General features: G+C 60.9%; 78 protein-coding genes, 1 tRNA gene, 4 pseudogenes and 1 riboswitch. Of the genes and pseudogenes, 40 read left to right on the top strand and 43 right to left on the bottom strand.

Features of this window, described 5'->3' with window-relative positions:
- Both FGE21_RS20325 and FGE21_RS20320 read left to right on the top strand, forming a co-directional pair.
- Positions 1-186, top strand: a pseudogene (locus FGE21_RS20325) (transposase); the annotation flags it as partial.
- A complete protein-coding gene (locus FGE21_RS20320; RefSeq protein ID WP_255731408.1) occupies positions 178-306 on the top strand; it encodes a hypothetical protein in 129 nt (42 codons plus the stop codon). The pseudogene FGE21_RS20325 and the gene FGE21_RS20320, both read left to right, overlap by 9 nt.
- On the opposite strand, the pseudogene FGE21_RS20315 reads toward FGE21_RS20320, so the two are convergent.
- Both FGE21_RS20315 and FGE21_RS20605 read right to left on the bottom strand, forming a co-directional pair.
- A pseudogene (locus FGE21_RS20315) lies at positions 262-844 on the bottom strand (transposase); the annotation flags it as partial. The gene FGE21_RS20320 and the pseudogene FGE21_RS20315 overlap by 45 nt on opposite strands.
- 112 nt (positions 845-956) lie before the next feature.
- Positions 957-1,268 (bottom strand): annotated as a pseudogene (locus FGE21_RS20605) (SDR family oxidoreductase); the annotation flags it as partial.
- Between the two features lie 308 nt (positions 1,269-1,576).
- Here FGE21_RS20605 and FGE21_RS06990 point away from each other — a divergent pair.
- The 7 genes from FGE21_RS06990 (at position 1,577) to FGE21_RS06960 (ending at position 8,663) form a co-directional block, all read left to right on the top strand.
- Positions 1,577-2,248: a Crp/Fnr family transcriptional regulator gene (locus FGE21_RS06990; RefSeq protein WP_139662577.1), complete on the top strand. Its 672-nt coding sequence runs from the start codon at positions 1,577-1,579 to the stop codon at positions 2,246-2,248.
- A 90-nt stretch (positions 2,249-2,338) separates the two neighbouring features.
- Positions 2,339-2,557, top strand: a complete 219-nt coding sequence (locus FGE21_RS06985; RefSeq protein ID WP_139662576.1) for a DUF2892 domain-containing protein — start codon at positions 2,339-2,341, stop codon at positions 2,555-2,557.
- 143 nt (positions 2,558-2,700) lie between these two features.
- Positions 2,701-3,582 (top strand): MBL fold metallo-hydrolase, encoded by an 882-nt coding sequence (locus tag FGE21_RS06980; RefSeq protein WP_139662575.1) that lies wholly within the window; start codon positions 2,701-2,703, stop codon positions 3,580-3,582.
- Between the two features lie 98 nt (positions 3,583-3,680).
- Complete coding sequence (locus FGE21_RS06975; RefSeq protein WP_139662574.1) at positions 3,681-5,405, top strand: SulP family inorganic anion transporter; 1,725 nt, start codon at positions 3,681-3,683, stop codon at positions 5,403-5,405.
- Between the two features lie 297 nt (positions 5,406-5,702).
- Entirely contained in the window at positions 5,703-5,888 is a 186-nt protein-coding gene (locus tag FGE21_RS06970; protein WP_139662573.1) for a hypothetical protein, read from the top strand.
- The gene (locus FGE21_RS06965) at positions 5,885-7,366 is read left to right on the top strand and encodes a sodium:solute symporter (protein WP_139662572.1); all 1,482 of its coding nucleotides are present in this window, start codon (positions 5,885-5,887) and stop codon (positions 7,364-7,366) included. Before FGE21_RS06970 ends, FGE21_RS06965 begins: the two co-directional genes overlap by 4 nt.
- Positions 7,367-7,625: 259 nt before the next feature.
- Entirely contained in the window at positions 7,626-8,663 is a 1,038-nt protein-coding gene (locus FGE21_RS06960; RefSeq protein WP_139662571.1) for a nitroreductase, read from the top strand.
- Positions 8,664-8,671: 8 nt separating this feature from the next.
- Here the strand turns inward: FGE21_RS06960 and FGE21_RS06955 are convergent, their stop codons facing one another.
- Positions 8,672-9,346, bottom strand: coding sequence for a Crp/Fnr family transcriptional regulator (locus FGE21_RS06955; RefSeq protein ID WP_176695377.1), 675 nt, complete (start codon positions 9,344-9,346; stop codon positions 8,672-8,674).
- A 162-nt stretch (positions 9,347-9,508) separates the two neighbouring features.
- Here FGE21_RS06955 and FGE21_RS06950 point away from each other — a divergent pair, with 162 nt between their 5' ends.
- The gene (locus tag FGE21_RS06950) at positions 9,509-10,258 is read left to right on the top strand and encodes a response regulator (RefSeq protein ID WP_139662569.1); all 750 of its coding nucleotides are present in this window, start codon (positions 9,509-9,511) and stop codon (positions 10,256-10,258) included.
- On the opposite strand, the gene FGE21_RS06945 is transcribed toward FGE21_RS06950, so the two are convergent.
- From FGE21_RS06945 to FGE21_RS06925, 5 genes are all read right to left on the bottom strand, one after another.
- The gene (locus FGE21_RS06945; protein WP_139662568.1) at positions 10,259-11,809 is read right to left on the bottom strand and encodes a PAS domain S-box protein; all 1,551 of its coding nucleotides are present in this window, start codon (positions 11,807-11,809) and stop codon (positions 10,259-10,261) included.
- Positions 11,810-12,140: 331 nt separating this feature from the next.
- Positions 12,141-12,956, bottom strand: coding sequence for an ABC transporter ATP-binding protein (locus FGE21_RS06940; protein ID WP_139662567.1), 816 nt, complete (start codon positions 12,954-12,956; stop codon positions 12,141-12,143).
- Positions 12,953-14,002, bottom strand: coding sequence for a FecCD family ABC transporter permease (locus FGE21_RS06935; RefSeq protein ID WP_370285518.1), 1,050 nt, complete (start codon positions 14,000-14,002; stop codon positions 12,953-12,955). The genes FGE21_RS06940 and FGE21_RS06935 overlap by 4 nt, the downstream gene beginning before the upstream one ends.
- On the bottom strand, positions 13,999-15,066 hold the full coding sequence (locus tag FGE21_RS06930; protein ID WP_139662566.1) for an iron ABC transporter permease: 1,068 nt from the start codon (positions 15,064-15,066) through the stop codon (positions 13,999-14,001). Before FGE21_RS06930 ends, FGE21_RS06935 begins: the two co-directional genes overlap by 4 nt.
- Positions 15,063-16,082, bottom strand: coding sequence for an iron-siderophore ABC transporter substrate-binding protein (locus FGE21_RS06925; RefSeq protein WP_255731406.1), 1,020 nt, complete (start codon positions 16,080-16,082; stop codon positions 15,063-15,065). The genes FGE21_RS06930 and FGE21_RS06925 overlap by 4 nt, the downstream gene beginning before the upstream one ends.
- A 341-nt stretch (positions 16,083-16,423) precedes the next feature.
- Between FGE21_RS06925 and FGE21_RS06920 the strand changes: the two genes are divergently transcribed.
- A complete protein-coding gene (locus FGE21_RS06920; RefSeq protein WP_139662565.1) occupies positions 16,424-18,523 on the top strand; it encodes a TonB-dependent siderophore receptor in 2,100 nt (699 codons plus the stop codon).
- A 69-nt stretch (positions 18,524-18,592) separates the two neighbouring features.
- Here FGE21_RS06920 and FGE21_RS06915 read toward each other — a convergent pair whose 3' ends face one another.
- Positions 18,593-19,480 (bottom strand): AraC family transcriptional regulator, encoded by an 888-nt coding sequence (locus FGE21_RS06915; RefSeq protein WP_139662564.1) that lies wholly within the window; start codon positions 19,478-19,480, stop codon positions 18,593-18,595.
- 383 nt (positions 19,481-19,863) lie between these two features.
- On the opposite strand from FGE21_RS06915, the gene FGE21_RS06910 reads away from it, so the two are divergent.
- Together FGE21_RS06910 and FGE21_RS06905 are read left to right on the top strand one after the other, a co-directional pair.
- Entirely contained in the window at positions 19,864-20,544 is a 681-nt protein-coding gene (locus FGE21_RS06910; protein ID WP_139662563.1) for a MarC family protein, read from the top strand.
- Positions 20,545-20,685: 141 nt separating this feature from the next.
- Positions 20,686-21,066, top strand: coding sequence for a VOC family protein (locus tag FGE21_RS06905; RefSeq protein WP_255731405.1), 381 nt, complete (start codon positions 20,686-20,688; stop codon positions 21,064-21,066).
- Between the two features lie 122 nt (positions 21,067-21,188).
- Here FGE21_RS06905 and FGE21_RS06900 read toward each other — a convergent pair whose 3' ends face one another.
- The 5 genes from FGE21_RS06900 to FGE21_RS06880 form a co-directional block, all read right to left on the bottom strand.
- Positions 21,189-22,595 carry a lipopolysaccharide assembly protein LapB gene (locus tag FGE21_RS06900; RefSeq protein WP_139662562.1) on the bottom strand — a complete coding sequence of 469 codons (1,407 nt, stop codon included), beginning with the start codon at positions 22,593-22,595 and terminating at the stop codon, positions 21,189-21,191.
- The gene (locus FGE21_RS06895) at positions 22,580-23,674 is read right to left on the bottom strand and encodes a glycosyl hydrolase family 8 (protein ID WP_139662561.1); all 1,095 of its coding nucleotides are present in this window, start codon (positions 23,672-23,674) and stop codon (positions 22,580-22,582) included. The genes FGE21_RS06900 and FGE21_RS06895 overlap by 16 nt, the downstream gene beginning before the upstream one ends.
- Positions 23,671-26,013 carry a cellulose biosynthesis cyclic di-GMP-binding regulatory protein BcsB gene (locus tag FGE21_RS06890; RefSeq protein WP_176695375.1) on the bottom strand — a complete coding sequence of 781 codons (2,343 nt, stop codon included), beginning with the start codon at positions 26,011-26,013 and terminating at the stop codon, positions 23,671-23,673. Before FGE21_RS06890 ends, FGE21_RS06895 begins: the two co-directional genes overlap by 4 nt.
- Entirely contained in the window at positions 26,013-28,346 is a 2,334-nt protein-coding gene (bcsA, locus tag FGE21_RS06885) for a UDP-forming cellulose synthase catalytic subunit (protein ID WP_370285515.1), read from the bottom strand. The genes FGE21_RS06890 and bcsA overlap by 1 nt, the downstream gene beginning before the upstream one ends.
- Before the next feature lie 70 nt (positions 28,347-28,416).
- Positions 28,417-29,082, bottom strand: coding sequence for a hypothetical protein (locus tag FGE21_RS06880; RefSeq protein ID WP_139662559.1), 666 nt, complete (start codon positions 29,080-29,082; stop codon positions 28,417-28,419).
- A 508-nt stretch (positions 29,083-29,590) separates the two neighbouring features.
- On the opposite strand from FGE21_RS06880, the gene FGE21_RS06875 reads away from it, so the two are divergent.
- Together FGE21_RS06875 and FGE21_RS06870 are read left to right on the top strand one after the other, a co-directional pair.
- Complete coding sequence (locus tag FGE21_RS06875) at positions 29,591-29,887, top strand: hypothetical protein (protein ID WP_139662558.1); 297 nt, start codon at positions 29,591-29,593, stop codon at positions 29,885-29,887.
- Entirely contained in the window at positions 29,875-31,449 is a 1,575-nt protein-coding gene (locus FGE21_RS06870; protein ID WP_139662557.1) for a methyl-accepting chemotaxis protein, read from the top strand. The genes FGE21_RS06875 and FGE21_RS06870 overlap by 13 nt, the downstream gene beginning before the upstream one ends.
- A 380-nt stretch (positions 31,450-31,829) precedes the next feature.
- On the opposite strand, the gene FGE21_RS06865 is transcribed toward FGE21_RS06870, so the two are convergent.
- Together FGE21_RS06865 and FGE21_RS06860 are read right to left on the bottom strand one after the other, a co-directional pair.
- Entirely contained in the window at positions 31,830-32,252 is a 423-nt protein-coding gene (locus FGE21_RS06865) for a response regulator (RefSeq protein ID WP_139662556.1), read from the bottom strand.
- A 1-nt stretch (position 32,253) separates the two neighbouring features.
- Complete coding sequence (locus FGE21_RS06860; RefSeq protein ID WP_139662555.1) at positions 32,254-34,032, bottom strand: CHASE domain-containing protein; 1,779 nt, start codon at positions 34,030-34,032, stop codon at positions 32,254-32,256.
- A gap of 177 nt (positions 34,033-34,209) precedes the next feature.
- Here FGE21_RS06860 and FGE21_RS06855 point away from each other — a divergent pair, with 177 nt between their 5' ends.
- Positions 34,210-34,449, top strand: coding sequence for a transposase (locus tag FGE21_RS06855; protein ID WP_139662554.1), 240 nt, complete (start codon positions 34,210-34,212; stop codon positions 34,447-34,449).
- Between the two features lie 52 nt (positions 34,450-34,501).
- Here the strand turns inward: FGE21_RS06855 and FGE21_RS20600 are convergent.
- Positions 34,502-34,864: pseudogene (locus FGE21_RS20600) on the bottom strand (type III restriction endonuclease subunit R); the annotation flags it as partial.
- Between the two features lie 491 nt (positions 34,865-35,355).
- Here FGE21_RS20600 and tnpB point away from each other — a divergent pair.
- A complete protein-coding gene (gene tnpB, locus FGE21_RS06845; protein ID WP_183970270.1) occupies positions 35,356-35,730 on the top strand; it encodes an IS66 family insertion sequence element accessory protein TnpB in 375 nt (124 codons plus the stop codon).
- Between the two features lies 1 nt (position 35,731).
- Positions 35,732-36,820 (top strand): AAA family ATPase, encoded by a 1,089-nt coding sequence (locus tag FGE21_RS06840; protein ID WP_139662553.1) that lies wholly within the window; start codon positions 35,732-35,734, stop codon positions 36,818-36,820.
- Between the two features lie 18 nt (positions 36,821-36,838).
- Here the strand turns inward: FGE21_RS06840 and FGE21_RS20595 are convergent, their stop codons facing one another.
- On the bottom strand, positions 36,839-37,042 hold the full coding sequence (locus tag FGE21_RS20595; RefSeq protein ID WP_139662552.1) for a hypothetical protein: 204 nt from the start codon (positions 37,040-37,042) through the stop codon (positions 36,839-36,841).
- Positions 37,043-37,063: 21 nt separating this feature from the next.
- Positions 37,064-37,384: a M48 family metallopeptidase gene (locus FGE21_RS20590; RefSeq protein ID WP_139662551.1), complete on the bottom strand. Its 321-nt coding sequence runs from the start codon at positions 37,382-37,384 to the stop codon at positions 37,064-37,066.
- A 481-nt stretch (positions 37,385-37,865) separates the two neighbouring features.
- Between FGE21_RS20590 and FGE21_RS20305 the strand changes: the two genes are divergently transcribed.
- Positions 37,866-38,288, top strand: coding sequence for a 3'-5' exonuclease (locus FGE21_RS20305; protein WP_255731402.1), 423 nt, complete (start codon positions 37,866-37,868; stop codon positions 38,286-38,288).
- Between the two features lie 420 nt (positions 38,289-38,708).
- Here the strand turns inward: FGE21_RS20305 and FGE21_RS06820 are convergent, their stop codons facing one another.
- Positions 38,709-39,338: a hypothetical protein gene (locus tag FGE21_RS06820; RefSeq protein WP_176695374.1), complete on the bottom strand. Its 630-nt coding sequence runs from the start codon at positions 39,336-39,338 to the stop codon at positions 38,709-38,711.
- Positions 39,339-39,473: 135 nt separating this feature from the next.
- Positions 39,474-39,549 (bottom strand) — tRNA-Lys (locus tag FGE21_RS06815).
- 247 nt (positions 39,550-39,796) lie between these two features.
- Here FGE21_RS06815 and dapF point away from each other — a divergent pair.
- From dapF to FGE21_RS06800, 3 genes are read left to right on the top strand one after another with little or no spacing between them, the layout of a single operon-like run.
- Positions 39,797-40,612, top strand: a complete 816-nt coding sequence (gene dapF / locus FGE21_RS06810; protein ID WP_370285513.1) for a diaminopimelate epimerase — start codon at positions 39,797-39,799, stop codon at positions 40,610-40,612.
- On the top strand, positions 40,609-41,874 hold the full coding sequence (gene mtaB / locus FGE21_RS06805) for a tRNA (N(6)-L-threonylcarbamoyladenosine(37)-C(2))-methylthiotransferase MtaB (RefSeq protein WP_139662549.1): 1,266 nt from the start codon (positions 40,609-40,611) through the stop codon (positions 41,872-41,874). The genes dapF and mtaB overlap by 4 nt, the downstream gene beginning before the upstream one ends.
- 22 nt (positions 41,875-41,896) lie before the next feature.
- Entirely contained in the window at positions 41,897-42,421 is a 525-nt protein-coding gene (locus FGE21_RS06800; RefSeq protein ID WP_139662548.1) for a chloramphenicol phosphotransferase CPT family protein, read from the top strand.
- 168 nt (positions 42,422-42,589) lie between these two features.
- On the opposite strand, the gene FGE21_RS06795 is transcribed toward FGE21_RS06800, so the two are convergent.
- The 7 genes from FGE21_RS06795 to thiB form a co-directional block, all read right to left on the bottom strand.
- Entirely contained in the window at positions 42,590-43,381 is a 792-nt protein-coding gene (locus tag FGE21_RS06795) for a cytochrome c1 (protein ID WP_139662547.1), read from the bottom strand.
- 18 nt (positions 43,382-43,399) lie between these two features.
- Positions 43,400-44,728 (bottom strand): cytochrome b, encoded by a 1,329-nt coding sequence (gene petB / locus FGE21_RS06790; protein WP_139662546.1) that lies wholly within the window; start codon positions 44,726-44,728, stop codon positions 43,400-43,402.
- Positions 44,729-44,740: 12 nt separating this feature from the next.
- Positions 44,741-45,301 carry a ubiquinol-cytochrome c reductase iron-sulfur subunit gene (gene petA, locus FGE21_RS06785; protein WP_139662545.1) on the bottom strand — a complete coding sequence of 187 codons (561 nt, stop codon included), beginning with the start codon at positions 45,299-45,301 and terminating at the stop codon, positions 44,741-44,743.
- A gap of 238 nt (positions 45,302-45,539) precedes the next feature.
- Positions 45,540-46,142: a glutathione S-transferase gene (locus FGE21_RS06780; protein ID WP_139662544.1), complete on the bottom strand. Its 603-nt coding sequence runs from the start codon at positions 46,140-46,142 to the stop codon at positions 45,540-45,542.
- A gap of 109 nt (positions 46,143-46,251) precedes the next feature.
- Complete coding sequence (locus tag FGE21_RS06775) at positions 46,252-46,959, bottom strand: ATP-binding cassette domain-containing protein (protein ID WP_139662543.1); 708 nt, start codon at positions 46,957-46,959, stop codon at positions 46,252-46,254.
- Positions 46,946-48,565 (bottom strand): thiamine/thiamine pyrophosphate ABC transporter permease ThiP, encoded by a 1,620-nt coding sequence (locus FGE21_RS06770; RefSeq protein WP_255731401.1) that lies wholly within the window; start codon positions 48,563-48,565, stop codon positions 46,946-46,948. Before FGE21_RS06770 ends, FGE21_RS06775 begins: the two co-directional genes overlap by 14 nt.
- Entirely contained in the window at positions 48,541-49,518 is a 978-nt protein-coding gene (gene thiB / locus FGE21_RS06765) for a thiamine ABC transporter substrate binding subunit (RefSeq protein ID WP_139662580.1), read from the bottom strand. Before thiB ends, FGE21_RS06770 begins: the two co-directional genes overlap by 25 nt.
- 52 nt (positions 49,519-49,570) lie before the next feature.
- Positions 49,571-49,676, bottom strand: a riboswitch (TPP riboswitch).
- Between the two features lie 248 nt (positions 49,677-49,924).
- Here thiB and aroC point away from each other — a divergent pair.
- A complete protein-coding gene (aroC, locus tag FGE21_RS06760; protein ID WP_139662542.1) occupies positions 49,925-51,028 on the top strand; it encodes a chorismate synthase in 1,104 nt (367 codons plus the stop codon).
- A gap of 10 nt (positions 51,029-51,038) precedes the next feature.
- Complete coding sequence (locus FGE21_RS06755; RefSeq protein ID WP_139662541.1) at positions 51,039-51,983, top strand: AEC family transporter; 945 nt, start codon at positions 51,039-51,041, stop codon at positions 51,981-51,983.
- Between the two features lie 27 nt (positions 51,984-52,010).
- Here FGE21_RS06755 and FGE21_RS06750 read toward each other — a convergent pair whose 3' ends face one another.
- A complete protein-coding gene (locus tag FGE21_RS06750; protein WP_139662540.1) occupies positions 52,011-52,427 on the bottom strand; it encodes a helix-turn-helix domain-containing protein in 417 nt (138 codons plus the stop codon).
- An 86-nt stretch (positions 52,428-52,513) separates the two neighbouring features.
- On the opposite strand from FGE21_RS06750, the gene FGE21_RS06745 reads away from it, so the two are divergent.
- Entirely contained in the window at positions 52,514-53,188 is a 675-nt protein-coding gene (locus FGE21_RS06745; protein ID WP_139662539.1) for a cation transporter, read from the top strand.
- A 61-nt stretch (positions 53,189-53,249) separates the two neighbouring features.
- Positions 53,250-54,191, top strand: a complete 942-nt coding sequence (locus FGE21_RS06740; RefSeq protein WP_139662538.1) for a DMT family transporter — start codon at positions 53,250-53,252, stop codon at positions 54,189-54,191.
- Between the two features lie 156 nt (positions 54,192-54,347).
- Here the strand turns inward: FGE21_RS06740 and FGE21_RS06735 are convergent, their stop codons facing one another.
- Positions 54,348-55,214, bottom strand: a complete 867-nt coding sequence (locus FGE21_RS06735; RefSeq protein WP_139662537.1) for a branched-chain amino acid aminotransferase — start codon at positions 55,212-55,214, stop codon at positions 54,348-54,350.
- 159 nt (positions 55,215-55,373) lie between these two features.
- On the opposite strand from FGE21_RS06735, the gene FGE21_RS06730 reads away from it, so the two are divergent.
- From FGE21_RS06730 to dxs, 6 genes are read left to right on the top strand one after another with little or no spacing between them, the layout of a single operon-like run.
- The gene (locus FGE21_RS06730; protein WP_139662536.1) at positions 55,374-55,886 is read left to right on the top strand and encodes a MarR family winged helix-turn-helix transcriptional regulator; all 513 of its coding nucleotides are present in this window, start codon (positions 55,374-55,376) and stop codon (positions 55,884-55,886) included.
- Positions 55,883-56,584, top strand: coding sequence for a response regulator (locus FGE21_RS06725; protein ID WP_139662535.1), 702 nt, complete (start codon positions 55,883-55,885; stop codon positions 56,582-56,584). The genes FGE21_RS06730 and FGE21_RS06725 overlap by 4 nt, the downstream gene beginning before the upstream one ends.
- Before the next feature lie 50 nt (positions 56,585-56,634).
- A complete protein-coding gene (locus tag FGE21_RS06720; protein WP_139662534.1) occupies positions 56,635-57,561 on the top strand; it encodes a histone deacetylase family protein in 927 nt (308 codons plus the stop codon).
- Complete coding sequence (locus FGE21_RS06715; protein WP_139662533.1) at positions 57,558-57,803, top strand: exodeoxyribonuclease VII small subunit; 246 nt, start codon at positions 57,558-57,560, stop codon at positions 57,801-57,803. The genes FGE21_RS06720 and FGE21_RS06715 overlap by 4 nt, the downstream gene beginning before the upstream one ends.
- Before the next feature lie 5 nt (positions 57,804-57,808).
- Positions 57,809-58,672 (top strand): polyprenyl synthetase family protein, encoded by an 864-nt coding sequence (locus FGE21_RS06710; RefSeq protein WP_139662532.1) that lies wholly within the window; start codon positions 57,809-57,811, stop codon positions 58,670-58,672.
- 28 nt (positions 58,673-58,700) lie between these two features.
- The gene (dxs, locus tag FGE21_RS06705; RefSeq protein ID WP_139662531.1) at positions 58,701-60,629 is read left to right on the top strand and encodes a 1-deoxy-D-xylulose-5-phosphate synthase; all 1,929 of its coding nucleotides are present in this window, start codon (positions 58,701-58,703) and stop codon (positions 60,627-60,629) included.
- A gap of 123 nt (positions 60,630-60,752) precedes the next feature.
- On the opposite strand, the gene FGE21_RS06700 is transcribed toward dxs, so the two are convergent.
- From FGE21_RS06700 to FGE21_RS06680, 5 genes are all read right to left on the bottom strand, one after another.
- Positions 60,753-61,643, bottom strand: a complete 891-nt coding sequence (locus tag FGE21_RS06700; RefSeq protein WP_255731399.1) for an SDR family oxidoreductase — start codon at positions 61,641-61,643, stop codon at positions 60,753-60,755.
- A gap of 226 nt (positions 61,644-61,869) precedes the next feature.
- Positions 61,870-62,658, bottom strand: coding sequence for a carnitinyl-CoA dehydratase (locus FGE21_RS06695; protein WP_139662529.1), 789 nt, complete (start codon positions 62,656-62,658; stop codon positions 61,870-61,872).
- Complete coding sequence (locus FGE21_RS06690; RefSeq protein WP_139662528.1) at positions 62,655-64,697, bottom strand: acetate--CoA ligase family protein; 2,043 nt, start codon at positions 64,695-64,697, stop codon at positions 62,655-62,657. Before FGE21_RS06690 ends, FGE21_RS06695 begins: the two co-directional genes overlap by 4 nt.
- 6 nt (positions 64,698-64,703) lie before the next feature.
- The gene (locus FGE21_RS06685; protein WP_139662527.1) at positions 64,704-65,018 is read right to left on the bottom strand and encodes a SelT/SelW/SelH family protein; all 315 of its coding nucleotides are present in this window, start codon (positions 65,016-65,018) and stop codon (positions 64,704-64,706) included.
- A 2-nt stretch (positions 65,019-65,020) separates the two neighbouring features.
- Entirely contained in the window at positions 65,021-66,184 is a 1,164-nt protein-coding gene (locus FGE21_RS06680; protein ID WP_139662526.1) for an acyl-CoA dehydrogenase family protein, read from the bottom strand.
- A gap of 84 nt (positions 66,185-66,268) precedes the next feature.
- On the opposite strand from FGE21_RS06680, the gene FGE21_RS06675 reads away from it, so the two are divergent.
- The 7 genes from FGE21_RS06675 (at position 66,269) to msrA (ending at position 73,240) form a co-directional block, all read left to right on the top strand.
- Entirely contained in the window at positions 66,269-67,222 is a 954-nt protein-coding gene (locus tag FGE21_RS06675; RefSeq protein ID WP_139662525.1) for a GlxA family transcriptional regulator, read from the top strand.
- Between the two features lie 159 nt (positions 67,223-67,381).
- Positions 67,382-69,187 (top strand): adenine deaminase, encoded by a 1,806-nt coding sequence (gene ade, locus FGE21_RS06670; RefSeq protein WP_139662524.1) that lies wholly within the window; start codon positions 67,382-67,384, stop codon positions 69,185-69,187.
- Positions 69,180-70,646, top strand: coding sequence for an AMP nucleosidase (locus FGE21_RS06665; protein WP_139662523.1), 1,467 nt, complete (start codon positions 69,180-69,182; stop codon positions 70,644-70,646). Before ade ends, FGE21_RS06665 begins: the two co-directional genes overlap by 8 nt.
- Before the next feature lie 143 nt (positions 70,647-70,789).
- A complete protein-coding gene (locus FGE21_RS06660) occupies positions 70,790-71,083 on the top strand; it encodes an HU family DNA-binding protein (protein WP_005618395.1) in 294 nt (97 codons plus the stop codon).
- 161 nt (positions 71,084-71,244) lie between these two features.
- Entirely contained in the window at positions 71,245-72,144 is a 900-nt protein-coding gene (locus FGE21_RS06655) for a DMT family transporter (RefSeq protein ID WP_139662522.1), read from the top strand.
- Positions 72,145-72,278: 134 nt separating this feature from the next.
- Positions 72,279-72,728: a peptide-methionine (R)-S-oxide reductase MsrB gene (msrB, locus tag FGE21_RS06650; protein WP_139662521.1), complete on the top strand. Its 450-nt coding sequence runs from the start codon at positions 72,279-72,281 to the stop codon at positions 72,726-72,728.
- The gene (gene msrA, locus FGE21_RS06645) at positions 72,725-73,240 is read left to right on the top strand and encodes a peptide-methionine (S)-S-oxide reductase MsrA (RefSeq protein ID WP_139662520.1); all 516 of its coding nucleotides are present in this window, start codon (positions 72,725-72,727) and stop codon (positions 73,238-73,240) included. The genes msrB and msrA overlap by 4 nt, the downstream gene beginning before the upstream one ends.
- 85 nt (positions 73,241-73,325) lie before the next feature.
- On the opposite strand, the gene FGE21_RS06640 is transcribed toward msrA, so the two are convergent.
- From FGE21_RS06640 to FGE21_RS06610, 7 genes are all read right to left on the bottom strand, one after another.
- Complete coding sequence (locus FGE21_RS06640) at positions 73,326-75,332, bottom strand: hydantoinase/oxoprolinase N-terminal domain-containing protein (RefSeq protein WP_139662519.1); 2,007 nt, start codon at positions 75,330-75,332, stop codon at positions 73,326-73,328.
- Between the two features lie 71 nt (positions 75,333-75,403).
- Positions 75,404-76,453: a tRNA epoxyqueuosine(34) reductase QueG gene (gene queG, locus FGE21_RS06635; protein ID WP_139662518.1), complete on the bottom strand. Its 1,050-nt coding sequence runs from the start codon at positions 76,451-76,453 to the stop codon at positions 75,404-75,406.
- Positions 76,454-76,481: 28 nt separating this feature from the next.
- Entirely contained in the window at positions 76,482-77,147 is a 666-nt protein-coding gene (locus FGE21_RS06630; protein WP_139662517.1) for a glutathione S-transferase family protein, read from the bottom strand.
- A gap of 68 nt (positions 77,148-77,215) precedes the next feature.
- Positions 77,216-77,956: a monofunctional biosynthetic peptidoglycan transglycosylase gene (gene mtgA / locus FGE21_RS06625; RefSeq protein ID WP_139662516.1), complete on the bottom strand. Its 741-nt coding sequence runs from the start codon at positions 77,954-77,956 to the stop codon at positions 77,216-77,218.
- A 164-nt stretch (positions 77,957-78,120) separates the two neighbouring features.
- Positions 78,121-82,653 carry a glutamate synthase large subunit gene (gene gltB, locus FGE21_RS06620; RefSeq protein WP_139662515.1) on the bottom strand — a complete coding sequence of 1,511 codons (4,533 nt, stop codon included), beginning with the start codon at positions 82,651-82,653 and terminating at the stop codon, positions 78,121-78,123.
- Positions 82,650-83,078 (bottom strand): GFA family protein, encoded by a 429-nt coding sequence (locus tag FGE21_RS06615; RefSeq protein ID WP_139662514.1) that lies wholly within the window; start codon positions 83,076-83,078, stop codon positions 82,650-82,652. Before FGE21_RS06615 ends, gltB begins: the two co-directional genes overlap by 4 nt.
- Positions 83,079-83,196: 118 nt before the next feature.
- Positions 83,197-84,639 (bottom strand): NAD(P)-dependent oxidoreductase, encoded by a 1,443-nt coding sequence (locus FGE21_RS06610; protein WP_139662513.1) that lies wholly within the window; start codon positions 84,637-84,639, stop codon positions 83,197-83,199.
- A 235-nt stretch (positions 84,640-84,874) separates the two neighbouring features.
- Between FGE21_RS06610 and FGE21_RS06605 the strand changes: the two genes are divergently transcribed.
- Entirely contained in the window at positions 84,875-85,681 is an 807-nt protein-coding gene (locus tag FGE21_RS06605) for an undecaprenyl-diphosphate phosphatase (protein ID WP_139662512.1), read from the top strand.
- 93 nt (positions 85,682-85,774) lie between these two features.
- Here FGE21_RS06605 and FGE21_RS06600 read toward each other — a convergent pair whose 3' ends face one another.
- A complete protein-coding gene (locus FGE21_RS06600; protein ID WP_139662511.1) occupies positions 85,775-86,764 on the bottom strand; it encodes a complex I NDUFA9 subunit family protein in 990 nt (329 codons plus the stop codon).
- Positions 86,765-86,950 lie beyond the last annotated feature (186 nt).

Here is an 86,950-nt window from a genome sequence, read left to right as displayed (position 1 = left end):
CTGGCTATGAGTCCTGACCCTAGTTCACGAGGTGGGCTGACTGCAGAACCCTTGCCAGGCCTACAAGGGCCACCTCCCGCAACATTCCGGAGTGGCCGGGATTTCGCGGCATGGGTGGGGCTCGTTCCGCGCCAGCATTCGACGGGTGGCAAGTCGCGCCTCGGAAGGGTGTCGAAGATGGGCGATGAATTCAGTTGGCCCCTGCCCGAGGCGGCAGGCATCATGGGTGAGGTGCTGGCCGACCTTGCCGACAGCGGGCCTGAGGATGGGCGCCTCGCCCACTGTGCCTGTTGTGACCTCGCCTGATGTGACTTCGAGGGCCCGAACCTCCATCGGGTCCTCGTCAATCCCCAAGTGCATTTTGCGCCAAATGCGGCGTTTGGAGCCGCCATGCTTGGCGTTTGTCGGACAAACAGTTCCCCGGACCGTTTGCTAACCCTCCTCACTCCACACGCCTTCGCCCTCGGCTTTGATGGCTGTGCTATCGATCGGGAAGGTCGGCGGACCGGTGCCGCCACGATACGGCAGCTCCACGTTCAGCATTGTCTGGCGGCGGCACAGCCTGCTGCAATCGGGCACTGTCCGGTCCAGTCCGACCAGCCGCGGAAGGCTCTCGACGAAACCAGTCGTCTGCCTCAGAGGCTTGCAGAGCAGGACTTTGATGGTCAGAGAGGTCAGGACCGCCGCATCGCTGAACTGCTGTTTTCGACCACGCTTGCCGGTCAGCGGGGGCCGCCATGTGATCCCGGGATCGAACCAAATCGTCAAAGATCCACGCTGCTTCAGCGCAGCATTGCAAGTCGACCAGCTCGTGGTTCTGCACTGTTTGGGCCCAACTGCTCATGTCCCCCTGCGATCATTCTGGGTGCATGCAACAAAGCCCAGCAAACCGCACGGTCGACGCCGCCCACCTGCCCCATTTGGCTGGAAATATGGATAAAGGATCCGGGCTTGCCTGCAGCGATCATATCTCTGACGGGACAGGCAAACAGAGAATAGGTGGATCGCAGACTGAGATCCAGTACGGCATCAAAACTTTCGGGGGACGCCGCCACCGTAGGACTGTGACGGGCTCCTCCTGCCGAATTCACGACAATATCGAACGCCCCATCACCCAGAACGCTGTCATGGGCCCTCAAGTCGGTCTGATCGCGAACCCGCGATTCTGCGGCATATCCGCTCCGAACCATCGCGGTCACACTGTTCTCCAACCGGACCGTATCACAGGCAGCACAGAGAATATGCGCACCCGCCGCCGCCAATGCCACGGCACAGCCCGATACCGGAAGAGGCCCGGGTCACCAATGCGCGCTTTGCCGGAGAGTTCGAAAAAGCCGAGCCCCACCGCCCCAAAAACACAAAAGGTATCCGCCCCGCAGCGGCGGACGTGATTTTCTTCCGAGTTCGTAAACCTCACTCAAAGACCACCGCCATGATCCCGCCCCGAGAGCATTTCATCTTTTCAAAATACCTCGGGGAAGGCCATAGGCCGGGGGCAGCGCCCCATTTGCGACATTTGCCTATTGTTCCTATGATCCGTCTTGGCCCGGGCCCTCTCCACAAAGGACGATCAGACATGAATGAAGCTACAGACTGGGTCGAACGTTTTCCAGGATTGTCGCATCTGGATGTCTCGACGAAAGGCTGGCTGCTGGAGCAAAGCAAGGTGGTCCGCATCCCCAAAGGCGCCACCGTTTTCGGTCCGGGCAATTCGCCGGAAAACATGCTGTTTCTTCTGGATGGCACCATCCGGGTTCAGCAAGTTTCCGATACCGGGCATGAAATTGTTCTGTACCGAATTCACGCCGGGGAAAGCTGCGTTCTGACCACCGCTTGCCTGCTCGCATACGAGGACTACTCCGCAGAAGGTGTTTCAGAAACCGAAGTCTCTGCCGCCGCTGTTCCACGCGCTCTCTTTGACATGTTGGTGGCGCAATCCAAACCCTTCCGCGATTTTGTGTTTGCCGCGTTTTCCAAACGGATCACCGATCTCTTCCTGATGATCGACGAAGTTGCCTTTCAGCGCATGGACGTGCGCCTGGCAAACCGGCTGATCGACCTGTCTGCCGGGCGCGACGAATTGGATGCAACGCACCAGAAACTCTCCGTCGAACTGGGCACCGCACGTGAGGTGATCTCGCGGCAACTACAGGAATTCCAGCGTCGCGGGTGGATCCGGCAGGCACGAGGATGCATCCACATTCTTGATCGCGACAAACTGCAGAAATTGGCGGATCATGACGCGTAGCCGAAAATCTGAAACTTGGTGACATTGTCACCGTAGAGCCGGGCCTGGCGGTGCTACTCATTGGGTGGATGTGCGACAGGAGGCTGAAACATGATCAGAAATATGGGACCACTCGACCGGTTGGCCCGGACAGTATTGGGGCTGATCTTGCTGGCAGCTCCGTATCTCAGCGGTCTGGCGCCGCTGGAGAGCCGCATTGCGACAATTTTCCTGGTGGCGGCAGGTTTGGTGATGCTGCTCACCGCCGCCTTGGGGAGCTGCCCACTCTACCGCATCCTTGGTCTGAAGACATGCAAAGCCTGCGACTGAAGGCCATTGCGCAAGTCGAAAACCAGAAAACCCGCTTCCCGTTGCGGCATCGCGTTTGACAGGGATCATTTCTGCAGAAAAATTTCTGTCTACACTGTCGAGGTGCAACGGCTCGCGTATCTGACCCAAAGGAGGATCACACTATGACCTACCCGGTAAACCTGGATGTCAAACCCGAGGTCTCGGCTCATTTTGACGAGGCGACGAATACCATCAGCTATATCGTCAAGGATCCGGGCAGCGATCATTGCTCGATTATCGACAGCGTCATGGACATCGACTATGCCGCTGGGCGCATCACCTATGATCATGCGGATGCGCTGATCGCCGAGGTCAAGGACCGCGGTCTGACTGTTGACTGGATCATCGAAACCCATGTGCATGCCGACCACCTGAGTGCTGCGCCCTATCTGCAAGAGGCGCTCGGTGGCAAGATCGGCGTCGGCGAAAAAATCATGGTGGTGCAGGAGACCTTTGGCAAAATCTTCAACGAAGGCACCGAATTCCAACGCGACGGATCGCAGTTCGACGCGCTGTTCAAGGACGGGGACACCTATCGGGTGGGCGGGATGCAGGGGTTTGCCATGTACACGCCCGGTCATACACCCGCCTGCATGGTCCATGTGATGGGAAATGCAGCCTTCGTGGGCGACACTTTGTTCATGCCCGACGGCGGTTCTGCCCGCGCCGATTTCCCGGGCGGCGATGCGGGGCAGCTCTATGACAGCATCCAAAAGGTTCTGAGCCTGCCGGACGAAATGCGCCTCTTCATGTGCCACGACTATGGCCCCAACGACCGCGCCATCCAGTGGGAGACCACGGTCGCCGAGGAAAAGGCGCACAACATTCACGTGGGTGGCAGCAAGACGCGCGAAGAGTTTATCAAGTTTCGCACCGAGCGCGATGCGCAACTGGCGATGCCCAAGCTCATCATCCCGTCGCTGCAGGTCAATATGCGCGCGGGTGAGGTGCCAAAGGACAAGGATGGCAAGCCGATGCTCAAGGTCCCCGTGAACGGGATCTGAATGCCCGGACGGTCAATCAAAACGAAGCCCGGATCCCCGCTTGGCCTCGCCCTTTGTCCCGCCCCCATGTTGAGTTGCGATAGAATCGAGCGCCGTACATGAAGAGTTTCCTGCCGATCCTGAGTTGGGGACGGAGCTACGACCGCTCCGCGTTGTCCAACGATCTGATGGCGGCGGTGATCGTGACGATCATGCTGATCCCGCAATCGCTGGCCTATGCGCTTCTGGCCGGCTTGCCGGCAGAGGCCGGGCTTTATGCGTCGATTGTGCCGATCCTGCTCTATACGGTGTTTGGCACCAGCAACGCGCTGGCAGTGGGCCCGGTCGCCGTGGTCTCATTGATGACAGCGGCCGCGCTCAGCACAATCGCGGAGCAAGGCACCATGGGCTATGGTGTTGCGGCCTTGTCTCTGGCGGGATTGTCCGGCGTGATGTTGCTGGCGATGGGCCTGTTTCGTCTCGGCTTTGTGGCCAACTTCCTCTCCCATCCGGTGATCGCGGGTTTCATTACAGCATCGGGCCTGATTATCGCCACCAGCCAGCTGAAACACGTCTTCGGTATCGACGCGCAAGGGCACAACCTGCTGGAGCTGATGCTTTCTTTGGCTGAACACGCACGGCAGACGAACTGGATCACGGCGGTGATTGGTGTGGCGGCCACCGCTTTCCTGTTTTGGGTGCGCTCCGGGCTGAAACCGCTCCTGCAGCGGATCGGTGTCGCCGGGGCAGTCGCAAACGTGATGGTCAAGACCGGCCCCGTTGCAGTTGTCGTCGCCACCACGCTCGTGGTCTGGGGCTTCGGCCTGGCGGATCACGGGGTCGCCATCGTCGGAGCGGTTCCGCAAAGCCTGCCGCCCTTTACCCTGCCGGATCTGTCCCCGGAATTGCTCGGTCAGTTGCTGATCCCGGCCTTCCTGATCTCGATCATTGGCTTTGTGGAATCGATTTCTGTTGCCCAGACATTGGCCGCCAAGAAACGCCAGCGCATCGACCCCGATCAGGAGCTGATCGGACTGGGGGCCGCCAACCTCGGAGCCGCATTCACCGGGGGGTTTCCGGTGACCGGCGGGTTTTCCCGGTCCGTCGTCAATTTCGACGCGGGGGCACAGACCCCGGCAGCCGGGGCCTTTACCGCAGTTGGTCTCGCCATTTCAGCCCTCGCGCTCACACCGCTGATCTATTTCCTGCCAAAGGCGACTCTGGCGGCGACCATCATTGTGGCAGTGCTGAGCCTTGTTGATTTTTCAATTCTGAAGCGCAGTTGGGGCTATTCCAAAGCTGACTTTGCCGCGGTGCTGGCCACCATTGTCGTGACGCTCGGGCTTGGCGTCGAGGCAGGCGTATCGGCGGGCGTTGGAATATCGATCCTGCTGCATCTCTACGCCACATCCAAACCGCATATCGCGGAGGTCGGTCAGATGCCCGGCACCGAGCATTTCCGCAATATCCTGCGTCACGATGTGATCACCGATCCTGCGATCGTGACCCTGCGGGTTGATGAGAGCCTGTATTTTGCCAATGCCCGCTATCTGGAAGATGTAGTGCAAAAGCGGGTGGCTCGCGATCCGGCTATCCGCCATGTGATCCTCCAGTGTTCGGCCGTCAATGACATCGACCTCAGCGCGCTGGAGTCCCTTGAGGCCATCAATCAAAGGCTGTGGGAAATGGGCGTGACGCTGCACCTCTCTGAGGTCAAGGGCCCGGTGATGGACCGGCTGCAGGATCAACATTTCCTGGAGGCGATGACCGGACGCGTGTTCCTGTCGCAATATGAGGCAACGCAAGCGATCGCGCTGCAGACAGCATCCCGGCGCAAAGCGTGACAGATGTCACCGCAACAGGTTGATATGGTTTAGGAGAGACGCGCGCTTTGGCCTGCCGGTGCGGCGAGGAATCCGCCCCGCGAGTATGGTGGTGGATGTCGCCGCAGGCGTCCCGGGCACAGAAAACACCCGACCACCGCCGATATCTGAGCCTGGCTCGACAGCCCCGGCCAACCTGTGGCACTAGAAGATGCGGCACACCCGCCCCTCAGACATCCGCATATTACACCAAAACAACAAGCGGTGCAGAGGCACCCTCTCACTCAAACCCAACGATCCGACGGGAGCGAATTTTCAATGCTACGAACTGTATCCCTCTGGCTGGTGGGGCTGGTCGTTCTGGCCTGCTACGCTGTGCCCTACGGCTTTCTTGGCGATACGCCGAGCTGGACCGGAGCCTTTCTTTTCTGGACCCTTGCAGGGCTTGCGATCATCGTATTGAACGCACTTGCGACCGCCTCTTTCTCGGAGGACGAAGAATGAGTCCGTCGTACATCTGGTGGGGGATCGCCGCCTATGTGGTCGTCTCCATTGCCGTCGCGCTGCTGTCGCGCGCGGGCAAATCCACGACGATGACCGATTATTTCCTCGGTGGCCGCAGCATGGGTGGCGTGGTCTCGGCGCTGAGCTATTCCGCCACCACCTATTCCGCCTTCATGATGGTCGGGCTTGCGGGTCTGACCTACAAGGGTGGCGTCGGCGCGCTGGGCTTTGAAATCGTCTATTTCGCCGGTGTGTCGCTGGTCGCGATCTTCGGGCCCCGCTTTTGGGCGGTGGGCAAGAGATACGGCTTTGTCACCCCCTCCGAAATGCTCGGCGCGCGCTATGGCAGCCGCCATGTCGCGATTGCGGCGGCGGTGGTCAGCTGCATTTTCCTGATCCCCTATTGCGCAGTTCAGCTGTCCGGGATCGGATACCTGCTGTCCGGCATGTCCGGCGGCGCGATCCCCTTTGGCACCGGCCTGCTGATTGCAACGGCGCTGGCGATTTTCTTCTCCTATGCGGCGGGCATCCGTTCCGTGATGTGGACCGACAGCCTGCAGGCGCTGGTGATGATTTTGGCCTCGACCGCGGTCGCGGTGCTGGTGGTGAGCGAACTGGGCGGTTTCACCGGGCTGTTTGCCACCGTGGCAGAGCGCAAGCCGGAGATGCTGACCGTGCCCGGACCCGGACTGTTCAGCCTGCAGACCTTTATCGGGCTGACCATTCCATGGTTCTTCTTCTCAATCTCCAATCCACAGGTCAGCCAGCGTCTGTTCATGCCGAAATCCAAAGCGGACCTGCGCCGGATGCTGCTGATCTTCCTGTGCTTTGGCCTGATCTACACGCTGGTGTCGGTGATCTGGGGCTTTTCCGCCTTCGTCGCCTTCCCCGATCTGGAGCGCGCGGATCTTGCGACATCGGTTTTGCTTGCTTCGGATTTCGTCCCGCCTGTTCTTGGTGTGATCGTGATGGTCGGCATTCTGGCAGCTGCGGTTTCCACAATCGACTCCATCCTGCTGACCTTGTCGTCGATGGTGGCGCGGGATGTCTGGGGCAACGTTGGCGGCGACACATCCGACCACCGCCAACTGTGGATCGGCAAGCTGGTGATTCCGGTCATTTCGGTCCTCGCACTGGGATTTGCCGCGCTGGAGCTGAGCCTGATCTCCATCCTCTCCGTCGCAGCGTCAGCGGGCCTCGTGGTCACCGTTCCCGCCATCGTCGGCACCTTCTTCTGGAAGCGCGGCACAGCTGCGGGCGCCCTGACTTCTATCGCGGGCGGCGGTTTGTTTGTCATCGTGATGTACATGACCGGCAACAGGCTGTTTGGCTATAACGCAGGCATACTCGGCTTGCCGTTCGCCACCCTGCTGTTTGTCGGCATCAGCCTGCTGACCCGCCGCAGCACGGAGATCACAGAGGGCTTCGTCGCCTCTGGTGGATCCTCGGCTCCGTCGGGCGTCGTGAAACCTGGCTGAGCCTGCCCCCTGGGCCGCCCCACTCACGGCGCTTGAACCCCGCCTCCTGCACGCTCTTGGGTGCCGGGGGCACCGCTGTCTTGGCCGATGGCGCGAGGTGACCGGCGATGACATTGAACGGTGGATCCGGAATTTGGCGATGCGCCTGTGACAGGCGCCGCCCACAGCCCAGCAACCCATCATGGAATTGAGCGAAATCAAATGGGCTGCGCCGCAACCAACTACGCTGGGACGGAAATTCTGTGAGCAAAAGAAGTCAATGCAACGCAAAGACGACGACCCATGGGCGCATCCGCATGCGAATTTCATCACCGGCACGACTCCGGAGCACAGACTTCGGTTTCTCGCCGGATGTGCGATTCTTGCGCCGTCGTTTCACAATACGCAGCCCTGGCTGTTCGCTTCCGGTCCGGATTGGCTTGATGTCCTTGCCGACCGGACACGCGCACTTGCGGTTGTCGACCCCGAGGGCCGGGAGCTGACAATCAGCTGCGGGGCTGCGATCGGAACCTTCGAAACTGCGGCCCGTCGCCTGTCCCTGAACACCACCGTGACCCGATGCCCCGATCCCCACTTTCCAGATCACCTTGCGCAGATCACAGTCGCGCAAGGGCAACCACCTGATGACCGTGACCTGTCGATGTTCGATGCCATCGCAAAACGGCGCACGGACCGCAGCGACTACCGTCCCGGAGACCTGCCTCAGGATCTGATGGCCGAGTGTTGCCGCATCGCTGAAAGCCTCGGGACACGCGTCAGGTTCTTTAGCAATGATACTGCACGCAGAACCCTTGTGAATATGGTTGCTGAGGCAGACAGGATCCAGGCCGAAGACCCCGGTTTTCGCCGCGAACGGGCCACATGGATGCATTTGTCCCGGCGCGAAATCGGGGAAGGCATCTCCGGAGCGGGTTTGCGAACGCCCTATGTTTCTGCCCCCGCCGCCCGGTTGCTGGCCCCGACCTTTGATCAGGACTGCAACACGGCTGCCGTCGATACAACGAAAACAATGGCCGGTTCGCCGACCCTGGCCCTGCTGTCCAGCACCGCCGATACCGTCGGCGACTGGCTTGACACCGGTCGCACCCTCGCACGGATGCTGTTGGTGCTGACCGCCCGAGGTTTCACGACATCCTACCTGAACCAGCCGATTGAAATCGCGGCGCTTCGCTTCGAACTGGGACGGGCGGCGGGCGAGGACAGGAAGCCGCAGATCCTCCTGCGGATCGGCCGCTCAGATGAGATCCCGTCCCCCTCTGTGCGCAGGGCGCTGTCCGACGTCATGATCACCACATGAGCCAATGCTCATGCCGCCATATCGTGCAGCGCCTTCTGATCCAGGACGATGACAGACTTCGAATTCTCCAGCGTGATGAGTTTCGATTTGCGCAGCATGGTCATGGTCCGGCTGACCGTCTCGACGGTCAGACCCAGAAAATCGGCGATATCGGCCCGGTTCATCGGAAATTCAAAATGAGTATAGGCCCCCAGCGACGTGCCTGTGCGCTCCATCAGGACGGACAGGAAAGACGCGGTCTTTTCCCGCGCCGATTTCCGCCCCAGCATCATGAAGTGATCCTGCATGGACCCGATCTCCCTGAGCGCCGCCTGCACGAGCCTCCGGTGCAGCTCAGGATTGCGGTCGCCACTCACCAGATCGGTCACACTGTGGACAACCACTTCGGCGGTTGAAAGCGCGTCGCATTCCGCATGATAAAGCCCATCCTGCGGGAAGCCGACGATGTCGCCGGGATAGCCGAAGGCGATGACCTGACGACGACCGTCCTCAAGCACTTTGGTCAGCCGCAGGACGCCATGGGTCACTTCATAGATATGGCGAACCTCATCGCCCTCGCGGAAGAGGTTCTGAGAGGCCTTCAGGGCGCGGGTCTGGACCGCATTCACATTTTGGCCCCGCAGCGCGCCGCACGTGGTAGGCGCTGGCAAAGTCTCGACATCAGACGCGTTGGAAATATACATGACCGGTCTCCCTGTTCTGTCGGGACGACCTTGACCCGCCATTGTAAGAGAGGAGGCTGCCGGAGTGTAAAGTTTTGTAGTCTTTTGTCATGCCACTGATCTACAGTGCACTTGCGGCATGGTCTGATCATACGCATGGCGCAATTTGCAAGGGGCACCCGGGTGAGTTCAAACACTATACTTATCGTGGATGATGAGCCAAAGGTCAGGCTGCTCCTGAGGCGATGTCTGGAGAGCGATGGTTTCGCCGTCATCGAAGCCGAAGATGAAGCGGGAACCCTCGCAGCGCTGCGCTCTCAGGACATCAGGCTGGTGACCTTGGATGTCAACCTGGGCGGCGAGAACGGTCTCGAAATCGCAAAGACGATCCGGCATCGGTCCGACGTACCGATCATCATGGTCTCTGGCCGCGATGATGTCATCGACCGGGTCGTGGGCCTTGAGATCGGAGCGGATGACTACATTACCAAGCCGTTTCATGTCCGTGAGGTTCTGGCCCGGGTCCGTACCGTCCTGCGCCGCACAACTCACAATGAAGCTGCGCAACCAGTCACGGCTGCCCCGCATGAAACTCCGCCGGATGCAGAAGAGGCCGTGACCTTCGACGGGCTGACCGCCTTTCTTGACCGGTTTGAGCTGGTCGACCGCAACGGAAGCCGGATTGAAATGACCAGCGGAGACTTCCGGCTGCTGGCGATCTTTCTACGCAACCCGAAACGGATGTTGTCGCGCGACCGGATCATGGATTTGCTGCATGGGGTGGAATGGTCTCCGCTCGACCGCTCGATTGACAATCACGTGGCCAAGCTGCGCAAGAAAATTGAACGGGACCCGGCGACCCCGGTTCTCATCAAGACGGTTCGGGGGATCGGCTACATGTTTGCGACCGACGTCAAACGCTCCGGCACATAGCTATGCATCCAAAACGGCATTGATCGCCTCAGCCAGGGCAGTCTGGCGGTAGGGTTTTCGCAGCAGCCGCAGGTTCCGGGCCGAGAGCTTTTCGCCATTCATCAGCTCTTCGGCATAGCCGGACGTCAGCAGAACCCTCACCTCAGGCCGGGTTTCCTGCACATGTTCGGCCACCTCATATCCGGACATGCCTCCGGGCATCACAAGATCGGTGAACACCAGATCGATATCGGTATTTTCGGCCAGCACCGCAATCGCCGCCGGGCCGTGAATGGCCTCCAGCACGATATGCCCCAAGGCCTCAAGGCGCCCTCTGGTCAGCCGCCGGACACGTTCGTCATCCTCAACCACAAGGATCGTTCTTCCGGTCGCGGACTGCAGCGCTGGCTCTGTCTTTTTCTCGTCCGATGGGGCTGTGCTGTCACGGTGTCGCGGCAGGTAGAGATTGACGGTCGTGCCTTTTTTCAGCTCGCTGTAGATCGTCACATGGCCGCCCGACTGCTTGCCGAACCCATAGACCATCGACAGGCCGAGGCCGGTGCCTTCGCCAACATCCTTGGTCGTATAGAATGGCTCGAAAACGCGTCGGATCACCTCCTCCGTCATGCCTGACCCGGTGTCCGTCACAGAAACCTGAACATAGTCGCCACGAGGTAGGCCCAGCTCATCTGCAAGATAGTCCTCATCCAGCGCAACATTGCAGGTTTCGACCATCAATCGGCCACCATCCGGCATGGCATCGCGTGCATTCACCGCCAGGTTCACGATGGCACTCTCAAACTGGGCGGGATCAACCCTGACGACCCAGGGATCGCCGGACAGAACGGTCTTCAGCTCGATCGTCGCGCCAAGGGTGCGCTGCAACATATCCCTGAGCCCGCTCACCAACCCGTTCAATTCCACCACATGCGGCTCCAGCGGACTGCGGCGTGCAAAAGCCAGCAACCGTTCTGTCAGCCGGGCTCCCAAATCGGCAGCCTCCAGCGCCTCCTTGAGCAGGTCGGAGTGCTCGAACGCGCCCATTTGCATCTCCATCAGCTCCAGATTTCCGACGATGACGGTCAACAGATTGTTGAAATCATGCGCGACACCGCCTGTCAGCTGGCCAATGGCATCCATTTTCTGCGCCTGAAGCAGCGCCCGCTCCGCCTCCTTGCGCAACGAGAGATTATGAATGATTCCGGTGTAGTATTTCCGCCCGTTGTCGATGAATTCACCCACGGACAGGTGCATCGGAAAGACCGTTCCGTCTTTGCGTCGGCCGGTGACTTCGCGACCAATGCCGATGATTTTGCGGTGGCCGGTGGTATTGTAGTTGTGCAGGTATTCATCATGCTTGGCGCTATGACTTTCAGGCATCAGGAATTTTACATTCTGCCCCGGGAAATCCTCTGTGTCGTATTGAAACAGCTCCGCTGCGGCCTCGTTGGCCGTCTCGATCACGCCATCATCACGGATGATAATAATCGCATCCACGGCAGACGACAGGATGGCCTGAAGGCTGGCCTCCAGGTTCCCGACCCTGGGTCGCGCGTGTGATCTGTACGCCATGCAATGCTCTCCGGAGACCGTTTCTGCCCGCCACTGGTAAAAAGAGCAACTTGTCCGGAACGGCCACTATGTTCATCTGAAGGGATATGTACTGATGAAATCCCATACCCTGCAAGCTGGAACGCGGGGCAACAGATATTCTGGCGCGGACTGCGGTATGACTGCGGGCTGCTTGTCCGCTCCGCGCCTGATCAGTGCACCGCAAGCGCTTAAATCAGGGGCAGTTTCTCATCTCGCCCGTCACGCAATGAAAACCACAGGCTGCACCCCGGCAGGGCTCAGCCGGGTCAGTTGAGTGTCAGTCGTGGTTCAGACCGGCCTCAGCGGGGCGTCAGCCGGGCTCACCGCTGGCACAGATCCCGTGCCGCCCGATTGGAATCATCATCGGGCGTTGCGACACCGGATCGCGCATCACCCGGCTTTCCAGCCCAAAGACACGCTGCACCAACTCCGGCGTCAGGATCGCCTCGGCAGGGCCTGTCGCGGCCACCTGTCCGTCTACCATGGCCGCCAGCCAGTCGCAGTAGCGCGCCGCAAGGTTCAAATCATGCAATACCATCACGATCGTGGTGCCCCGCTGCTGGTTGAGGTCCCGCAACAGGTCCAGCACCTCGATCTGATGATTGATGTCGAGGAATGTCGTCGGCTCGTCCAGCAGAAGGATCCCCGTCTCCTGGGCCAGCGCCATTGCAATCCAGACCCGCTGGCGCTGCCCACCGGACAATTCATCCACGTCCCGGTCCGCCAGATCGGCCGTCCCGGTTGCGGCCAACGCCGCCGCCACGGCGGTCTCGTCCCGCGTCGACCACCGCGCAAACAGGCCCTGATGCGGGTGCCGCCCCCGCCCCACCAGATCCAGCACGGAGATACCATCCGGCGCAATCGGGCTTTGTGGCAGCAATCCCAGTTCGCGCGCCAGCGCCTTGGGCGCCATCGCGTGGATCGACGCGCCATCCAGAAGCACCTGCCCCCGCGCGGGCTTCAGCAACCGGGAGAGACTGCGCAACAGGGTAGATTTGCCGCAGGCATTGGCCCCGACAATGGCAGTGATCTGCCCGGTCGGAACCTCGAAGTCGAGCCCGCGCAGGACCGCACGCTCTCCGTAGCCGGCGTCCAGCCCGGTCGCCTTCAGGGTCTTTGGGCTCATGACAGGGCTCCTTTGCGGTGGATGCGGGCGATCAGATACAAAAGGTAGGGCGCGCCAAGGGCGCCGGTGACGATGCCCACCGGATAGCGCGCGGGCAGCAGGAATTGTCCGGTATAATCTGCAGCCACCACAAGAACGGCTCCGGTCAGGGCCGAGAGCAGCAACAACGGCCCACCGGCACCGCTGATCCGGCTGGCAAGAGGGCGCGCGAGAAAGGCGACAAAGGCGATCGGCCCGCAGACTGCCGTTGCCACCGCAATCACCGCCACCGCCGACAACACCACCAGGATTCGTGTCTGCGCCACCGGCACTCCAATCGCAGACGCCGCGTCGTCCCCCATCTGCAACGCTGCCAGGGCCCGGCTCTGCGTCAGCAAGACTCCTCCGCCGATCACCAGCGCCGCCAGCAGTGGCCCCACCTGCCCCAAGCTTGCGCCGTTCAATGTCCCGCTCAGCCAGCGCAGCGCCTCCTGCAGCCCCCAGGCCGGCGCTTTGGACAGGCTATAGGCCACAACGCTCTGCAACATTGCCGCGACGCCGATGCCAACGAGGATCAACCGCCCGCTTGCCACCCCGTCGCGCCATGCCAGCACATAGACCAGCACCGCCACGCCGAGCGCAGACAGGATCGCGACGGCGGATACCGTCGGGCCGGAGGCTCCGAAGAACACGATGGCGCAAACGGCCGCCGCGCTGGCGCCGGCGGAGATGCCGATGATATCGGGGCTGGCCAGTGGATTGCGCAGCAGAACCTGAAAGGCGCTCCCCGCGAGGCCGAAGCACATCCCCGCCACAACGCCCATCACCGCCCGAGGCAGGCGCAGCTCGCGCACGGTGAAAGTGTCGCCCGGCGCCCCCTCGCCCAAAAGCACCCGGATCACATCCATCGGTGGCGTCACCGACTGCCCCACCGACAGGGTCAGGGCAAAGCCCACCACCAGCAGCGCAAGACCCAGCAGGGTAAACCGCCACAACTGGCGGACATTGCGCAGGCGCAGTGTGCGCAGATCCCGGATCAGTCCGGCAGGAACGGGGGCCTCAATCACAGGTCACGGATCCTTTTTCTGCGGACGATGGCAATAAAGACCGGCGCCCCGACAAAGGCGGTTATCACCCCGGCTTCCAGCTCGGCCGGACGCGCCACCAGACGGCCTGCGACATCGGCCAATGTCAGCAGAACTGCGCCGCCGAGGGCGCTCAGCGGCAGCAGCATCCGGTGATCGACGCCGGCCATCAGGCGGCAGGCATGGGGCACGACCAGTCCGACGAACCCGATGGGGCCGCAGATGGCGGTGGCCGCCCCACAAAGAAGCACCGCCCCAAGCGCCGCCATCACGCGCGCGACCTGCACCCGCTCTCCCATTGCGGCGGCGGCCTCATCCCCAAGCGCCAGCATGTTGAGACTACGCGCAGACAGCAGCGAGACCACAAAGCCCGCGCCAAGAAAGGGCAGCATCGGCCGGATCGCGTCAAAGGTCGCGCCACCGACTCCGCCGATCTGCCAGACCTGAATGCCACCGGCCACATCGGCGCGCGGCAGGATGATCGCCGCAGACAGGGACCCGAGCGCAACGGATGTCGCCGCCCCCGCCAGCGCCAGCTTCAGCGGTGTGGCCCCGCCCCGCCCCAGGCTGCCGACGCCATATACGAAACACGCAGCCCCGGCCGCGCCGAAACTGGCCACCCAAAGAAACCCGTTCAGTGACTGCATGTCGAACCACGCGACCGCGATCACCACGGCCATGGCAGCCCCCGCATTGACGCCAAGGATACCGGGATCCGCCAATGGGTTGCGCGTGACCCCTTGCATGACGGCGCCGGACATTCCGAGCGCAGCCCCTGCGAGAACCGCCAACACGGTGCGCGGTATGCGCATCTGCACCACGGCCTGCCCCAGCGTGTCATTCAGCCCCTGCAATCCACCACTGATATCGCTCCAACCCACGTCCCGCGCGCCAAAGCCAAGCGACAAGGCCATTACCGCGATCAGGGCCAGCGCCAGAAGTGGGCCGGTGAGCGCAGGCCAATAATGGCCGCGCCGTCGCAGCGCAGGCGGCACGTCGGCACTGTTGTCCGACAGGCCCTTCGGGACAGAGGCCGGGCGCGTCATTGCAGGTTTCGCGCAGCCTCTGCCAGACGCCCGACATAGGTCTCCAGCACCCAGTCGATGGCCAGCGGCGTCGGGTTGGCCCCGGTTCCCATCGGATCATTCGCCATCATGACCAGCGCATTGTTGGCAATCACCGGCATCCGCGCCGTCAGCGGGTTGGTCCGCAAAGCGGCCAGAAGATCCGGCCCCCCATAGGTGACCGCAATATCCACATCATCAAAGTCATCGATCCGCTCGACGCTGATTTCACCGGAATAGCGTCCGGCCTCAGTCGCATCTGCAACGCTCTGGGGGGAGACCATGCCGAGGTCCTCAAAGAATTGCACCCTCAGATCATTGGCGGAGTAGAAGCGGATCACGCTCAGATCGCGCGCCCGCAGATGGGTCACAAACATCGCCCGTTTGCCCCGGATTTCCGGGTGTTTGGCAACTGCCTCGGCAATCTTGCCCTCGATTTCTGCAATCATCGCCTCGCCGTCAGCGGCGCGGCCCATCGCGGTGGAGTTCAGCCGGATCACCTCGCGCCAGGTGGTTGCCCAGGGGCCGACCCGATAGGCCACGACCGGTGCGATCTTGCTGAGGATGTCGTAATCCGACTGGCTGATCCCGGAATAGGCCGCCAGGATCAGATCCGGACCTGTGGCCGCCACCGCCTCGAAATCGATTCCGTCGCCCTCGTCAAACAAAGCAGGCATATCTGCGCCAAGCTCCGCCAGACGTGCCTCGACCCAGGGAAATACACCATTGTCGTCATCATCGCCGAAATTCACCTTGGCAAATCCCACCGGCACCACCCCGAGCGCCAGCGGCACCTCATGGTTGCTCCATCCGATCGCGGCGATCCGCTGCGGCTTTGCCTCGATCACGGTTGTGCCAAGCGCGTGCTCGATCTCCAGGGGAAACTCCTGCGCTTGCGCCGCATGCGTATGGACAAAGAGGGTCAGGGCGATCACCAACGCACTCAGGAAGCGGCCAGGACCGGCGCCAAAAGGGTTCGGGCGGATCGACGTCATCATTTGAGGTATCCTTCAGGGCAATTTTGTTCTCGCGCCCCGTCCGATTTCCACGTCGCAACCGGTGCGTCAACAGAAACGCCAAGCAAAACAGGGTCAACCTGATGGTAAATATGAAAAAACCATAGAAACCAACCAAAAAAGTCGAATTTTACAATACGCCTCTTCAAACGACGCGTAGGCCGTTCATCGAACGAAGGCCTCTGCCGGTCAGCGCCCGCGACACTCCCATACCCGCCAGCGTCCTGACACTCCTGGACCCTTCGCTCCCGCTTTCGCCGCTGCATGGAGCCCTCCGCGCAGCTCGGCGCCAAGACCACCAACAACCTGACTGGGATACCAGAATGAATATTGAACCGCGAACCACCAAAGGCCTGCGCCTGAGCACCCTGCTGATGGGCTGTTCGGCGTTGATCGCCTTCCCTGCCCTGGCTCAGGAACAGGCCAGCGACGACGCCATCGTACTCGACCCGATCTTTGTCCAGACCGAAGACGACAGCCAAACCCTGGTTGCCAGCCAGGTCACCTCTGCCTCCGGGCTTGCGACCGATGTTCTGGACACCTCTGCCAGCGTGTCCGTCGTGACGGCGCGGGAAATCACCCAGCGCGGCGCGCAGACCATTGAACAGGTGCTGAACTATACCTCCAGCGTCGTCACCGACTACTACGGTGCGGACAATCGGTTCGACTACTTCCAGATCCGCGGATTTGACGCCTATACCTATCGCGATGGGCTGCGTGTCGGCGCGTCTTTCGGCGGCATGCGCGAAGAGCCCTATGCCTTTGACCGGGTCGAAGTCGTAAAAGGTGGCAACTCCACCACCTTTGGCGTCTCCGATCCCGGCGGCTCGGTGAACTATGTCAGCAAAGCTCCGAAACAGGGCAAGTATGGCGAGGCCTATCTTTCCTTTGGCAGCAATAGCAAAAAAGAGGTCGGCTTTGATTTTGGCGACGATCTGAACGACGAAGGCACCCTGTCCTATCGTCTGGTTGGCCTGCTGCGCGATGCGGAGGCAGAATGGGATTTTTCCCGCGATGACGAAACCTATCTGGCCGCCAGCCTGGCATGGCGCCCAACCGAAATGACCAGTCTGGTGTTCAGCCTCGATCAGTTGAACCGCGATTCAGTTCCCGGCGGCGGCGGTCACCCCATCGGCACCGACTACGAGGCCAGCCGCTATTTCGGCGAGCCGGACTTCAACTACCGTGGCATGAACCGCACCACCGCCGCGCTGAAGTTCGACCACGAGTTCGACAATGGCCTGAAACTCGGGGTGTCTGCGCGCTACACCGATGTCACCTCTGACTTTGGCTATGTCTACCTGGATGACCGCGGCAACTATGCGCCCGGCGCCACTGTGGTGGATCGCTTTCTGTTCGCCAACGACTCGGCGGGCAATGATTTTGTGATCAATGCCAATCTGCAATATGACACCAGTTTCGGGGCAGTGGAAAGCCGGAGCCTGCTGGGCGTGGAGTTTGCAGACAGCACCGAAGACAGCACCAGCTGGTGGACCACGGTCACCCCGATGGACTACACCAATTTCAGCTATACCGGTGGTGGCTATGATCTGACCGCCATCGCGCCCTACCAGAGCCGGCGCACCGAACAGACGACCAAGAGCATCTACCTGCAGCAGGAGTTGACGTTCAATGATCGTTTCATCGCCAATCTGGGCCTGCGCCACGACAAGGGCGAAACCACACAGACCAATCTGTTCGATGGCAGCGTGAGCTCGGGCGAATACGGCGAAACCACGGCCCGCGCCGGTCTGACCTACAAGGTGACGCCGGATCTGTCGGTCTATGGCAGCTACTCTGAATCCGTTGTCCCGGCCAGCCTGACGGTTGAACCGGAACGTGGTCGCCAACTCGAGGCTGGCGTCAAGTATCGTCCCGCCGGCGGCCGTGCGTTGCTGACTGCGGCGATCTACGATCTGACCAAGCACAATATGACGGTCACCAACCCAACGACTCTGTTGGAGGAAACCATTGGCGAATCCCGCGTGCGCGGCATTGATCTTGAGGCCAAGGTGGACTTCTACCGGAACTTCTCGATCATTGCGGGCTATTCTCATCTGGACTCGGAAATTGTCGACGATGGCGACGGCAGCAACGACGGCAATGAACTGCAGTTCGTGCCAAATAATGTCGGCTCGCTCTGGGTGAACTACACGCTCGATGGTGCAGGACATCGCGGCGACATGGTGTTTGGCCTCGGCGCGCGCTACACGGGCACAATGTGGTTCGACAATGCCAATACCCGTGAGGGCGACTCCTTCACGGTGCTGGATGCCTCCTTCTCCTACGATATCCGCGAGAACACGAATTTGCGGATCAACGTCACCAACCTGCTCGATGAAAAGCATGTGACCGGCGGGATCGGTGCCAACTGGTATTCTCCCGGCCGCACCATCAGCGCAAGCCTGACTCGCAGCTGGTAACACGCCCCTGCCCGACCGCCAGCCGGTCGGGCACCCGCCGGGTCTGCAGCGATTTATGGCCGCCCGGATTTATCTCTCCAGCAGCCTGCGCCAACTGGCCGGGGTATGACCGGCCACACCGCGAAAAACCTTGGTGAAATGCGACTGGTCCGAAAAGCCGAGCCGGGCGGCGATTTCCGCAACGCTCAGATCCGTATCCCGCAACAATCGCTGCGCCGTGTTGATCCGCTGCTCCTTCTGCCAGCGGAGCGGGGTCTGGCCGGTGGTGTTCTTGAACACATGCGAGAACCAGCTCTCTGACAACCCGACCAGCCGCGACATCTCGGAGATCGACATTCGGTGCGCGCCGCGTTTGTCAAAGCCAGCCCGGAGTTTCATCATCTGGTTCTCGGTCAACCGCCCCGTCCCCTGCGGCGGCCTGTGCAATTCCGCCCTCAGAGCGGCGAACACCATCGCCCCCGCGAGCGCCTCAAAATACAAATCATCATGGGCTGAGTGGGAGATTTCGGAAATCAGCAGCTTGGCCAAGGCCTCGACTTGCGGTGATCCATGGCTTCCAATCATCCGGCCGATCAGATCCTCGGCGGCATCGTCCCCCAGAGAGGGGGCAAGCAACTGGCGCAGCCAACTGACATCGAAATGAAGGTCGAGATGACGAAAGGTCAGCTCTTCGCAGAAATAACTGCTGAGGGATTGCCCTGCCGGCACGAACAACGCCTGAGGAACGGAGCGTCCGACCCGGGCTGCCTCATCATAGCCCTCGCATATTTTGACGCAGGACATATCGTCGAGAAACACCATAAGGCGCGGCACATCCGACCAGTAGGATCCATGGGCCCCGACCCGGCTTCTGGCCTGCCAGTGGATTCCCAACAGACGTTCGCAATAGCGCCACTTCGCGGGGACGGTGACCTCGATCCCCACCGTCTCACCCTGAAAATTCTGAATTAGCCCCACCGCTGAGCCCCCGCTTTCGCTCGTCAATTCACACAACACCACTTGGCTGATGGCATGGCTTACGCACCTGATCTGCCGATCCGGGGACAAGATGCGATGACGGCGGGCTTTCAGCGAAACTGCGCTCGGATCGTACAGGTGACGAAGGGCACTGTCCACTTGCCTCGATCGATTTAAAAGGCGCGGTTTCTGTCTGCAGGGCGCACACTGTACGCAGCTTGTAAATGAATTGTGATGACACACAGCAATTCCGTACGGCAGGCATTTGTAGACGCCTGAAACATTCAGGTATAGTGCCTGCGAACCCCTTGTGGACCGAATGCTTTTTCCGATTGCTTCGGGACGTGAGCCCCCCGCGACAAAGAACACGACGAAAGGGTGCAATGACACTATTTTCTATCGACTGGGCGCCTCTCCTGCGCGAGTTCATTACCCTTTTGGTGGTGATCGATCCGGTGGGAACGATACCGGTTTACCTATTTGCCATAGCGAGCGTCCCTGCACATCTGCACCGCAGGTTCGCCCTGCGCGCGGTTGGTATCGCGACTCTGGTGCTGTTGGCTTTCCTGGTCGGTGGACAGGTGGTACTGGAAACGCTCGGCCTGCGGCTCGGCTCTTTCCAGATTGCCGGAGGGATCATCCTGTTCCTCTTTGCGCTGTCCATGATCTTTGGGGTCTCCAAGCCGCAAACCGAAATCGCAGAGGCCGAGCGCGACCACCTCTCGGGCGCTGTGTTTCCACTGGCAATGCCCTCTATCGCGTCACCCGGAGCGATGCTGGCCATCGTCATCCTGACCGAGAACAGTTCCAATACTTTCGCGGAACAAGCCACGACGGCAGCCCTGCTGGTGCTCGTTCTGGTCCTGTCGCTCGTTCTTCTGCTTGCGGCACATTTTGTCCATCGCCTGATCGGAGACACTGGCGCGTCGGTGATTTCCCGGGTCATGGGTATCATTCTGGCGACGATCGCAGTCGACGCCATTCTCGGCGGTTTCAATACGCTCAATATTCTGGACGTGGCGCCCCCCGAGAACCCCAGTCCCCTGAGTGAGGCAAAAGAATAATTCGCTGGCAGTCAAACCGGCGCTCGATGCCGCACAGGTCGTTTCACACAACCGAAAGAAGCTGTCCCTTTGCAGCGACCCATGACGTCGGGCGCTCAGCCATGATACAGTCAAGGCGGAAAAGTCGACCCAAGGAGGGACATGATGACACCGGCAATCGGGCGGATCGTGATCTACACCCATAGAATCGACCAAATGACCGACTTCTACGCGCGTTTTTTCGGCTTTTCGGTGATCCGCTCGGAAACGGATCGCATTGTCGAATTGTCCCCGCAAACCTCTGGGCTGACGATTCTCCTGCATCCTGCGGCCTCGAAACAAAAAGAGGGGCAGGCATTGGTGAAACTGGTATTTGACGTGCAAGATGTCGAAGCCTTCTGCGCCACGGCGCGTTCCAAGGGCCTCAACTTCGGGAGGGTTCATCGGGCGGACGAATACTCTTTCGCCAATGCAAAAGACCCCGCAAAGAACTCCATTCAGGTCTCGAGCCGGGCCTTTGTCAGGGGATCACGGCCGACATGAGGGGCATGGCAGATATCGCCGCCTGGCCCGCCTGCCAAGGGCCCGATGACCCGAATAGCTAAAACCGGATCACGCCCCGGACGGATACACCCCCGGACGGGCAGGTTGCCGCAGTCCTGAGACTAGTCATCGTGAAACAAGCCAAGCGCCTTGCGGGTTTCGCCGGTCGCAAGTTGATCATGCAGCTTTTGAAAGATCTGACGCGCCCTTGGTTTGTTGCCATTGTTGTAATAGGCATAGCCCCGCAACACCAATTGCTCCCGTGTCATGTGGCCATTGATCTGCTCATACGCGTCCCAATAGGCAATGGCCCTGCCAAAGTCGCCCTGTTTGTAGGCCCGGTTGCCACGTTGATCCAAAATCTGCCGTTCCACATTCACCCGTTGCTCCCGGGTGAACCGGGTGTTGGCGGCAATCCGCGCCGCGTCGTCTGGCATATTCAGCTTCAGAAAGGCCAGCGACATGCCGAAACGGGCGTCGCGTTTTGATGCCCCGGACAGTTGGGCCTCCGCACGTTTGAAGGCGTTCAACGCCTCCATCGGGCGATCCAGATTGTGGACGCACCACCCATATGCCATCAACCGCTGTGGTGAACGGGAAGAGGCATCTGACGGCCTGCAGCCGCCTGATGTCTGCCGGACCGGGGCGGATGCGGCAGGGCCGGACGCGGGGGCTGGTGCAGTCGTCCGTTTGGCCGGCGCCGGCCGCGTCCTCGGGCGCAGCCGCTCACCGCCTTCGCTCCGCAGTGCCAGATTGCCGACCGGAGCGCCCCGCCCCGCCAGCAGACGTTTCTGCAGAGTGACAAAAGTGTCCTGCTCTTCTGGAAACCGGGCAACGACAATCGAGACCAGCTCGGCAAGTTCCTCATTTGAGGTGACCGCATCCGCTTTTTCGATGGTTGCAAACAGATCGGTTGTCACGTTGCAGGAATTCAAAATCGCGCGGTAGGTCGTCAAGGCGGCACTGTCGGCCTGTTGGGAACCCTGAATTTCAGCAATGCGCCAGGCATTGTTGATGCGGTCACACTGCAGCAGCCCGTCAATCGAAGTCGCGATCTGCAATGCCTCATGGGCATTGCCGGCATCCAATGCCAGATCAAGCGCCATCTGGCCTTCCGCGAGGGTCAACAGACGGGTCATATCATGCGGCGGCGTCCAGTTCGGGTAGGCGGATTGGGCCTGCACCATCAAACGTCGCGCCAGGGTCAGTTCGTTGTCGGCGATGGCCTTGTAGATGGCATCGATTTCCGAGGCGGGTTGAGTAGCTGACAGATCATTGAGATCCGTCGGCGGAACCCAATTGGGGTATTTGCTTTTCAATCTGCGCAGCTCTGCTTCTGCCGATACCTGATTGCGCTGCTGGAGATAAAAGACAAGCGCCTGCAACTCGCTGGAATTCGGGGTCCCGCTGTCGATCTGCGACGCACCAGGGGATTCTGCTGCGGTCTGGGCCGAGGCAGGTTGACAGACCCCGCTCAGCAGAACGAGGAGCAGGACGACAGGTTTGATGGTGTTCACAGCGGTACGCATTGGGGATACTTTTCAGACTGGATGACAAGGGTCATCAAATGCAATGTAGCAGGATAGTAGGGCTGATCGCGAGAAAACGCAGGCATCGCCGCGCCGACATCTCTGTTTGCCGCACAGACCGACAAGGCAGCGATCGCCCGATACCCGGGATGGCTGCTGCTTTCCAGAACCTCTCCCGTTTCACGGTCAAAGACGACTCCCGTGGCATCCGCGGAGGACGTTGAAACTGCGGCGATATAACGACGGACCGATGGAGCGGCGGGCAGACCGGACCATACCGCATAAAGCGGAACGCGGATCGCCTCGTACCCTGACCTGGACGAAAACAACTCTGGCGGCGGGGTCCAGCCGGACGGGCCAACCTCGATCCAGTCTGGCACCATCCCGGCCTCGGCAATCGCCATAAAGAGCAAATCGGAATCATCTGCGGCCTGGGCCAGGGCGTCTACGCCGGTCATGACGGCAAGTTCGCGCATGGCGCGCGGCATGTAGTAGGATGGGTTGATGATATAGCTGCCGTCGCGCTTGAACCCCTCTGCGCCCGGCAGGAACAGAAAGCGCCCCTCGGCGCCCGGATCCGGCACAACGCAAAGCCGGACCAGATCCAGAGCAATCTGCAACGCACGTTCGGCAAAGTCCGGACGGTCGTGGCGCGCGGCCATTGCCGCCAGTGCCCAGGCATAGAAAAGGTCGCCGTCGCTGGCGTTGTTGGTATCGGGGACAGAGGGCGTCTGGTCCGGAAACCAGCGCCAGGCCAGCAAAGCATCCGGACGGATGGCAAGGTGGTCCTCGCTCCAGCGAAAGATGGTCTCAAAAGCCGGAAGATCGCCAAAAGCGGCGGCCAGCGCCAGCCCGTATCCCTGCCCCTCGGAATGGCTCGCGTTGTCCTGATATCCGTCAACAACCCGCCCGTCCGGCTGTAGATATTGCGATTTCCAGACTTCCCAGGATGCCTGCAGCGGATGATCCGGCGACACCACCCCGGCAATCGACTGGACTGACAATGGTTGTGCAAAAGCCGGAGCCTGTGCTCCGGTCAGGACCGTACTCAGCAAGGCCAGAACGTCTCTGCGGTTCATTCCTTGCTCCCTGCTCTTCTGGTCATCAGAGTGAACCAGATCGCGGGAAAGACCGAAAGCAAGGCGGCCAGCAGGATCAACCCGGTGAACGTCAGGGGCGACCATGATGCGTAATTGCCCATCACCGTGCGAAAATTACCCGGCCTCAGCGGCTCCAGAAGGCGGGGCCGGATATTGGCGGACCAGCTGTCCCAGCGACCGTCCGCGCTCAGAACCGCGACCTGACCCAAGGTGTTGCCCTGCGCCTGCAGCCGCAGCAGACTGACGCTCCGGGCCAGATCCGTGGGCGAAATTGCCGGAGTTGCGATCAGCCACAGGTCTTTGGGCCGGATCGGATCGGGTTGCAGCAGCATGGCGACACCCGCGTGGTGCTGCATCCATTCCGCGAGGCTGATCTGGCCGGGGAAGATAAACTCCGTGATCTTGCTCCGGGCCTGCTGAACCGCGCTCGCGCCGAGACTGCCGAGGCTGCGTGCGGCCGGAGCCGGGCTGTTCGCGGTCCCGCTTCTGCTGCTGTCCGACTGTGCAAGCCTGTAGGCTTCGGTGCTTTGCCCATTGTCCTGAGCACTGTCCCGCGTCGCCTGCAGCAGCGATGCATCCAGCGGAGGGGACAAGGTGCGCAGGATCATCTGGCGCGTCAGCCCGGCGCTTCGGAACGGCGTCATCGCGATCTTGTCGAGGCTTGTCAAATGCAGACGGGGCCGCAGGTTTCCGGATTTGAGCGGACGGATCGTCGCGTTGAAGGCAAGTGTCGCTTCCTGATTTTGGTCTTCGGAGAACAACTGTGGCGGCAGCACCAGACTGTCGGGACCGAGCTGGTAGAGCGCGGAAGACATATCAAACTTGCGCATCTTGGGGGAGGGCGGCACATCCAGCGAACTACTGGCAAGGATAACCAGCAGATCCGTATCCCGGGGCGCGCAGGGCAATCCGGGTGGATCCCCGGGTGCTATCATCTCAAAGGTAATGCTGTTGACACCGGGATGCAGAAGATTGGCCAGGAATCGAATTTGCAGAGGCGGTCGGATACCGCCGCCATTGCGGTCCAGCGGCAGCAACTGGATGGATGTTCCGTTCGCCTTGACATTCAGCAGCGCACCGGCAGGCAGATCGGCAGAAAACCCGTAATTCAGGTTCAATGTCGCCTTTTGAGAGGCCAGGAGCAGCCAGTCCTGTGGCAGAAAAAACGCGACATCCTTGATGAAGAACCGGGTATTGCCCACGATATTGGGCTCTCCGAGCGAGGCCAGGGTATTGGGGTGGCCCGGAACCACGGTTGGGAGATACGGATCGGGTTCTGCTGCGGGAAGAATATCACTCAGGTCCGGCAGTTGACCCTCGCCGTAGATCACCTGAAGAACGATCGCGCCATCGGCCCCCCGCCGGAACCCGGCCTGAGGCGTTGCCGCGTTGACAAATGCAATCCGGGCCAAAGGCGGGGGCGTGCTCCGGCTCTCATAAAAGGAGGACACATTCACCTGCGGCACACGCGAGAGACGGGCAAGCAGCGGCTCCAGGACCCGGCGCGTCAATTTCGGATCGGGTGTCGAGTCCGTCAGGACCTCGATCACACCGGTTCTGGCAACCTGCGCCTCAATCGCGGCCAGAAATCCGGCGGTATTTTCCTGCAGATCATCGCGCCCCGCGAGCTCGATGCCGCTTTGAGACAGGTCAATTTCGCTCCACAGGGCGAAAGAGGCCTCAGGCCCGCAAAACAGTCGATGGGTCTGCTCGACAGTCAGCCGAATCTTGTTCGTACCGGTTTTCAACCCCGTTGCGGGCACCACAAACCGGGAAAATCCGCTGAAGCTGTCGAGCGTGATATCACCTGCATCGGCCCCATTGATCGACACCCGCAAACGGGACCGATCGGGCAACAGATCAATGCTTGAGCGCAAGGACAGAATGAGATCGGTCGGTATCCTGGCGACATCAGGGACGGTGATTGTGAAATCACTTGTGACTGTTTCTCCGGTGAACCGGAATATGCCGGACGTCTGTAGGCTACCGCCGATTTTGACCGTGTCGTTCAAAGGCGACCGGGTGGCACGCAGCGGAATAAGGACGGGCGCCGGAGGGATATTTTCCAGCTCTCCATCGACAGAAACACCGATGGGGTCCGCAACAGGATCCACAACCGGGTTCGCAGAGAGGGGGCTCAGATCAACCGTCGGTGAGGTCGTGTCCAAAGGGGCTGCAGCCTCGGGTTCATCGGATTGATTGAGTCTTTCAGGAGCGGTCAGACGAACTGTCGGAACGATCTCTTCCAGTTCCTGTGCCACAGCTGGCAGCGCCGTCAGGACAAACAGAACAGGCGCAAAAGCACGGAGAAGCCGCATCAAACTGCCCCCCTCGGTTCGCCTTGAGGGGGCCTGGCTTCGGACTGGTGTTGGCGGAGCCATTCGTCTTCCTTGAAATCGGCACCAAAAGCGACAAGATGCGCCGGCGGCATTTCGGGTTCCGGGTTTTCAGCGGCTCTGATCCGGCGCGCAGGTTCCCGCAGGAACCGCAAGCAGGTATGCGGCAGCAGTTTCAGGCTCAGCCAGAAAACGTAGAACAACCCCGCTATCAGCCCCTTTTTTGCCTGGCTGGCCCGGCGGATATCCAGCCAGTTTTCGCTGGACCCGAAGATCAAATAGGCAACCGCCTCCCGGACTTCGATGGGCTGCTCTGGCAGGTAGAACACACCAAGCTCCTGGCCGTTATTGTCCTGCTTGACGTTTTTCACGACCGCCTTGATCGATCGCTGAAGGTGGCGGGCCTCCGGAAAATGGGGTGTCAGGTCCACCATGTCGCCCTCGGCAGGCAAGCGGTTGCCGGTGCTTCCGCCCACGGAACGGGTCAATTGGATGCGCGCGCCACCCGTGGAGCAATCAACGATCAGGCCCGGCACGTCTTCGTCCCCAGAGCCCTCCCAGCGCAGACCTGCACTGGCTTTGGTATCGACCCGAATGGCGGTCCGGCGTTGCTTGGTTTCCGCAACGGCCGCCAAGGACAGCGAGACGAGCAGGAAATTGAACACGGCCCAGGCACCGACGACGGCCAGAACGCTGTGATCGCCCGGAAAGATCTGCCAGCGGATCACCAGAGCGACAACGCCGGCAGCCATCAAGACGAACAAGCCCAACAGCGGTTTATACATGTTGGAAATATGGTCGTCGACGAGGGTCTCATCCTTCGCCGTCACATTGAACTTTGCACCGCGGGGTTTGATCAGCGTCTGTATGATGGCTTTTGCGAGATAGGGCGCCTGTGCGACCTCGTAGATCTCCGAGATCAGAGGCCAGCGATATTTGGCGAACAAAGCGTTCTGAACGAGGAAGCTGATTGCCATGTAGCTGAGCACGTAGACCATCGCGTCATTGAAGGTCGCGACGAACATTTCGACGCCAAAGAACAAATATGCGAGCGGCGCGATGAGGTAGACCAGACGGACCATCGGAAACAGCCAGAAGGCCATCGAATTGATGTAGCAAAGCCGCTGCATCAGGGACAGCCCACTGCGGAACAAGGGGTTTTTCAGCACCAGCATTTGCATCATGCCAGAGGCCCAACGGCCGCGCTGCTGAATGAATGAGCTGAAGCTTTCCGGCTGCAGCCCTCCGATCATGGCCCGATCAAGATACAAGCTGCGCCAGCCGTTGGAATGAATTTCCAGCGCGGTTTCTGCGTCTTCAGTGATCGTCTCTCCGGCAAATCCCCCGACGCTGTCGAGTGCTGCTCGACGGATCACCGCAGCGGATCCACAGAAGAATGCACCTCCCCAACGGTCCAGTCCCTTGTGGATCATGCTGTAGAACATTTCGTTCTCGGGCGGACAAATCAGACCAAGGTTACGCTGGATCGGATCTTCATTTATGAAGAAGTGCGGTGTCTGCACCAGAAACAGCTGCGGGTCCTTCACGAAGTAACCCACTGTCCGGGCGAGGAAATCCCGGGACGGAACGTGGTCGGCATCAAAGACGACAACAAGATCGCCATTCAGGTTTTCCAGTGCCGCGCTCATGTTTCCGGCTTTCGCGTGAATGTTGCGCGCGCGTGTGGAATACTTCACGCCCAGCTGCTCGCAAAGCTCTTGCAGCTCTTTGCGGCGTTTGCGCGCGTTTTGCGCCATGTCCGGGTCATCGGAGTCGCAACGCTGGTCGGTCCCGCCGTCGTCACAGAGAACCACCGTGCGCTTGTCGTGCGGATAGATCATGTTTTTGGCGGCCGACAGCGTGACGCTCAACATTTCGATGGGCTCATTGTAGGAGGGCACCAGAATGTCAACGGTCGGCAGATCCTGCACATCGACTTGCGGTGGCTGCGCTCTGGATGTCGGGTCCGCAGTGATGAACGCGTTGAGGAAAAACACCAAAATGGAGTAGGTTTCCGTTGCGAACAATATCACGGCCAGCGTGAAGGACAGGTCAACCCCAGGATCAGGCAGGGTCACCGTCAGACGCCAGATCCAGTAGCGGAACACAATCATGCTCCCGATCGCCATCAGCGAAAACCGTGCGATAGTGTTGGTCGCGAAAGGTTTGAGTGCGGACACCAGAAGGACCGCGACAATGCTCAACAGCCCCTGCGCCGCTGCAGAGGCAGGCAAGGACGCCAACAGCAAAGCGGGCATCGCCAACGACATCCAGAAGACAAGCATCAAGAGGCTACGGAAATAACGTTTCTTCAAATTTCTGACCTCTGCCTCATGGAATTACCCCAGTTTCGGCTTCGTGTTTGATCGTGCCCATGCTGGCACGCTAAAAAGGCGAAGGGCCGGCCAAAGGTGACAACATCAGACTGTCAGAGGCCCCCCTCCCATTGAGTGGATAATACCCGACATGGGCGGCTTTGATCGGCTCCAGCGCGACCTCCGCACTCCCCCTGACGCAGTTGCGCAACAATATGTCCATAACTGCGTGGTTGCCCGGAATTTGCCGCTGGACCTGTGTCACCCGACGCATGGCCAAAACGCATGTTGAATTGCCGCTGATGGCCTTGCTTGTCCAAATATAGGTCCCGAGACCGTCCTCTGTCGCGATCATCTGTCCTGCATCAAGTGCTGTAAACGGCGTCGGCAGCCCGCCTGCGCGTTCGATAAATTCGTCGAACATGAAACGGCCTTCGACAGTGCGCGCCCGGATGTGAATATAGTTCTCACCGCCCATGAGCGTGTGGTTCTTCAACCCGATACGTTGGTCCACACTATCGCGAAGGTTGCGCTGAAGAGTGATCAACGTGTCAGGAGTAGAGATCCACGCTTGACCATTCGGGACAACATTAAAAGTCGTTAGATCCTCGGATTCTTCGAGTTCAAACGGAATGGGAAAGACGTCACAGCCCGACAGAAAGAGCGCCCCCAATACGCCCAAAATCATACAACGGAACGCAGCTCGAATGCGCTCAGAAAGCAGCCGGGAAGACATAGATATATGCGCCTGTACTATTTCCACCGTGATGTATTCACAGCAATTTGTTTATAGCATCTCTCCCTACAGGGTCCACGTCGAGGTCACAAAAGAATTTTGGCCGCAGAGCGCATTTTTAGGCATCCGTGCAATAGGGATACACCGTGACGCCAGAAGCGAATTCACCTGACGGCACTTAACCATATGAAAGATAGTTAAAATTTCGTTAAGCGTGCTATATTGGCGTTAATAAACTCCCTAAAGTTGAATTTCGCCCATTGATCAACCGCGTGCCCGGAAGAATGACGCGATCGGCTATTCTGTCGCGCAACGGACGCTCGGAATCGGGCCTAGGTCGGTGCATCGCTCTGCCGCCCTCGGAGCGCCCCTCGGGCAGGATTTCACCCCGGACACCGATGCAAGAGCCTTCCCTCGATCTAAAATAAAATTGTCGTGAGAACGGCGGCGACCTCAACGAAATAGTAATTGCCGCGTCGTATGTCGGACGAAATCAAATGGACTGGTGATGCCAAACTTTATCATATTGACGTCCTGCTTTGCGACACTGCTCCTGGCGCCGCTGTTGGCCTTGCTGAGTGCGCCTGCCGCCGTGCCCGGCGAACCGGCCTTGGTCGTCTCGCCACCCTGGAAGCGCGCCATTGATATTGTCGTGTCGTCCGATGTCCCGGAGCTTGCAACAGCTTCGTCACCCCTGGGAGCTTTGGTGGTCATACCAGATGCCCGCGCCATAGGTCGTCTTTTTGAAAATGGCGCCTGGTTTGTTGTCGATGGAAAAAGGATTGCCCAACTATGCGCCCTCTGAAATCTAAAGCCGACGGCCGTTTCCGATCCGGAATTTTTGCCTTTGAAAAGGTGCTTCAACAATCGACCAGTTGGCTGTTGGCCCCCATCCCGGCGTTTGCCGCCTTCGCAGCCGGGCAAAGCGAGCTTTGGTGGGTTTTTGCGATTCTGGGGATCATGCTAAGCCTCCTTGGATCCCTGGCGACGCGGCTTGATCAGTTGGCGCATGACTACCTGCTCAGTTCCTGTCTTGTCGGTCACTGTATTTTGATCACGGCCTCAATGAGCGGTCATGCATGGCAACTCGACACGCACATGATGTTCTTCGCAGTTCTGGCGATCGTTTCCACTCTGGCCAGCCCCAAGGCATTGATCCTTGCCACTGTTCTGGTCGCACTCCATCACGTTTCGTTCAGTGTTCTGCTGCCCTCGCTGGTCTACCCGAGCAGTGGCATTCAGGCCAACGTGCAACGCACTGTGATACATGCGCTGATCGTGGTTCTGGAAACCGGTGTCCTGCTTTTAAGCATGCGCAAGAAGATCGCTGCAGATGCGGCATTGCAAGAGCAGACAGCCTCCGCGACGGAGCAGTCTCATGCCGCCCAGACTGCGACGAAACTGGCTCAGCAGAAGCAGGAAGATGCCCGCCGGGTGGTCGATACCCTCAGCCGGCACCTGGCAGAATTGGCACATGGCCGCCTGGATTGCCGTATCTCCGACCGTTTTCCGGATGAATACGTGATACTGCTCAGGAACTTTAATGTGGCGGTTGAGAAGATCTCTCAAACGATTGCAGAGGTAAAGGAAAAAACCCGCACCATCACAGGAGGAGCGATCGAGATCAGCCGCGCTTCGGACGATCTGTCGCAACGGACAGAAAGCCAGGCCGCGACGTTAGAACAGACCGCGGCCGCCCTTGAAGAGCTGACAACCTCGGTAAAAGCCGCAGCCGCCGGCGCCCGGGGGGTAGAAGAAACCATGCTGGAGGCCCGGGGCGAAGCCGAAGGCTGCAGTGCGACGGTGAAAACGGCAGTGTCAGCCATGCAAAGCATCGAAACGTCCTCAAACCAGATCGGACAGATCATTTCGGTTATCGACGACATCGCGTTCCAGACCAACCTTCTGGCCTTGAATGCTGGCGTAGAAGCCGCCCGCGCGGGTGAAGCCGGACGCGGTTTTGCAGTTGTTGCCTCCGAAGTGAGAGGTCTTGCGCAGCGCTCTGCAAGTGCCGCCACAGAGATCAAAGTTCTGATTACCCAAAGTTCGGACCACGTTCAGAAGGGCGTCCAATTGGTTGACGAAGCGGGCGTCTCGATCGCCCGTATTTCCGAGCGTGTGAACGAAATCTCTGGTTCAATCAGTGGAATTGCCAAAGGAGCTGCTGAACAGTCAACCGGTATCAGCGAGATCAATGTATCGGTCAGTCAACTGGATCAGGTTACGCAGCAAAATGCTGCGATGGTCGAGGAAGCGACGGCTGTGGGACAAATGCTCAGCAACGAGGCCGACGACCTGAGCGACATCGTCGCGCGTTTTGAACTGGGCGACAGTGCCCCGTCGCAGTCCCCTCGCAAAGTTGCATGATCTGGAGGGGCTGCCACCCACCAGAGCAGCCTCCGACTTCTCTGCCCGTCGCATGGATCGCTGGCACCAACCGCAGCGCACCTAGCTCCCATTCACTCGGGGCAATCGGGGCTCCATCTGGTAGCACGGCACAAACCTCCAGACTCTCGTTGTGAACGAGGGACCAGAGGGGGCAGGTCATCGTCCGTCCAGTCACGTTGCGCACCCACACAGCCACGCTCACCATCCACGCCATTGGGCCCCGGTCAAACTCCCCCGCAAGCCGCTGTCGCTGGCTCATAGCTGCCTTGCCTCCGGCCCGAAACCAGCAGCCTCCCCCGCATCGCCAAGGGCACCTCGCAATCCTGTTTTCAGGTCGCAGAGCAGGCAGAGCCCCCTGGCTAGGCCGGAGTGAAAGGAGGTTCGCAGGCCGTCCAAAATCCCTGCAAGGTATGAAGAATTGTATTCATACCTGCCGTCCCCTGCGGCTTGACAATATAGCCGGACACCCGCTCGCGGTAAGCCTCGGCAATGTCTTGCGCGCTATCAGAAGTGGTAAACATGAAGACAATACTGTCTGAGGCCGTTTGGCTTGCCCTGAGCGCCCTGAGAAACTCATGACCGTTCATCCGGGGCATATTGATGTCAAGCAGAACGAAATAGGGCTTCGGCATGACATCTGCCTCTATGAGTTCAAGCCCTTCCAGCCCATCGACAGCGCGCTTCACGGTTGCATCGGGAGCCACCCTGTTCAGGGCGCGCTCGATCATCATGGCGTCGAGATTGTCGTCCTCAACCAAAAGAATATTCATTTGTCGTTTCATATCAGGCAACTTTATCCACATTCATTGCATCGAGCTCACGCCCCGTTGGCCAAAAAAAAGTAAATTCCGCTCCATGTCCTTCAGATGATTTGAGGAAGATGTGGTATCCGTGACGCTCCACGGCTTTTTTGACGATTGCCAGGCCAATACCGGTACTTTCCTTCTGGTCTCCTGATCTGAGTGTCTGGAAAACATCAAAGATCCGGTCATGGAATTTCGGGGCAATGCCCTTGCCGTTGTCCTTGACCAGGACACGCAACTTGTCCTGCTGATCCTCAATGACAACATCTACAAGTGCCTTTTGGGGGTTCGGGTGGTACTTGACCGCATTGCCGATGAGGTTCTCCAGCACACGGCGGAAATGGAGGCTGTCGTAGCCGATTGTGGCGACCTCAGACTCCACACGAACCTGAGCGGGGGTGACCTTGAAGTCCGCGATACAATCGTCGATGAGGTTTCTGACCGACAGTTCCGGCGCGGACGCCTCTGCGCCATGGCTGACGCGCGAAAAATCCATGATCCCCCGCGTGAGATCGTTCATCCGGTTCACACGGTCGCGGATCATGCCGAGCTGTGTCGTGATCTCGGGGTGTTTGTCGAGAGGACCGAGGATTTCCGTGAGGTCCTCTTCTATGACGTCCGTCAGAAACCCGATGCCCCGGACGGGCGTTTTGAGATCATGCGACGCGACGTAGACGAATTGTTCGATTTCTGCATTGGCCTTTTCGAGGGTGTCCGACTTCGCCCGCAGCTCTTTTGTCAGTTTATTCGCATAAAGGCGTGCCTTGCGGTTCGAACGGGACAGCAAGGCCAGCATCGTGATCACAAGAATCTCAATAATAAGACCGCCAACAAGGATGAAAGTTGGCAGATCCGAGCCATTGTTCGAGCGGAAGGCGAGGTTCGTTTTGACCTCTACGGTCCAGATCCGACCATACATTTCGATCTCTACCCTGTCCGTGAACATCGGATCGTCGTCATGGAGCGGTTCATCTTCATCATGCTCGTCATATATCAGCTCATCGCCATCCCGCAGACTGAACCGAACTTCTCGCAGGTCTTTGGACAGGAGACCCGCGACGAGTTTTTTTACCACAAATGGCGCGTAGACAACGCCAAGGAATCGCTCGCGCCGCTCTTCTGCAGTGGTGGGGCGTTCGCCGCGATAGATGGGGGTGTAAAACAAAAAGCCGGGCGTGTGACCGCTGTCCTGTACAAGAACAATGGGACCGGTGATGCGCGCAGTGCCTGTGTCACGTGCCGCGAGGAGACCCGTGCGCCTGTTTATTTCATGCGCCACATCCAGCCCGACCGCGGCCCAGTTGACGCTTGCAGGTTCTATGAAGGTTATCGGCAGCAGGATGTCGTGATCATGTTGCGGAAACACTGAAAACTCCCGCGCCTCCAATTTTCTGTGGGTCATATAGGATTCGAGATTTTCGCGGCGCACATAATCGATCACACCGATTCCGTTCACGCCCGGATATCTGTCCTCAAGATTAAGAGACTGTGCGAAGGTGCGCCATTCTTCCAACTCAACCTGTCCTCCGTTGGCATCAATAAACGCAACCCCCGACCAAAGCGCGTCCTCGTACCGGGACATGCGGTCTTCGATAAGGCCAACGGCCCTCGCCTTGGCCGCTTCAAACCGGCCCTCTATCTGGAGTTCGACCTGATGTCTGGAATAGAGCCAAGCGCCTATTGTCATGGAAAGAGAGAGAACCACCACCATGATATGAAAAGATGTGAGCTCCCTCTTTTCTTCGGGTTCTCTAACCATGATGCCATTACTCTCTGAAACCGACTTAACCACACTGAAACGCACAACTCATATGAGTTTCGCATAGGGGTATTAACAATCTGTTGGCGATTGTGGCCCGTTACCCCCCCGCAATTCGGACACTGACGTAAGCTGCGATTTGTTGTCTGCTGATCTTCAACGAGAAGGAGATCAGAGATGTCGAAACGGAAGCAACATCACCCAGAGTTTAAGGCCAAAGTTACGCTGGAGGCGCTGAAAGGCGAGGAAACGGTCAGCGAGTTGGCCAGTCGGTTTGGAGTCCACCCGACGATGATCCACCAATGGAAACGGGCTTTGCTTGAGGGCGCGTCCGGTGTGTTTGAACGTGGCAACCGAAAGACAGGAACCCTAGCCATCCGTTTGTATTCCCCGGCAAGAAACGTGGTCAGCCCCTGAAGGAGCTAAAACGGTTTTGACACAGCGTCACCACCACCGCCGAACTTTCGGATTTCATCAGGTGTTGAACAACTAGATCGATGTTCAGAGCGATTAGAATGCGACGCCCTAAGGGGTCAGAATGAAACACCGAGGGAATATGCAGAGCCTCAGAGCTGATGAATTCTTCGACCATTCGGACAAGCTGCGCTGCAAGCAGGTCCTCCGAGCCTCTGAAGCTATGGTTCAAGTCTGCGAACCCCTTTCGGGCGGCTTGAAACACGAGGCGTTGAAGCCTGAAGCCATTTGGGAGCTCTTCCAAGTCAATCGAGGAGACTTTGCCTAGGTCCGTTGCGCCGCCTAGAGCGGGCGCTAAATCCGCGCTGATAGGCGTAGAGGCAGGATCAAGCGTAAGAGTCTCAACGTTCGACCAATCGTAAGCGTTGCATCTGGCCCCCTATTTGCCCTCTAAACCCGTGCTCGGGATATCGACTACTATGCTTCCAAATCACTACCGGAGGCAAAAATGGCGGACCAGGAAGTCTGGGGTTTCAAAATCCAGAGATCTCCGTCGGGCAAAAAGATTTGGCCGAATGAACTCAAACGCGAGGCAACGAGGCGACTGCGGGAAGCGGACACCTCTCCAGGTGAGGTTGCTGCTGAAATAGGTGCTCATGAGTGCCTTGTACGGAAGTGGTGGGTTGCCGACCGTCGCAGTCGTGGTGAAAAAATCGCGGTCGAAGGCCCAGCCTTCGCTCAGGTGGCAATTTCCGCACCAGCGGATCCTTCTGAACAACCAACGGTCCCATCATCCAACACAGGGGACAGCTCGGCACATCTGTATGTGGGAGCGATTTGCATTAAGTTTCCATTGCACGTTGCTGAGCCTGATCTGCTCAAACTGATCCGAGTCGCGAGGCAGTGTCAGTGATCGCACCATCCAGCAGCTACCGCATCTATCTTGCCACGCAGCCTGTCGACTTTCGGAAAGGCATGGACGGCTTGGCCAATTACGTCATGACCAATTTCGAACTCGATCCCTTCTCCGGTGCATTCTTCGTCTTCCGCTCGAAGGGGCGTGACAAGATCAAGGTTCTGATGTGGGACGGTACCGGCCTCGTGCTGATCTACAAGCGTATCGAAGGCGCAGGCTTCGTCTGGCCCAAACTTTCCGACGGGACGATGACCCTGACGAAGGCACAATTTGAGGCGCTCTTTGAAGGGATCGATTGGCGCCGCGTCGTTTCGGCCGCCTATCACCACCCCTCCATTTTCAACAAAACAACCGCGGAGGTCGAGTGAGATGGCGACGATCCCATTCATTCAGTGCAAGATTTTTCCCGTCGAGCAGACCGCGGACTACCTCGAAAAGCGCTTCATCAAGCACCTACGGCTACTGCGGAGTGGCCTGGTCGGCCAGCCGGCGCATGAAGTCGAACTGCTTGGAGTCGACAATCAGGAACTGCATGAGGTGAGGATAACCCATCACGAGAAGAGCAGGATCCAAAAACGCGTCAAGAAACTTATCACACGCCGCCAGGAAGCGTCAGGGATGGGCCATTTGCAGAGGGATGAGCGCGAGCGATTGACCGCCTTGGCAGGCGGCGTTCGGCTTGCGACGGTGAAGACCGAACACCAAGCGGATGAAATCGCGGCGGCCCTTCACGACGAAATGCCCTGGATGGGACCCGCGACCGAACAGATCTGGAAGGCCATGCGCAGGTCTGTGAGAGAAGGCTCCATAGGTCTTCGCCTGCCGCCCATCCTGCTCGATGGCCCTCCCGGGATTGGCAAGAGCTTTTGGGCGCGGCGCCTTGGCCGCCTCTTGACCGTCCCCCCAACCGTTATCGAGGCAACCAATGAGAATGCGTCTTTCGGTGTCGTCGGGTCTCAGCGTGGATGGGGAAGCGCCGGACCGGGGCGTCTCATTTCCACGATCCTTAGGGAACATGTCGGCAATCCGGTCATGGTCGTTGATGAGGTCGAGAAGTCGGGGACTGCAACGTCCATGTCAGGCCGCGCGTTCGGGCTGTCGGAGGCGCTGCTACCCCTGCTGGAGCCCATGACCGCAAGAAGCTGGAGTTGCCCATTCTATCAGGTTAAGTTCGACATGAGCTGGGTGATCTGGGTCCTGACATCCAACAACTACCACGCGTTGCCAGAGCCGCTCCTGAGCAGATGCCCACCGATAGCCCTACGAGCGTTAACGACTGACGAACTGGTGATGTTCATCTGGCGCGAAGGGCGCAAGCAGGGCACCAGCGATGTGGCTCTGGATGCGGCGGTCGAAGCTTTCAAGCGTGCGGGCCAGGCAAGCCAACCGAGTCTGAGAACTGCGGCACGGGTGCTGCAGAGGGCAGCCGATCTCGAATGTCACCCCACGCTGCATTGAACCGATTTCACGAGCTCATCACACAAGGGAGGCGGCTTCGTGACTGAATTCGAGATCATCTTCGTCGTGTTTGGTATCGGTGCATGCATCGTTGGCGCCATCCATGTCACCATCGCCTACCGCTGTTCGATACGAGATGTCGAACCAGATCCGGAACGTGTTCGGCGATTTGTGGAACGGGGAATGGAGCTGCGGCGGCAAGCCCTGAAAAATCGCGCGCAACCGACAATCCGAGCGACAACGTCACCGAGCCAAAGCCTGCAGATCTTCCCACGCGGCAAGCGGATACTGATTGAGCTCGTCGCGTATGCTGCGCCACTTCGGCATATTGTCGTCAAGGACCTTGATGAAACGCTCATCATGGCGCGGCGATATCAGGTGGGCGAGCTCATGCAGCAATACGTACTCAATCGCCCGAACGGGTTTCTTGGCGAGCTCGAGATTAAGCCAGACGATTTTCTTGTCCGGATTGCAGCTGCCCCATTTCGTTTTCATTGGCCGGATGCCCCAGGTTTCGGTGGCAACGCCTAAGTGCGATGACCAATGCTCGAGCCGTGGAGCCACGTGCTCCCTTACCTTAGCTGGGTGTTAGAGAGGATCGCAATGAAATTGCCGCTGGCAGAGTACCACAGGTTGCTCCCGTGGCATTGCCCAGCTGAGCGGTATTTGGGCGAGAAGCCGACCTGAGCCAGAATGGCCGCACCAAGTTACGGCAGCGCCGGCCCACTTCCAGTCAGAGCCCCGTCGGCATGGGCGGGAAACCGATTTTCGCTGTGCGCGCGACGGCCCCCACGGCCGCGCCTTATCGCAAGGTTGCACTCACGAGCTGGATCGAGGACTGCGCCGCCTGGTGCGCGGGGGGGCTGGCGTGAAGCGCAGCCGCAATTGCGTGGCTTGTTGGACCGCTGGATCGGTTTTCATCGCGCTCGGATTTCAGATGCGGAGGCCAGCGCGGAATTGCAAAGCCTCACTCGGCTTCTCTGGTCGCTCCGAGTTGATGAGGAGGGGCTAGCCCGCGACTTCGTAACGGCAGCTGCGGGCAGGAATGCTCGACGCGCTGATGGCGGTTGAGCCGAGCCTTGGCGATCAGCGCGAACAGGTCGAGCGGATGTCAGCGGCAGTCGCAGAGGGTGGGCCGCTTGCGGACCTTGACCTCGCAAGTCTTGGTGGACGTGATGGGTCACCGCGTCACCTCAATTTGTTGACACTGCACTCTGCAAAGGGGTGCGAGTACGATGTGGTCATCATGGTGGGACTCGATCTTGGTAGCCTGCCATGGCGTAACGAAGCACCTGCGGCCCAGCGTGAGAGTCGACGTCTGTTCTATGTGGGGATAACGCGGGCCCGCGACGAAATCCACATGCTATATTCTGGTTTCGTCGATACCCGCTTCGGGCGACAGTATTGGGGGCGCTCTCCGTTCCTGAACGAGCTCGAGGTGCGAATGCGTGAAGCCGAAGGCGACTAGGTGAAAAAGTGGCGCAATTTGTAACAATGGCGTCTGATCGACGGCATGAAAGCCACGAGCGACTGCTTCGGGAAAGCCGCGGGGCGGCGTGGGCACGCTTCGACCGTCAGCTCGGGGCCGAGGCTGTATAAAAACTCGCATGGACATGGCATGCTTCGAAATAGTGTTCGCCAGAGTGATCTTGGGAGGTTTTTTCCGATGCCGTCGCCGCTAGCGGCCTAGTGGGGGAATCGTCCTTCGCGATTTCAGGAAATCTGTGTTTCTACACAGAATCGGCCGAAAATCTTGAATCTTTTGGCGTTTCGTCTTGGCGCGTAGCGCCAAGATAGGACCCTATTGCCAGTCCCGAAAGCCCCTATGGCAGGGTTCACATGCAACGCTTACGACCAATCGACAGACAGCTCGCGACGAACGACCGACTCAACACGAACCACGTTCGGCCAAGGCTTGCTGGAAAGCGGCGCGCTGGGCGTCACTCGCAAACCGACGGTCTTGCCCGATTTGGTTGGCCAGTTCTCGGCTTAGGTAATAGTCGAGAGAGCGATAGGTCAGTCTTGCAAAGAAATCTCGCGCTGAGTGGGCAAACTTGTCGCCCGAGGCAAATTCCCCCAACGCGATCCGAACTTCCTGCGAAGTCGGTTCAAACAACGTTGGCAACCGATCTCGTAGATTCACCGACAAGGATTCGAGCAAAGCGGATTTGGCCAAAAGACCGGCATCCGATGCGTGCCCCGTTCCGAAACTCTGCCGTTCAATGGCAGCGTCAAGACCGGCTAAGAGATTGGCCACCGACACCAAGGCACTATCGCCACATCCCAAGTCAGCCAATGCGTCCTCGAACCCCGGCGCACGGGCCAAAAGCGGAAGTCGCACAAGAAGCGATGCTGCGAACTGAAAGCGTGGGTCCTTGCTCGCATTGGAAAGGTCCCGTTCCGAGGCCTTCGCCGCCGCCTCGGCTATCACGTCAACTGACGCACCAGAATCAATTAAACCAACGACATCGCGCCACTTGTTTGACTGTGGCAAAGTGCCGAGCCTAATATGGCCCATAATCGTCTCCCTATCGCGCTAACGCTGACGCAATCCATCGGGGAAATCAAAGAGAAACCGGAGGCAAAAGCTTACCTTGCGCTTACCCGCCAAGGGTAGCACTGTGATCGCAATCCTCTAAGTCTTTGAAGAAAGTGGTGAGCCGTGATGGGTTCGAACCATCGACCTACTGATTAAAAGTCAGTTGCTCTACCAACTGAGCTAACGGCCCACTCTATTTTGAAGGCATAACCGGCCTTCACGGATCGCCCTTAAAGCTGAATAACCCCGGAAGATCAAGCGCTTATTTCAGGCCGGAGCCCTTTGACCATGACGGTCATTACGTTCCGATAGGGGGGGCTTCTACGGCCAAGGCGGAATGTGGTCAACCCCCTTTTGCAAAGTTTTCTCCGCAATCTCTGGATTCATTTCCGCAGCGGGTCTATATGCGGCTCATGACCTCCCCAAGAGACACTCAAATGCTGCCGTTCATGAAAATGCATGGGCTGGGAAACGACTTTGTGGTCGTGGACGCCCGTGCCACCGACATCCAGATCACCGCCGCGATGGCCAAGGGAATCGCCCACCGGCGATTTGGCATCGGGTTTGATCAGCTTGCCGTGATTACGAGCGGCAGCGGCGACGCGCATCTGACCTTCTACAACGCCGATGGCTCGACCTCGGCCGCCTGCGGCAACGCCACCCGTTGCATCGCGCGCCACCTGATGGAGGAAACCGGCAAGGACCGTCTGCACCTGACCACCGACCGAGGCGATCTGGTCGCAGTGGAGGCAGGGGACGGGCTGACCTCTGTCAACATGGGGCACCCGCAGCTCGAATGGGACGAAATCCCGCTGGCCGAGGCCATGGACACGCTGGAATTGCCGATCGAGGGCGCGCCGACGGCGACCGGCATGGGCAATCCACATTGCACGTTTTTCGTCGAGGATGCCGAATTGATCCCGCTGGCCGAATTCGGCCCCCGCTACGAACATCATCCCCTCTATCCGCAGCGCACAAACGTGCAGGTCGCGCATCTGGTCGGTCCCGATCACATTCGCATGCGCGTCTGGGAGCGCGGCGTCGGCGTCACGCTCGCCTCGGGGTCATCCTCCTGCGCCACGGCGGTCGCCGCAGCCCGCAAGGGCCTCACCGGACGCAAGGTCCGCATTGATCTTGACGGTGGCACACTTTGGATCGACTGGCGCGACGACGGCGTCTGGATGACCGGTCCGACCATGCATGTGGCGTCCGGCACCTTCACGCAGCAGTTTCTGGAAAGCATCAGCCAATGACCGGCGCGCCAAAATTCACCACCCTCGGATGTCGCCTCAACGCCTATGAAACCGAGGCGATGAAAGAGCTGAGCCGCCAGGCCGGGCTGGAGAATGCCGTGGTGGTGAACACCTGCGCCGTCACCGCAGAGGCCGTGCGCAAGGCCCGTCAGGAAATCCGCAAGCTGCGCCGCGAGAACCCCGATGCGCCGATCATCGTCACCGGCTGCGCGGCCCAGACCGAACCGGAGACCTTTGCCGCCATGGGAGAGGTCACCCAGGTCATCGGCAATACCGAAAAGATGCAGCCCGAAACCTGGCAGCGCATGGCCAAAGGGCCGGATTTCATCGGCACCACGGAAAAGGTGCTGGTAGACGACATCATGTCTGTGACCGAGACCGCCAGCCATCTGATCGACGGTTTCGGCACCCGCAGCCGCGCCTATGTGCAGGTCCAGAATGGCTGTGATCATCGCTGCACGTTCTGCATCATTCCCTACGGCCGCGGCAATTCCCGGTCGGTGCCCGCAGGTGTCGTGGTCGATCAGATCAAGCGGCTGGTGGACAAGGGCTATAACGAAGTGGTGCTGACCGGCGTCGACCTCACCAGCTGGGGGGCTGACCTGCCCGCCACGCCGAGGCTCGGTGATCTGGTGATGCGGATTCTCAAACTGGTGCCGGGCCTGCCCCGTCTGCGGATTTCCTCAATCGATTCGATCGAGGTGGACGAGAACCTGATGCAGGCCATTGCGACCGAACCCCGCCTGATGCCGCATCTGCACCTGTCCCTGCAGCATGGCGATGACATGATTCTGAAACGGATGAAACGCCGCCACCTGCGCGACGATGCCATCCGCTTTGTCGAGGAGGCGCGCAGGCTGCGCCCCGACATGACCTTCGGGGCCGACATTATCGCAGGATTCCCCACCGAGACCGAAACACATTTCGAGAACGCGCTGAAACTGGTCAGCGATTGCGACCTGACATGGCTTCATGTCTTTCCCTATTCCAAACGCGAGGGCACCCCTGCCGCCAAAATTCCGACGCAGGTCAACGGCAACGTGATCAAGGACCGTGCCGCCCGCCTGCGGGCTGCCGGCGATGCGCAGGTGGAAAAACATCTGGCGCAGCAGTTGGGACGCACCCATTCCGTGCTGATGGAGAACCCAACCATGGGGCGCACCGAACAGTTCACCGAGGTCCGTTTTGCCGTGCCGCAAACCGAAGGGGCGCTGGTGACGACAAAGATCACAGGCATCAGCGGCAGCCAATTGACCGCCTGACCGCAGGAGGGAGACGAAAGCGATGGCCCTCATTCTCTTTCTGCATGGCCCCTCCAGCAGCGGTAAATCCACGCTCGCCACGGAAATTCGCAAACAGGCGACGGACCGCGCCTTGCTGCATCTCTCGATCGATCACCTGCGCGACAGCGGCGTCTGGACCCCCTCGGCCTATGCGGACTGGAAGACGGCCCGACCGGCCTTTTTCTCGGGGTTTCATCGCGCCATCGCGGGGTTTGCCACTGCCGGCAATGACCTGATCCTCGAACACATCCTTGATACGCCGGGATGGCTGTCCGAACTCCGGACGCTGCTTGCCGGGCAACAGCTGCTCTTTGTCGGCCTGCATACGCCGCTTGCAACGCTGGTTGCGCGCGAGAAAGAACGGGGAGATCGCCCGGCAGGAAGCGCCGCAGCGGACTTTGAGCGCGCCCATAGGGGCCTGTCCTATGATCTCATTGTCGACGGCACAGCCCCCGCCCGGAGCAATGCGGCCACCATCCTCGCCGCCTTGCCACAGCCCGGGACGCAGTCGCGCTTTTTTGGGTAATTTACGCGGCCTGAGAGGATCGGGGAGGATCTGTCCCGGTGCCTCGGGGGTCCTGTGGTGCCCGGGAGGACGGCCGCTGCACAACGGATCGCGCAACAAAAAACCCCCGTGCGATCTGGTGGATCCGGCACGGAGGTTTTTCAGGTTTTCAGGCTGGGAAAAGACCGGTCAGGAGGTCTTCTTGCCCTTATGAGGCGCCCAGAGCCGTTTGTTGGTCAGATACAGCAGAACCGACAGCACGGCGAGGAACAGAACGCCGACAAAACCGGCCTGTTTGCGCGCCATCATCTTCGGCTCAGCAGTCCACATCAGGAAGGCAGACACATCCTGCGCCAGGTGATGCAGATCGTTGGAATGGCCGTCGACGAATTCCACCTGCTCGTCGGACAAAGGCGGCGCCATCGAAATCCAGCCCCCGGGGAAGGCGTGGTTCTCGTAGAAGGTGGTGCCCGCTTCGTCCTTTGTCTCGCCGGTATAGCCGGTGAGCAGGGAGGCGATGTATTCCGCGCCGCCCATACCCTTGATCATCTGGTTGATGCCAAGGCCATAGGGTCCGTGAAAGCCCGCACGCGACTTCGCCATCAGGCTCAGGTCAGGAGCGCCGACGCCATCATTCTCCGGGAAGTGATCAGTGGGTTCCGCCGGGCGGAAATCGTCATCCTCGGCGTCGAATACTTCGAAGTTATCCGCCGCATAGGCCCGTACCTGATCGGCCGGCAGGCCGGGGCCGCCTTCGTCAGACAACGTGCGGATCGGAACCTGCTTCAGCCCGTGGCATGCGGAACAGACCTCAGTATAGATCTGCAGACCGCGCTGGAGCTGATTTTGGTCATAGGTGCCAAAGGGGCCTTCGAACGAGAAGGCAAAATCCTCCACGTGCGCCTCGCCCCCGGCCGCAAAGGCGGCGGCCGGAACGAGTGCCAGAGCAAAGGCAGCACCGGTTACAAGGGTCTTGAACATGGGTAGCTGTCCTTCTTCTTACTCAGCAGGAGTAGCTTCGGATTTCTTGCCATAGTGGCTGTCGAAATCTTCTTCGATGGTGGCGGGGATCGCGTCCGGTTTCTCGATCACACCCAAAAGCGGCAGGATCACGAGGAAATAGCCGAACCAATAGGCCGATGCGATCAGCGAGAACGAGGCATAGGGCTCTTCTGCAGGCATCGCCCCAAGCCACATCAGGGCAAAGAAGTCGATCACCAGCAGCAGGAACCACCACTTGAACTGCGGGCGGTACTTGCCGGAGCGCACCCGGGAGGTATCGAGCCAGGGCGCCAGCGCCATCACGGCGATGGCACCAAACATCGCCAGAACACCGAAGAATTTCGCATCGACGATACCGCCGGTCACAAACGAGGCGATCTGAACGATCCAGACCTCGGAGGTGAAGGCCCGCAGGATCGCGTAGAACGGCAGGAAATACCATTCGGGCACGATATGCGCCGGGGTCTGCAGCGGGTTGGCTTCGATGTAGTTATCGGGGTGGCCAAGATAGTTTGGCATGAACCCGACGACCGCCCAGAACACCAGCAGCACAACGGCGAGGCCAAGGAAATCCTTGATCACGAAGTAGGGCCAGAACGGCAGCGTGTCTTTCTTGGCTTCTTCCTTGGAGCCGCGACGGACTTCGACACCGGTGGGGTTGTTGTTGCCGGTGGTGTGGAAGGCCCAGATGTGGACAATCACGAGGGCCGCAATCACGAAGGGCAGCAGGTAATGCAGCGAGAAGAACCGGTTCAGCGTCGCATTGTCCACGGCCGGTCCGCCCAGCAGCCAGGTCTGGATCGGTTCGCCAATCAGCGGGATGGCCCCGAACAGGCCGGTGATCACGGTCGCCCCCCAGAAGGACATCTGCCCCCAGGGAAGAACATAGCCCATGAAGGCGGTGCCCATCATCATCAGATAGATCAGCATGCCAACGATCCAGGTGATCTCGCGCGGGGCCTTGTAGGAGCCGTAGAACAGGCCGCGGAAGATGTGGATATAGACCGCCACAAAGAACAACGAGGCGCCGTTTGCGTGCAGATAGCGGATCATGAAGCCGCCGTTCACGTTGCGCATGATATGCTCAACAGAGGCAAACGCCAGATCGACGTGAGGCGTGTAGTGCATCACGAGAACGATCCCCGTGACGATCTGCAGCGCCAGACAAAACGCCAGAACGATACCCCAGATCCACCACCAGTTCAGGTTCTTCGGCGTAGGGATCATGATGGTGTCATAGAGCAAGCCAACGATGGGCAGACGGCTGTGAAGCCATTTTTCTGCGCCCGTTTTCGGCTCGTAATGGTCGTGCGGAATACCAGACATACGTGCGCCTCCTTATCCCAGCTTGAGTGTGGTTGCGTCGGTGAACTCGGCCACCGGGATATGAAGGTTCTGCGGCGCAGGACCTTTGCGGATCCGACCGGCGGTATCGTAGTGCGACCCGTGACAGGGGCAGAACCATCCGTCAAAATCGCCGGCACCATCGCCAAGCGGCACACACCCGAGGTGCGTACAGACACCCATCATCACCAGCCATTCGCCGGCTTCATCCAGGGTGCGGTTCTCATCAGACGCGTCGGACCCCGGTTTGTTGGGGTTTTCCGACGAGGTGTCGATCAGATCTTTCATCTCTACTGCGCGTCCCTCGTCAATTTCCGCTTGGGTCCGACGGCGAATGAACACCGGCTTGCCAAGGAACATGACAGAGATCTGCGTACCGACGTCGACGCCAGATACATCCACAACGATGGAGGACAAAGCCTGCACATCGGCTGATGGATTCATCTGGTTGACCAAAGGCCATACGGCGGCACCCGCGGTGACAGCCCCTGCGCCGGCAGTGGCGTAGTAGAGGAAATCTCTCCGGGTTCCTTCGTGGTCTTCTGCGTGGGACACGAGGTTTTCTCCAATTCCAGCGCCCGTTTAGGGCAAACATGCGCTTACACCGCATCGTGAACACGGTGACTCAGCCGCGTGTCTAGCGTTGCAAACTGCGTTCGTCTAGCGGTCAAAGCAGCGCAGGCCACCCTGAAAGGGGTATTCTTTCACGGAACCGTTGCATTGCTGCGCCGGTTCCCGACCCATTACCCGCCCTATGTGCCATCTCCTGTTTAACACCGGGTGAAGCTGCCCCTCAGGCCGCGCCCGGGCGGGTCGCCTCCATCGAGGGGCGCGATTCGAAATCCACAAACCAGGCGGCCAATTGAGGATTGCCCTCCCGCCAGCCGGCATCCGGGTGCCGAAAGTCCACATAGGCCAGGGCCGCCGCCATCGCCAGCTGACCGATATTCACCGATCCGCTCAACACCGGCATCCAGCGCGCCTCGACCGCGGCACAAGCCCCGAGGATCTTGCGGCGCTGACCTTCCAGCCAGTCATCCCACTGCTTTTCCTGAGGGCGCAGGCGTTTTTCGTAAGACATTGAAACGCCTGCATCCATGATCCCGTCGGCGGTGGCCTCAAGCACCTTCATGTCCCAACCGCCCGCATATAGCCCGCCCCCCGCACGATCATCGAGGACGGCGCAGATCACCCGGCTGTCATAGAGCGTCACCCCGTCGTCCCGGGCCAGGGCCGGAATCTTGCCCAGCGGATTGCTGGCGGTGAGCGCCGCATCGGGGGAGGTCACGGTGGTGGCCACCTGCACCAGCTCCACAGCACCGAGCTGATCCGTTTCATGCAGCACAAGCATCACCTTGCGCACGAAGGGTGAAGAAGAGGAATAAAACAGTTTCATCGCGAAAAATCTCCCTGGGTCCTGCAAGCTTAGCGGGCCATCTGGCGCTTTGGGAATGGGCTATCGCAAAAAATGCAACGGCCCCCATCGTCCCCACCGGATGGCGGGATCAGCTGCCCGTGGGGGCGCCCAGATAGGCCCGCAAGGCCGGGGGAGGATTATCGAGGATCTCTGCCGTCGGGCTTGGCGGGTACACGTGCCCGTCTGCCACCAGCACCACCTCCGTGGCGATGCGGCGCGCGTCCTGGGGATCGTGACTGACCATCAGCAGCGTGGCGCCCTTTTCCGTCACGATTTCGGCAACCAGATCGAGCATTTCAGCCTTCAGCGCCGGCCCCAGGGCGGCAAAGGGTTCATCCAGAAGCAAAAGATCGCGCCCCTGAACCAACACCCGGGCCAGGGCGGCGCGGCTTTGCTGACCACCGGACAGGTCTGCGGGTCTGCGCTCTTCCATGCCGGCCAGACCGACCCGGGCCAGAGCGGCAGTGACCGCCTCCGCCTGAGCCGCCGACAGCCGCCGGTTGGCATCAATCCCGAGGCCCACATTCTGGCGCAGGGTCAGATGCGGAAACAGATTGCCGTCCTGAAAGAGCATCGCCACCGGGCGCTGACCCGGCGGCAGCGCCGTGATGTCCTGCCCGCGCCACAGGATCCGCCCGTCCCGCGCGGGCAAAAACCCGGCGATGGCCTCCAGAAGCGTGGATTTCCCCGCGCCGGAGGGACCGATCACCGCCACCTGTGCTCCGGCTGCGATCTGCAGATCGGCTTGCAGGCGAAAATCGCCTTTTTGCAACGTCACCGCGTCAAGCTTCAGCATGGAATTTCCCTCCGCGATCCAGCAGCCAGAAGGCCCCCATTGACAGGATGAACAGCAACAGGGCCGCAGCCTGGGCCGCCTCCATCCGATAGGCTCCCATCAACCGGTACACTTGCAGCGGCAGCGTGGCGGTTTCCGGATCCGCAAACAAGGCAACAACGCCAAGATCGCCCAATGACAGCGCGGCGGTGAGCCCGGCCGCAAAGCCGATCTGGGCCCTGCATCTCGGCCAGATCACACGGCGCCAGAAGGCCGGTCCCCGCATGTTCAGTGCCAGTGCCAGGCGGGCGTTCTGCTGCATCACCTGCTGCATCCGCGGCACCAGTATCCGCAGCGCAAAGGGCAGCGCCATCACCATATTGACCAGCGCCGTCACCGGCAGCGCCACATGGGCCGGGCTGGCAACCGGATAGATCAGCACGAACAGGCCGGTTCCGATCACCAGCGGCGAGGCCGCCAGCCCCAGAATGCCCGCGATCTCGCCCAGCTGCCTGCGCCCGAGGGCGATACTCGCGGAGAGCGGCAAGGCGACGAGCAACAGAAGGCCCGTGCTCAGCGCGGCGACCTGCACCGAGACCCAGGCCGCGCTCCAGACCGGCGCCGGAAGCGACAGCAGCCCCGGCGCGCCCGCCACCAGAACCGCCAGCAGCGGCAACATCAAAAAGAGGGTCGCGAACCCGATCCAGACCACATCCAGCAGGGTCGCGCTGCGGCCTGTTGCGTCCCAGCGCACCACCGCCCGGTCCAGCCCCGCGCCGACCCCCTCGCCGACGGGCACCCGCAAAGCCAGCACGGCCGCGACAACGGTCAGGCCGAGCTGTACCGTCGACAGCACCGCCGCCCGGCCGAGGTCGAAATCGAAATGAAACGCCTGATAGATCGCCAGTTCCAGCGTGGTCGCCTTCGGCCCGCCCCCCAATGTCAGCGCCACCGCAAAGCTCGACAGGCAAATGGCAAAGATCACCGCCATGGCGCCGGGCAGAATGCGGCGCAACATCGGTGCCTCGAGCAGGTGCCACATGGCGCCCGGCCCGGCATTCAACTGCGCGGCCAGCCGGAAGCGCTCGGCGGGGATCTCCTGCCATCCCTGCAGGATCAGGCGCGTCGCCAGCGGCAGATTGAAGAAGACATGCGCGATGACGACCCCATGCAGACCGTATATCCGCAGAGGGTCGAGGCCAAACGCGCCAAGGGCACCGCTGATCCAGCCGGAGCGGCCGAAGACCGCCAGCAACCCGAGGATCGCGACGATCACCGGCAGGATGAAGGGGGCGCCAAGCAGCGTGATCAGCACCCGCCGCCCGGCAAAGCGCCGCCGGGCCAACGCCCGGGCCACCGGGATCGCCAGCCCGACGCTGAACACGGCCGACAGGCTGGCCTGGATCAGGGTGAAGCGCAGCGCCGATGCTTCGCTCGGGCCGAACCCGGAGCCTCCCTCCGCCCGCATCGCCACCGCCGCCAAAGTGCCCAGAACCAGAAGCGCCACCCCGAGGGCGGCGCAGGTTCCGGGCCAGATTGCGACCGGCCGGGGAGCATCAGGGCGCGGCGCAGCCGCGCGATGGGCTGCCCGGCCTGTGCCGCCTACTGGCTGAGCGCGCGCAGCCATTCGTCCAACGCTTCGTCACGCAGGGCCGCTGCATCGCCCTCGGGCAACAGCAGCGATTTGTCGGCGCTGAGCGTCTCTGCGAAACCCTCCGGCAGACCACCTGCGGGCATCACCGCAGGATACATCCAGTTGGTGGTCGGTATGATCGACTGAAACGCGTCCGAGACCATGAACTGCAGGAACTGATCCGCCAGCTCGGTCTGATCGCTCGCGGCGAGCTTGCCTGCCACTTCGACCTGCATGTAGTGCCCTTCGTCGAAAACGGCCGCCGCCTTGGAGTCATCTTCTTCGGCGATCAGGTGATAGGCCGGAGAGGTGGTATAGGACAGCACCATGTCCGCTTCGCCTTCGAGGAACAGACCGTAGGCTTCGGACCACCCTTTGGTCACGGTGACGATATTGTCCGACAGGCCGTCCCATATCGCCGGTGCCTCGTCGCCATAGGCGGCTTTGACCCACATCAGCAGGCCAAGACCCGGCGTAGAGGAGCGCGGGTCCTGAATGACGATTTTGGCGTCGCTTTCGCCCAGCGCCCGGAAATTCGCAGGCGCATCCGCGTCGGCGTTGTGGACAAAGGCGAAATACCCCCAGTCATAGGGGGCAAAGGTATCGTCCTGCCATGCCATCGGCAGCGCGTAGTCCGCCTCGACCGCGACAGGCGCGAACAGGCCCGTGTCCCGGGCCGCCGCCGTCAGATTGGTATCGAGACCGAGGACGATGTCAGCCTCTGAGCGCGCGCCCTCAAGCTTGATCCGCGCCAGCAAGGCGGCGCCATCTCCGGCGCCGACGAACTTCAGCTCGCAGCCGCAGGTCGCCTCGAACGCCTCCTTGACGGCCGGACCCGGCCCCCATTCGGAGACGAAGCTGTCATATGTGTAGACCACCAGTTCGGGCGTCTCGGCGGTGGCGACAGTGGCGGCCAAAAGCGCGCCTGCAACAAAGAGAGGTTTCATCTCGTCCTCCAATGCGGCGTCGGGCAAGGAGGAGATCAGGGCGCGGTCATGCCTCACGATCCGAAACCTTCCCTCCGCCGGTATGATCCGGTTCAGGTTCAGCGGGTTCGCCGGTCTGGCATCTCAGCGTATTTCACTACGCACCCCGAGGTAGGCTGGACACTAGGGCCGGGCGGCGGGCTTGGCAAGATGGGGAATGCGCGGGTCCTCTGCCGCCTGCACTAGGTCAGCACGTCTGACCCATTGTTTCGCGTGCGAAACAAAAGGGGAGTCTCGCTGTCCTTTCTGCGAGGTTAATGCGCCGATCTCTTTTCCCGCCTGCCCTTTTCTCCCGGCCCTTTTCTCCCGGCCCTTTTCCCCCCTGCCCTTTGCCGTTAAAGGGTCAGAACAAAGGAGACCCGCGCGCATGTCCATGAACTCTTTCGGCCACCTCTTCCGTGTCACCACCTGGGGCGAGAGCCACGGGCCTGCGCTGGGCGCCACCGTGGATGGCTGCCCGCCGAATGTCGCAGTGGACCCGACGATGCTGCAGGAATGGCTGGACAAGCGCCGCCCCGGTCAGAACAAGAACACCACCCAGCGCAACGAACCCGATGCGGTGAAAATCCTGTCCGGCGTCTTCGAGGGCAAAACCACCGGCACGCCCATTCAGCTGATGATCGAGAACACCGATCAGCGCTCGAAGGACTATGGCGAGATCGCGCAGACCTTTCGTCCGGGGCATGCGGATATCACCTATTTCCAGAAATACGGCAATCGCGACTATCGCGGTGGCGGCCGGTCTTCGGCCCGGGAAACCGCCGCGCGCGTGGCTGCAGGCGGGGTTGCACGGGCGGCGATCAAATCGCTGGTCCCCGACCTGCAGATCAAGGGCTATATGACCCGCATGGGCGAGATGGAAATCGACCGGTCCCGGTTCGATTGGGACGCGATCGACCAGAATGATTTCTGGATCCCCGATGCCGCTGCGGTTCAGGAGTGGGAAGACTACCTGCAAGCGCTGCGCAAGGCGCATGACTCCGTCGGCGCCGTGGTCGAAGTTGTGGCGCGCGGCGTGCCCGCGGGGATCGGTGCCCCGGTCTATGGCAAACTCGACACTGACCTGGCCGCCGCGATGATGTCGATCAACGCCGTCAAAGGCGTGGAGATCGGCGAAGGCATGAACGCGGCGCTGCTGAAAGGGTCCGAGAACGCGGATGAGATCTTCATGGGCAACGACGGCCAGCCGGTCTATTCCTCGAACCATTCAGGCGGCATCCTGGGCGGGATCTCGACCGGTCAGGACGTGGTGGTCCGGTTCGCGGTCAAGCCCACATCCTCAATTCTCACGCCACGGCAATCGATCCGCAAGGATGGCACTGCCGCCGAGGTCATCACCAAGGGGCGCCACGATCCATGTGTCGGCATCCGCGCGGTGCCCGTCGCCGAGGCCATGATGGCCTGTGTGATCCTTGACCACCTGCTGCTGCATCGCGGTCAGATCGGCGAAAACCAAGGGCGGATCGGCTGAGGCCCACCTCATGACGGCAATCCTCGCGATCACCTTTCCGATCTATGCGATCCTCGGGTTGGGGTATGTTTTCGTCTGGCGCGGGATCTTCAGGTCCGGCGACATCAAAAGCCTCGGGTCCTTCGTATTCAACCTCGCATTGCCGGGGCTGATCTTCACCACGATCGCCCAGCGCGACCCGGTCGAGGTGTTCCAGGCCGCCTATGTGCTGCCCTATCTGGTTGGCGGCCTGTTGAATATCGCGGTCGCTTTCTTCCTGTTCACCCTGCGCGGCTTCGACCCCATGCGGCGGGCGGTGGGTGTGATGGGATCGACCTGCCCCAACAATGGCTTTGTCGGCTATCCGGTGATGCTGCTGGCCTTTCCCGACATCGCAGGCGTCGTGCTGACGCTGAACCTGGTGGTCGAGACGCTGATCCTCATTCCGATCTGCCTGATGCTGATGGAGGCCGCCGCAAGCGATACCGCGCAACCCCTCGGCCCCCGTTTGAGGAAAATCCTCTTCAACGTGGTGAAGATGCCAACGATGATTGCGCTCATCGCCGGGCTGGGAGTGGCGGTGCTGCATATTCCGCTGCCGGAGCCATTCTTTCGCTTCACCGACATGCTCGCGGCGGCGGCCGGGGCGGTGTCGCTGATCGTGATTGGCGGATCCCTCGCCGGGCTGCCCCTGCGCGGCAACAAGAGCCTCGCCCTTCAGGCCACCCTCGGCAAGCTGGTGATCCACCCCGCGCTGGTGGCGCTGGTGGCGGCTGCTGCCGTCTTCGCCGGGCTGCTTGATATCTCGCCGGAGCTCCGCGCTGCGCTGATCCTGTCGGCGGCGATGCCGATGTTCACGACCTACACTATTTTTGCCCAGGCCCGCGGCCATGAAGGCGCTGCCAGCCTGGCCTCCATGGCGGCGACAGTCCTGGCCTATTTCACCCTGAACAGTCTGCTCTGGATCCTGAGCTGATGGGGTGCTGAACTGACGGAGGCGCTGTCAGTCGTGATCGCCCAAACAGCGGCTGTGATCGCCCAGCGCGGTCAGAACCTGACAGGTGCCGCCCGCCCCGCCTTCACACAGATGGGTGATCCGCTCCAGCTCGGCCTCCAGCCGCTGCAGACGCATGATCCGGGCGCGGACCCGGTCCAGCTGCGCCCGGGCGATCTGATCCGCTGCATGGCAATCCTCGCCCAGATCCCCATTGAGCCCCATGAGTTCGCCGATCTCTTCCAGGCCGAACCCGAGGTCGCGTGCGTGTTTGATGAAGCCGAGCCTTTCAAGACCCGACTGGTCATAGCGGCGCTGATTGCCCGCGTTGCGAGTGGCCGGCGTGATCAGGCCTATGTCCTCATAGTAGCGGATGGTGGGCACCTTGACCCCGGTGGCTCGTGACAATGCGCCGATGGAGAACATGCGGAATATCCCTTGAACCTCTAGTGGCTAGAGCAATTAGGGTGATCCCGAATCGGAATGCACACAAGCGAAAAGGAGCAGGGCCGATGGCAGGATGCTGCGGACAGGATGCGCAATTTGACGGCGTTTCAAAGGACTACAAGCGTCGCCTCTGGGCGGTTATCGCGATCAATGCCGTGATGTTCATTGTAGAGATGACCGCCGGTGAAGTCGCCGACAGCCAGGCGTTGAAAGCTGACGCATTGGATTTCCTCGGCGATGCGCTGACCTATGGGATTTCGCTTGCGGTGATCGGCGCCAGCCTGAGAACCCGATCAATGGCGGCAATCGGCAAGGGTGTCAGCCTGCTTCTCATGGGGGGCTGGGTCTTTGGCTCGACGGTTTGGCAGCTCTTTGTTCTCGGGGTGCCCGAAGCCCAGGTCATGGGGGGCATCGGGTTTCTGGCCCTGGCCGCGAACCTCCTGTCGGTGATGCTGCTGGCCGCCTACAAGGACGGCGATGCCAATGTGCGCTCTGTCTGGCTCTGCTCGCGCAATGACGCCATTGGCAACGTGGCCGTGATGATTGCCGCCATCGGCGTCTGGGGCACCTCCACCGGCTGGCCCGATCTGATCGTTGCGGGGCTGATGGCCGGTTTATTCCTCAATTCGGCGCTGCAGATCCTGAGGCAGGCCCTGAGCGAATGGCGCGCAGGCGAACGTCACAGCGCCACCGAAGTCCCGCAGAGCCCCGCGCAGAAAGCTGCCCCGGCGGCGGAATAATAATGTACCAAAAGGACCCTGCCCGCTTGCCAATTCAAAGGCTTCGGCGCAGGGTCCGCACATGCCAAACAGCTTAACATCGCATCGACCCGCACTGGCAATTCTGCTCAAGGTGATCGCCATCGGGTTGTTCACCATCATGTCCGGCCTGATCAAGGAAATCACCCAGACCGTGCCGACAGGACAGGCGGTTTTCTTCCGGTCCTTCTTCGTGCTGCCGGTGATCTTTGCCTGGTTGGCACTCCGGGGTGATCTGGCCACTGCCCTGCGCACCAAAAGCCCGATGCTGCATTTCTGGCGCGGTCTGGTGGGCACGTCGGCCATGGGGCTGAACTTTGCCGCGTTGTCGATGTTGCCGCTGCCCGAGGTCACTGCACTGGGCTATGCCACGCCCATCTTCACACTTGTTCTGGCCGCGCTCTTGTTGGGAGAGCGCATCCGCATCATTCGGATCAGCGCCGTGGCCATTGGCCTGATCGGCGTCCTGATCATGCTGTCGCCGCGACTTGCACAGTCCGAAGCTCTGCAGGACACCGCCTTCTTAGGGGCAATGCTGGTCCTCGCGGCTGCGGCGTTGCGCGGGTTTGTGCAGATCCACATCCGTAAAATGGTACAGAGCGAGGAAACTGCGGCCATCGTTTTCTATTTTTCCGTCACCGCATCTTTTCTGTCCCTGCTGACCCTGCCGTTTGGATGGGTGGTCCCGAACGGGCCAATGCTGCTGCTGTTGATCAGCACCGGCTTTATCGGAGCGATCGCCCAGATCCTGGTGACCTCCTCCTACCGCTTTGCTCCGGCCTCGTTGCTGGCGCCCTATGACTATGTCTCGATGCTGTTTGCTTTGGTGATCGGCTATGTCTGGTTTGCCGAATGGCCGTCGCTGGTCATGCTCGCGGGTGCGGCGCTGGTGATTGCGGCAAACGGGATCGTCGTTTGGCGCGAAAGTCGGCTGGGGCTGGTGCGGGGAAAGGCGAAGCCGCTCACCGATCCGAAAGGCGGCTAGCGGGTCATGCAGGTCCGATGCGAGGCTCTGCCTCGCGCTCCGAGGTATTTTGGAAAAGATGAAACTGCCGCACCTCCCAACTGCACCGCAGGTGCATATAGAGAAAAAGCGCGAAGCCTGGGCTTCGCGCTTTTGCAATTTAACAAAGAGGGTGGATCAGCTGCGCACCAAAGCCTCATAGGCTTCGGCAATTTCGCGCGTCAATGTGCCGACTTCAAACCTGTAGGGTCCGATCTCGCCGACCGGGGTCACTTCTGCTGCGGTCCCCGTCAGCCAGCACTGTTCGAAGCCACCCATTTCTTCCGGCATGATGTGACGTTCGTGGACTGTGATATCACGATCTTTCAGCATCTGGATCACGGTCTGGCGGGTAATGCCATTGAGGAAGCAGTCGGGCTTCGGCGTGTGCACCTCTCCGTCCTTCACAAAGAAGATATTGGCCCCGGTCGCCTCTGCCACGTAGCCGCGGTAGTCCATGAAAAGAGCGTCAGAACAGCCTTTGGATTCGGCCTTGTGCTTTGAAATCGTGCAGATCATGTAGAGACCGGCGGCCTTGGCGTGGACCGGGATGGTTTCCGGCGAAGGGCGTTTGAACTCTGCAATGTCAAGCTTCGCCCCCTGCATCTTGGCATCGCCGTAATATGCGCCCCAACCCCAGACCGCGACAGCCATGCGCACCGGGTTTTTGGCCGAGGCCACCCCCATGTCCTCGCCCGAGCCGCGCCAGACCACTGCACGCACGTAGGCATCCTGCAATCCGGAGGCCTTCAGGGTGTCTTCCTTGGCCTTTTCGATGTCCTCCACCGAATAGGGCATCGGCATATCCAGGGCCTGTGCCGAGGCAATCAGCCGCTCGGAATGGGCCCGGCTTTTGAAAATCTTGCCGTTGTACGCACGCTCGCCCTCAAACACGGAGGAGGCGTAGTGCATTGCATGCGTCAGGATGTGGACCTTGGCATCGCGCCAGTTGACCAATTCCCCGTCCATCCAGATCAGACCGTCGCGGTCATCATATCCAGCCATTCCGCGTTCCTTTTCAGCGCCGTGTCATTTTCAGTAATTGCGCAATACCCAGCAACTTCAGTCACATAATTGCGCCAAACCCGCGACTCGATACATCTCGGGTCTTGGAATGTCAACAATGCTGACATAAACTGCCCTGCAAAACGAAGGAGAGGCGACATGTCTGACGGGCGGTCCGGATCAGGATATGGCGGCGAAAGTCTGCTGTTTCTGACCGACGAACAGCTGCGCCAGGGGATCGAGGCAATGTTCTTTGCCTATCAGGGCTTTACTGCCGATCCTGACAGGATACTCGGCGAAATGGCCTATGGCAGGGCCCATCACCGGGCGATGCATTTCATCAACCGGGCACCGGGGACCACGGTCAACAATCTGCTGAGCATTCTGGGCGTGACCAAGCAATCGCTGAACCGGGTGCTGCGGGCGCTGGTCGAAGACGGGCTGGTGGACAGTCGGGTTGGCACGCTCGACAAGCGAGAGCGCAATCTCTATCTCACCGATCGCGGTCGGGACCTGGAACAACGGCTGTCGGATGCCCAGCGCATCCGCATGCGCGCTGCCTACAAGCAAGCAGGCCCCGAAGCGGTCCAGGGGTTCAAGAAGGTCCTTGAGGCCATGATGGATGCGGATATGCGCCGGGCCTATGCTGACCTGCGCGAGGCTCCGCAATGAGCCACAACGACGCCCATCTGTTGATTGTCGATGATGATGAGCGCATCCGGGATCTGTTGAAGAAGTTTCTGATGCGCGCGGGGTTTCTGGTCACGGCCGCCCGCGATGCCGCCCATGCGCGGCGGGTCTTGTCCGGTCTGGATTTCGATCTCATCGTGCTGGATGTCATGATGCCCGGCGAGGACGGGTTGTCGCTGACTGCCGCCTTGCGCGAGACCATGACCACGCCGATCCTGCTGCTCACCGCCCGCGGTGAGACCGACGACCGGATCAAGGGGCTGGAGGCCGGTGCTGACGACTATCTGTCGAAACCCTTCGAACCAAAGGAACTGTTGCTCAGGATCAATGCAATCCTGCGCCGCATGCCGGAGAGCCGCCCCGAGGAGGTGACCCCGAAGTTTCTGCAGCTTGGTGCGATCCGCTATGACATCGAACGCAGCGAGATGTGGCAGGGCGAAGATCTGGTTCGGCTGACCTCGACCGAAGTGCAACTGATGAAGATCTTTTCCGCTCAGCCCGGGGAGCCTGTGAGCCGCGCCAAGCTGGTCGAGGATCTCGGCCGCGACAGGGGGCAGGCGCAGGAGCGGGCCGTCGATGTTCAGATCACCCGGCTGCGGCGCAAGATCGAATCAAACCCGAAGCAACCGCAATATCTGCAGACCGTCCGGGGCGAGGGATATATGCTGGCCCCGGATTGACGGCTCTCCCGCGAACAGGGACTGCGACCAAGGACCGAGAGAGGGCCACCATGACAACCGCGCTTTTGACCCACGCCGACTGCCTGACCCATGAGACGCCGCCCGGGCATCCGGAACAGGTTGCCCGGCTCGAACATGTACTGCACGCATTGGCGGGGCTGGACCTCAAACGGGTGACCGCCCCCATGGCCGCCGAGGATGATGTGCTGCGTGTCCATCCGCCCGGCTATCTGGCAGAGCTGCGCCGCCGACGTCCGTCGGAGGGTCGGATACAGCTGGATGCGGATACCTGGATGTCGCCGGGATCGCTGGATGCGGCGTTTCGGGCCGCAGGCGCCGCAGTGCGGGCCGTTGATCTGGTGCTGAGCGGCGAGGTGGGCAATGCCTTCTGTGCCACACGCCCCCCCGGCCACCATGCGGAAACCGAAACGCCGATGGGGTTTTGCCTGTTCGGCAATGCGGCGCTGGCGGCCAAACATGCGCTCGACCATCATGGGCTGAACCGTGTCGCGGTGGTGGATTTCGACGTGCATCACGGAAATGGTACGCAGGATCTGCTGTGGGATGAAAAACGGGCGCTTCTGGTGACATCACAGCAGGTGCCGCTCTGGCCGGGTACCGGACATCCCGAGGAGGATGGCGCCCACGGGAACGTCATGAACCTGTCCCTGCCCCCCGAAAGCGGCAGCGCGAAAATGCGCGAGATCTATACCGAGCAGGCCTTTCCGCGCCTGCGGGCATTCAAACCGGAACTGATCATCCTGTCGGCTGGGTTCGACGCCCATCGGGACGATCCGCTGGCGCAGTTGCGGTGGGAAACCGAGGATTTCCGCTGGCTGACGGCGGAGCTTTGCACCCTCGCAGAGGAGCTGTGTCAGGGTCGTATCGTCTCGACTTTGGAAGGCGGATATGATCTGAACGCGCTAGCAGAGGCCGCACAGGCGCATGTGGAAGAATTGATAAAGGCTGCGACATGAGTACCGATACCCCCGTCACCGAAATGAGCTTTGAGCAGGCGATGCATGAACTGGAGCGCGTCGTTGACCAATTGGAGCGCGGCGATGTGGCACTGGATGCCTCCATTGCGCTCTATGAACGCGGGGCGGCGCTGAAAAAACGCTGCGAGGATGAGTTAAAGCGGGCCGAGGAGAAGGTCGCTGCGATCACCCTCGACTCCGGTGGCCAGCCCACCGGCACCCAGCCGCTCGACGCGGGCTGAGGCAGATGTCGGCAGGATTTGCTGCCGCGCTGAAAGAGGCGCAGGCGAAGATTTCCGCGCATATGGACAAGCGCCTGCCGGAAACCGACGGTCTCTGTCAGGCGATGGCCTATGCCTTGCGCGGCGGCAAGATGCTGCGCGGATTTCTGGTGCTGGAGAGCGCCCGGCTACATGACGTGCCGGAGGCCGCCGCGCTGGAGGCCGCGCTGGCGATCGAATGCATCCACGCCTATTCGCTGGTGCACGACGATCTGCCCTGCATGGATGACGACGACCTGCGCCGGGGTCAACCGACCCTGCACCGCAAATGGGACGAGGCGACGGCGGTTCTGGCGGGCGACAGTCTGCAGACATTGGCCTTTGAGCTTTTGGCACAGCCCGATGTCGGCCCCCATGCGGTGACGCTGATCCGGACCCTCGCCGAGGCGGCGGGCAAGGACGGTATGGTGTCGGGTCAGATGCTCGATATTGCGGCCGAGAGTGCGGTCGCCCCGCTGACCCTGACCGAGATTTCAACCCTGCAGGCGCGCAAAACCGGCTGTCTGATAGAATGGTCAGCCTGTGCGGGCGCGCGGCTGGCGGGGGCGGATGCCACGGCGCTGCGGCAATATGCGCAGGCATTGGGTCTGGCGTTTCAGATCGCGGATGACATCCTCGATATCGAGGGCGATGCCGCGACCGTCGGCAAGGCCGTGCGCAAGGACGCGGAGGCGGGCAAGGCCACCTTTGTCTCGTTGCTCGGACTTGATCAGGCGCGCCTGCGGGCCGGGGAGCTTGCAGATGCGGCCTGCGCGGCCCTTGCACCCTACGGCGCGGCAAGCGATACCTTGAAGGACGCTGCCCGCTTCGTTATCTCGCGCGACAGCTGACACGCCGCCGCAAGGAGCCAGGATTATCATGACGGACCAGCCTCAGACGCCGCTCCTCGACCAGATCGCCACCCCTGCCGACCTGAAGCGGATGAGTGATGCGCAGCTGGAACAGATCGCACATGAACTGCGGCAGGAAACCATTTCTGCGGTCTCGACTACCGGCGGGCACCTTGGCGCCGGGCTCGGCGTGGTGGAGCTGACCGTGGCGCTGCATGCCGTGTTCGACACGCCGAAGGACAAGCTGATCTGGGACGTGTCGCACCAATGCTATCCGCACAAGATCCTGACCGGGCGCCGTGACCGGATCCGCACCCTGCGGATGAAGGGGGGCCTCAGCGGTTTCACCAAACGGTCCGAGAGCCCCTATGATCCTTTCGGCGCCGCCCATAGTTCCACGTCGATCTCGGCCGCATTGGGGTTTTCCGTTGCCCGCGATCTGGGCGGTGTGACGGACGAAGGGCTCGGAGATGCCATTGCGGTCATCGGCGACGGCGCAATGAGTGCCGGCATGGCGTTTGAGGCGATGAACAACGCAGGCCACCTCGGCAAGCGGCTGATCGTGATCCTGAACGACAATGAGATGTCGATCGCGCCGCCGGTGGGCGCCTTGTCGTCCTATCTCAGCCATCTTTATACAGAAGCGCCCTTTCATGACCTGAAGGCCGCGGCCAAAGGCGCCGTGTCGATGTTGCCTGCGCCCTTTCGCGAGGGGGCCAAACGCGCCAAGGATATGCTGAAGGGCATGGCCATGGGCGGCACCCTGTTTGAATCGCTCGGGTTTTCCTACATCGGCCCCATCGATGGCCACGACATGGACCAGCTGCTGCCGGTTCTGCGCACGGTCAAGGCCCGCGCCACCGGACCGATCCTGATCCACGCCCTGACCAAAAAGGGCAAGGGCTACCACCCGGCCGAGGTCGCGCGCGACAAGGGTCATGCCACCGCAAAATTCAACATGGTCACCGGCGAGCAGAAGAAGGCGCCCTCCAACGCGCCTTCCTATACGTCGGTCTTCGGCGACACGCTGGTGGCGCTGGCCGCGAAGGATTCGAAAATCTGCGCCGTCACGGCCGCCATGCCCGATGGCACCGGTCTGAACCTGATGGCAGAGCGCTACCCCTCGCGCTGTTTCGACGTCGGCATTGCCGAACAGCACGGTGTCACCTTTGCCGCAGCGCTGGCCGCTGGCGGGATGAAGCCGTTTTGCGCGATGTATTCCACCTTCCTCCAGCGGGGCTATGATCAGGTCGTGCATGATGTGGCCATTCAGCGCCTGCCGGTGCGGTTCGCCATTGACCGTGCCGGTCTCGTCGGTGCCGATGGCGCCACCCATGCCGGATCCTTCGACATTGCCTTCATGGCGAACCTACCCGGCATGGTGGTGATGGCCGCCGCCGACGAGGCCGAGCTGAAGCATATGGTGGCCACGGCCGCCGCCCATGACACAGGCCCCATCGCGTTCCGCTACCCGCGCGGTGAAGGCGAAGGCGTCGAGATGCCGGAAGAGGCCAGCGTGCTCGAGATCGGCAAGGGCCGCATGATCCAGCAGGGCGCGCGGGTGGCGATCCTGTCCTTCGGCACCCGCCTCGGCGAGGTAAAGAAAGCCGCCGAGGCGCTTTCAGCGCGCGGGATCACCCCGACGATTGCGGATGCGCGGTTTGCCAAACCTCTGGACCGTGACCTCATCCTGCAGCTCGCCGCTGACCATGAGGCGCTGATCTGCATCGAAGAGGGTGCGGTAGGCGGCTTCGGCTCGCATGTGGCGCAGCTGCTGAGCGACGAGGGCGTCTTTGATGCAGGCCTGAAGTTCCGCTCCATGGTCCTGCCCGATACATTCATCGATCAGGCCAGCCCCAGCGACATGTATGCCACTGCCGCCATGAATGCCGAGCATATCGAGGCCAGAGTTCTGGATGTTCTGGGCGTCAGCCAGATCGGCGAACGTCGCGCCTGAGGCGGCGGAGCGCCTGCTGCAACGGCACGGCGGCGGTCAGCGGCGGGATGAGGGTCGGCGGCGCGGATAACCGGCCCATGATCCGCTCGGTCTCCTGTCTTTCCGCCCCCTGTCAGCCCCCTTTCAGACGCCGGGCGGCGCCTCGGGCGGTACGAATCGGTCCATATCCTCCGCCGCCAGCACCGCCTTCAGTCCGCTGCGATATTCCGGGTAGAGCAGTCTGACCCCCAGCTCCGCCTTGATGCGGTCATTCCGCACCCTCTTGTTTTCACCATAAAAGCTCCGCGCCATCGGGCTCATACCGGCCTCGTCAAAGGGGACCTCGGCGGGCACCGGCAGGCCCAGAAGCTCGGCCGCATAGCCCAGAACATCCTGCGGCGGGGCGGGTTCATCGTCACAAACATTGTAGACCGCGCCCTGGTTGGGCCGGTCAAAAGACGCCAGAAGCACCTGCGCGATGTCCTCCACATGGATACGGGAGAACACCTGCCCCGGCTTCACGATGCGGCGTGCCTTGCCCGACATCAACTTGGCAAAGGGACCGCGTCCGGGGCCGTAGATCCCGGCCAGCCGAAAGATATGCAGAGGCAAGCCGGGGATGGCCTGCCACGCAGCCTCCGCCCGGGCCCGCCAATCGCCTCTGGGGCTGGAGGGCGTCAACGGGGTGGTCTCATCCACCCAGCCGCCGCCATGATCGCCGTAGACCGCCGTGGTCGACAGGTAGCCGACCCAGGCCAGGGTCGACAGATTGGCAAGCCGCGCGGCCATTGCATTCAGCACCGGGTCGCCCTGCTCGGATGGTGCAATCGACACGAGGATGTGGGTGACGCCGTCGAAAGACATCTCTTCTCCCGGCCAGCTCAGCAACTCAACCCCCTCCACCGGCGGCGTCTCCGCAACATCACGGGTGGTTCCGATGATGCGCCATCCCGCACCGGCAAGAGATCCGGCCAATGCACGGGCGGTATAGCCAAAACCAAGGCACAAAAGAGTAGGGGGCGTCTGTTGGGTCATGGTGCGGACCATGCGATCAGCGGTCTGCGGATGCAAGTCCGGGCCAGGGTGTTTCACGACCGGACGATGCTATTTCGCCTGCAAACTGCCCACGGCCTCACCTGACAGCACAGCGCCGCACGGGAGCGCCGCGCCGCGCGGCAGCGCGGCGCCATGCCCAACCGAATCTGCGGGCCCGGCAGGGCACCGGATACGGGCGGGAGCTCCCCCTCGCCCGCGCGCGCCCTCAGCGGCCCTTCCAGATCGGGTCGCGTTTCTCGGCAAATGCCCGCGCCCCTTCCAGATTGTCCTCAGAGCCATAGAGGATATCGACGCTGCGCAATTGCCGTCCGGTAATCCGGTTCATGGCGTCCTGAAATTTGGCGTCTTCCGCGTCGCGCACGATCTCCTTGATCGCGGCATAGACCAGCGGCGGCCCGGATGCGAGCAACCGCGCGAGATCCCAGGCCCGCTCCATCAGCTGATCTGCGGCGACAACCTCGTTCACCAGCCCCCAGCGGTGCGCTTCCTCGGCATCGAACCAGCGCCCGGTGAGCAAAAGCTCCATCGCAATGTGATAGGGGATACGCTTCGGCAACTTGACAGAGGCTGCATCCGCAACCGTGCCCGAGCGAATTTCCGGCAGGGCGAATGTCGCATGATCAGCGGCGAGGATGATATCTGCCGACAACGCCAACTCGAGACCTCCGCCACAGGCAATACCGTTCACTGCCGCGATCACCGGCTTGTTCAAATCACGCAGTTCCTGCAGGCCGCCGAAACCGCCGACGCCATAGTCCCCATCGACGGCATCCCCCCCGGCGGCGGCCTTCAGGTCCCAACCGGGGCAAAAGAACTTTGCGCCCCCGCCCGTGACAATCGCCACCCGCAGCTCCGGATCATCCCGGAAACCCTGGAACGCCTCCCCCATCAGCCGCGAGGTCTTCAAATCGATGGCATTGGCTTTGGGTCGGTCCAAAGTCACCTCGAAAACGGCACCTTCGCGCCGGGTCTTCACCGGAGAGCTGTCAGTCATAGCGATATGTCCTTTCTTCGCATCAATGCATCCGCCGCGACCGCATCGGTCGGCGTGCACAGCAACGGATTGATCTCGATTTCCTCCAGCCCCTCGGCTTCCGCCAGGACATAGGACTCCACGGCGCGAATGGCGCGCAGAATGGCCGCACGGTCTGCGGGCGGCGCGCCGCGATACCCCGCCAGGAGCGGCGCGATCCGCAGGGAATTCAGCGCATCATCCAGCATGGCATCGGTGGCGGGCAACAGAACCGAGGTGGCGTCTTTCATGATCTCGGTCAATGTCCCCCCTGCCGCGAGCGTCAGCACGAAGCCATGCGCGGGATCTTTCACCACCCCGATCAACAGTTCGGCCACTGCGCCTGCGACCATTTCCTCCACGAGAAATCGATCCGTGGGCATGGCCACAGCCGCGTCACTGACCTCCTGCCCCGAGCTGAGGTTCAGCCGCACCGCGCCCTCTTCGGTTTTATGTGCGATACCGTCGCCCTTCAGAACCACCGGATAGCCGATGTCAGCCGCAACAGCGCGGGCGGCGACGACAGAGTGCGCGGTCTCGGCACGCGGCACCCGGAGGCCGAACCGGGCGAGCCGGGCCTTGGCCTCTCCCTCCGGCACCAGCTCAGGATCCTTTTGCGATTTTGTCGGCATCAACAGGGGGGGCGGGGGGGCGTCTCCCCGGTGGGCGCCTGCGGCCTCGACCGCGGAAAGGGCTTCGGCCAGACCCATCATCGGGATCACGCCCGCCGCCAGCAGGCGTTCGGCCACTGGTTCAGGCAGCAATTCCGGCAGGGTGGCGAGCATCGCAATCGGCTGTCCAGTATGCGCCCGCACCGCAATGGCCGATTGGATCGTGCAGTCCCAATCCGACGCATCGCAGCGGTCGGCGCGCGGAAAATCAACGATGAGGATCGTCAAGGCCAGCTGCGGATCGACCATGGCAGAAAAGGCCCGCGTCATCGCGTCTGTGTCGCGCCAGATATAGGTGTGATAGTCGAGCGGGTTCGCCAGCGCCACCATCGGCCCCAGCGCCGCGCGCAGGTCCCTGCGCTGACGATCATTCAGCGGCGGAAAGCTCACCCCGCGCCCATGTGCCATATCCGCAGAAAGGCTCGCTTCGCCCCCGGAACAGCTGATCGTCGCGATCCGGGTGGAGGGCAGATGCCCCACCACATGCAACAGCTTCAGGGTTTCGAGGAAAGCCGACAAATCATGGAGCCGCGGAATGCCCAGACGGGAGAGCAGAGCCCCGGCCCCTGCATCCCCGCCCGCCAGCGAGGCCGTGTGGGAGACGGTTGCAACGCGCGCCTGCGCCGACTTGCCGACCTTGAGCGCGATGATCGGCTTGCCCAGCTGCCGGGCCTTTGCCGCCAGGGCCTCAAACGCGCGCAGATCACCAAAGCCTTCGATATGCAGGCCCAGCGCGGTGACCCGGTCATCGTCCAGCAGGGCCGCGCCGATGGCTGCCAATCCGGTTTGCGCCTGATTGCCGCAGGTCACCACATAGGCCAGCGGCAGCGCCCGGGTCTGCATCGTCAGATTGACCGCGATATTGGAGCTTTGGGTGACAATCGCCACGCCTTTGTCCACCTGCCGGCCACCATGTTGATCGGGCCACAAAAGCGCGCCGTCCAGATAATTGATGAAACCGTAGCAGTTCGGACCCAAGATCGGCATGTCACCCGCCGCCTGCAGAAGGTTTTCCTGCAGATCCGCGCCCTCTGCGTCTTCGGCTTCGGCTTCCAGAAAACCGGAGGCGAAACACACGGCGCCGCCCCCGCCGCGCGCCGCGAGTGCCGCGACAATCTCGACGGTGGCAAAACGATTGACCCCTATGAAGCTCGCATCAGGGGCCTCGGGCAACGCCCCCACGTCAGCGAAGGCGGGCAGGCCCGCGACCTCCGCCGCCTTGGGATGCACTGGCCAGATTTCACCTGGAAACCCCATCTTTCGACATTGCTCGATCACCGCAGAACACCAGGCGCCGCCGCCGATCACGGCAATGGTTTTGGGTCTGAATAGCCTTGTTAGAGACTGCATTTGGCTCTATTCACCTGAATGTTCGCGATCCAGGTGCCCGAGGCTCTGGTCCGGATTGATACGATCCCGCACGCGGGTCTTCAGCTCTTTCACATCCGGAAAGCCACCGTCTCGCTTGCGTTCCCAGATCACCGCGTCATCGACGGTGATCTCAAACGTGCCGCCGATCTCCCCCGGCACCAGGGTCACACCTGCGAGCTGTTCCTGAAATGTCGACAGCAGCTCCTGCCCCATCCAGGCGGCCCGCAACAGCCAGTTGCAGCCGATGCAATAGGTGATGGTCACGTGGGGTTTGTGGATCGGGTCGGTGGTGTCGGACATGGTCAGCCTCCAAGCGGTCTCAGCATCTCGCGGCTGATGATATGCCGCTGGATTTCACTGGTGCCCTCCCAGATACGCTCCACCCGCGCGTCGCGCCAGATGCGTTCGAGCGGGAGTTCGTCCATCAATCCCATGCCGCCGTGAATCTGGATCGCTTCGTCCGCAACCATGGCGAGCATTTCCGTCGCCTTGAGCTTTGCCATGGACATATCACTTTCGGTGACGGTGCCCTGATCAAACTTCCATCCGGCCTCCCACGTCAGCAGATTGGCGGCCTTCAGTTCCGTCGCCATATCGGCCAGCTTGAAAGAGATGCCCTGGAACTTGCCGATTTGCTGACCGAACTGCCTGCGTTCGGCGGCGTATTCGACCGCATGCGTCAAGGCCCGGTCCGCCCGGCCGAGACAGGTGGCCGCGACCTGCAACCGCGTGGCACCGAGCCAGGTGTTCGCCACGTCGAATCCCTTGTCGACCTCGCCCAGAATCGCAGAGGCAGGCAGGCGGCAGTCATCAAATTCCAGAACCGCATTGCTGTAGCCCCGGTGCGAGACATTCCGGTATCCCTCCCGCACAGAAAAGCCGGGCGTGCCCTTGTCGACGAAGAAGGCGGTGATCTTTTTCTTCTTGCCGCGCGGCGTGTCCTCTTCGCCTGTTGCCATGAACACGATGGCAAAATCCGCGATATCCGCATGCGAGATGAAATGTTTGGTTCCGTTCAGAACCCAGTCCTCGCCATCCTTGCGGGCCGAGGCCGTCATGCCGCGCAGATCCGAACCGGCGCCCGGCTCCGTCATCGCCAGGCAATCCCATTTCTCGCCCCGGATACAGGGGTAGAGGTATTGTTCTTTCTGCGCATCGGTCCCGGCGAGCAAGATGTTCGAAGGGCGGGCAACGCCGGTCCAATGCAGCGCGTAATTGGCGCGCCCCAGCTCCTTTTCATACAGCAGCCAGGACAGAGTATCCAATCCGGCACCGCCGACCTCTTCCGGCATGTTGGCCGCATAGAGGCCAGCCTCGATCGCCTTGGTCTGGATCTCTTTCACCAGATCCAGATCAAGACGTCCGCTGCGTTCGGTCTCCAGTTCGTGAGGGTAGATCTCATTCTCCACAAAGGCGCGGGTGGTGTCGACGATCATCGACTGTTCTTCTGTCATGCCAAAATGCACGGTGCGTCTCCTTGCTGGACTGCTCGCTTGCGGCAGAGGGTATCGCTGGCCTAGAGTCCACTTCATGCAGGAAGGGCCGAAATCGTGCAGAAATGGACAAATGATCTCGCGTCGACGCAGCAGGTGGATGTTTTGCTGTTTGGCGATTTTTCGGCCCATTGCCTCGCCAATACGGTGGAACCTCTGCGGGCGGCGAATACTTTGGCACGGCGAGAGATCTATCGCTGGCGGTTCCTGTCTCTTGAGGGCGGAACTGCGGTGTCGTCCTCGGGCATGGAGGTCACCGCCCATGCCCGGCTGGGGGAGTGCCGGGGGGATATGCTGGTGGTGATGCCAAGCTATCATTTTCTACGCCACGATCACGCAGAGACACGCCGGTCCCTGCGGGCGGCGGCAACGCGCTATGGCGAGATTTCCGGATTTGACACCGGGCCGTGGCTTTTGGCCGCTGCCGGTTTGCTGGACGGGCGGCAGGCGACGATCCATTGGGACGAGTTTGACCGGATGGCCGAGGCCTTTCCCGAGGTGCGCATGGTCCGGTCGCGCTATGTACAGGACGGCAACCGCATCACATGCACCGGTGCACTGGCGGCGTTTGACCTGATGCTGGAGCGGATCGGCAGAACCCACGGGCAAGCGCTGCGTCTGGAGGTGGCGGCCCTGTTCATGAGCGCAGACAGCAGCGGATCCGGCCCGGAGACCGCGCTGGCCCGTACCCGGGTTGTGGCCCGCGCCGTGGACTTGATGCAGGCGCATCTGGAAGCGCCCCTGCCGATCCCCGAAATCGCCCGCCGGATCGGACGCCCCCGCAAGGATCTGGAGGCCCGCATGAAAGCCGATCTTGGCGCGACGCCCGCCACCGTGTACCGCAGGTTCAGGCTGATACTGGCCCGAAAACTCCTGTTAGAGACTGATATCAGCGTTTCAGAGGTCGCTCTTCGCACCGGATATGAGGATCCGAGCGCCCTGACCCGGGCCTTCCGGGCCGAGTTCAAAACCACACCCCGCGACCTGCGCCGCCAACATATGCAGGCCTGACAGATGCCCCTCTGGCCCGAACTCCTTCACGGTAATTTCACGGTGAGCAGGCAGCACATGGGCCGGGGCCCCGATCTTGTCCGGTCTGTGGGTCATGCGGCTGTTATGATCGCGGAATAGAGGACTTGCACCCCAGATCGCAATCATCAACAGTAGGTCATGACACACACGACTTTTCCAAGCTGGCCCGACGTCGCCCCCCTTTTGATCGAAACCGCCTCCGGCCGTGCTCCTGCGGACATGATCATCCGCAACGGCAAATGGGTGAATGTTCACACCCGAGAGGTGCTGGACAGCCATGACATTGCAATCAAGGCAGGCCGGGTGGCCTATGTGGGGCCGGATGCGTCCTATTGCATAGGACCGGACACACAGATCATCGAGGCCGAGGGGCGTTTCATGGTGCCCGGTCTGTGCGACGCGCATATGCATATCGAATCCGGCATGCTGACTCCTGCAGAATTCGCGCGTGCCGTGATCCCGCATGGCACCACTTCCATGTTCACCGACCCGCATGAAATCGCCAATGTGCTGGGGCTGGAAGGCGTGCGGCTGATGCATGACGAGGCCCTGTTGCAACCGGTGAACATCTACACCCAGATGCCATCCTGCGCGCCCTCGGCCCCGGGATTGGAGACCACCGGCTATGAGATTTCTGCCGAGGATGTGGCCGAGGCGATGACCTGGCCCGGCATCATCGGCCTGGGCGAGATGATGAATTTCCCCGGTGTGTCGAATGCCGACCCGAAAATGCTGGCTGAGATCGCCGCCACCCAAAGGGCGGGCAAGACCGTTGGCGGGCATTATGCCTCTCCCGATCTCGGAGCCGCCTTTGCGGCCTATGTGGCCGGTGGGCCTGCGGACGATCATGAGGGCACCTGCGAAGCGGATGCCATCGCGCGGATGCGTCAGGGAATGCGCGCGATGGTCCGTCTCGGCTCTGCCTGGTACGACGTGGAGGCGCAGATCACGGCGATCACCGAAAAGGGTCTGGATCCGCGCAATTTCATCCTGTGCACGGATGACTGCCATTCCGGCACATTGGTCAATGACGGCCATATGAACCGGGTGGTGCGCCATGCAATAGACTGCGGCTGTGATCCGGTGGTGGCGATCCAGATGGCGACGATCAATACCGCGACGCACTTTGGGCTGGAGCGTGAAATCGGATCAATCACCCCAGGGCGCCGGGCGGATGTCATCCTGACCTCGGACCTGCGGTCGCTGCCCATTGAGCTGGTGGTTGCCCGCGGGCAGATCGTCGCGGAATCAGGCTCTATCAAGGTCGAATGCCCGCATCTGGACTGGCCCCAGACCGCGCGTGGCACTGTGCATCTGGGGCATGAGCTGACCGCGAGGGACTTTGAACTGGCGGCGCCCGAGGGGGCGAATTCGGTCACGGCCAATGTCATCGGCGTCGTCGAAAATCAGGCCCCGACCAAAGCGTTGAAGGCCGAGCTGGCGGTCAGGGACGGGCTGGTCGAGGGCGACGATCAGGTGTGCCAGATTGCGCTGGTGGAACGGCACAGGGCCACGGGCGGCGTGACCAATGCCTTCGTCTCGGGGTTTGGCTATCAGGGCGATATGGCGATGGCCTCGACCGTGGCGCACGACAGTCACCACATGATCGTCGTGGGCACCGACCGGGCGCAGATGGCGTTGGCGGCCAATCGCCTTGCGGAGGTCGGCGGCGGCATTACCCTGTTTCGCGATGGTGCGGAACAGGCGCTGGTGGAATTGCCCATCGCCGGGTTGATGTCCGACAGGCCCGCTGCCGAAGTCGCGGCAAAGGCACAAAAGCTGGTCGAGGCCATGCAGGACTGTGGATGCCGGCTGAACAACGCCTATATGCAGCATTCACTGCTGGCCCTGGTGGTGATCCCGGAACTGCGGATCAGCGATCTTGGCCTTGTCGACGTCCGCACATTCACGAAAATTCCAGTAATCGAGCCGTTCAATGAGTGATATCAAGACCCCCCTTCTGCCCGCAGATGAGACCTATAACGACCCCAAGGCCGCAGTGGCCCGGCTGATCGAACTATATGATGCGGCGACCAATTTTCTCTGTGACGGGTTTATCGCCGCGATGAGCGCAGGCGCGTCGCCCGGCGGCCGTCTGCGGGCCTTCTATCCCGAAGTCCGGTTCACGACCACGACCTACGCCAAGGTGGACAGCCGGTTGAGCTTTGGCCATGTGGCGGATCCCGGCACCTATGCCACCACAGTCACCCGGCCGGAGCTGTTCCGGCACTATCTGGAACAACAGATCGGTTTGCTGATCAAGAACCACGACCAACCGGTGGTGGTCGGCGTGTCAAAGACCCCGATGCCGGTCCATTTCGCGGTTGCGTCGCGCCCGGGCCTGACCGTTCCCCAGGAAGGCGCCGCCCGGTTCCCCCTGCGGGACGTGTTCGACGTACCGGATCTGGCCACAACCAATGACGATATCGTCAACGGAACCCATATCCCCGAGAATGGTGTTGGTCCGCTGTCACTGTTCACCGCCCAGCGCGTGGACTATTCGCTGGCGCGGCTGGCTCATTATACGGCCACCGACCCGGATCATTTCCAGAACCATGTGTTGTTCACCAACTACCAGTTCTACGTCACGGAATTCGAGGCCTATGCCCGTGAACAACTGGCCAATCCGGACAGCGGCTATACCAGTTTTGTGTCGACCGGAAATGCCGAAATCACCGATTCGACGACCGAATTGCCTCCGACGCCAAAAATGCCGCAGATGCCGACCTACCATCTGAAACGGGCGGACGGCAGCGGCATCACCCTGGTGAACATCGGAGTCGGCCCCTCGAACGCAAAAACCGCGACCGACCATATCGCGGTGCTCCGCCCGCATGCCTGGGTGATGGTGGGGCATTGCGCGGGCCTGCGCAACAGTCAGGCGCTTGGGGATTTCGTGCTTGCCCATGCTTACCTGCGCGAAGACCATGTGCTGGACGATGACCTGCCGGTCTGGGTGCCGATCCCGGCGCTGGCGGAAATACAGGTCGCCCTGGAAGAAGCCGTGGAGCAGGAAACCGGTCTTGAAGGTTATGACCTCAAGCGGATCATGCGCACCGGCACCGTTGCCAGCCACGACAACCGAAATTGGGAATTGCGCGACCAATCCGGCCCGGTCCAGCGTCTGAGCCAGTCGCGCGCCATCGCCCTGGATATGGAAAGCGCCACAATCGCGGCCAATGGCTACCGGTTCCGGGTGCCCTACGGGACGCTTCTGTGCATTTCCGACAAGCCCCTGCACGGCGAACTGAAGCTGCCGGGCATGGCCTCGGACTTCTACCGGACCCAGGTTTCACGCCATCTGTTGATCGGAATAAAAGCAATGGAGCAGTTGCGGACAATGCCGCTTGAACGTCTGCACAGCCGAAAACTACGCTCTTTTGACGAAACCGCCTTCCTATAAGCGCGAAAATATGGTGTTTTCCCCTGAAAATCGGTTGATTGACGCTTGATCTTCTTCGCTACGCGTTGTGTTGTCCTACAACATAACGCTAAAGTTACGCGATGAGGCCCCAACACGTTGGGCAGTATCTAGGAGAATAAGTAATGTCCAAACCGATGACCAAAACTCAGCTTGTGGCCGCATTGGCTGAGGAAATGGACAGCGACAAGAAAACCGCTGGCGCCGCGCTGGATGCCGTCTGCAACCTGATCACCCGTGAAGTGTCCGGCGGTGGTGCCGTGACATTGCCCGGTGTCGGCAAAATCTACTGCCGCGAGCGTCCCGAGCGTGAAGTTCGCAATCCGGCCACCGGTGAGAAGTTCATGAAAGAAGCAGATAAGGTCGTGAAAATGACCATCGCCAAAGCGCTGAAAGACAGCGTAAACGGCGACGCTTGATCCCTTTGTGATCGAGTGCTTGTTTCGGGGCTGCCCTTTGGGGCGGCCCTTTTTCGTTGATCACTTTTCCTGCGCCGCAGCCCCCCTCAGGGGGAACGCCCCCTTGTTCAGCACAGAGATACCTGATTAGCCTGCCACCAAGATCACAGGAAGGGCGGCGGATGGACCTGAGAGCAATACTGATGGGGCTGACCTTTGCCCTCATGTGGTCCTCTGCCTTCACATCCGCGCGGATCATTGTGGCGGACGCCTCGCCATTGTTTTCGCTGGCGCTGCGATTTCTGGTCTCTGGCGTGATCGGTGTGATGATCGCGCGCGCGATGGGCCAGTCCTGGCGCCTGTCCCCGAGCCAGTGGAAAGCGACAATCCTGTTCGGCATCTGCCAGAACGCGCTCTATCTCGGCTTGAATTTCGTCGCGATGCAGTGGATCGAGGCCTCGCTGGCGGCGATCATTGCCTCGACCATGCCATTGCTGGTGGCCCTTGCGTCTGTTGTGCTGTTTCGCGAAAGGATCCGGCCGCTTGGCGCGTTGGGCTTGCTGGCCGGGGTGGCCGGTGTTGCGCTGATCATGACTCCCCGGATCAGCGCCGGGGTCGACCTCATGGGGATCGGCCTGTGTGGATTGGGCGTTGTTGCGCTGACGGCCGCCACCCTTGCCCTGCGTGGTGCCACATCGGGGGGAAACTTCATGATGGTGGTCGGGTTGCAGATGTTGATTGGCTCGGCCGTTCTGTTTCCCGCCGCGATCGCCTTTGAGACCATCCACGTCACGCTGACATGGCCACTTGTCTTCGCCTTCGCCTACACAACCTTGGTACCGGGATTGGCCGCGACCCTGATCTGGGTGCTGTTGCTCAATCGGATCGGAGCAATCCGCGCGGCCACGTTCCATTTCCTCAATCCGGTGTTCGGGGTCGCCGTCGCCAGCCTGCTGCTTGGCGAAAACCTCGGCAGACTGGACGTCGTGGGCGTCTGTGTGGTGACATTCGGCATCCTCGCCGTGCAGCTGTCGCGGCAACCTGCGGCATCTGTTGTGCCGGCGGCCACAGGCGCAAGATGACATCACCGACGGAGCTGACGATCACTTTTCGGGGTGGCCGGTACTCTCATGTCGCCGCCCTCTTGCGGTTCACAGTTTGAAAGCGCAGTGTCCAACCCCATCTATTGGCTCAGAAGATCAAGTGGGAGGGCCCGATGACCACATTTTTCAAGAACCCCGACGCCATCGCTGCACTGTCGGAGGAAGAATTCTACGTCACCCAGAACGCAGGCACCGAACGCCCGGGAACCGGAAAGCTACTCAACAACACGGAACCGGGCATCTATGTAGATATCGTGTCGGGCGAGCCGTTGTTTGCCTCTGCGGATAAATTCGAAAGCGGCTGTGGCTGGCCGAGTTTCACCAAGCCGATCGAGACCGCCCATGTGCAGGAGATCGAAGACCGCAGCCTCGGCATGATCCGCACAGAGGTCAGGTCCACCCATGGGGACAGCCATTTGGGGCATGTCTTTCCTGACGGGCCGGCCGACCGGGGCGGTTTGCGCTATTGTATCAACTCGGCGTCCCTGCGCTTTATCCATCTCGACGACATGGAGGCGGAGGGCTATGGCGCCTATATTCACCAAGTGGAGGATCACCGATGAGCAAACCCGAACGTGCTGTTCTCGCGGGGGGGTGTTTCTGGGGCATGCAGGAGCTGATCCGCAACCGCAAAGGGGTGCTGGCCACGCGTGTCGGCTACACCGGCGGCGATGCTCCCAACGCGACCTACCGCGATCACGGAACCCATGCGGAAGCGATTGAGATCATCTACGATCCTGCGCTGACCTCATACCGCGAGATGCTGGAGTTCTTTTTTCAGATCCATGACCCCTCGACGGAAAACCGCCAGGGGAACGATCTGGGGATGAGCTACCGATCCGCGATCTACTATGTCGACGACCATCAGAGGCGTGTTGCCGAAGACACCATCGCCGACGTCGATGCCTCTGGTCTGTGGCCCGGCAAAGTCGTCACCGAGCTGGAGCCTGCCGGTGAATTCTGGGAAGCCGAACCGGAGCATCAGGACTATTTGCAGCGTCTCCCGAATGGCTACACCTGTCATTTTGCCCGGCCGGATTGGGTGCTGCCGAAACGCTCCGAGGCCGCCGAATAGCCGTGATCAGAGCCTGAATTTCGGATCAGGCGCCGCGGCCCTTTCCAATTGGGGTATCCCGAGGGAAAGGGCCGGTGCCTTTTTACTATCCCCGGGCGACGCGCGGCCGGCCGCTTGCTTCGACAGTGATCGTTGCTTCGACAAAGACATTGCGGGCTTCGACCTCTGCCGTTCTGATATCCCGGTCGACATGGACGTGGATGTCCCCCGCGCCTGCGGCCCTGGCCTCTGCGCTGGCAAGCTGCCGGAGGTCCTGCTCCAATGCGTCCATCGCATCTGCACTGTCATTGAAATCCTGCGGCCCGGTGTCAAAATGCACCCTGAATCGCCCCTCGGACGGAGATGTCACCGTCCCCCTGCGTCGCTGCGTGATCCGCCCCACAACCGCGCCAATGGCATTGGCCACGCCTGCGTGCTCCGGCAGGATCATCCCGCACCGCAAACGCGCACCCACCGCAGGGTAGTAGGTGGATGCAGAGGCCCCAAGGCCAATCACATCCACATTCACGCGGGCATCCATGGCAATGAGCCCCTTGTGGCCAGCGAGGCCTCTCTGCAGCAGGACATGACCGGCCAGCACTTGCGGGTCACCGGGAAACTGTGCCTGCTCTTCTGCAAAAACAGTCTCTAACAAGGTCAGAACGGTCTGTTCAGTCAATTGATCCACGATCATCCGCGCCAGTGTTTCGGCATCTTTTGCCACCGCGTCGCCGCTGCCAACCCTGCGACGCGCAAAGAGGTCCAGCGCTTTTTGCGCCGCGTCCTGGTCCCAGGCTGACGCAGTGCCCAGAGCATGGCTGGCATCCGAGGGGGTGAGGCCGGCCATTTGAACCAGGCCGCGATCTATCAATCGGCTGAGCGCGCCCTGCTCCATCCGGCTGCGCAGGACAGCCGCCAGCGGGTGAACCTCGGTCCCGATACGCGCCAGGACGGCGGCCTCGCGCTCGGTCAGGCCGACGGTCGACTGACCGATGACAGCGCGCACGAACCGTCCGTCGTATTCCCCCACCACCGTGGCCCGAAGCTGTGCATCGAGCGCGGCGTGAACCACCTCAGGCGCGTCGGTCGCAATCAAAGACACCGGCAGAACCCGCCGCGGGCCAAGCGTCACCCCTCCACCGAGCCCCTCTGTCTTGAGATGAACCTGGCTATCGCCGCCAAGGCCGGTCGTGCGCATCGCCACCGCCTCGACCATGGTGCGGAACCCACCAACCTCCGCACCGGCGGGATCAATTTTCGGCAGCCCCCGTTCAATCAGGGCGACGTCGGTCGTTGTGCCACCGATATCGGCGACAATGGCGTTCTCCGCGCCGGTCATCCAACGCGCACCGACGATGGAGGCCGCCGGTCCGCTCAGGATCGTCTCGATGGGACGGACACGCGCCTGCTCTGCCGACATAAGAGCGCCATCCCCGCGCACAACCATCATCGGCGCCCGGATGCCGAGCGCGTCGAGGGTCTCGGCGGCCCGACCGATCAGGCCATCGATCATGCCGACCAGACGCGCGTTCAATACCGCGGTCAGCGCCCGCTTGGGGCCATTGAGCTTTGCGCTCAATTGATGGGAGCTGGTAACCGGCACGCCCGTTCGCGCCTGGATGATCCGGGCGGCTTCGATTTCATGCGCGGGGTTGCGCGTGGCAAACAGACCCGCAACGGCAAAACCGCTCACGCCGGCGGCTTCAGTGTCGAGGAACGACAGGAGCGCCTCGGTGTCGAGAGGGTTGGCTTCGCTCCCGGCATGGGTGTGACCTCCGCTCAGGATCAATGCCGGATCGCCCTTCAGCGCCTCGCGCAGACCGTGCCGCTCCAGATCCGACGCGGCAAATCCGATATAGATCAGCGCCACCCGGCCGCCCTGCCCCTCCACCAGCGCATTGGTGGCCAGGGTTGTCGACAGCGCCGCCAGCGACACCTCTGACGGCGACACGCCGGATTGGTCCAGCACCGCCCGGACAGCGCCGCCGATGCCGATGGCCAGATCCTGTCTGGTGGTGAGCGATTTAGCCGTGGCCACGACCTCGGTCTCGTCCCGGATGAGAACGGCATCGGTGTAGGTGCCACCTGTATCGACCCCAAGCAACAGCGCCATTGCAACCTCTTTTAATCTGTCCCTGACTGTCGGGTTTAGCCACCTCCGGCGTCACGTCCAGCCTATTTGCGTCATGTCAGCCGCTGAACCGCCCAGCGGGCAGCATCAGCGACCGCCGGATCCGGATCGGAACACAGCCCCTGAGCCACCGACCTGAGGGCGGGGGTGCGGGAATTTCCGATGGCATAGAGGACATTGCGCACGAAACGATCCCGGCCAATGCGCTTGATCGGGGACCCGGAGTAGGTTTCCCGAAATGTCGCATCGTCCAGCTGCGCCAACTCGGCCAGCGGGGGCGCGACAGTGCCAGCCCGCGCGGCATATCGCAGATCGGAGGCCTCCACCGCAAATTTGTTCCAGGGACAGGCTGCGAGACAATCGTCGCAGCCGTAGATGCGGTTTCCCAGCTTGCTGCGCAGCTCCAGCGGGATGGGGCCCTTATGCTCGATGGTGAGATAGGAAATGCAGCGCCGACCGTCGAGCTGATAGGGGGCGGGAAACGCCTCCGTCGGGCAGGCCGTCAGACAGGCCCGGCAGGACCCGCAGCGGTCCGGCTCTGCCCGGTCGTCCGGCAGATCAAGAGTGGTGAAAATAGACCCTAAAAAGGCCCAATTCCCCCAATCCCGGCTCACAAGATTGGTGTGCTTGCCCTGCCAACCCAGACCGGCCGCCTGCCCCAGTGCCTTTTCGGGCACCGGCGCGGTGTCCACAAAAACCTTGACCTGGGTCGCCTCGCCAGCCTCGGAGATCAACCAGCGGGCAAGCCGTTTCAAGCGCTTTTTGACCAGATCGTGATAGTCCTTGCCCCGGGCATAGACCGAGATCGCCGCGCGATCCTGCAGCCCAACAACCTCCATCGGGTTTTCATCAGGCGTGTAGCTCTCTGCCAGCATGATCACCGACCTTGCCTCTGGCCAAAGCGCGGCCGGATCCCCGCGCCAGTTTGCGCGCTCCTCCATCCAGGACATCTGGCCGTGATAGCCGGCATCCAGAAAGGACCGCAATCGAGCCGGGACATCCGGGACATCCCACGGACGGCAAATGCGGGCAGCAACAAAGCCCTCTTTCAGGGCCTGTGCAACCAGACGATTTTTCAGATCTTCCTGCTCTAATTGGGGCATTTGGCCCTACTTTCGGCGCAACGCCAGCTCAGAAATCCAGATCGGCATAGTGTGACGGCGGCCTGAACCCCGGCACCTGATCAGCGAGAATGGAGCGGAATGCCGGGCGCGACTTGATCTTGGCGTACCAGTCTTTCACCACTGCCGAGCGGTTCCAGTCCACATCCGAAATATAGTCTAGCGACGAAAGATGCGCGGCGGCGGCGAAATCCGCCAGCGTCATGTGATCCCCCGCCAGCCAACGTCGGTGGTCCAGCAGCCAGGACAGGTAGTCGATGTGATATTTGATCGCCTTGGCTCCGGATTTGACATTCGTGCTGTCAGGATAGCCTTCGCCGGTCATTTTCTTGTTCACCCGCTCGTAGAGCAGCTTTGACGTCACCTCGCGGTGAAACTTGTCGTCAAACCAGCTCACCAACCTGCGGACTTCCAAACGCTCGGCCGGTTTCTTTGGCATCAGCGAAGGGTCCGGGCGGGTTTCTTCGATATATTCGCAGATGGCGGCGCTTTCGGCCATCAGCATGCCGTCAAGACGCAGAACGGGAACCTTGGCGGCGGGGTTTCGGCGCAGGAAATCGGCATCCTTGTCCCAATATCGTTCCTCGACAAGCTCCACCTCGATCTTCTTTTCCGCAAGCGACAGGCGCACTTTTCGACAGAATGGGGACAGGGGGACATGATAGAGACGAGCCATTGGGGTCCTGCGCTCTCCGAAATTGGGGGGACGTTTTCCTCAAGCAATGCCTTGCCCGGGCGAAAACTTCAATGCTCGAAACACGCGGCGCGGCCGTCACGCTCGATGGTTGCGGCCCCGTCGACGATCTGACGGGCCCTTTTGCGCATAAAATTGCCGGGCTGAGCCGCGGAGCGATCTTTGGGATTGGGCAAGAGGGCTGCGATCAACGCTGCCTGCTGCGGGCTGAGCCGGTCAGGGCCGGTCCCGAAATAATGCCGCGCGGCAGCGTCAGCCCCAAAGATCCCCTCGCCCATTTCGGCGACGTTCAGATAGACCTCGACGATACGCCGCTTGCTCCAGGTCGCCTCGACAACCGGGGTGATGAAGGTTTCAAGCGCCTTTCGGACCCAGCTTCGCCCCTGCCAGAGAAAGACATTCTTGACCACCTGCTGAGTGATCGTCGATGCGCCACGACTGGCCCCGGCCTCCAGCGCGGTGCGGATCGCGTCCACATCGAACCCCCAATGGGCACAAAACCGGGCGTCCTCTGCGGCCACTACGGAGCGGGCGAGGACCGGTGCGATATGTTCGATCGGAACCCACTCCCGATCCACCTCGCCCAGACGGCGTTTTTCGGACCAGATCGTGTGGGTGGTTGGCGGATTCACCACCGAAAACAGCAGGATCAGAGCGAACAGGAACGCAAGCACCGCAAGCGCGGCCCGAAACAGGCGGCGGCGCAAACGACCCCAAAGCGCACGGGGACTGAACCGCGCGGCTTTTGATTTGGATGTCCGGGATGTCGTCTTGCGTGCTGCCTTTGCCATACCCCTCTATAGGGCAGAGGCTGGGCCCTCTCCAACCGGGAAAATCCCTGGTCGGGCAACTTCCGCCAAATCGCGCAGCACGATAAAAAAGACCCCGCAGGCCGAAGCACCGCGGGGTTTAGTTTCAGGAATAAGAGGATCTCTTATTCTCGGGGATTTCAGGACTACTCTGCCGGAACTGCCGGTTGCTCCAGAGTGATCGGATGCGATATTTTATTGAGCATCTCCTTCGGGCAGATCTGCAGGAAGTGCGACTTTTCCGCTTCCCAATGCTGCAGGATTTCAACGGCCTTGCGGCTGCCGGTTTCCTTCAGGTGACTTTCGATGAGAGACTTCAGCTCCGCTTCCCAATGATCGACGGTGACCGGGCAGGTGACGATGCTCTCCATGTTCAGCAGATCCTGCGCCATGCCGTCGGGATCATAGAGATAGGCCATGCCCCCGGTCATCCCGGCGCCGAAGTTTGCACCGATACTGCCGAGAATCACGGCCACACCGCCGGTCATATACTCACACCCATTGGTGCCGCAGCCCTCAATGACCACCTTGGCACCGGAGTTCCTGACCGCGAATCGCTCGCCCGCGCGGCCCGCCGCAAAGAGATAGCCATCGGTCGCACCATAAAGGACAGTATTGCCCACGATGGTGTTTTCCGCGGCAGTCAGCGGGCTGACCTGCGGCGGACGCACCACAATAATTCCGCCGGACAGGCCCTTGCCAACATAGTCATTGGCATCGCCTGAAACCTCCAGCTTCAGACCCGGAGCCGCAAAAGCGCCCAGCGATTGACCGGCAGAGCCCTGCAGCTTCACCGTCAGGTGGTCGGGCTGCAGCGTGTTGCGCATGCCGAAGTTGCGCACGATATGGCTGGAGGTGCGGGTTCCGACCGTCCGGTGCGTGTTCTGCACCGCGTAGGACAGTTGCATCTTTTCGCCGTCCTTCAGGAACCGGGCGGCGTCGCGCACGATTTCCGCATCCAGCGTATCAGGCACCTCATTGCGGGGCTTGTCGCGGTTATACACAATGCTGGCAGAGCCATCGACGGTGATCAGCAGCGGGTTCAGGTCGAGATCATCGAGATGCGCAGACCCCCGCGAGACCTGTGCCAGAAGGTCGGCGCGGCCGATCACCTCATCCAGGCTCCGTGCGCCGATGGAGGCCAGGATCTCGCGCACTTCCTGCGCGTAGAAGGTGATCAGGTTCACGACCTTGTCGGCATTGCCGGTGAACTTGCCGCGCAGGGCCTCATCCTGGGTACAGACACCCACGGGGCAGGTGTTGGACTGACACTGACGGACCATGATGCAGCCCATGGCAATGAGCGCGGCGGTGCCGATACCGTATTCCTCGGCTCCCATCATCGCCGCCATGACAATGTCACGACCGGTGCGCAGACCGCCATCCGTCCGCAGCGTGACACGCCCCCGAAGATTGTTCATCGCCAGCACCTGATGCGCCTCAGTGAGGCCCATCTCCCACGGCAGGCCCGCGTATTTGATCGAGGTCGCCGGAGAGGCCCCGGTGCCACCGTTGTGACCCGAAATCAGGATGATGTCGGCTTTGGCCTTGGCCACGCCCGCAGCAATCGTACCGACACCGGAAGAGGAGACGAGCTTCACCGTCACTTTGCATCGCGGGTTGATCTGCTTCAGGTCGTAGATCAGCTGTGCCAGATCCTCGATCGAGTAGATGTCGTGGTGCGGCGGCGGCGAGATCAGCGTCACGCCCTTGGTGGAATGACGCAGCCGCGCGATCAGATCGGTGACCTTCATCCCCGGCAACTGGCCACCCTCGCCAGGTTTGGCCCCCTGCGCGACCTTGATCTCAAGCTCCTCACACTGGTTGAGGTATTCGGCAGTGACACCGAAACGGCCCGACGCCACCTGTTTGATCTTTGCGGAGGGGTTGTCGCCATTGGCTTCCGGCACGAAATGCGCCGGATCCTCGCCGCCTTCGCCAGAGTCGGATTTGGCGCCGATCCGGTTCATGGCCACGTTCAGGGTCTTGTGCGCTTCGGGCGACAGCGCGCCGAGCGACATGCCCGGGGTGACAAAGCGTTTGCGGATCGAGGTAATCGATTCCACTTCCTCGATCGGGATCGCCTTGCCCAGAGGTTTGATATCCAGAAGGTCGCGCAGGTGGATCGGCGGGTTCGACTGCATCTTGGCGGAATACTGCTTCCACATCTCGAACGAAGCGCGGTTGCATGCCATCTGCAACATATGCATCGAGGTCGCTTCCCAGGCGTGGGTTTCACCCGTTTTACGCGCCTTGTAGAAGCCTCCGATGGGCAGCACGCCCTCGGGCATATTCCAGCCCCGGTCGTGGATTTCCTCGGATTTCACCTGGATACCGGACACACCGATCCCGGAAATCCGGGAGGTCATGCCGGGGAAATACTCCGCCACCATGGCGCGGCTGAGACCAACGGCCTCAAAATTCAGACCGCCGCGATAGGAGGAAATCACCGAGATGCCCATCTTGGCCATGATTTTCAAAAGCCCCTGATCGATGGCTTCGCGGTAGCGGGCGACATTCTCTGTCAGGGTGCCGTCCAGAAGGCCACGTTCGATCCGGTCTGCCAGAGAATCCTCGGCCAGATAGGCGTTCACAACCGTCGCGCCACAGCCGATCAGAACCGCGAAGTAATGCGGATCGATGCATTCCGCGGCCCGGACGTTCAACGAACAGAAGGTCCGCAGACCCTGCCGGATCAGATGCGAGTGCACGGCAGAGGTGGCAAGGATCATGGGCATTGCAATCCGGCCGGGGCCGGAGAATTGATCGGTCAGAACGATATGCCCGGCGCCAGAGCGCACGGCCTCTTCGACCTCGGCCCGGATGCGCGCCAATGCACTGTGCAGGGACCGTTCGCCCGGTTCGAAGGTACAGTCGATTTCTGCCAGCTTGGAGCCCAAATTCTCGATCAGGCTGTCCCATTGCGCATTGCCGACAAAGGGGCTCTCCAGCACCACGATTTCGGTCTGGGAACTGTCTTCGTCCAAAACGTTCTTGAGGTTGCCGAACCGTGTTTTCAGGCTCATCACGCGGAATTCGCGCAAGGAGTCGATCGGCGGGTTGGTCACCTGAGAGAAGTTCTGGCGGAAGAAATGGCTCAAGGGGCGGTATTTCTTGGACAGAACCGCCGAGGGCGTATCATCCCCCATCGAAGCAAGGGTTTCCTTGCCATCTTCGGCCATGGGCGACAGGATTTGCTCCAGCTCCTCGACCGTGTAGCCGGCAGCGATCTGACGACGCCGCAGCTCCTCGCCGGTGAACAGCGGCGTTTCGGTCACGCCGCCCAGAACCACGTCCAGATCGTTGACCTTTTCGACCCAGTCGCCGAAGGGCAGCGCCCGGGCAAGTTTGTCCTTGATTTCAACATCGTGGTACAGCTGACCCTTCTGCATGTCGACGGCCAGCATCTGGCCGGGACCAAGGGCGCCCTTTTCAACCACGGAAGCCTCGTCAATCGGCACCATGCCCGCCTCGGAGCCCGCGATGACGAGACCGTCACCGGTCACCACGTAGCGCATCGGGCGCAGGCCATTGCGGTCCAGACCGGCGCAGACCCAGCGGCCATCGGTCATCGCCAGCGCGGCGGGGCCGTCCCAGGGTTCCATCACCGCGTTGCAATAGGAATACATGTCCCGCCAGGCCTGCGGCAGCTCTTCGGCCTGCTTGGACCAGCTCTCGGGCACCAGCATGGTTTTCGCCATCGGCGCCGACCGCCCGGCGCGGACCAGCACCTCAAACACCGAGTCGAGCGCGGCCGAGTCGGACGAGCCATTGGCGACGATCGGTTTGATGTCTTCGGCATGGTCGCCAAAGGTGGAACTGGCCATGCGGATCTCATGGCTTTTCATCCAGTTCAGGTTGCCCTTCAGGGTGTTGATCTCACCGTTGTGGGCCAGCATGCGGAAGGGCTGGGCCAGCCACCACTGTGGGAACGTGTTGGTCGAATAGCGCTGGTGATAGATCGCGAAAGCAGATTCGAACCGCTCGTCCATCAGATCCGGGTAGAAAACGGCAACCTGCTCCGCCAGCATCATGCCCTTGTAGATGATCGAACGGCAGGACAGCGACGCAATATAGAGCGCACCGACCTGCGCGGCAGCGGCGGCTTTTTCGATCCGGCGCCGAATGACATAGAGCTCCCGCTCAAAGGTCTCCTCGTCGACGCCTTTGGAGTTCGAGATCAGGATCTGCTCGATCTCGGGACGGGTGGCATTGGCCTTTTCGCCGAGGCACGTCACATCGACCGGCACGTGGCGCCAGCCGTAGATATAGTAGCCCATGCGCAGGACTTCTGCTTCGACGATGGTCCGGCAGGTCTCCTGCGCACCGAAATCCGTGCGTGGCAGGAACACCTGTCCAACCGCCATCAGCTCATCTTCGCGCGGAAGGTGGCCGGTGCGTTTTACCTGATCATGAAAGAACGGGACCGGGATCTGCACGTGGATACCGGCGCCGTCACCGGTTTTCCCGTCCGCATCCACAGCGCCCCGGTGCCAGATCGCGCGCAGGGCGGCAATTCCGGCATCAACGACTTTGCGGCTCTTGGAGCCATCAACGGAGACGACAAGTCCGACCCCACAGGAGGAATGCTCCTCTTCTTCGGAGTAGAGGCCGTTCTCGGCCATCCACTTGCGCTTGGCTTCTTCGGCCCGAACCCAGTTGTCATCATATTTGGTCATTGGCTGTTTCCTTCTTCGGAAGGGGCAAACATTGCTATGGTTTCTTCTGTGGTCATTTTCCGATGGTTGCCGGACAGATCGTAGCCGTCCGGTGTCATATCCTCGAAAAACTCCAGCTTGAGCGGTGCGCCGGCGGCATTTTCAAACAAGCCGGCGGCAGGGTGCCGGGCGCCGTCATGAACGGTGCCATACCAGAGCGTGGATCCGCAGATCTCGCAGAAGCCCCGCTCGGCCCAGTCGGAGGACCGGTATGATTTCGCAGGCCCATCCACCGTCAGGCTGCCCTCTGTGATGGCGAGGGACAGGAACATGGAACTGGTATGGCGTCGGCACATGTCACAATGACAAGCGCGCAGGATCGGATTGTCCACAGAGGCGGTCAGCGTGACCGCGCCACACAGGCACTGTCCTTTCACGTCTCTCATTATGGGTCCTCCTGATTAATCGGTCATCTCTGCTGACCTGTTCGATAGATGTGCTGAGCTGCACGGCGGAACGGTGAAATCCCCTGACCGGTTCACCCGGCACCTTCTCCGCGACAACTCACTCTGCCGCGATCGCAGCCTTCACGTTGAACCGGTCAAGGATTGCTTCCGCACAATCGCGGCCATCCTTGATCGCCCAGACCACCAGAGACGCGCCGCGCACGATGTCACCCACGGCATAGACCCCATCAAGGTTGGTCGCACCGGTGCGGAATTCTGCCTTGATGGTGCCCCAGCGGGTCACCGGCAAATTCGGCTGATCCCACAGCGTCGGGAGATCTTCAGGCTCGAACCCGAGCGCCTTGATGACCAGATCGGCATCTTCGACATAGTCAGCGCCTTCGATCACCTCCGGGGCCTGACGACCGGATGCATCGGGCTGGCCCAGACGCATTTTCTGCACCATGACGCCCGCAACCTTGCCATCGGCATCGGTGAACCCCTTGGGCGCGGAGAGCCATTCAAAGACGACGCCTTCTTCCTCGGCGTTCTGAACTTCGCGCTGGGATCCCGGCATATTCGCGCGGTCGCGGCGATAGAGACATTTGACCGATTTGGCGCCCTGACGGATCGAGGTCCGGACGCAATCCATAGCGGTATCACCCCCACCGATGACAACGACGTTCTTGCCTTCGGCGTTGTATGTGCCGTCTTCATATTCCGGAACGCGATCGCCGAAATTGGCGACCCGGTTGGAGGCGGTGAGGAAATCAATCGCCTTGACGATCCCTGTCGCACCGGAGCCGGGCATGGCCAGATCACGCGATTTATAGACCCCCGTCGCAATGATGATGGCGTCATGCTTGGCCCGGATATCCTCAAACGAGACATCCTCGCCGATGTTGCAGTTCATCACGAATTTGACGCCGCCATCCGCAAGCAATTGGTTGCGGCGCATCACCACGTCTTTTTCCAGCTTGAAGCCGGGAATACCGTAGGTCATCAGCCCGCCGGCGCGATCATAGCGGTCATAGACCGTGACCTGTACGCCCGCTTTGCGCAGCATGTCAGCCGCCGCAAGCCCGCCTGGACCCGCGCCGATGATCCCGACGGATTCGCTGCGTTCCTGGCGGGGTGCATTCGGCTTCACCCAGCCTTTTTCCCACGCCGTATCAGTAATGTACTTCTCGACCGCGCCGATGGTGACGGTTCCGTGGCCGGATTGCTCGATCACACAGTTGCCTTCGCACAGGCGGTCCTGCGGACAGATGCGGCCACAGATCTCAGGAAAGGTATTGGTCGCCTGACTGGTGGCATAGGCCTCTTCCAGGCGGCCGGTTGCGGTCAACCGGAGCCAATCGGGAATATTGTTGTGCAGCGGACAGTGAGTCTGGCAATACGGCACGCCACATTGGCTGCAACGGCTGGATTGTTCCGCCGCTTTTGCAGCAGCGAATTCCGCATAGATTTCGTCGAAGTCTTCCCTGCGCGTTTCAGCATTGCGCTTCTCGGGCATATCGCGATCAATTTTCACGAACTTCAGCATCGGTTGCTTGGCCACGGCGAAACTCTCCTTCTGGCTGGCGGCGACGGTAGAAAACCTCCGGTTCCGAATTAATGTCAGCTATACTGACCTATTTTCGGACTTCTCCGCCTTGAATACCGCTTTCGTTGGTATTGTACAGTATTTTTAGGTCCGATGCGGATCTAAAATCAGACTTCCTATTAAAATCAAAGGGGTTATACATATTTGCATAGCATATGCGCTTTCTCCCCTCTCCCCGGACTCCGTCTTGATGCCATTATTCCAATTATTGCTCGTTGCCTTGATTCAAGGCATTACCGAATTCCTGCCCGTCTCCTCGTCCGGCCACCTGATTCTGCTGCCAGAGCTGACCGGCATGTCCGATCAGGGCCAGGCCATCGACGTGGCCGTACACGTTGGAACGCTTGCAGCGGTGGTGTTCTATTTCTGGGGCGACGTTCGGGAGGGGCTGGCAGGGCTGCCACGGGCCCTGACGGGCCGACGCGACACGCCGGGCGCCCGGTTGGCAACCGGGTTGATCCTCGCCACCATACCTACCGTTCTTTTCGGTGCCTTTCTTCATTTCACCGGCCTCAGCGACGCATTGCGATCAATCGCCGTGATCGGCTGGACAATGCTTGGCTTCGGCCTTGTCCTCTATGTGGCCGACCAATGGGGAGACACCCACAAGAGCATGGCAGACTGGGGCCCGCGCGACGCTTTGATCATGGGGATGTGGCAGATGATCGCCCTGATCCCCGGCACCTCACGCTCCGGCATCACCATCACTGGAGCGCGCCAGCTGGGCTACAGCCGGGAGGAAGGCGCGCGCGTGGCCATGCTGATGTCGATCCCCACGATTATCGCATCGGGCGTGCTCCTCGGGACCGAAGTGGCTCTGGACGCGGATGTGAGCTTGATGCGGGACATGGCGCTCGCGGCGCTTCTGTCCATGATCTCGGCGCTCGCCGCTCTGGCCCTGATGATGCGGCTGCTGAAATCGGTCAGCTTCACGCCCTATGTGATCTACCGCGTGCTGCTCGGCCTTCTGCTGCTGGCCATCGCCTACACACAGTGACACCCCCCCATTGCCCCCAATGAAAAAGGCGCGGAAGCAAACCGCGCCTTGTGAATTCTGGGAAAGCTGGCTCCGGGGTTTCAGTGCCGCGCGTCAGATGTCGCCCTGCAGATTTCGGGCAGATTTCATCAGCTCGTCATATTGGCCCGAGGGGCGGAATTTCCACAGGTAATCCGGCAGGACAGACCCCATGGTCACCGGCTCGACGCCCAGATCGGCCAGCCCCTTGGCCCCGTCAGAAACGACATTGTCCGCCTGCAGGGATTTCAGCTGGTCGCGGGTCAGCAGCGTATTCTGAAACAGGCCGAAGGATGCAGTTTGCGCGAGATCAAAACCCGCAGCCATCATCCGCGCCACGAAATTCGGCAGTGACACCACCAGACGACGCCGGCTGATCACCTGAAGCATGTCCTCCATCAGAGCGGTAAAGCTCTTCACCTCCGGCCCGCCGAGTTCGTAGACACCCGGCTGCGCATCACCCAGAAGCCCGGACACCGCAGCCTTTGCCACGTCGTCCACATAGACCGGCTGAAATCTGGTGGCGCCACCTGCGATGGGCAGAACCGGGCCGAGCCGCGTCATCGCAGCAAACCGGTTGAAGAATTGGTCCTCGGCGCCAAAAATCACCGAGGGGCGCAGGATGATCGCATCGGGGAAAGCCTCCCGCACTGCGGCCTCACCTTCGGCTTTGGTCCGGGCATATTCACTCTCGCCCTCCGCATCGGCGCCGATAGCAGACAGATGAACCAGCTTCTCCACCCCCTGTTCGGCGGCGATACGGGCGATGCGTCCGGCGCCTTCGGCCTGCACGGCGGAAAAGGTGTTCTTTCCGGTCTCATTCAGGACACCGACGCAGTTCACAACCGCATCCGCACCGACCATCACGGCAGAGACTGAGGCGTCGTCACGGATATTGCAGAACACCGGCTCTACCTGACCCGGAACGCCATATGGTTTTACATGCATGGCCTCATTCGGGCGACGCACCGCGACACGGACGCGCCAGCCAGCTTTTGCCATGCGGCGGGCAATATACCGACCGACAAACCCCGACCCGCCATAAATGGTGACCAGTTTGGACATGACTTGGCTCCTCTCGCGCTAGCTCTTCGTCCGATCTACCGCCCCATGCCCTGTCAAACAAGGCGCAAAACGCCGCCGAAGGCCCTCAGGGCCGCGTTACGGGCGGCCGCGCCACAGGATTCTGCGAAGAATGTGAATTATCTGTTTGACGCTCTGCACGACTCCGCTTATATGCCGCCAACACGA

The organism is Phaeobacter sp. B1627, from assembly GCF_006265095.1.
In the GTDB taxonomy this organism is placed as follows: domain Bacteria; phylum Pseudomonadota; class Alphaproteobacteria; order Rhodobacterales; family Rhodobacteraceae; genus Epibacterium.
The sequence above is the reverse complement of the archived record's forward strand: the minus strand, read 5'-3'. Positions and strand labels throughout refer to the sequence as shown.

What these genes read in the sequence shown, in the direction of transcription:
- FGE21_RS20320 (WP_255731408.1), top strand. Translation starts at nt 178, where the DNA reads ATGGGCGATGAATTCAGTTGGCCCCTGCCCGAGGCGGCAGGCATCATG.
- FGE21_RS06990 (WP_139662577.1), top strand. Translation starts at nt 1,577, where the DNA reads ATGAATGAAGCTACAGACTGGGTCGAACGTTTTCCAGGATTGTCGCAT.
- FGE21_RS06985 (WP_139662576.1), top strand. Translation starts at nt 2,339, where the DNA reads ATGATCAGAAATATGGGACCACTCGACCGGTTGGCCCGGACAGTATTG.
- FGE21_RS06980 (WP_139662575.1), top strand. Translation starts at nt 2,701, where the DNA reads ATGACCTACCCGGTAAACCTGGATGTCAAACCCGAGGTCTCGGCTCAT.
- FGE21_RS06975 (WP_139662574.1), top strand. Translation starts at nt 3,681, where the DNA reads ATGAAGAGTTTCCTGCCGATCCTGAGTTGGGGACGGAGCTACGACCGC.
- FGE21_RS06970 (WP_139662573.1), top strand. Translation starts at nt 5,703, where the DNA reads ATGCTACGAACTGTATCCCTCTGGCTGGTGGGGCTGGTCGTTCTGGCC.
- FGE21_RS06965 (WP_139662572.1), top strand. Translation starts at nt 5,885, where the DNA reads ATGAGTCCGTCGTACATCTGGTGGGGGATCGCCGCCTATGTGGTCGTC.
- FGE21_RS06960 (WP_139662571.1), top strand. Translation starts at nt 7,626, where the DNA reads ATGCAACGCAAAGACGACGACCCATGGGCGCATCCGCATGCGAATTTC.
- FGE21_RS06955 (WP_176695377.1), bottom strand. Translation starts at nt 9,346, where the DNA reads ATGTATATTTCCAACGCGTCTGATGTCGAGACTTTGCCAGCGCCTACC.
- FGE21_RS06945 (WP_139662568.1), bottom strand. Translation starts at nt 11,809, where the DNA reads ATGGCGTACAGATCACACGCGCGACCCAGGGTCGGGAACCTGGAGGCC.
- FGE21_RS06940 (WP_139662567.1), bottom strand. Translation starts at nt 12,956, where the DNA reads ATGAGCCCAAAGACCCTGAAGGCGACCGGGCTGGACGCCGGCTACGGA.
- FGE21_RS06930 (WP_139662566.1), bottom strand. Translation starts at nt 15,066, where the DNA reads ATGACGCGCCCGGCCTCTGTCCCGAAGGGCCTGTCGGACAACAGTGCC.
- FGE21_RS06925 (WP_255731406.1), bottom strand. Translation starts at nt 16,082, where the DNA reads ATGATGACGTCGATCCGCCCGAACCCTTTTGGCGCCGGTCCTGGCCGC.
- FGE21_RS06920 (WP_139662565.1), top strand. Translation starts at nt 16,424, where the DNA reads ATGAATATTGAACCGCGAACCACCAAAGGCCTGCGCCTGAGCACCCTG.
- FGE21_RS06910 (WP_139662563.1), top strand. Translation starts at nt 19,864, where the DNA reads ATGACACTATTTTCTATCGACTGGGCGCCTCTCCTGCGCGAGTTCATT.
- FGE21_RS06905 (WP_255731405.1), top strand. Translation starts at nt 20,686, where the DNA reads ATGATGACACCGGCAATCGGGCGGATCGTGATCTACACCCATAGAATC.
- FGE21_RS06900 (WP_139662562.1), bottom strand. Translation starts at nt 22,595, where the DNA reads ATGCGTACCGCTGTGAACACCATCAAACCTGTCGTCCTGCTCCTCGTT.
- FGE21_RS06895 (WP_139662561.1), bottom strand. Translation starts at nt 23,674, where the DNA reads ATGAACCGCAGAGACGTTCTGGCCTTGCTGAGTACGGTCCTGACCGGA.
- FGE21_RS06890 (WP_176695375.1), bottom strand. Translation starts at nt 26,013, where the DNA reads ATGCGGCTTCTCCGTGCTTTTGCGCCTGTTCTGTTTGTCCTGACGGCG.
- FGE21_RS06880 (WP_139662559.1), bottom strand. Translation starts at nt 29,082, where the DNA reads ATGTCTTCCCGGCTGCTTTCTGAGCGCATTCGAGCTGCGTTCCGTTGT.
- FGE21_RS06875 (WP_139662558.1), top strand. Translation starts at nt 29,591, where the DNA reads ATGCCAAACTTTATCATATTGACGTCCTGCTTTGCGACACTGCTCCTG.
- FGE21_RS06870 (WP_139662557.1), top strand. Translation starts at nt 29,875, where the DNA reads ATGCGCCCTCTGAAATCTAAAGCCGACGGCCGTTTCCGATCCGGAATT.
- FGE21_RS06865 (WP_139662556.1), bottom strand. Translation starts at nt 32,252, where the DNA reads ATGAAACGACAAATGAATATTCTTTTGGTTGAGGACGACAATCTCGAC.
- FGE21_RS06860 (WP_139662555.1), bottom strand. Translation starts at nt 34,032, where the DNA reads ATGGTTAGAGAACCCGAAGAAAAGAGGGAGCTCACATCTTTTCATATC.
- FGE21_RS06855 (WP_139662554.1), top strand. Translation starts at nt 34,210, where the DNA reads ATGTCGAAACGGAAGCAACATCACCCAGAGTTTAAGGCCAAAGTTACG.
- FGE21_RS06840 (WP_139662553.1), top strand. Translation starts at nt 35,732, where the DNA reads ATGGCGACGATCCCATTCATTCAGTGCAAGATTTTTCCCGTCGAGCAG.
- FGE21_RS20305 (WP_255731402.1), top strand. Translation starts at nt 37,866, where the DNA reads ATGCTCGACGCGCTGATGGCGGTTGAGCCGAGCCTTGGCGATCAGCGC.
- FGE21_RS06820 (WP_176695374.1), bottom strand. Translation starts at nt 39,338, where the DNA reads ATGGGCCATATTAGGCTCGGCACTTTGCCACAGTCAAACAAGTGGCGC.
- dapF (WP_370285513.1), top strand. Translation starts at nt 39,797, where the DNA reads ATGCTGCCGTTCATGAAAATGCATGGGCTGGGAAACGACTTTGTGGTC.
- mtaB (WP_139662549.1), top strand. Translation starts at nt 40,609, where the DNA reads ATGACCGGCGCGCCAAAATTCACCACCCTCGGATGTCGCCTCAACGCC.
- FGE21_RS06800 (WP_139662548.1), top strand. Translation starts at nt 41,897, where the DNA reads ATGGCCCTCATTCTCTTTCTGCATGGCCCCTCCAGCAGCGGTAAATCC.
- FGE21_RS06795 (WP_139662547.1), bottom strand. Translation starts at nt 43,381, where the DNA reads ATGTTCAAGACCCTTGTAACCGGTGCTGCCTTTGCTCTGGCACTCGTT.
- petB (WP_139662546.1), bottom strand. Translation starts at nt 44,728, where the DNA reads ATGTCTGGTATTCCGCACGACCATTACGAGCCGAAAACGGGCGCAGAA.
- FGE21_RS06780 (WP_139662544.1), bottom strand. Translation starts at nt 46,142, where the DNA reads ATGAAACTGTTTTATTCCTCTTCTTCACCCTTCGTGCGCAAGGTGATG.
- FGE21_RS06775 (WP_139662543.1), bottom strand. Translation starts at nt 46,959, where the DNA reads ATGCTGAAGCTTGACGCGGTGACGTTGCAAAAAGGCGATTTTCGCCTG.
- FGE21_RS06770 (WP_255731401.1), bottom strand. Translation starts at nt 48,565, where the DNA reads ATGGCTGCGCGCGCTCAGCCAGTAGGCGGCACAGGCCGGGCAGCCCAT.
- thiB (WP_139662580.1), bottom strand. Translation starts at nt 49,518, where the DNA reads ATGAAACCTCTCTTTGTTGCAGGCGCGCTTTTGGCCGCCACTGTCGCC.
- aroC (WP_139662542.1), top strand. Translation starts at nt 49,925, where the DNA reads ATGTCCATGAACTCTTTCGGCCACCTCTTCCGTGTCACCACCTGGGGC.
- FGE21_RS06755 (WP_139662541.1), top strand. Translation starts at nt 51,039, where the DNA reads ATGACGGCAATCCTCGCGATCACCTTTCCGATCTATGCGATCCTCGGG.
- FGE21_RS06750 (WP_139662540.1), bottom strand. Translation starts at nt 52,427, where the DNA reads ATGTTCTCCATCGGCGCATTGTCACGAGCCACCGGGGTCAAGGTGCCC.
- FGE21_RS06745 (WP_139662539.1), top strand. Translation starts at nt 52,514, where the DNA reads ATGGCAGGATGCTGCGGACAGGATGCGCAATTTGACGGCGTTTCAAAG.
- FGE21_RS06740 (WP_139662538.1), top strand. Translation starts at nt 53,250, where the DNA reads ATGCCAAACAGCTTAACATCGCATCGACCCGCACTGGCAATTCTGCTC.
- FGE21_RS06735 (WP_139662537.1), bottom strand. Translation starts at nt 55,214, where the DNA reads ATGGCTGGATATGATGACCGCGACGGTCTGATCTGGATGGACGGGGAA.
- FGE21_RS06730 (WP_139662536.1), top strand. Translation starts at nt 55,374, where the DNA reads ATGTCTGACGGGCGGTCCGGATCAGGATATGGCGGCGAAAGTCTGCTG.
- FGE21_RS06725 (WP_139662535.1), top strand. Translation starts at nt 55,883, where the DNA reads ATGAGCCACAACGACGCCCATCTGTTGATTGTCGATGATGATGAGCGC.
- FGE21_RS06720 (WP_139662534.1), top strand. Translation starts at nt 56,635, where the DNA reads ATGACAACCGCGCTTTTGACCCACGCCGACTGCCTGACCCATGAGACG.
- FGE21_RS06715 (WP_139662533.1), top strand. Translation starts at nt 57,558, where the DNA reads ATGAGTACCGATACCCCCGTCACCGAAATGAGCTTTGAGCAGGCGATG.
- FGE21_RS06710 (WP_139662532.1), top strand. Translation starts at nt 57,809, where the DNA reads ATGTCGGCAGGATTTGCTGCCGCGCTGAAAGAGGCGCAGGCGAAGATT.
- dxs (WP_139662531.1), top strand. Translation starts at nt 58,701, where the DNA reads ATGACGGACCAGCCTCAGACGCCGCTCCTCGACCAGATCGCCACCCCT.
- FGE21_RS06700 (WP_255731399.1), bottom strand. Translation starts at nt 61,643, where the DNA reads ATGACCCAACAGACGCCCCCTACTCTTTTGTGCCTTGGTTTTGGCTAT.
- FGE21_RS06695 (WP_139662529.1), bottom strand. Translation starts at nt 62,658, where the DNA reads ATGACTGACAGCTCTCCGGTGAAGACCCGGCGCGAAGGTGCCGTTTTC.
- FGE21_RS06690 (WP_139662528.1), bottom strand. Translation starts at nt 64,697, where the DNA reads ATGCAGTCTCTAACAAGGCTATTCAGACCCAAAACCATTGCCGTGATC.
- FGE21_RS06685 (WP_139662527.1), bottom strand. Translation starts at nt 65,018, where the DNA reads ATGTCCGACACCACCGACCCGATCCACAAACCCCACGTGACCATCACC.
- ade (WP_139662524.1), top strand. Translation starts at nt 67,382, where the DNA reads ATGACACACACGACTTTTCCAAGCTGGCCCGACGTCGCCCCCCTTTTG.
- FGE21_RS06665 (WP_139662523.1), top strand. Translation starts at nt 69,180, where the DNA reads ATGAGTGATATCAAGACCCCCCTTCTGCCCGCAGATGAGACCTATAAC.
- FGE21_RS06660 (WP_005618395.1), top strand. Translation starts at nt 70,790, where the DNA reads ATGTCCAAACCGATGACCAAAACTCAGCTTGTGGCCGCATTGGCTGAG.
- FGE21_RS06655 (WP_139662522.1), top strand. Translation starts at nt 71,245, where the DNA reads ATGGACCTGAGAGCAATACTGATGGGGCTGACCTTTGCCCTCATGTGG.
- msrB (WP_139662521.1), top strand. Translation starts at nt 72,279, where the DNA reads ATGACCACATTTTTCAAGAACCCCGACGCCATCGCTGCACTGTCGGAG.
- msrA (WP_139662520.1), top strand. Translation starts at nt 72,725, where the DNA reads ATGAGCAAACCCGAACGTGCTGTTCTCGCGGGGGGGTGTTTCTGGGGC.
- FGE21_RS06640 (WP_139662519.1), bottom strand. Translation starts at nt 75,332, where the DNA reads ATGGCGCTGTTGCTTGGGGTCGATACAGGTGGCACCTACACCGATGCC.
- queG (WP_139662518.1), bottom strand. Translation starts at nt 76,453, where the DNA reads ATGCCCCAATTAGAGCAGGAAGATCTGAAAAATCGTCTGGTTGCACAG.
- FGE21_RS06630 (WP_139662517.1), bottom strand. Translation starts at nt 77,147, where the DNA reads ATGGCTCGTCTCTATCATGTCCCCCTGTCCCCATTCTGTCGAAAAGTG.
- mtgA (WP_139662516.1), bottom strand. Translation starts at nt 77,956, where the DNA reads ATGGCAAAGGCAGCACGCAAGACGACATCCCGGACATCCAAATCAAAA.
- gltB (WP_139662515.1), bottom strand. Translation starts at nt 82,653, where the DNA reads ATGACCAAATATGATGACAACTGGGTTCGGGCCGAAGAAGCCAAGCGC.
- FGE21_RS06615 (WP_139662514.1), bottom strand. Translation starts at nt 83,078, where the DNA reads ATGAGAGACGTGAAAGGACAGTGCCTGTGTGGCGCGGTCACGCTGACC.
- FGE21_RS06605 (WP_139662512.1), top strand. Translation starts at nt 84,875, where the DNA reads ATGCCATTATTCCAATTATTGCTCGTTGCCTTGATTCAAGGCATTACC.
- FGE21_RS06600 (WP_139662511.1), bottom strand. Translation starts at nt 86,764, where the DNA reads ATGTCCAAACTGGTCACCATTTATGGCGGGTCGGGGTTTGTCGGTCGG.